Raw genomic sequence first — 115,343 nt, forward strand, 5'->3', positions numbered from 1 at the left:
AAGGTTTGTAACAATTTTATATCTCAAAGCTAAGGAAAAAAAGGGGTAAAAAAAAGGGTAAGAATAGTTGTTAAGAAACTTTTAGAAGAATACTCAATCTTTACAAAAAACAGAAAATTAAGAAATTTAAAAAACTCTTAAACCCTTGTAAATACTGAGGAAAAAGCACTTTTTTGTTGCAAAAAGTTATCAGATTGAAAGGATTTTTACAAAAAGTAATTTAAGCAAAAATCACCCGAAAAAGGTGATTTTTTGTTATAAGTATGTTTATGTCAAGTAAAGTTAGTAACTAATTTTTGCTTGGAATATTTTTTAAGATTTCAAGAAGGTACTTCCAGAATTTTTGCATCGAAGAAATTTGTGCACGTTCGTCTGGCGAGTGAGCTCCGCGAATATTTGGACCAAAAGAAATCATATCCATTGCAGGATAGTTTTGACCAAGAATACCGCACTCTAAACCAGCATGACATGCAGCTACATGAGGTTCTGAAGCATTCATTTCTATGTATAAACTCTTTAATACTTTTAAAATGTCTGAATTCATGTTTGGTAGCCAACCTGGGTAAGAACCAGAAAATTCAACATCAAATCCTGCTAATTCAAAAACAGCTCTAAGTGAATTGGCTAAATCCCATTTGTTAGTTTCTGAAGAAGAACGTGTTAAACATCCTATTTTAATAGTACCATCTTTTACAATGATTCGAGCTATGTTATTTGAAGTTTCTACTAAGTCTTCAATATCTGGACTCATACGATACACACCATTTAAAGCACCATAAATGGCTTTGATTAACCCTATTTGAACGCCAAGCTCCATAACGGCTTTAGGTAAATCAACTTGTTTAAGTTCTATAGTAAGGTTAGGTTCTAAAGAAGCAAATTCTGCTTTAATGTCATTAATTAATTCATTTAGTTCAAATAAAAATGGTTCTTTAGAAACAGTATCTATTACAACTGTAGCAAAACTTTCTCTAGGGATGGCATTACGTAAACTACCACCATTAATTTCTGAGATTCTTAAACCGTAATTAGTAAATCCATCAAATAATAAACGGTTCATAATTTTATTCGCATTTCCTAAACCTTTATGGATATCCATTCCAGAATGTCCTCCGTTTAAACCAGTAACAGATAATTCAAAAGCGGTAGTGTTTTTAGGAGTTTCTTCAGATTCATAAGTTCGAGTAGCAGTGATATCTACACCTCCAGCACAACCTATACCAATCTCATCATCTTCTTCTGTGTCTAAGTTTAATAAGATTTCACCTGTAAGAATACCTCCTTCAAGCCCCATGGCACCAGTCATACCAGTTTCTTCATCAATAGTAAATAAAGCTTCGATTGCTGGGTGTGCTATATCATTTGAAGCTAAGACAGCCATGATTGAGGCTACTCCTAAACCATTATCAGCACCTAAAGTAGTACCTTTAGCTTTTACCCAATCACCATCAATAAACATTTTAATGCCTTCAGTATCGAAATCAAAATCTGTGTCAGCGTTTTTTTGATGAACCATGTCTAAATGACTTTGCATTACAATGGTTTTACGATTCTCCATACCAGAAGTAGCTGGTTTTTTTATGATAACATTTCCAACTTTATCAACGGTAGTTTCTAAATCTAGTTTGTTTCCAAAGTCTACCATAAATTGAATCACACGCTCTTCTTTTTTAGAAGCTCGAGGAACAGCATTTAAATCTGCAAAGTGATTCCAAACAGCTTTAGGTTCTATATTTCTTATTGCTGAGCTCATTTGTTTTTGTTGTTTTATTTGATGAGTTCAAAGGTACGTTTTTTTAAGAAGCATAAAACTTAGAATTGTTAAGTAAAAGAATAAAATATGAAAGATGTTTTTAGAATTTAAAAAAGATTTTAATTATTGAAGATGATGTAAGATGTTGTAGTTTAATTGAGTATGATTTGTATTGTGAAAAAGAAAAATATAAGTAGAGAGTTTAGTGTAACAATTCAATTATTTAACTGTCATTCATGAAAAATAATTTAGACATGAGAATATCTTATTTTACCGTTTTAACCTTTTTATATACAATTATTTCTGTAGCACAAACAAAATCTATAAATGAAAGTAAGTTTGTTAATATTGGGGGGATAGAGCAATGGGTAACTATAAAAGGAGATGATATAAATAAGCCAGCGATTCTTTTTCTACACGGAGGACCTGGTAGTGTAATGAGTCCTTATTGTGATAGTATTTATGGAAATTGGAAAAAGGATTTTATACTTATAAATTGGGATCAAAGAGGGGCGGGGAGAACCTTTGGAAAAAATGCTCCAAAAGAAGTAAATGAAGATTATTTTATTGAAAATAAACTTACGTTAGATAGAATGGTTAAAGATGGTGTTGAGTTGTCGGAATACCTTCTAAAATATTTAAAGAAAAAGAAATTAGTTCTTATAGGTAGTTCATGGGGTTCTATTTTAGGGGTAAAAATGATTATGAAAGAACCAAGTTTATATCAAGCTTACATTGGGAATGCTCAATTTGTAGGGTTTATGAAAAACTATTCTTATGCTTATGGTACAGTATTGAAATTAGCAGAAAAATCAAATGATACCATTGCTTATAAAAAACTAAAATTACTTGGGAAACCTCCATATAAGACTACTAGAAGTTTAGGACAAATACTTAGAGTTGTAAAAAAATACGAACGAAAAAATGCTATTAGAACTCCTGTAGGATGGTGGAGAATAAATCCAGAATATGACAATAAAAAAGATAAAATAGATAGGTATAACGGAGATGATTATTCGTTCCTATATTTTGCAGGCCATAAAAAAATGGGGATTGAATCTATAGTAAGAGGTTTGGATTTTAGTAAAGAAGTATTGAAGTTTGAAGTGCCTGTGTATTTAGTTCAAGGAGACGAAGATATTTTAACTGCTTCTCAAATAAATAAGTCATACTTCAATAAAATAACAGCTCCAGATAAAGCATATTATTTAATAAAAGGAGCAGGCCATAACCTAAATCAATTTATAATAGATGCAGATTATCAAATCTTAAAGGATAAAATTATGTTCAGTAAATAAGAAAGCCGTTTTTTTTCTTTACTAATGTCTCTTTTTGAGTTAAAAAAAATCATTCATAAAGAAGGAATATATTGAGATTCTTTATGTTTAGTTTGCTACATAACTGTTATTTTTGCAGTTATGGATTTTTCATCTAAATTTCTTGAGAATGCAGTTAATGAAGTAAGTAGATTGCCAGGGATAGGTAAACGAACTGCACTCCGTTTAGTTTTACATTTATTAAAACAACCTAAAGAGCATACAAAATATTTAACAGAAGCACTTACACAATTAAGAAATGAAGTGAAATCATGTAAACGATGTCATAATATTTCTGATACGATATTGTGTGATATTTGCAGTAATTCAAATAGAAATGAAGAGATTGTTTGTGTAGTAGAAGATATTAGAGATGTAATGGCGATTGAAAATACAGGGCAATATAGAGGGCTTTATCATGTATTAGGAGGGAAAATTTCACCAATAGAAGGAGTAGGACCACAAAATTTAAATATAGAATCTCTTGTAGAAAAAGTAAAAAACAAAGAAGTGAAAGAGTTGATCTTTGCATTGAGTTCTACAATGGAAGGAGATACTACAAACTTTTATATTTATAAGCAGATAGAAAAGTATGATGTAACAACTTCAACGATTGCTAGAGGAATTGCTGTAGGAGATGAGTTAGAATATGCAGATGAAATAACACTGGGAAGGAGTATTATTAATAGGATTCCTTTTGCAAATTCCCTGAAGAGTTAAAAAATAATTGAAATACTCTGATAAATAAATTGATGCATATTGTTTTTGATTATATTTATGATGAATAATTCCGAGTTATGAATAAATTTTTTCTATTAGTTTTATTATGTACTGTATCACTTTCTGCTCAGATTGATGATAATGCTCTTTTCAAATTAGAAGGAGCAACACAAACTACAATGAGTGGACTTACACCTAGTGGCGAAGGAAATTTTATATATAATACTACAGATAAGAAAGTGTATGTTTTTGATGGAACTAGTTGGAGAAAGCTGCTTTTTGCGCCACAAGTTTCTGAGAAAACAGGAAACTACACATTAGTGGCTTCAGATGATGGAAATGTACTTACTTTTAATAGTGCTACAAATGTTACATTAACTGTTCCTGCAGGTTTAGCTGTAGGTTTTAATGTAAGTGTATATCAAATAGGAACAGGAAGAGTTACAATTACAGGGGCGGGAGGAGTTTCGGTTAGAAACAGATTGTCTAGGTTCATAACTGCTGGGCAAAATGCAGGGGTTGGAATTATGTGTACTGGAACCAATGTTTTTTATGCAACGGGCGATCTTAGAAGAAACTAGTATGAAAAGAATATTGTTTGTTATTTTTTGTGTTTTATCGTTAAATATGACAGCGCAAATAGGAAACTATAATCAGTTCCCAATGATGCGACCTTCTCATATTTTAGATGATAAATTAGATGATATTAGTTTTGCTTATGGATTGCGTGTGCTAGAATCGGATTATAATGGTCCGTTAATTAGATTGCGTAGAGATAGTGATAATGCTGAAGAAGATTTTGGTTGGGCAGATAACGATATTGTTGATGTTGATGCAATCAATACTTGGAGAGCAGGAGCAAATGTATTTGTAGTTATTTGGTACGATCAAAGTGGTTTAGGACGAAATGCAATACAATATAATGTAAATAGACAACCGCAATTTACTCCAAATGCTGCACATCCATTTTTTAGAGGAGATGGAGCAAATGATTTTTTAGATACGCAAACAAGTATACAGGTTGTTACAAATGCAGGTAATAATGGAAGTGTGTTTGGTGTTTTTAATGCTACAAGAAGATCACAGCATACTTTTGGAGTATTGCGAGGGGCGAATAGATGGAGTACGCATATTAACTGGAATAATGGAAATTTATATTTCGATCCAGGTATTTGCTGTGCTTCTAGAAGAACATATGGAAATGCTGCGTTTGAAGGTGTTTGGACTCAGTATTCATTTATAAAATTAGATTCAGATACGTTAGCAAAGCGTAATGGAATTACTCAATATAGTGGTTTCTATAACAGAGGAAGGTGTACAATTAATGATAACTTTACGTTATGTTGGGCAAGAGGAAATCAGTCTTTATATTCAAATACAGCATTTACAGAAATGATTATGTATCGAACAGATGTAAGTACAGCTGATATAGAAGAAATTGAGCAAAACCAAATAGATTTTTGGAGCTTGTAGATTTAATAGTAACAGAATAAAAAAAGGGAATTGACATTGATCAATTCCCTTTTTTTATATGTTTATTTAGAGAGGTTTTCTTTATTGTTCTTTCTTGTAAACAATATTTCCACTGCTAACTCTCATCGTCATGTTATCGTCTAAAAATTGAATTTGAGATTCAATATTATTAAATGAATACAATCCTTCACCTTTATTTTCCCATTTGTCATTACCGCTAATTGTATTTGTGCAACTGGTATTTATTTCTTGATAAGTTTCTGATACTGTACTTCCGTCAGATTTAAACTCTATAAAACTTCTTTTTTCACAATCTGAAGCCTCTAAAGCATTGTTAGAAAATAAAAACCATTTTCCTAAAATAGGATCATTAGCATTTCCAGTGTTGTCATCATTAGAACAAGAAAATAGAATTACTAGTATAAATGTGGTTGCGAGGAATTTTTTCATAATTCAATATTTTAAACTAAGGATAAATATAAGCTATTTTCTTAACCAAGTATATTTGGTGATAATCATATTCTGATTATTGTTTTCAAAAGTTATCGGGCCATTGGCGCCAGAGGTATAACCATGTCTTCTAATATGGTAAGTTCCATCATTATTATTGGTCCATTCTCCATTATAAGAATTGCTTAAAGTACATTGGTTGTTTTCGAGTTTGTATTCTTCAAAAGTAAAAGAATTGTCAGCTCCAAAAACATATGTACTTCTAGCAACACATTCGCTTACATCAAAACCATTGTCTTTTTGAAGAGTCCATGTTCCTATAATTGGATCTTGTGTTTGAGAGTTATCTCCATCAGTTCCGTTAGGATCGGTAGATTCATTTGAAGAACAAGAGATAAAGCATAAGAATACTAATGAAAGTAATAAAAATTGTTTCATGATTTTGGGGATTGTTAAGTTATTTACAAGTGGAAAGATACTTAAAAAAATAATGAATTACTGATCGTTTTTTGTATTCTTTTCAAGTAATTCTTTTTCGTATTTATCCCAACTTTTTTTGTTGCGAATTTTCTTATATAAGCGAACGCTCATCATTAATAAAACAGAAACAAGAACTATACCTACAACTCCCCAAATCCAGTTAATTGCACTCTTTAAAACTACAAGAAAAACAATGGCAAATAAAATGATAGTCGCCACTTCATTCCATATTCTTAATTTTAAAGAAGAGTATTTTATTTCATCTTTTTGCAGTTGCTTATATATAGAATGACATGCAGCATGATAAAAGTATAATGCAAGTACAAAAGTTAATTTTACGTGCATCCATGGCATTTCTAAATAGATAGGATTTTTATATAGCATCCAAAAAGCAAAAAAACTAGCTAAAATGGCAGAAGGCCAGGTAATAATATACCAAAGCCGTTTTTCCATAAGCTTGTATTGTGTTTGTAAAATCTCTTTTGCAGGTTCTTCTTTTTTTTCAGCTTCTGTATGATAAATAAATAGGCGAACCATATAGAAAAGTCCAGCAAACCAAGTAACTACAAAAATGATGTGTAATGCTTTTACGTATAAAAAATCCATAATTTCTTATGTTTAAGATTGATATAAATTTATAATCTTATTTATAAATAGAGTTTAACTGTCAGAAAACTCTTTAATCCATTTTGAAAGAACTGCAACCCATTCATCGTTATCATTAATACACGGAACAGTATGGAATTCTTCACCGCCAGCTTCTAAAAACTCTTCTTTACCTTCCATTGCTATCTCTTCTAAAGTTTCTAAACAATCAGAAACAAAAGCAGGAGTTACAATGGCAAGTTTTTTAATACCGTCCTTTTCTGCTTTTTTAACAATTGTTCTATCTGTGTAAGGTTGTAGCCAAGGATCTACACCAAGTCTAGATTGAAAAGACGTAGAGACATTTTCTTCATTTAAATCTAATGCTTCAATTACATTTTTAGTAGTCTGTAAGCATTGATGTCTATAGCAAAACTCATGTGCTGGAGATGGAGTATTACAGCAACTTCCATCTATTTTACAATGCGATTTTGTAATGTCGGATTTACGAATATGTCTTTCAGGAACACCGTGGTATGAAAACAAAATATGATCGTACTCTTTATCTGATAAATAATCTTTTATGCTGTTAGATAATGCCGAAATATATTCAGGTTTATTGTAAAAAGCAGGAACATCAGTAATTTTCATATTAGGGAAGAACTCTTTTCGTAATTCTTCGGCTAATACCAAAATAGTTTCTGTGGTTGCCATAGCAAATTGTGGGTATAAAGGGATCAAAAGTACTTCCGTAACACCTTTGTCATGTAATTCTTGCAATCCGCTTTTAATAGATGGATTACCATAACGCATAGCTAAAGCAACAGGCAATTCTGTTTTTGCTTGTACCTTATCTTGTAATCTTTCAGATAATACTATTAAAGGAGAACCTTCTTTCCACCATATTTTTTGATAAGCTGCAGCAGATTTTTTTGGACGTGTATTTAAAACAATCCCTTTTACCAAGAAACTACGGAACCAATAAGGAACGTCAATTACACGTTCGTCCATTAAAAATTCCCCTAAATATCTTTTTACATCTTTTGGATCTGTACTATCTGGAGACCCTAAGTTTACTAATAAAACTCCTTTCATGTTTTTATTTTACTAACTGGTTCGTTATTTCATATAAAGTGATGGCCAAGCTATGTACTACATTCATACTTGAATTTCTACCATACATAGGAATTGAAATTGTAGCGTCTACTATATCAATAGCTTTTATACCATGTCTTTCACTTCCTAAAAGTAATACCAATTTCTCTTGATTTTTAAAATCGAAATCCTGAATGTCTATGCTCTGATCAGTAATTTCGATACCAATAATACTATTTCCTTCTTTTTTTAGAGTAGTAACTAACTCTGTAAAATCGGAATACGATTCAGAATCGATTTGATGAAATGTATTTCGTGCCGTTCTTTTTACGATTCTATTATTTATACTAGGTGAGCTGTCGTGTAAATAAATTTTTGATACGCCAAAGCTCTCAGCAATTCGAAAACACATTCCAATATTTTCTGGAGTTCGAATTGCATCACAAACAATTGTAATTGGGAACTTTTTTTGCTCGTTTTCTATTTCGTTATGTGCAAGTTGTTTCATTTAACTGTTTAAGGATAAAACATACTGTTTAGGAGTGGTACCAAATTTCTTTTTAAAAGCGGAAATAAAGTGGCTTGCGGTACTATATCCTACTTGTAAACCCACTTCATTAACATTGTATTGATTGCTTTCTAGTAGCTTTCTTGCATGTTCCATCTTATAGTCAAACAAAAAACTATATACAGTATCTCCATATACTTGTTTAAATCCTTCTTTTAATTTTTTTAAGTTTAAACCTATTTCATTAGCTAATTCCTGTAATGTAGGCGGTTCAGCCATTTTAGAAATAATAATGTCTTTAGCCTTTCTGATTTTTAAAACATCTCTCTCATCAACTAAAAAAGGACAATATTCACCATCTATAGCTTCGTCTTTTTGAAAGTGTAAACTCAATAGTTCGTATATTTTACCTTTAATATATAGGTTTCTAATAGAGCTATTTACGTTGGCGTTAATCAATTGCTTTAGAACAATAAGTACCGTTGGCTTTATAATGGAGTCATCATAATACTTGCGATTGGCATTTTCTTCACTTAAAAAAGGAATATAGCTAGCTTCACTTGAGAATAATGAGTGAAACTTCTTGATAGATACTAATAAAGAAACTAAAGTACTTTTGGGTTTAATCTCTAAGTTTAACGGTAACTTTTGCTGTGGATTGTATAGTAATATTGAGTGTTCCTCTAATATATCGAAAGTATAATTACCATTGTTAAAATGAAATTTAGCATTTCCATGAATGCAAAAGTGTAATTGAATGAAAGAGCTATCTATATCACGTTCAAAACGTTGGGTCTCCATAGAATCGTTAATAAACTCTAATAGAAGAAAACCATTTTCTAAATTCGTTTCATTAAAAGTACTTTTGGCGATATTTTTCAACGTCATTAATATTTAATATTACAATCTTTTTATTTAGAATCATTCTATATAAAAATGTTTGTAGTAGTTGATTTTACTGCAAAAATAAAGAAAATCAGAGGTTTTACCGAAAAAATATATCGAAAATCGAAAAACGACATTTTAAGTTCTTCTAGCGATACTTTTATCTAGAGTAAGTTTCTATTTTTGTCAGGATTTTTTGATTAATGTTTAATGTTGACAGATACTAAACCCAAGAATTTTTACTGTATAGGAGTAAGTTATATTAAAGCAGATGCACAAACCCGTGGTAAGTTTTCATTATCACAAGAAGCACAAATAGCACTGTTAGAAGAAGCAAAGGAGAATGAATTTGAAGGAATTTTTGTTTTATCTACATGTAACAGAACAGAAATTATTGGGTTTGCAGATCACCCTTTCCAATTGATAAGTATGTTATGTAAACATTCTGGAGGATCTGTAGAAGAGTTTGCTAGAGTTTCGTATGTACACAAGAATCAAGAAGGAATTCAACACTTGTTTAGAATAGGAACAGGATTGGATAGCCAAATCTTAGGAGATTACGAAATTGTAGGACAATTACGTTCTGCATTTAAAGTGGCAAAAGAACATAAAACAACGAATGCGTACTTAGAACGTTTACTTAATTGTATTATGCAGGCAAGTAAACGAGTAAAAAATGAAACTAAATTAAGTTCAGGAACTACTTCAGTTTCATATGCAGCAGTGCAATACTTAATCAAAAATCTTCCAGACTATAATACTAAGAACATTTTAGTATACGGCTTAGGTAAAATGGGAAAACATACCTGCAAAAACTTAGCAGAGTATACGCAAAATAACTTAGTAACTTTAATTAATAGAACAGAGCAAAAAGTAGATGAGTTTATAAAAGATCATACTACGATTAAGAAAGCTTTGTACGAGAACTTAACTACAGAGATAGCTAATACAGATATCTTAATTGTATCTACAGGAGCGGCTACGCCAACCATAAACTTAGAAAATATAAGTTCAGATAAAGAATTATTAATTTTAGATTTATCTGTTCCAGCAAATGTTTCAAAAGAAGTTCAGAGTTTACCAAATGTAACCTTAGTAAATGTAGATGAACTTTCTAAAGTAACAGATGAAACATTAGCTATTAGAAAGAGAGAAGTGCCATTTGCAGAAGCAATAATAGATGAGCACAAACAAGAATTTAACGAGTGGTTAAATCACCGTCGTTTTACACCTGCAATAAATGCGTTGAAACAATCGCTAGAAGCAATAAAAAATGACGAAATTAACTTTCATAAAAAGAAAATTGATAATTTTGATGTAGACCAAGCAGAAGCAATTACATCAAGGCTTATTCAAAAAATAACTACCCAATTTGTAAAGCACTTAAAAACAGAAGAAACTTCTGTAAACCAAAGCATACAGGTAATGGCAAAAGTGTTTGGCACAAATTTACAAACAATAGATGCAGCAGAAAATCATTAGAATTGGAACTCGCGATAGTGAGCTAGCTTTATGGCAGGCTAAAAAAGTACAAAAACTACTTAACGAAGAAGGTTATCAAACTCAAATTGTCCCAATCAAATCTACAGGAGACATTATTTTAGATAAACCTTTGTACGAACTAGGAATTACAGGAATCTTTACAAAGAATTTGGATATTGCAATGCTCAATGAAGAAATTGATATTGCAGTACATTCTATGAAAGATGTTCCTACGGTATTGCCTAAAGGAATTATTCAAGCAGCAGTTTTAAAAAGAGCAAATTACCACGACATTTTAGTGTTAAAAGACACCGAAGAGTTCATGGCGCAACCTAATGGAACTATTGCAACTGGAAGTTTACGTAGAAAAGCCCAATGGTTAGATAGATATCCAACACATGAAGTAGAAGATTTACGTGGAAATGTAAACACACGTATGGAGAAACTACAAAATAGTAAAGTTTGGAACGGAGCTATTTTTGCCGCTGCAGGTTTGGAACGTATTGGAAAAAGACCAAAAGGAGCAGTTTCTTTATCATGGATGGTACCAGCACCAGCTCAAGGAGCTATTATGATAACTGCCTTAGAAGAAAATGAAGATATTGTTGAAGCATGTTCGTATTTAAATGATGCAGATACAGCATTATGTACAGGAATAGAAAGAGAATTTTTAAATAGATTAGAAGGAGGTTGTACTGCGCCTATTGGAGCATTAGCTTATATTAATGAAGTTGAAAAAGAGCTTATTTTTAAAGGGATTTTACTTAGTAGAGACGGAAAAAAGAAAGTAGAAGTAAGTAAAAAAGTACCTATAGGAAGACATAAATATGTAGCGAAAGACTGTGCTAATTATATAATAGATAGAGGAGGGAAGATTCTAATGATAGAAGATCAGGGGATTGAAAAACAATTCTCTATTTACGCTACTAAAAAACTTTCTGAAGCACAAAAAAAACTGTTACCAACAACAATAAAAGTAGAGGACAGCGATTTTATAAAAATCCGATTTAACAGAATTGCGCCTAAAGTTATTAAAGATACAATAGAGCACGTAATTATTACAAGTAAAAATGGAGTAGAAGCTTTACTACATAATTTTACACAAGATCAATTACACTTTAAGAATATTTATTGCGTAGGTAGAAGAACTAAAAAGTTGATTGAACAAAAAATTGGAACTGTAACTCATACAGAACGTAATGCTAAAAAGTTAGCAGCATACTTATCTGATAAAATAGCAGGAGAAACAGTAACTTATTTTTGTAGTGACTTACGATTAGATACACTTCCAAAAGTATTATCTGAAAACAATATCAATGTAGATGAAGTAATAGCTTACAAAACAATGTATAGTCCATGTGATGTTGCAGAAAGTGTTGGAGGAGTGTTGTTCTTTAGTCCGTCTACTGTAGAAAGCTATATGCAAAAAAATAAAGCAGACAAAATAGCTTTTTGTATTGGAGAAACTACAGCTAAAGAAGCGGCAAAACATTTTAAAGAAGTACAAACAGCAAAATTACCAACTGTAGAAAGTATGCTAGAGTTAGTAAATCTACATTTTGTAAAAGAATAAAATCTTAGACCTCATAGTTTTTTAACCTTTGAGGTCTTTTAAAATATACATATGTTAACAACTAGAAGACCAAGAAGAAACCGCAAATCTGCTGCAATTAGAGCAATGGTGCAAGAAACTACTTTGTCGGTAAATGATTTTATTTATCCTGTGTTTCTTATAGAAGGCTCAGATAAAAAGGAAGAGATTGTTTCTATGCCTGGTATTTATCGTTATTCACTTGATTTACTATTAAAAGAAATTCAAGAATGTGTAGCTCTTGGAATCAAAGGGTTTTGTGTATTTCCTTCATTAGGAGATGATAAAAAAGATAAATACGCAACTGAAGGGCATAATAAAGACAGTTTATACATACAAGCATTAGCAAAAATAAAATCAGAGTTTCCAAATATTGCTTTGATGACAGATATTGCTATGGATCCGTATTCTAGTGATGGACATGATGGAATTGTAGAAAACGGAGAAATTCTTAATGATGAAACTTTAGAGATTTTAGGTAAAATGGCATTAGCACAGGCAGAAGCGGGTGCTGATATTCTTGGTCCATCTGATATGATGGATGGTCGAGTAGGTTATATTAGAAATGTATTAGATGAAGCAGGATATACAAATGTGTCAATCATGTCTTATACCGCTAAATATGCCAGTGCTTTCTACGGACCATTTCGAGATGCTTTAGATTCAGCTCCAAAATTTGGAGATAAGAAGACCTATCAAATGAATCCAGCAAATACGAGCGAAGCATTAATTGAAGCAGATTTAGATATTGAAGAAGGAGCAGATATGATTATGGTAAAACCAGCTTTAGCTTATCTTGATATAATTAAGTTATTAAAAGATACTTATGATGTACCTGTCACAGCATATAATGTAAGTGGTGAATATGCGATGTTAAAAGCAGCAGCAGAAAAAGGATGGTTAGAAGGAGAAAAAGTAATGATGGAAGGCTTGTTAAGTATTAAAAGAGCAGGAGCAGATATTATCTTAACTTATTTTGCTAAAGAAGCTGCTAAAGTTTTAAATAAAGAAAATGAATAGAATAGCAGCAGCAGGTAATATAATTCCACCAATTTATCATTTAATTTTAGAGAAAGGTTATGATATAAAATTGAAGGATGAATATATAATTGCCACAAAAGATAATTTTGAGTTCATTGCTAATGACTTTACCGAATTGGCAGGTTTAATTTTTTTGATTGAAAATAAAGGTAAAAATTGGAAAGTTAGTGATGAATTGATACAAGATTGTTTAATGTTTTTAAAGCAAAATTAATATAAGATATACGAATAATATGTCATTCCTGAATAGATAGGAAAGAAATCTATTGATATTGAAAAAGAAATGTTATTCGTACATATTATAATTAATAAAAAAGAAGGAGTTTTAATTGGAGAATATTAAAAGCTGATGAATTTAGAAGAATTAAAAATTGAATTAGAAAAGAAATTTCCAAAATATGAGTATAACTTAGGGAAAAGAGGATTAGGAGGAGAATGTGTTATTGTTAAAAATACAAAGTATAGTGGAGTTGATATTTTTTTGAAGAAGGATACAATAGTATTAGAAGCAGCAATACCAGAAATGAAAACAAGACTGTTATTAGGTGCGGGAGTTTTGTTTTTGAAAATGTTTAGCAAGAAATTCAATGCTCCTTCTAAGGAAATTCATTCATATTTTAAAGAAACAAACAGAAACGTAAGATTTAGATCCTAGTAAAAGAAGTAAAAATGGAATTCAAAAAATCACAAAAACTATATAAAAAAGGATTAGTAAACTTAGTAGGAGCAGTAAACTCACCAGTAAGAGCTTTTGCTTCTGTAGGAGGAAATCCGTTGTTTATAAAAAAAGCAAAAGGAAGTAAAATTATTGATGTAGATGGTAATTCATATATCGATTTTGTACTGTCTTACGGACCAATGATTTTAGGACACCGTCATAAAAAAGTACAAAAAGCAATTACTAAAGCGCTAAGAAATGGTTATTCTTTTGGAGCATCAACAGCAAATGAAATTAAACTTGCTAAGATTGTATGCGATGCTTTTCCTGGAATGGACAAAGTACGTTTTGTAAATTCTGGAACAGAAGCTGTGTTAAGTGGAATTCGTTTAGCAAGAGCATTTACAGGAAAAGATAAAATAATCAAATTTGCTGGATGCTATCACGGACATCAAGATTCGTTATTAGTGGCAGCTGGTTCTGGTTTAGCAACATTAAGTTTACCAGGAAGTAAAGGAGTGCCAGAAGGAGCTGTTGAAAACACGTTGATTGCTAATTACAATGATTTAGATAGTGTAAAAGCGCATTTTGAAAAACACGATGACATTGCTGGGGTTATTTTAGAACCTGTAGCAGGAAACATGGGAGTAGTAATTCCTCAAAACGACTTTTTAAAAGAATTAAAAGTGTACTTAGAATCTAAAGGAGCATTGTTAATTGTAGATGAGGTAATGACTGGTTTCCGCTCTAAGTTTGGAGGAGCACAAGAATTATTAGGAGTAGAAGCAGATATTACGTGTTTAGGAAAAGTAGTAGGAGGAGGATTCCCAGTAGGAGCTTACGGAGCACGAAATGAAATTATGGAAAATGTAGCACCACTAGGAGGAATGTATCAAGCAGGAACACTAAGTGGAAACCCAATAGCTATGGCTGCTGGAATTGCTACATTAACAGAATTGAAAAAACAAAATCCTTATGAACAGTTTAATACTGTTGCTGAAGAAATAGAAAACAGTTTATTAGCCTCTGCAGAAAAATATAATGTTGCATTGAGTGTTAATAGATTTGGATCTATGATTAATCCGTTTTTTACAGATAAAAAAGTAACTAACTTTGAAGAAGCACAAACATCAGATACAAAGAAGTTCGCAACGTTCTTCTGGGAAATGATAAAAAATGGAGTATTTTTACCACCGTCGCAGTTCGAAGCTTGGTTCTTGTGTAGTGCATTAAGCGAAAAAGACGTAGTAAAAGTTAAAAATGCTATAGAAAAAGCAATGGAAGCAGTATCAAAAATGTAATCAAATGAAAATAGCCATTTCTATTATTGTATTATTATTGAATATTTCTTGTATAAACAAAAAAGTACATGAAAACATGCAGCAATCAGAAATAACAACCGTATATAAAGGAAGTTTATTTGGAGCAGGGGCAGAAGGATTCACAAAAGAAAATATAGTAATACGAACAGAGAAAGAATGGCAAGAAGTTCTAAATAAACTAAATACGACAAATAATGTGTCAGAACAGTTTAAAGGAACAATAGATTTTACAAAAAATAATGTAATAATTGCCGTAGATAATGTAAGGAATACAGGTGGTTTTTCGATTAATATTGATGAAGTCTTAGATAAGAAAGATGCTACAGAAATATCTGTAGTAACTAAAGGACCTGGACCTTCAGATAATGTTATTATGGCTATTACACAACCAATCCATATAGTATTAATTAATAAAACGAATAAAGAAATAGTTTTCTTAGAAAAATAACATGATAAAAAACGATTTATTTTTAAGAGCTTTAAAAGGAGAAACTGTAGACAGACCTCCAGTTTGGATGATGCGTCAGGCAGGAAGGTATTTGCCAGAGTTTATGGAAATACGAGAAAAGTACGATTTCTTTACAAGATGTAGAACTCCAGAATTAGCTTCAGAAATAACAGTACAACCAATTCGTAGATTTGGAATGGATGCTGCAATATTATTCTCAGATATTTTAGTTATTCCACAAGCTATGAATGTAGAGGTAGAAATGAAACCTAATTTTGGTCCGTATTTACCAAACCCAATTAGAGATAGAAAAAGTTTAGATAGCGTAATTATTCCAGATGTAGACCACGAATTAGGTTATGTAATGGAAGCAATTAAAGCAACAAAAGAAAAACTAAACGACGAAATACCATTAATAGGATTTGCGGGGTCTCCGTGGACAATTTTATGTTATATGGTACAAGGGCAAGGTTCTAAAAATTTCGATAAAGCAAAAGAATTTTGTTTTACACAACCAGTTTTGGCACACGAATTGCTTCAGAAGATAACAGATACAACAATTACCTATTTAAAAGCTAAAGTAAAAGCAGGTGTAAATGCTGTACAGGTTTTTGACTCTTGGGGAGGAATGTTATCTCCAACAGATTATCAAGAATTCTCTTGGCAATACATTAACCAAATTATTGAAGCTTTAAAAGAAGATGCACCAGTAATTGCATTTGGTAAAGGATGTTGGTTCGCGTTAAATGAAATGTCTAAATCAGGGGCCTCTGCTTTAGGAATAGACTGGACTTGTTCAGCTAGAAACGCAAGATATTTAACAGGAGGAAATATAACATTGCAAGGAAATTTCGATCCTTCAAGGTTGCTTTCTCCGCCTTCAGAAATCAAGAAAATGGTTACTGAAATGATTAACAATTTTGGAAAGGACAAATATATTGTTAACTTAGGGCACGGTATTTTACCAAATATACCTGTTGAGAACGCAAAAGCATTCATAGATGCTGTAAAAGAATACAAAGTAGAATAACATAAAAAACAAATAATAATTCCCATGAAAAGACTAGTAACATTACTATTGCTTGTAATTACATCTAGCATATTTGCTCAAAAAACATATTATAATCAAGCTGTAAATAGTTGTGCAGACAAATCTTCGGACGAATTAATAAATAAGTGTATAAAGGGTAGTTATTTATTAAATTACGATTTTGAAACGGATAAAGGAACAATGATTAGCACCGATAAAATCAAAAAACCAATTTTATTGATTGCAGCAGCAGGTTGGTCTGCTCCTGCAGTAGCCCAAATTCCAGCCATTAACGAAATGGTGGACATGTACGGTGATAAAATGGAGTTTATAGTGATTTTTTGGGATAAGAAAGATAAAATTAAAAGATTCCAAGATAGATTAAATCCAGCAGTTAAATTAGTACCTGCAAGAGATGGAGATAAAGTAGAAAGAGGAAATTTAGATATAAGTGGATTTGTACATAAATTAGATTATCCTACTGCTTACTTAATAGATAAAAGTAAAAAGTTTACAGATGTATTAAGAGGAGCTGCTACACCTTCTAAAGGAGTTACTTGGGATGATGTTAATGATAAGAATGGTGAAGACCTAGAAGCATTTATTCAGCAAGTAATAAAATAAATAAAAAGACTATAAAAATATAAACCTCTTTCTTAATTTTGAAAGAGGTTTTTTTATTGAAAAAGATATGATAACAACAATAATTAATAGTATTAAAGCTTATTTTGGTGCTTTTGAGGTAATTTCAAAATTGAAACTATGGAAATATTTTGCAATTCCCATATTTATAAGTGTATTTACAGCCATTGTAATTATGTCATCAGCATACTTTTTAGCAGACGATGTTGGTGCTTATATAGATAATATTTGGACTTGGGAATTTGGTAAAGAAACTTTTGCTGTAATTAGTAAATTTCTTAGTGGATTACTTATTTTAATTATTGGATTAATACTTTACAAAAACATTGTAATGGCATTATCAGCTCCTTTTATGAGTCCAGTTTCAGAAAAAATAGAGAAACACTTTTTAGGAGAGGAACATACACATAGAAAAACAAATACTTCAGAGCAATTAATAAGAGGTATTCGAATTAGCGTACGTAACTTATCTAGAGAATTAGGACTTACATTAATAGTACTTATTATTGGTATTATTCCAGTAATTGGACTGATTTCTGCTCCTTTAATATTTTTAATTCAAGCTTTTTACGCTGGTTTTGGAAACATGGATTATACTTTAGAAAGGCACTTTTCGTACAAAGAAAGCATTACTTTTGTAAAAAGAAATAAAGGCATTGCTATAGGAAACGGAATAGTATTTATATTGTTTTTATTAATTCCAGTTATAGGAATTATTATTGTTTTTCCACTTTCTGTTACTGCAGCTACAACAGAAACAATTAAAAAAATACAGGTAAAAAGATTATCAGAATAATTACTTTTGCAGCTAATTAATTTAACCGCATGAAAGATCAGTTTTACGCTTACATACAAAACTTACAAGATATAATTACTCAAAAACTTGAAACGATAGATGGGAAAGCTAAATTTCAAGAAGATTTATGGAAAAGACCTGAAGGAGGTGGAGGAAGAACAAGAGTAATTGAAAACGGAGCTGTTTTTGAAAAAGGAGGCGTAAATATTTCAGCTGTTCATGGCGAATTACCAGAAGTTCTAAGAAAACAATTTAAAGTAGAAACTGGGAACTTTTTTGCTTGTGGATTAAGTTTAGTTTTACATCCTAAAAATCCATTTATTCCTACAGTACATGCTAATTGGCGTTATTTTGAAATGTATAATGAGAAAGGTGAAATTGTAACCCAATGGTTTGGAGGAGGACAAGATTTAACACCTTATTATTTATTTGAGGAAGACGCAATTCATTTTCATACAGTATGTAAAGAAGCTTGTGATAAACACAACAAAGACTTTTATCCAAAATATAAAGAAACTTGCGATAATTATTTCTGGAATGCACATAGGAATGAAGCGCGTGGAGTAGGAGGTTTATTCTTCGATTATTTAAAAGAAACGGAAGCGTTTTCAATGCAAGATCGTTACGACTTCGTTACAGAGGTAGGAAATAGTTTCCTAAATAGTTATGTGCCTATCGTAGAGAAAAGAAAAAATACTGCCTACGAACAAGAGCATAAAGACTGGCAAGAAATTAGAAGAGGACGTTATGTAGAGTTCAATTTAGTGCACGATAGAGGAACGTTGTTTGGTTTAAAAACAAATGGAAGAATAGAAAGTATTTTAATGAGTTTACCACCTACAGTTCAATGGAAATATAATCATCATCCAGAAGAAGGTGCTCCTGAAGCAAAATTATTAGAAGTATTAGCCAAACCTAAAGCTTGGGTGTAAAAAACATAACAGAAATGTATTTTCTGAAAATATAAAATGAAGTTTGGAATTATAGTTTACTTATCTCCAAACTTCTTTCTTTTTTACTGTTTTTTTATTAGCATTTTTTATATGTTGTAGCCTAGCTTTTAAAAGCTTTTTTCTGCCAGATACTGTTCTAGTATATATCAATTCAGATGTATGAAAATAACGATTCCAATGTTTTTGAAAAACTAAAGCTTTCTCTTTATGACTGGAAAAAATTTCTGGGACAGAAATAAAACGATCAATTTTTAATTTTCTATGAATCCAGCTTCGATCTAATAATAAATATCTAGGACTTTCTATAGGTTGGAGTGTACTATTCAAAGCACTCATAAAAATAGTACTTTCAAGTTTGGTTACTCCTTCAATACTACATGTTACTTCGCTGATACTCGTAAGTTTTGTTTTAATTTTAACTTTATTATAAGGAGTTGTAAAGAGTTCTAATTCATATAAAGAACGTAGTATTGTTAATGCTGTATAATGAACTGTATTATCTACTAAAGAAAACCGTAGATGTGTTTTAAAAGATTGATAGAATCTAAATAGTACCCAAATGAATAAAAAAGCGAGTCCTGTATATAGAAATAATGTTACTTTTTGCTGCTTAGCAAAATAAAGTAATATAAAACTGGCGAGTATAAAAAGAATAATAAAGAAGACACTAGTAAAACCATATGTAATTGCTTTTACATAAGTAGCTCTTTTATTAAAGGAACGTTCCTTAAGAGACGTGAGATAGACCAATTCATCTTGCATTCGTTTACCTTTAAAAATAGATTTCTCCCATTTTTCAGCAATAAAAGCACGATTTTCAGATTGATGAAATGTTCTGATATTTAAAGTCTCTACATCTTTAGGAAAAATAGTTGCAGGTAAATCAAGTCTACTCATTCCGCTTTCAATACCTATGTCTTCTGTATTAGTAATTCCCAAGAAAGAGCTAAAGCGTCGTTTTAAGATCTTTAAATCTTTTCCACCATACTTATCAGTAGGGTCAATACAAGCTAAATGCCAAATGATTCCTACTTTTTTTAAATTATTTTGATGAATTCTCATGGCTCTTCCTCGCATTTGATTCGAAGTCACAAAAGAGCCTACAGTAGAAGCTAGAATTAAACTATTAATACTTGGGGCGTCCCATCCTTCACCTAACAAAGATTTTGTTCCTATCAATACTTTTATATGTCCTTTTTCAAAAAGTTCTGTAATAATTTCTACAATATTCTTTTGAGAAGAAGATTTGCTAGCAATGGTAACAAAATTATGATCTGATTTTAGATAACTGATTTGATAATTCTCTATAGTATCAATTTCAGCTACATATTCTAAAATGGTATGATGGATAAGTACAATAGATCCCGATAGGACGGCTAATGATTTTGGATAAAAAATCTGATTTTTTAAATGATAAAATATAGGAATTACACCAATTTTCTGAATGTCTTCGTATGCGTCTGAAGCAGTCGCAAGGTATTCTTTTCGTATATAATCGGTTAAGATAACACAGCGTAAGTTTTCTGCTAAGTTTTTTTGTTCTTGCCTTACAATTTTAGTAATACTTTTGAGCTTACTAGGGCTGTTATTTAATGATTTGTATAAAATCTCGTTTCCAGTTAAATCGACTTTATTTTTACTGAAAATAGCAAGTTTTCTCAAGCGTTTTTCTATTGTACTTAAATAAGGCTCATGAGTTAGCAGTGTTTCACGATCTGTAACCAATAAAAACTGAAAAAGAATTTCTACCCATTCATTAGAAAGAGAAGGGAATTCTATGTGTTCATCTTCATTAAAACCTAGTATGTATAATTTCTCTTTAGGAATAAGTATTCCTGTACGATGAAGAAAAATTAACATTGCAGAAAAGAAGTCAGAATATTTATAGATTTCTTCTAAATGTATTTCTGTGGTTTTATAAAAGCGATGTTCTTGTAAAAAAGAAGAAAATTCACTGTCTTTTTGAATTGAGTTGATGAAGCCATTTACTTTTCGTTTAAAATCTGTAATTAATTTAATCTCATCATCCTCGGGAGTAGATAGATAGATAAAATCTTGGTGTGGACATAAATTCTGTTCCTTTACTAAATCAGGAACTACAATTTCATCATCTATCTCGCCACATAATTTAAAATACTTTTGAATTTCTGATCTGTCACTATCGTATGGAGGTGTTGCAGTTAATGCAATAACGGTTTGTAAATGCGTTTCTTTTAAATCGTATAAACATTTCCACCAAGCATTTTTTAAATGATGCGCTTCATCTAAAAGCAATACTTCAATTCCATGCTCTTTAAAAAAGTCAAAATAGGTTGTTTTACTTTCAAAGCTTTTAAAAAAACGATGTAATCCTTGATATGTAGCAAATGTAATTGCAGCAGGTTTTTGTATGGAAAAAGAAACATCTTCAAAACAAGCATCTTCTGTGAAAAAATTGGTTAATCGATCTTTCCATTGGTTTCGAATAGTTAATGTAGGTGCTAAAACAAGTGTTCTCTTACCAATGCGTCTTAAAATTTCAATGCCTAAAATTGTTTTTCCAGAACCTGGAGGAGCAACAATATGAAAATGATTATCTTCTATATGTGCAGAAAAATTAGTTAAAATTTTATCTTGATAAGGTCGCCAATCATATTTAAAACGCAATTTTTTAATAGCATCAGACATTTTCAAACTTTTTATGCTAAAATAGCTTTTTAAGAATGAGTAGCTAAACGATTATAATTTAATTTCGAAGTCGTCGTAATGCTAAATAACTCATACCCAAAATAGCAAGGAGTAGCATTACTTGTCCTACCAAATCGATTGTTGTTGTGGGAACTCCCAAAGCTGTATGCCCAGAAACTAGTAATCTACGTAAACCAAACCAACCATAAGTTGCAACAGCACCAGTTGCAGCTGCTACTATATGTTGTGTTTTCCAATCTACACGACGCGACCAATTTATAAATAACATAAGAGCTAAAATATCTAACGCTAAGAATACAATTACGCCCAGCAAAGCATTTAGTTTATGACCTGGAGCATAATGAAACCAAACTTGAAATGCAGTAGTTAAAATAAAAGAAACAATAAAGATTATCCAAATAGAAGGAGCTTTAGAAATTAGCTGTTCATCATTTTTAATATCAGTTTCAGTATCATTAGAAGCACGAAATATTTTAAAAGCTAAAAAAATAAGTATTAAAATGGCAACGGAAACAGATATGTATTGAGCAATAGATGCTACAAAATGAAAACGTTCTATAGTAGAGGCTGTTGTACCAGCTAGCCCAAGTAAACTAAGAACACCTACAAAAACAAGTTCCCAATTACGAAGCCAAGGTTCTTTAGAACGAGAACCAGCAATTCCCTCAGCTAAAGCAATAGGCGTACTAATACTCCATATTACATGTAAGCTAAGTATATAAATTGTATAATTAAGAGAAGTTCCTAAAAATGGAATAAAACCGTAAGCAAGTAAATGTTGTCCTGCATAATTTTGATTAAACAATGTTTGATTAACAAAACCTTCTGCAACAAATGCATATACTAATGCTAGTAATAACATAGTAGGCCATCCTCTCTTCATACGTCGTGTAATTTCACGAATAAATAAAGCAGAGGCTCCATAAAGCGGTATAAAAATAGCTAAATAACCAAGTTGTCTAATATTAAAATCACCTAATAAGAATTCAGCAATTAATGGAGAAAGAATTAAAAGAATTAATGCAGGAGTTATTCTACGTAAAGTGCTCATAAATATAAGTTATTGGTTAGAACGATTATTATAATATGTGTATTTGCGACTTTTATTTGAATATTAAAAGTAAGAATTATATCAATGTAAGTCTCTTTTTTTTAATAAACCTTAAAAGAAATGTTGTATAGAATGAAAGTTAATTGAAGGTTAATGCGAATGGTTATGCATAAAATATGAGTTATCTATGTTATTTTTGAAAGATGTCAAAAAGGATCATACTACTAATAATAGCTTCTATTTTAGGTTTAATAGCATTAAGCTTAATTCAAGGGTATTTGATTAAAAATACTTATACATTAAAAAAAGATGCTTTTATAAGTATTGCAGAAGAAGCTATTAATGGAATAGATGATTATGAAACACCTTTGGATTCAATAGACGATGCATGGTCTGATACTTTTATAGGAGAAGTTGATAAATTCAGTGTAAAAGCAATTTCTAAAGAGCAATTATTAGAGCGTTTACAAACTATCACAGATTCATTAAACCCTGGTTTTTTAAGAGAATATCATAAAATAATTACAAAGCAAAAGTTAGGATATAATCTTAAATACCATAGAACATTACAAACTATTATTCTAACAGATAGTGCAAAATCAAAGATTATTTTCAAAGCAGATTCGCAGAAACCTTTTACACTTTTTGGGAATGTATTTAGAAACAATCCAGATTTGTATATTGGAAGCTCTGTCTGGCAAACTGAACGCTCTTTTAGTAAAGAAATCAAAGGAATAGAGAGAAATGTTTCTTATCAACTGTATTTAAAGTCGAGTAAAGAAATGAATATAGATGATCTAAATATAATTTTATTCAATCAAATGAGAGGATTGTTACTATTATCGCTTTTCATCTTCGTATTTGTAATAGGAGTGCTATATTATTCTATTAAAAACCTAATCACACAGAAAAAAATAGCAGATGTAAAAACTGATTTTATTAATAATATTACGCATGAATTTAAAACCCCTTTAGCCACTTTATCTTTAGCCACTAAAATTCTAAAAAAACAAAAAGAAATTCATAGGGAAGCTACTACTATAACTACGATAGATACTATAGAAAGGCAAAATGTAAGATTACAAAAATTAGTAGATCAAGTATTAGATAATAGTTTAGGATATCAGGAAATAGTATTGCAAAAAGAAGTGGTTCTTGTTCAAGATTATTTTTCAACACTTATAAATGATTTTCAACTTTCGTTAAAAGAAGACTCTGTAAATCTTAATACTACGATTTCAAATGCTAGTACAAAAATCTCTTTAGATAAATTTTATATGGCAACAGCAGTTTTAAATATTTTAGAAAATGCAGTGAAATATGGAGGTAGCCTTATAAATATATTGGTGTCAGTTGCAAAAGATGAATTAGAAGTACATATAGAAGACAATGGAATTGGAATGCCTAAAAAACATCTAAAAGATGTTTTTGAAAAATTTTATAGAATTGCAAACCAACAAATACACGATGTAAAAGGATTAGGTTTAGGACTCTATTATAGTAGCCAAATTATAAAAGTACACAATGGAGTAATTCTTTTAGAAAGTGAAAAAGGCAAAGGAAGTACCTTCATTATAAAAATACCATTCTCTTAAATGGAAAATAATATATATCAAATTTTACTAGCAGAAGACGATATCGATTTTGGAAATATTTTAAAACAATATTTAGAAATGCAAGGTTTTGCTGTTACTTGGACAGAAAATGGTATAGATGCTTTCGAAGTGTTTCAAAAAAAAGAATTCCATATTTGCGTTTTAGATGTAATGATGCCTAAAATGGATGGTTTTACATTGGCTGAGAAAATAATTATTGAAAAACCAGAAACTCCTTTTGTTTTCTTAACGGCAAGAAAATTAAAAGAGGATAAATTAAAAGGCCTTAAAATTGGAGCAGACGATTATATAGTAAAACCATTCGATGCAGATGAATTAGTCCTTAGACTCAATAATATAATAAGAAGAACGAATAATATTGCTAGAGTAACACAACTATCAGAAGAAAAGCTTTCAATAGGAACTTATATTTTTAATGCTAGACGTTTGGAGCTAGTATACGAAGAAGAGATCCAAAAATTAACTGAAAAAGAGGCTAATTTAATTAGTTTTCTATACACACATAAAAATCAAATGTTGAAAAGAGAGGAGATTTTAAAAGCTGTATGGAAAAACGATGATTATTTTTCTGGTAGAAGCATGGATGTTTTCATAAGTAGACTTCGCAAGTATTTTAAAAAAGACTCTAAAATCTCAATAGAAAGTACTCGAGGAATAGGTATAGAATTTAAAGTTTGTTAAGAGCATCTTCATGGAGGTTAATGCTAGGTTAACGTAGCAATTTTGGCCTGTTTTACTCCAAAGCATTGATATGTTTGCAGTGTACAAATCTTAAAAGCTATACACGATGAAAACAACTCAATTATTTTTAATAGGATGTATTTTTACATTGGCTGCATGTGCTCAAAACTTTCCAACACCTCCAGAACCACCAGCAACACCAAATTCTAGTGTACGTATAAAAACAAGTAGTTCTGAAGGAAGTGCTACGAGTATTTCTAATACAAATAACATATATAAGTTTAAATCTAGGTTTGAATTCTCTAAAAGAAGAGGAATAGAAGATATATTACGAGATGAACTTGATGATATAAAAAGTAGTAAAGAGGATGGACAAACTACTTGGATGTTAGGTAAAAATGGAAGAAAAACGTTTGAATGCGTTTTAACAGAGAGAAAACTTCGTATATATTTGAATAAAGATGCTTTTACTTATAAGTTCAATAAGAAAATTAAATATTTAGGAGATGAATTAAGAACTTATATTTCAGGAAATAAACGTGAACACAGAAGAACTAAAAATAAGTCATATTCAGTGGCATTAGCGCAAACAAGAGTAGAAAAGGCTAAAGAAGAATTAAGAGAAGCAATAGAAGAATTAAAAAAGGCAAAAAGAGCAAGCGGGAATTAATCATTTAATACAAATAGGGAAGGGGAAAAACCATTGTAAATATCTTCACACAGATATTTTTACAGTGGTTTTTATTTTCTTGTTATTTCATGAATAGAAAAAAATGATTGTATATGAACTGACAATAAGATGTTTATAAAACTAGTTCTGAATTATTTTGTTTTACAAAAAACACAAAAAAACAAATAGATATGATGCTTTTTTTATGTTATTAATAAATTAATTCCTGTTTTTGATTTAATTTACTAATAAAAAGTCATATGAATTTACTATTTTTGCAAAGCGAAAAAAATCAAGTAATACTATGGCAAGATTTGAATTAAAACTTCCTAAAATGGGTGAAAGTGTTGCTGAGGCAACAATTACTTCTTGGTTAAAGGAAGTAGGAGACACGGTAGAAATGGATGATACCGTTGTTGAAGTTGCAACAGATAAAGTAGACAGCGAAGTACCTAGTGAAGTAGAAGGAAAGCTTGTAGAAATCTTATTTGAAAAGGACGCTGTTGTTCAGGTTGGACAAACTATAGCAATTATTGAAACTGAAGGAGAAGATGGAGGAACTGCTGAAGCATCAGCAACAGAAACAAAAGTAGAAGTTTCTGAAAAAGCTGTAGCAGAAGTAGAAAACACAGTAGTAGCTGCAAAAGAAGCGGTTGCTTCTTTAGATACTTCTTCTAGTGATCGTTTTTACTCACCATTAGTAAAAAGTATTGCGAAAACTGAAGGAATTTCTCTTTCTGAATTAGAAACTATTCAAGGTACAGGAAAAGAAGGACGCGTAACAAAAGCAGATATTTTAGGATATATAGAAAATAGAGGAAGTCAGCCTAAACCAGCTACAGATGCTATTCAATTTGATATTGAAAAACCTAAAAAGCCTTCTACTACATCTGCACCAGCTGCAGCTCCAATTACTATGAGTGGGCAAGATGAAATTATAGAAATGAGTAGAATGGGTAAACTTATTTCTAAACACATGGTTGCATCTGTTCAAACTTCCGCTCATGTACAATCTTTTATTGAAATTGATGTAACGAATGTAGTAAACTGGAGAAATAAAGTAAAGAATGCATTCCAACAAAGAGAAGGAGATAAATTAACGTTTACTCCAATCTTTATGCAAGCGGTTGCACAAACTATTAAAAAGCATCCATTAATTAATATTTCTGTAGATGGTGATAAAATCATTAAAAGAGGAAATATTAACTTAGGTATGGCCGCGGCATTACCTGATGGAAACTTAATTGTTCCTGTAATTAAAAATGCAGATCAACTAAGTTTAGTTGGTATGACAAAGCAAGTAAATGACTTAGCGCAAAGATCTAGAGCTAACAAGTTAAAGCCAGATGAAATACAAGGAGGAACCTATACTGTTACAAATGTAGGTAGCTTTGGAAGTATTACAGGTACACCAATTATAAACCAGCCACAAGTAGCAATTTTAGCGTTAGGAGCTATTGTTAAAAAACCAGCTGTAATAGAAACTCCAGAAGGAGATTTAATTGGTATCCGTCATAAAATGATTGTATCTCATTCGTACGATCATAGAGTGGTAAATGGAGCGTTAGGAGGAATGTTTATTAAAACATTTAAAGATATTATAGAAGCCTGGGATGTAAACCAAGATTTCTAAATGAAAGAATTATTTAAAAAAGCCGAAGTTTAAACTTCGGCTTTTTTTATGAATAAATATTTTTTAAAGCATCCGATAGCTTGGTATACATAAAGTCGTATTTGTTTGCAGTTTTTTCTGCGGAAACTCTACTGCCTTCCAAAACAATTACTGCCAATTCTCCTAAAACAGTTCTTAAAACGAAAGAAGGTACATTAAAAGGCGTTACAGGTTTCTTTATGGTTTTTCCTAGTGTTTTTGTAAAAGAAGTGTTAGTTTCATGATCTATAGATACAGCATTATAAATTCCTGAAAAGTCTACATCTTCTATACTCTTTACATATAAATTACATAAGTCCTCTATATGAATCCAAGGTACATACTGTTTCCCATTTCCTAAAGCAGATAAAAACAAAGGAGTGTTCATTTTTTGTAAAGCTCCGCCATCTTTACTCAGCACAACTCCTGTTCTTAATATAGTAACAGGAATAGAAAGTTCTGAAAATTGTTGTGCAGCTTTTTCCCAATCAATACAAATTTGTGCTATAAAGTCATTAGCAGGATTATCTTCTTCCTTATAAATCTTTGAAGTAGTTTGAGCGCCATAAAAACCAATTCCCGAAGAAGAGATAAAACCTTTTAAAGGGATATTTAGCGTTTTAATCTTAGTAAACAAGAGGTTTGCAGAAGCTACTCTACTAGAAATTAATATTTCTTTTCTAGAAGAAGTCCATCTTTTGTCAGCTATACCAGCTCCTGCTAAATGAATAATATAATCTAGATTTTCAAAAGCCTTTTCATCTATGTATCCTGCATCTATATCCCATTTAAAATGATTGTCTTTTTGAGGATTTCTAGAGAGAATAGAAACGGTATGATTATTCGCTTCTAATTTTTTTTGAAGGTAAGAACCAACGAGTCCAGTTCCTCCTGTTAATAACACTGTTGCCATAGTATAAAAATAAAGAAACCGTAATGAATTTCATCACGGTTTGCATTATTAATTCAGGTATTGAATGTTATTTTTTATGATTAACGCTGTTTACAATTAGCTTCGCACAAGCGTATAATTTCTTGAATTCTTTTTTGACGAGTAGCTTCTCTTTTAGCTTGATGTAGCCAATATAAATAACCTTTTTTATAAGAAGGAGCGAAGTTGTTGAAATTTTCGGAAGCTACTTGGTTTTGTGAAAAAGCAGTTTGTAAATCGTTTGGAACAACGAGGTTTTCTACATCATCTAACTCGTACCAAGCACCATTTTCCTTGGCAATTCGTATGGATTTTAATCCACTTTCTTGGATGAGGTTTTTAGAGGTTAATTCTACGATATAGCTTTTATTAAGTTTACTCCAAGCACTTTTAGGGTTCCTTGGGCAAAAATATTGTTGTCTTTTACCGTTACCTAAACTTTTTACAGTAGAATCTATCCAGCCAAAGCATAAAGCGACTTTTACAGCTTCTTCCCATATCATAGAAGGAACACCGCTATCTTTTTTATAAAAAATAAGGTATACACCATTAGAAGTATTATGATTTTGTAATAACCAATCGTACCAATCTATATCTCGCTCGAAGTACAAAGAAGGTTTAGTTGTTGTAGGCATGTTTTCCTTTTATATATTTTCCTGAAGGAATAGAATCTAAAAGATAAGGAAGTGAAGCAAAACCTTTAGGAGTCATTTTATAAACTCCAAAATGTAAGTGAGGCTCAGTACTCATTCCTGTATTTCCAGAATATCCAATAGGTTGTTGTTTTTTAACTGAATCGCCTCTTTTTACTATGGCGCCATCCTTTTTTAAATGAACATATTGTGTAAACAGTCCATCTTTATGGTAAATAACAATATAATTAGCATCGTTATAATATTTCTTTCCTTTACCGCCTCTATTTGAATCTTCTTTTACAGAAATAACGACTCCATCTCTCATAGCACAAATGGTTTGCCCAACATTCATTCTAAAATCGATTGCATACTTAGAAAAGAGACCTTTGTGTGTAAAATTAGTATTATGACCTTGTATAATTTTATAACGTTTCCCCTTTAAAAAAGGTAACGCATAATTATACAAGGTATCATACTTTTTTATTGGAAAAGAATTACCATAACGTAATTTGAACTTATAATTTTTTAAAATAGCCAATGTATCTTTTTCTGATAACCTGAGAATATCTTTTTCCTCATAACCTTTAAGGTCAATTGTTTGAATCTTTTTAGTTGTTGTATTCAATATTTTTACATGAGTAGGACAAGCTAAATAATTACTTATAACTACCGTTGTAGTATCCTTACTCAATTTAAAATTGACATAGCTAGGTTTTTTCTGACTATAACAGTAAGAAAAAAGAAGCAAACAAAAAATGACGTTAAAGCGTTGTAGCATTATCTAATAATTCTAGTTGGAAAACTTACAATACTCTCATGCCCATTTGGTCCAACAGCGCTTACACCAAAAAAGAAATTATCTACCACAATTCCATCTAGGGTATATTCTGTTACATTTTCCACATATTTAAAATGATCCCAAGTAGGGGAAGTAGTATCTCTCCAATAAATTTTATAACCTTTAGCCCCATCTACTTTATCCCAAGCTAACTTAACAGCTGGTTCTACAATTCCTCCAATACCTACATTTTTTGGAGCTGTTGGTGCTTCAGCAATACTAGCTAAATTAATAGCATTTACAGCTGTTAGTTTTTTTGCATAATCAAAATCAACAAATTTTAATTTATCACCATACTCAATCCCATTTTCTGTACGAATATCTTGATGTTGTTGTGTGTAATTTTCATGTGCTTCCATAATTCTAACACCTGCAAAACCTTCGTCATTAAAAGGACGATGATGCCCGCCACGACCAAACCGATCTAAACGGTAAATCATTTTTGGATTCATTTCTGGCATATAAGTTTTTGTTGTTTTATAGATGTAGCGAGCTAATTGTCGTGAAATACCATCTACTTCGCCGCCATAAAAACGACGAGCTCTTCGCTGTTTTTCAGTTTCTGTTGGAGGAGTAGGTTCAGAGAAAATTCTAAATGTTCTATTATCAATAACACCATCTACACCTTTAATATTTCCAATCATATCGTTATTGATAATTCCAACGATATTCCATCCTTTTTCTTTAGCATATTTAGCGAGACCTTTTCCTCCAAAAAGTCCTTGTTCTTCACCAGAAAGTCCTACATATATAATGCTGTTTTCAAATTTATATTTGCTTAATACTCTAGCTGCTTCAATTGCTCCAGCCATTCCTGTTGCATTATCGTTTGCTCCAGGAGCATCATCTGTGTAATTATTAGGATCGGAAATACGAGAGTCTATATCGCCACTCATAATAATATAATCGTTAGGATTTTTAGTTCCTTTTTGAATGGCAACTACATTAACAACCCAAACATCTTTGGTAATTCTTCTATTAGTTCCTTTTTTAACTAGGTCTTTTTGATAGAAAACATCTAAGCAATTGTTACAATCAGAAGAAATATTATCAAACTGTTTTTTTATCCATCTTCTTGCAGCTCCGATTCCTCTAGTATTAGATATAGTATCGCTTAAAGTATGACGTGTTCCAAAATTAGCCAATGTGGCTATATCTTTTTCGATGCGTTTAGCAGAAACAGCATCTATAATATCATAGATTTTAGTATCTGTTTGCGCATATGTACTATAATAAACGCTAAAAAATAATAGTGTTATAGAAATAAATGGTTTCATATGAAATAGTTGGTTTCTTGACTTTGACGTAATTAATGGCGAATTATTTCAGAAAACTTATTCTTTATAATACCAAAAAGGAATTATAACATCATTTTTTATCAAGGTATCTTTTTTTTGTTTGTATTTTCTTTTCAGAATTAATAAATGCTTTCCTTCTGTTAGACCTTTTGTAGGAATATAAGTTTGAAAGCCAATTTGCTTTTGCTTGTTATTACCTATTAAAAAATCTGATTTGTATTGTATCGTATCTATAAGAATTTCATGTGTAGCATTAAAAATTTCTACATATTTTCTTGCTAGACTATCTCTCTTTTTCCTAGATATTTTAATAGGATTTCCTGTAAATCTAACACCAGTTTTGAACCCTCTGATATCATTTTTAGGTTTTAATGAAGGATGATAGTTATATATTCTATTCTCTACGGTTTCTGAAAAAACTTTAAAGAAACTAATATAAGGTTCAGTAATTATTTTAGATTGGATGCTAGCATTTTTTACAAAATCTTCATTTTCTGAGAGTTCATCATCATATTCTCGATTGTCTAAATATATTTTTGAATTAAGTTTTGTGCTGTCTATATAGTTTGAATTTTGGTATTTAACAGAGTTAAGAATAGCTATAATTATATATATAGGAACTAATAAAAAACTAATTCTCTTTGTAAACTTATTATCTAAGAAATTATAGACTAATGGTCTATATAAAAAAGAAAGTGTTAGAAAGCTAAATAATTTATAAAACGGAAAATAAATTTTTGACAATCTTTTTTTCTTTTTCAAATATCCTTGAGTAATGAAATCTATAAATATCAGAAAGGCTCCAAAAATAATTATGAATAGTAAAATACCTCCTAAAACAGAACGAAATCCTTCATGTAGATTATCATTAGCAATAATATAGGTTAATATGCTTACAATAGTAATGATAATAATAGTTATGGAGATTACATAGAAAATAAGGAGGAACGAAATAGCAAATAAAACACTGCAATAGTTTTCTAGTGTAGCTACATATTTATCGAAGGAAACAATTTTCTTTTTTAAGTAGTTTGTAAAACGGTTTTGATAGTTTAATTTTTCGAATTCAATGTCACCAGATACGTATCGCAACCCTAAAGCACCAATCCATAAGCCTCTTAAAGTTACATGAAACAATAAGTTAAAGATAAGGATGTAACAGGCAATTAATGCAACAATAAAAATAACAAAAGAAAATATTTGGTGATCGTTGCCTGCAATTTTATAGGCAAGTCTTATTTCAGGAAGTGCGGTAAACAAACCAAAAATTGCAAAACCAGAAATAATTAACTCTAATTGCCAGCTTTCTTGCTGAAGACGGTCTAAGAGTTCTTGAAAGTTTTTGTTTTTATAGTTCCCGCTCATGTAAAAATGTTTGACTAAAAATAGGTAGTTTTTTTAAAAAGAAAAAACCACTTTATAAAAGTGGTTTTGTACTAAGGTAGTAAGTGTGCTATATGATTATTCGTTTTCTAATTTTTTTGTTAGATTAAATCCAGTAAATAAACCTAATCCACCCATAAAGAAGATCATAGAAGGATACATTGCTTCTTCTTTAAGTATTGTATAGGTTGTTATTAATAAGGCTAAAAATACGCCAAGTCCAATCCCCATTAATAATAACGATAAGTTTAAAACAATAACTCTACCTGTTAATGTTGATTTTTTTCTTTCTCCTTTCATGAATATTCTGGCATCCACTCCCTTTTCAATAAGTGCTAAACGCTCTTTATTTCTAGTAGAAAAGAATAAATAAAAGATCCCAAAAATTACTGCGAATAAGAACATAAATACGATTGCTACTTCCATATAATTGTTTTTTAATGATTATTTTTTATTGTATTTGTAGCTATGACTATAGCAACTTAAAAAAGGTTACAAGTTTTTTTATTTTTTTAAGATTATGAATATTAGGGCTGCTTTTGAAAGTATTATATTTTAAAGAAGAAATAGAATTTTTGGAGGAACCAAAAATTAGCAAATAACAAACTTCCAGTAATAAAAAATATAAGAGCAATGTATACTATTTCTTGATATATGTGGAAATGATCATATAACAATAAGTCTAAAAATAATCCGATACCAATTCCTAATAATACTAACATTGTATTAAGAATACTAATTCTAATATGAAGAATCAATTTTTTTGAAGGGAATGCTTTTGTATTAAGTCCTTTTTTAAGTAATGCTGTTTGTTCTTTATTTCGTGTTATATAAGATAGATATAAAACTCCTAAAAGCATTATAACAAACATGTATATAATTCTGAAATCCATATAATTGTATTTTATTAATGATTATTTTAGTAGAGGTAGGACCTTATTATTTTTTAGAGAGTTACATTTTTTTTAATTTTTTTGTAACCTTTTTTTAGATCAGAAGGTCAAAGTAGAAAATGACTATCATTAACGACCAAACATACATAGATAAAATTCTCAAAGGAGACAGAAATGCTTTCGCTTTTTTAGTAGAAAGATATAAAGACATGGTATATAGTTTGGCATATAAAATGTTAAAGAGTAGAGAAGAGGCTGAAGAAGTTTCTCAAGATACTTTTATTAAAGCGTTTAAGAGTTTACAAAGTTTTAAAGGAGACTCAAAATTTTCTACATGGTTATATAAAATAGGGTATAGAAATTGTTTAGATGCTTTAAAAAAGAGAAAACTAAAGTATAATACTGATACTATTGATGAAGTAACAATTCATAAAATAAAAAGTACAGATAATATTTTAGAAGGTATTGAAAGAAAAGAAAGAGCTAGAGTAATGGGAGAGTGTTTAGATAAATTACCAGAAGATGAACGTTCTTTATTATGGATGTTTTATTTTGAGGAGCTAAGTTTAAAGGAAATTATTACTGTAACCGATTTATCGGAATCAAATTTAAAAGTAAAATTACACAGAGCTAGAAAACGTTTATTAACAGTTGTACAGAGAGAAGTAGAACCGGAATTAATTAATCATTATGGGAGAAAATAAGCACATAGAAGAGTTAGATACGTTTGCAAAGAAGTACATAAACGAGTTAGAAGTAGAAAAACCATCTATTGATTTTACAAAGAATATAATGGATACTATCTTACAACAAGAAGATAGTAAAGTTTACAAAGCCACGCCTTTAATTTCTAAGAAAGTATGGATTTTGTTATTAGGAATTTTATCTGCTAGTATTTTTTATATCTCTAGAGGAAAGTCTGTTGCTTGGGATAAAATACCAGGTGTTAGTTTTGGAAAATTACCAGAAATGAAAGTACAGTTACCAAATCTATTTGAAAATATTAGTATTTCGAATACAATGTTATATGCTGTATTCTTTTTTACAATATTGGTTTTTGTACAAATGTATTTATTTAAACATAGATTCGATAAAGATCTAAATTCTTAAAAATCAAAGAAAACGAACAGCACTTATTTTTCCATTGGTAATTTCATAAATGGCTACAGCTTTAAAATTTTCGCCATTAGCAGTTACATATTCTTCATCAATAACTTTATTACCACTTACAATACGTTTTAAAATTTTGCAATGTAAATCAGGAGTATTGTTAAAAAATGAAGTATAAGCTTCACGCATTTTAGCTTTACCTTCATATCTTAATTCATTTGGATAGCTATACACTTTTACATTATCTGTGTAAGTAGCTAAAAAAGCATCTATATCTCTATTATTATAAGCATCAAGCTGTTTTTGAACAATATGTCTAGGTGAAACCTCTGCAACAAGTGCCAATTTAGTTCCATCTTTATTTACAGTAACTCTTGAAATATTATTAATTTCTTCATTTTCGAAAAGATGAATTAAAGACCATTTTTGATCTTTTTTTGGATTGAATTTAAAAAGGGTGTTTTCGTATGGAATTAATAAAGAACCATCTGGAAGCCAGCAAATATCTTGTGTTATTCCTGTACGAGTAATAAATTTAGTTTCTTTTGTAGTTGGATTTAAAGACCAAACCTCCCAGTCATCTTTACTCTTTTTTACAAAACTAACAAGCTTAGAGTTTGGGATTTTATGAAAAGATCTGCCTATATTTTTGCTAATAGTCGTATTTGTTTTCTTTTTTACATCACTAATAACTAGTTGTAAAGAATCGTTAACAATAACAGAGGAAATTAAAGTGTTTTTATCATACCACATAGGATAAGCCACTACCAAATCTTTAATTAATTCTGTGTCCTGTCCAGTAGTAAAATTATATTTATAAAAGCGTTGTTTACCATCTTTGTCTAATCTTACAGCAGATACATTTTTCGAACTTGGAATTCTTTGAGGAGAATATTCACCGCCATTCGGAGTATTATTAATAAATGTCGCATTTCCTGTGGTTATATTGTATGCGGCTATATCTGTTTCGCCATTTCTATTTGAAGCAAATAATATTGTATTATCATCATAAAAATGAGGTTGACTATCGTATCCTTTATTATTAGAGATGTTTTTTTCATTTGTAAGTTTCCATGTTGCCCCTTCTTTAGAAATATCAAATAAGTATACTTCGGTATTTGCCTGTGAAAAAGAAATAACAGGAATTAGAAATAATAGTAGCTTTTTCATTTTAAATGGTTTGATGGAACTAAAATACTAAAACGAATTGTACTAAATAGTTATGAGTTAACTAATTCATTTTTAGACTGCATGTTTTTAATATAAATAGAAGGTAATAAACCAGTATAAGTTTTAAAGGCTTTCGTAAAAGAATCGGGGCTTTTGTAGCCAACTTCTTTGGATAAACTCTGAATATTATAAGAAAGGTAACGTTTATCGTGATTTAGTTGATGTATTATATACTGAATTCTTAATTCGTTTATATAGGTATTAAAGTTTTTTTGATAATGAATATTCATGACTTTAGATAGATACGTTGTATTAGTATTAATTCTTTTAGCTACGTTATAAGCATTACAATTAATATCTAAAAAATACTTTTCGCGCTCTAGCTTATGAAGTCCTTTAATTATGTTTTGAATGGTTTCTTCTTTTACATTAATTTCTTTTTTAACTATTTGATGTACTTGCTCTTTATTTGGAGGTTTTATTGTGAGGCCATGTTTTTTGTTTTTTTCTGACATATATAAAAAAAGAAATGCTATATATGTTACAATTACTATGGATAGAATTAAGAAGAAGTTTTTGAAAAGAAAACTATCATGATGATTTACGTTTAGAAAACACATGAATTGGGGGAATACTTGTTTCATAATAGATAAGTAGATATGGGGATTAAGTAATGGTTTTTTAGGAAAAAAGGGGAGAATAAATATAATTAAAGTATCCTAAATTTATAAAAACAGGGAAGCTTTATTTGCAAACTTTTTAGGTTTAATTTTTCTTTGAGATAAAGAAAGACTTCTAGAAATAACATCTTATTTATAAAATTCTCGCGAGAACAGACATGAATACCTTAAATGTCTCTAAATAAAATAAGGTACAACCTCAAATAAAATAAAACCAATGAAGAATTCAATTTTAAACTTAGGGAAACCTTTAAGTAAGTTTCAACAAAAACAAGTTAGCGGAGGAAGAAAACAATGCGATTCTAATCACGATGGAATTTGTGAAGATCGTGGAAGACATTGTTCGGAAATCTATTGTTCATTCCCAATAGACCTATAAATAAAAAAGAGAGAGGTAATTGTCCTCTCTCTTTCATTTTAAATATTAGAAGTAGTAATTCTAATTATTTATTTTGTTGAATCCATTTATCAATTTTATTCTCTAATAAAGCTAACGGTATACAACCAGTTTCTAACACTTGATTATGGAATTCGCGAATGTCGAATTTATCGCCTAATTCTTTTTTCGCTTTTTCTCTTAATTCACCAATCTTTAATTGACCGATTTTATATGATAAAGCCTGACCAGGATTTGCCATATAACGTTCTATTTCAGAAATAATACTAGCTTCACTTTCAGCTTCATTATCTAAGGAATATTGAATAGCTTGCTCACGCGTCCATCCTTTAGCATGTAAACCAGTATCTACTACTAAACGAATTGCTCTGTGCATTTCCATTCCTAACATTCCAAAGTATTGATAAGGATCTTCATACAAACCTAATTCTTTACCTAAGTTTTCTGTATATAAAGCCCAACCTTCTCCATAAGCACTATACCAAAGTGTTTTTCTAAAATCAGGTAAATCTTCATTTTCTTGCGTTAAAGAAATTTGATAGTGATGTCCAGGAATTGCTTCGTGTAAGAATAAAGCTTCATCAGAAAACACATTGTATTTAGAAGCATCTGGAATAGGAGTATAGAAAATACCAGGACGCGTTCCGTCTAAGGATCCAGGATTGTATTCTGCACTAGCAGAAGCTTCTCTAAATTTTTCAGTTTGTTTTACCACAAATGGAGTTTTAGGCTTATTGCCAAATAACTTCTCTAACTGTGGTTTCATTTTTTCATGAATAGCATTAAAGTTATCGATGATTTGCTTTGGCTCAGTATATGGCATTAAATCTTTATGATTACGTACAAACTCAAAAAACTCTTTTAAAGTTCCTTCAAAACCAACTTGTAGCTTCACTTTTTCCATTTCGCCAAGAATACGCTTTACTTCATCTAAACCAAGTTGATGAATTTCATCGGCAGTCATATTAGTAGTTGTGTAATTCTTTATAGCGTGTTGGTAATATTCTTTTCCTTGTGGAATAGCATGAATACCACTGTCTTTTAAACCGGCTTCTAAATAATCTTTTCTTAAGAATTCGTATAATGATTTAAAAGTAGGAATCAATTTATCTTTTAAGATATTGGTATACTTTTGAGTTAACTCTTTTTTCTCCTCTTCAGAAAAACTCTCAGGAAATTTGGCAATAGGAGCATAGAATAAATGATCTGAAACGGCTTCTTCAGAAAGTACTTCAAATTGAGGAATAACTTTTTCAATTAAAGAAGCAGGCAAAACATATCCTTTTTTAATTCCTTCTTGCATACGTGTTTTTGCAGAAAGTAACCAAGTGTTGAATTTATCTAAACGACTTAACCAATTTTCATAATCTTTTACAGTTTTAAAAGGTTGTGCACTACTACCACTAGCAAATTGCCCCATTACTAAATTAACAGTCCACATTTGATTAATTGGTAATAACTGATCATTTTTAAAACTCATTTGATTTAACATCATATCAGTATCCCAAGCTAATACAGCTTTACTCATTTGCTGACTTTCTGTTAATTTATCGTCAGGAAAAGCATCTAATTTTGCTTTATAATTAGTAAAGAAATCTTTTGCTTTTAAGGCATATTCATCAGATAAGAAATTTGGGAATTTATCATTATGACGATTATCTCCTGCATAGGTAGCGTTAATAGGATTTAATTCTAACTTTCCTTCATTATAATCTTTTAATAACTGATTGAATTCTTTATTAGGTTCAGTAATAGCTATTGGAGTTTCTTTTTTTGTTTCTGTTTTACAAGCAACAAAAAATAGGGTTATAGCCATAACCGATAAGAATATTTTTTTCATTGTAAATTATTTAGGTTGGTAAACAAAGATAGAAAAAGAAAAAAATAAATAATTATACTCTCATAAACTAAGTATTTCTAATATAAGCAACAAAAAGAGAATAGAAAGATATTGCATGTCATCCTGAGAAACGAAGGATCTATTAGAAAGGGGGGGGTTGTTAGAAAAGCTTTCTTTATTAGTTTCATTTCTTTAGAATAGCGTTGTTTTTGCTTGGGCTTCATTTTGTTTGGTACAATAAAATGAAAAACCTCCTTGTAAAAACAAAGAGGTTTTAGAAATTATGTAGTAGGTGTTTTAAGCTTACTTAATTAAATCGTAAGAACGTTTAATAAAATTTGTTAACTCTTCACCATGTAATAAATTTTGAGATAATTTAGCTAAATCAAATGCTTGAGAAACTAATTGTTTTTGCTTATCCTCGTCTGCATTTAAAATTTCCGAAACTAATTCATGATTTGTATTTACTACTAAGTTGTACATTTCTGGCATGTTACCCATTCCCATCATTCCACCACCAGTAGCGCTCATTTCTTTCATTCTTCTCATAAACTCAGGAACGGTAATTAAGAATGGAGAAGAAGAAGAATCCATAGCTTCTAATTGTACGGTATAACTAGAGTTATTAACAGCACCTTCAATTACTGGCTTTAATTTTTCTTGCTCTTCTTCAGAAAGTTTAGAAATAACTGTATCGTCTTTCTTGATTAAATTGTCTACATGATCTGCATCTACACGTTTGAATTGAATTTTAGCATCACCAGAATTCATTTCTAACTTTTGAAGTAAGTGCCCAACAATAGGAGAGTCTAATAATAATACTTCATACCCTTTTGCTTTTGCGTCTTCAATATAACTGTGTTGCGCGTCTTTGTTAGCAGCGTATAAAATCACATGATTTCCATCTTTGTCAGTTTGCGCATCTTTGGTCTTTTCTACTAACTCATCAAACGTAAAGAAAGTATCGTTTACAGTTGGATATAAAGCGAACTTCTTAGCTTTATCAAAGAACTTATCTTCAGAAAGCATTCCGTATTCAATAATTACTTTAATATCGTTCCATTTTTGCTCAAAATCTTCACGATTATTTTTGAATAAAGAAGTTAACTTATCAGCTACTTTTTTAGTAATATATCCTGAGATTTTTTTTACAGCGCCATCTGCTTGTAAATACGAACGAGATACATTTAAAGGAATATCTGGAGAATCAATAACACCTTTTAGCATTTGTAAGAAATCAGGTACAATTCCTTCTACATTATCTGTAACAAATACTTGGTTTTGGTATAATTGAATTTTATCCTTTTGAATATCCATATTTTGAGATAAACGAGGGAAGTATAAAATTCCTGTTAAGTTAAATGGATAGTCTACATTTAAATGAATGTTGAATAATGGCTCTTCAAATTGTGTAGGATATAATTCTCTGTAGAAGTTTTTGTAATCTTCATCATTTAAATCTGCAGGTTTTTTAGTCCAAGCAGGGTTTGTATTGTTAATGATGTTATCTACTTCTTTAGTCTCTGGTTTTGCATCTTCAGCAGCATCTTCTGGTAATGGTAACGTTTCTGTTTTTGTTCCAAATTTAATTGGAATTTGGTTGAAACGATTGTATTTAGTTAATAAACCAGAAATTTTAGAATCCTCTAAGAAATCTTTTTCCTCTTCAGAAATGTGTAAAATAATTTCTGTACCTCTTTCTGTTTTATCATTTTCTTCTAAAGTATATTCAGGAGAACCATCACAAGTCCAATGTGCAGCTGGAGCATCTTTATATGATTTTGTAATAATTTCTACTTTATCTGCTACCATAAATGCAGAATAGAAACCTAAACCAAAGTGTCCAATTACTCCCGTTTCATTATTAGAATCTTTATATTTTTCTAAAAACTCTTCAGCACCAGAAAAAGCAATTTGATTGATATATTTTTCCACTTCTTCAGCAGTCATACCTAAACCTTGGTCGATGATATGAAGCGTATTATTTTCTTTATCAATCTTGATTTCTATTTGTGGATTTCCGTACTCAACTTTAGCTTCTCCAATAGAAATTAAGTGTTTTAATTTTGTAGTAGCATCTGTAGCATTAGAAATTAATTCACGTAAAAAGATTTCATGATCTGAATACAAAAACTTTTTAATTAACGGGAAAATATTTTCTACCGATACATTAATGTTTCCTTTACTCATTATATATTGATTTTTTTGTTTTAAAATTTAGATTTGCCTAAACCTTGTCAAAAAAAATACCAAAAGGAAAAAAGTGTCAGGTTGACAGTATTTTGTTTTTTGTAGTAATAGAATTGTAGAAAAGTATAGAGGCTAATAAACCTATTAAAGAGCTAACCAAGAAGAAAATAAACAAATATTGAAAACCAAGAATTCCTCCAACTTCATCTAAATAATAACCTTCTATAGGTCCTAAAAAAATATCTGGAGAGAAACCAATCACAGACAAAATACCAACTACTGTTCCAGTAATAGTAATAGATATTTTTGCTTCCTGTAATACTGTGAAATATAAAACTCTTAATGTGTAGGCTCCTATTACTGAACAAGCTATTGGTAAAAGTAATGATAGATGAAATATATCTTTATTTAAAACTAATAATAAACTTCCAACAGACATTATAGAAAATCCAATGATTAGCCATTTAGAAGGATTTGCATGTCTAGCAAAAAAGAGAATAAATAAACTTACTATTGGACGTAAATATGAAAAAAATGTTCCTAATTCAGCAGATTCTTGTGGACTATAACCATAAATATCACTTGCATATTGAGTGAAAATGTCTGCAACTCTGTAACCTATATATGAAGTAAGTATTATTACCATTAAAATCCATATAACAGGATACCGTAAGGCTTTTAGAATATTATAACGATTTGTATTGGTAGTTGTAATTTTTGAGGTGTCTCCAAAATCTGGTAATAATAACATTAATAAAGCAATAAACATTACTAGTATAGATGTAATTAGATATACTTGATTCATAGCATTTTGTAAAAGAACTTGAGAAGAATCTTCATCGAAAATAATGGATGAAATAATAATAACACCGATAGTTCCAATAACAGCAGCTACAATTCCTCTTCCTCCTTCTAAAATACCAAAAGCAAAAACTTGTTTCTTTTTATCACCCCAAAGACGAGTAGCTTTTATTAATGGAGACCAAAACAGCATTATTGTAGTAACTCCCCAATAAATATATAGTAAGTAAAGCGTAGATAAAGAAGGATAACAAACCCAAGTAAATCCTCCTAAACTTGTCAAAAACAAGGCAATACTCATCAAATATTTTGGTTGGTATCTATCAGCAATAAGTCCTCCAAAAAAATACGATATCATGGCTGTAATACCATATAAAGTAAAGCAAATACCAATATCTTTATTAGTGATTTCAAAAGCAGTTAAAAACGTTGGGCGAAAGATTCTAATTAATACGAAAGGAAGTGCATAAATAATTTCAGACGCTAAAATTAACAACGTAATTTGAAGTGCTTTTTTATAATTCATATAGCAATTTAAGAAAATGTTTTTAGAGTTTGTGAAATCATTAAATGGTATTATTGATGGTAAAAAGATATGTGTTTTTGATGAAAAATTGAAGTTTCAATCCATTTTTTCTTTCAAAAAAGAGATAATTATTTCTGTAACCTTTTTATTTACAATAGTAAAAGCTATAAATAGAGTAGGACTGACATGATGACATTTATCTGCTCTGAGAGAGGAAAAACTAGGTTGTAGCACTTTTTATATAATCATTAATTTCATGTTCATAAGCATCTACTTTCTGAAGTAATGTAAATTGATTGATAGCTCTATCTATATTGTGTTCAGAATATTTAGTTTTATAGTAAATATCGTTGTTTAAATAATCCGTTAAGAAACGAAGTCCCATAATAAATACCATTACAGAAATACTCTTAGGTAAATAAAAAAGTTCTTCTTTAGTAATTTGTGTACTTATGCTTTTAAGAAAACCTTTGGTGTAATTTTTAAAGTATTCAACGTTAAAATTGATAAGTGATAAATCTGTTTCATCTTCAGAAGCAGTGCTACAAATAGTTCGTAAAGCATCTCCATAATCAAAAAGTATAGAACCTTGCATAACAGTATCTAAGTCAATTAAACAAATAGCTTCATTTTGCTCATTGAATAAAATATTCGAAATTTTAGTATCGTTATGAGTTACACGTAGAGGAATTTTCTTGAGCTGAATAGCATTTTCTATAACCATCATTTTCTCAATTGTCTCTTTTACTAAAGAAATCCACTTTATGGCTTTCTCTTTTCTAGTTTTTGAAGCAGAAGTTAGTGCATTTTGAAATTCTTGAAACCGAAAAGACATCGAATGAAAACTTGGTAATACTTCTACCAGATTATCTGTATAATCAGTTGTATGGGCTAAAAAAGTTCCTGTAGCTAAACCTGCTTGATAGGCTATGTCGTTAGAATTGACTTGTAAAAACGTTTGAGAATTTTCTATAAATTCAGATAAATTCCAATAATTATTCTCTTTATCTTCTATATAAAAAGTGTTCTTATTAGTAGGAATAAAACGTATTGTTTTAACACCTTTTTGAAGTAAAAAATCAGAAATTTTTACTTTATTATGAATAACATCTATTGCCTTTTTAAAAACTGTACCATTGATTTTTTGTAGTACATAATTAATAGAACTATTAGTTATAATTAAATAGGTATCATTAATATGACCAGAACTGAAAGTTTGAAAACCTTTAAAATTAGCATCAGTTTTAAATTGGTTAAAAATATTTAGTAGCTTTTGTTTTAACTCCATAAGTTTTCTGGATATATTCCTTCACTTTTAAGTTCAGAGATTTTAGTTATTACTCCTTTTTTATCTTCTTTATAAGTTACTCCCATCCAGTTAGCTGTAGTTTCTAAAACTTTTACGGAAGCTTTTTTATTTTCTAATAAGTAGTTTACAACTGCTGGTAGGTAAAATTCTTTCTTCTCTGTTAAATAGTTTTGTTCTAAAAACTGATAAAATAATTTATCCATTTCTTTGAAAATAGTAGGAGTGAAGCCCCAAAAATTCATAGAAACTAAGGTGTTTTTTTCTATTTCTTTTTTCTGGTTATTTTCACTGTAAATAATTTCATCGCCTATTAAAGTAATGTTTGTACGTTCAATAACCTTTTCTAAATCAGAATTTGTATTGGTAAAGCATTCACCTCTTGAAACAGTACCGTTTTGAGATAGTGTATTTTGAATTTGGAACCCAACCATTGCATATTGATTTGAGGTATTTGATGCGCTTTTTAAAAAGTTAGTAATTTTGGAAAAAGCTTCGTTTCCATAAAAATCATCCGCATTTATTACACAGAAGTTTTCACGTACATGATTTTTAACTGTTAAAAGTGCATGTGCAGTTCCCCAAGGTTTTATTCTATTATTGTTCTTGAATTCAGAAGGAACTTTCGCGATTTTTTGACATAAAAAGTCAATTTCTATTTTACCATTAAGCTTTGAAACGTACAAAGTTTTCATGGTTTCTAATATGTCTTCTCTAACAACGAAGATTACTTTTTTAAAACCGTTTCTAATAGCATCATAAATAGAAAAATCGATAATAGCTTCATTTTCTCCGCTAACAACATCTACTTGTTTTAATCCGCCATATCTACTTCCCAAACCAGCAGCAAGAATTACGAGAACCATAATATTTATTTTAAAATGGTGAATATAATTTAATCTGATTGATTATTTTGGTCGAAACTAAATTTTACTCCATGAATTTAACTACGATTGACTACGCTTTTATTTTCATCTTTTTCAGCATCACACTTGGTATTGGAATATGGGTTTCTAAAAAATCGAAAGAAAGTACCTCTGAATATTTCTTATCAGGAAGAAATATGCCTTGGTGGTTATTAGGAGTTTCTATGGTAGCCACAACTTTTTCAACAGATACACCCAATTTAGTAACAGATATTGTTAGAACCAATGGCGTTTCTGGAAACTGGGTTTGGTGGGCATTTTTATTAACAGGAATGTTAACTGTTTTTATTTATGCAAAATTATGGAGAAAGAGTAGTGTAACAACAGATTTAGAGTTTTATGAACTTAGATATGGAGGAAAACCCGCGAAGTTTTTAAGAGGTTTTAGGTCACTTTATCTAGGAGTCTTTTTTAATGTATTGGCTATGGCTGGAGTAACATTAGCTGCAATTAAGATAGGAGAAGTAATGTTAGGACTTACACCAATTCAAACTATCGGAATTGCTTCAGTAGTAACGGTAGTTTTTAGTGCTATTGGTGGATTTAAAGGAGTGGTTTATACCGATTTTTTATTGTTTTTTGTAGCTATGGTTGGAGCTATTGGTGCAGCTGTAGTTTCAGTAAATCATCCAGATGTTGATGGACTAGGAAATTTATTAACGCATCCAAATGTAGTAGATAAATTATCAATCTTGCCAGATTTTAGTAATAAAGAATTATTGATTTCAATTTTTATAATTCCATTGGCAGTACAATGGTGGAGTGCTTGGTATCCAGGAGCAGAACCTGGAGGAGGTGGATATATCGCACAAAGAATGTTAGCTTCTAAAGATGAAAACCATGCAATTGGTGCTACGTTCTTTTTTAATATTTTACATTATGCTTTGCGCCCATGGCCATGGATTATTGTAGCATTGGCATCGTTAGTTGTATTCCCTGATTTAGCAAGTATTAAAGAGGCTTTTCCAAATGTGTCAGATAGTAAATTAGGACAAGATTTAGCATATCCAGCAATGTTAACTTTTTTGCCTAAAGGTTTAGCAGGTATTGTATTAACGTCTTTAATTGCTGCCTACATGAGTACAATTTCTACGCATTTAAATTGGGGGGCTTCCTATATTGTTAATGACTTTTATAAAGAAAATATAAATCCAAATGCTAGCGAGAAAGCTTTAGTAAATGTTGGAAAGATAGCTACAGTAGTTTTAATGATTTTGAGTGCCATATTGGCTTTATCATTTACAAATGCCTTAGAAATTTTTAAATTTATTTTAATGTTTGGCGCAGGAACTGGATTGATCTTTTTATTACGTTGGTTTTGGTGGCGTATTAATGCATGGAGTGAAATTTCAGCGATGTTAGCTTCTGGAGTTTTCTCGTTAATTTTTCATTTCAATTCTGAAGCCTTATTTGGTGCAAATGGTGTGTTTGAAAGTTATTGGCAATTCCCACTAGTGGTCTTATGTACTACAATAGTTTGGGTATTGGTAACCATTTTTACAAAACCAGAAGATGATAAAGTTCTAATCGATTTTTATAAGAAAATACAACCTAAAAAAGAAGGATGGTCGTACGTGTTACAAAAAGCGAAAGAGCAAGGAATTGTAATAGAGGAAAAGGAGGTAAGTACAAATTTAACAGATGGATTACTAGCAGTATTTATTGGTTGTGTATTAGTTTTTAGTTGCTTATTTGCAACGGGTAATTGGATTTATGGGAATTATGGAATAGCAGTAGGATTATCTGTTTTAGCATTGATTTCAGCTTTAGGCTTATTGAAATTATGGAAGAAAATAAAAGTGAATTTTTTATAGAAATTTACTAGATATAAATAAAAAAGAGGAACCCATTATAGTTCCTCTTTTTTATTTTGTTTATCATCTTTATTAAATGTCTCGTAGCATTTCAGAAGTATTTTTGTTTTCCCAAGTACCTCCTGTAAAATCAGGTACTTTTACAGAATTACTATTTTGAGCAACCGATAATTCAGATAATGGCGTAATAGAACTCCACAATACGCTATCATACACATTAATATCTAAAGGCAATCCTTCATTTAAACATTTAACTAAGCGATAAATCATTACAAAATCCATACCTCCATGTCCAACAGAATTGTCAGAAATTTGAGCTTTTAGTTTAGCCCATAAAGGATGATTGTATTTATCTCTATATTCTTTATACTTTTTATCGTCTAACCAATTATGTCCCCACCAAGCTAATTCATCTTCATTAATATATAACTTAGAAGGATAGCCTTCATGAACTGCTTTTGTACCTACTACTGTATTTAATCTGTCATAAGGACGGCCAGAATGTACATCGAACTGTAACATGATGGTTTTCCCAAGTTTAGTTTTAATCATTGTGGTATTCATGTCACCACATTTTACATTCGAAAACTTATTAATATTAGCTTTTTTTGCTGCGTCACTCAAACTTTTTTCACGAGAACTCATAGAAACTACATGATCGTATGTGTCTCCACGACCAATGTCCATATATTGGCTAATTGGACCCAATCCGTGTGTAGTATAAAAGTTTCCATCTTTATTCAAATGATGTTTTATACGCCACTGATCTTCATAGTAAGTATCATGTAATAAATGTTTTCTTAAATCATGAATATAAGCGCCTTCAGCATGTGTTAAATCACCAAAAACACCTTGGTTAATCATATTTAATACCCATAGTTCTTCACCATTGAAACAGCAATTCTCCATCATCATACAATGTTTCTGAGTTCGTTCAGCAGTTTCAATTAACTTCCAACAATCTTCTAAAGTATAAGCAATAGGAACTTCGCAAGCAACATGTTTACCTTTTTCCATTCCATATAAAGACATTGGCGTGTGCATTTCCCACGGAGTAGCAATAATTAATAAATCAATATCGTCTCTATCAACTAACTTTTTCCATTCGTTAGGTCCTCCGTAATAAGCTTTAGCAGTTTTACCATGCACTTTTTGTAAATGACTATTAAGCTTATCTGTTTTATCTTTTTTAAGGTCAGAAACAGCTACTACATCAGCTTTATTATTTTTTACTAACCAATCGAACATTTGAACAAGTACTTGTCCTCTGTTACCACAGCCAATAATACCAACATTAACCTTAGCTATTTTGGGAGCTGTTAAAGCGAATGCGCTTCCTTTTGATTTTTTTTGTGATTGTAAAAAAATTTTCTCTTCTAACTCTTCTTTTGCAGATAAGGATAAGGGTAAACCTAAAAACATGGCAGCTTTTGCCGATAGTGAAAGAAAGTCTTTTCTTTTCATGAATTGGTTGATTGTATGATTAGTGTTTGTTTCTTGTAAAGGTATTAATTAATTCTTACTTTTACGGGCTATTAATTTGCAAACAAACAATATTATAACAGAATAAATATGTATAATTCAAAAATTACCGGTTTAGGTTATTACGTTCCTGATAATGTGGTTACTAACAATGACTTAACGCAGTGGATGGAGACTAGTGATGAATGGATTCAGGAAAGAACAGGAATTAAAGAACGTCGTTGGATAGATCCTAAAACTGATGATTCTACGTCAGTTATGGGAGCAAAAGCGGCAAAAATAGCCATAGAAAGAGCTGGTTTAACTAAAGATGATATTGACTTTATAATTTTTGCGACATTAAGTCCTGAATTATACTTCCCAGGTGGAGGAGTACAAATTCAAGATTTATTAGATATGCCAACTATTGGAGCACTAGATGTACGTAATCAATGTTCTGGATTCATATATTCTTTATCGGTAGCAGATCAGTTTATTAAAACTGGAATGTACAAGAATATTTTAGTGATTGGTTCAGAAAATCATTCTGGTGGTTTAGAAAGATCTACTAGAGGTAGAGGAGTAACTGTAATTTTTGGTGATGGAGCTGGAGCTGCTGTATTATCTAGAAGTGAAGAGGAAGGAAAAGGAATTTTATCTTCTCATTTACATTCGGAAGGAAAGCACGCTAAAGAATTAGTATTAGAAGGTCCTTCAACTGGACGTTGGGTTCCTGAAATTATGGAAGAAAACGATCCAGAAGATGTATCGTATTACCCGCACATGAACGGACAATTTGTATTTAAACATGCAGTAGTTCGTTTTTCTGAAGCTATTGTGGAAGGTTTACAAGCTAATGGATTACAAAAAGAAGATATTGATATGTTAATTCCGCATCAGGCGAATTTACGTATTGCGCAATTCATTCAGAAGAAATTCCAATTATCAGATGATAAAGTATATAATAATATCATGAAATATGGTAATACTACTGCTGCATCTGTAATTATAGCATTAACAGAAGCTTGGGAAAAAGGAAAAATAAAAGATAATGATTTAGTTGTATTAGCAGCGTTTGGTAGTGGATTCACATGGGGATCTGTAGTAATACGTTGGTAATAAAAATATATTATTTACCTATATAGAAAACCGAAGCAAACGCTTCGGTTTTTTTATATTTTATGATATCGATAGTTTTAGTGAACATCTGAAACTAACTGAGGTAGGTGTTTACTGTTTGTTATATATACAAATAACCAATTTTATTTTACTCAAAAATTGCTACAGCTCTTACTGGAGAACCAGTTCCACCTCTAATTTTTAAAGGCAATCCTATAAAACGAAAACGTCCACGTCCAATAAGTTGATGTAGATTTATCATATTTTCATAATGCGTAAAACCTAATTCACCACAAATATGATGGACTTCTTTATTAGAAATTCCGGGAACACCAGGAGACATGGTTTCTACTCCAAAAGCAGCGATTTTTTGCTCGCCTAACCAACGTGCACATTCTGTAGTGATACCCGGTCCGTTTCCCCAATTTTCTGTTTGGAACGCTTTTCGATAATGATCTGTGTATAAAAGCACAGTGTCATTTGCCTTAATTTCAAGCTGTTCCTTTTGGAGCTCTTTTTTAATATCGTCAGAAGTAATAAGTTCTTTAAAATTTTTATTTGAAAAATCTAAACAAATTCCTTCTGTATAAAACATAGAAAGCGGCATAGTATCAATAGAATGTCCAACATACTGTTTCGCCATATGATTTATAGCATCTACATGTGTACCCGTATGTTCGCCCATTTCCATTTTATAAACAGCAGGTGTTTTAGTAGTGGGATTAATTTCATCATCCCACTCTTCATGAGTATTGTGAACACTAATTTTTACCTGTGGCAAACTTTTATACACAGGCATTCCTTCGTAAATTTCTTGACTCAGGTCAATAATCTCAATCATTCAGTGCTACTTTAACATTAAAGTTTCTTAACATTTCCACGTAATTTTCTGGCATAAAATTATCACTGTCAAACTCATCACGTCGTTTGTGTTTCATTTCAATTCGTTTGGCAGCTTTTAAAAACCTTCTTATTTCTAAATCATTACTTACAATTAATCCAGGAACAGGAATACCTTTTCCATTTTCATCTTTTGCTACCATGGTGAAATAGGAAGAATTACAATGGTTAACTTTCCCTGTTTGGATATTTTGAGATTCTACACGTATTCCTACAACCATAGATGTTCTTCCAGTATAATTAATAGAAGCTTTCATAGTTACCAATTCGCCAACTTCAATAGGATTTAAAAAATCTACAGTATCTACAGAAGCTGTTACACAATAGGCACCAGAATATTTTGAAGCACAGGCAAAAGCTATTTGATCCATTAAATTTAAAATATAACCACCATGAATTTTACCACTAAAATTAGCATGAGAAGGTAGCATTAATTCAGAGATAGTAATGCGAGTGTCTGTTACGTGTTTATAATTAGTATTCATTTTCTACAGCTTTTAAACCTCCAAAATGAGGAGATTGTTCTTCTTCGACTTTTGTAATAAAATATTTTGTATCACCTAACCAGAATAAAGTTCCAAAGCGTTCTATATAATACACTTTTACATAGCGTCCTTGGAATTTTTCTAAATCGGCAATGACTTCTTTTTTAGTATCCTCAACAGAAAACTTAAAAATTTGGGCGCCAGAAATTCCTTGGCTAATTTCTCCTTCCCAAGTTTTTACTACAACACCTTTTCTACTAAATTTTATAAGTTCTCCAGATCGAACTCCTTCACTATAAGTTGAATAATAAATGAATGCATAATAAGCAGTTGCTAACAATATAATGGCAAGTAATATAAATGCTAGAATTTTTTTCATAGAGTATAGATTAATAGTTACTATATATGTCGTATAAGACATTAATAATATCTCAAAAGTACAACTAAATTCAGGGGAATTGTAATTTTCCTTTAAATATTCCGACTATAGAAATATAATTTAGATTAATATAAAATTTTGGTTCAAAAAGTTTTCAAGATTATCGTGAGAGTAAAGAATATGTATTACAGTAAATAATTACGGGGAACCATTATTTTGAAACCGATTGTCGTTAAGGTAATCGGTTTTTTATTGTATGTTTGTGATGCTTCAAACGAGAATAAAAATGAACTATATTTTATTTGATGGAGATGTAAGAACATCTCTTTTACCTTTTACTTATACACGTCCTGTTGCAGATATTCGAATTGGAATTTTAACGATTCGTGAGAAATGGGAAAAATATTTAGGCTTAACTACAACTACAATTACAGAAGAGTATTTAGAAGAAAAATACCCGATGGTAGAAATGGAGGAAAACATTATGTTGAATGCTTCTTTTTTGCCAATTCCTGAGTTAGTAGAAATGGTAAAAGCTTTAAAAAAGAATGAGGCAATTTTTAAAGGAGAAGACGTAATTGCATTTCATACTTCTGAAGAACAAGAAGAGGTAAACTTTGAAAAATATCATCAAATAGAATTTGAGGAAGATATTATTCAAGCAAAAAACACATGGGATATTTTCTCTAATAATGAGAAGGCGATTCAACAAGACTTTGAATTATTAACGGAAGGAAGAACATCGCAACCAATTCCAGATACAGTACAATGTATTGGGAAAGAGAATATTTTTATAGAAGAAGGAGCTAAATTGACTTTTGCTACATTAAATGCGACTACTGGACCTATTTACATAGGAAAGGATGCCGAAATTATGGAAGGTGTTGTTGTTCGTGGTGCATTGGCTATGTGCGAAAAATCAGTTTTAAAATTAGGAGCTAAAATTTACGGAGCTACAACATTAGGACCTTATTGTAAAGTTGGAGGAGAGGTGAACAACTCTGTGTTGTTTGGATATTCAAACAAAGGTCATGATGGGTTTTTAGGAAATTCTGTATTAGGAGAATGGTGTAATTTAGGAGCTGATTCGAATAATTCGAATCTAAAAAATAATTATGCTGAAGTAAGGTTATGGAATTATGAAACTGGAAGGTTTGCAAAAACTGGATTACAGTTTTGTGGGTTGATGATGGGAGACCATTCTAAATGTGGAATTAATACCATGTTTAACACAGGTACTGTTATAGGAGTTTCAGCGAATATATTTGGAAGTGGATTCCCAAGGAATTTTGTTCCTTCATTTAGTTGGGGAGGAGCTTCTGGTTTTAGTGAGTATAAAATGAATAAAGTGAATGAAGTTGCAGAAGTGGTAATGAAAAGAAGAAATATTGTATATAACGATATGGAACAAAGAATTCTTTCTGCAGTTTTTGAAGAAACAAAAAAATATAGGAATTATTAATTTTGTTTCTAAAATATATTTAAAAGACAAGTCAAATCTATGACTTGTTCTTATTTTATAGAAACCTATAAAATACTAGTCTAATTTCAATTATAAATAAAAATACCTACATTTGTCGAGGGAAAAATACTTATTCAAAAATTGTATCATGAAAAAATATTTGTATTTAATATTTTGTCTATCATTTGCTTCATGTTATGTGTTACCACAAAAAAATAAATTATATCAATCGTATGGATTGGTAGATTTAGGGGTAATAGGAAAACAAAAGAAATCTGTTCGTAAAACAGGATATGAAATCATAGGAATTCCTGAATATAAAGAGAATATCAAATTAAAAGTTACACTTAAAAAAATTGATAAACAAAATTTTAAAAGCTATTCCGAATACACGAAAAGTACTTCTTCTAAAGAGTTAATTACATATAACGATTCTATAAAAGTAATTCCTAATTATGTAGAGGTACAAATTAGTGATAAGATAGCAATAGTGAAAGCTTTGAATACAGGGAACTCGGAAATATTAAATTATCTGGTTAAAAACCCAGAAGTTTCAATCGTAACAAAACTAAAATTTGTAGCGAATACTAAAACATTAAAGAATATTCAAGAGTCAGATACGTATTATTTAAAAACATTACACGATAAACAATCTTTTATATTAATGTATAAAGGAAATAAACTTATAGATAAGATAAATACAGCTGTACTTCAAGTTTTTCAGTACGATGTTTCTTCTTTATGTTGGGAAGTATCTGAACGAAAGCAAACTAAAATTGTTGGTGTAGTTAAAGAAGGGGAGTTATGTAAGAATGGTACGGTAAGAAACCCTAATAAAGAAATTAATAGAAAAATAAAAAAGTTTGATTTTTAACATGAAAAAAATTGCTTTACTAATCGGAATTTTGATAACATTCAGTAATTGTGAGTCTTTCTTTGTAGAAGATATTTCAGATGAGGAAATTGTTGTTCTAGGACCTTTAAATGCTGTTGAGTTAAGTCCGGGGACTATACGATTCAATTGGAAAGAAATTAGTGGAGCAGATGCTTATGAAATAGAAATAGTTGCACCAAGTTTTTTAGCACCTACTCAAATTGTAGTATCTCGAGAAATAAATACCACAGTATTTGAAGTAGCGCTTGAAGCTGGAGATTATGAATGGAGAGTACGTGGAATAAATACAGAACATGCTACACCATATAAAACAAATAGATTAAAAATAAATTAGTTATGAAATTGTGTTAATAATTAATTATTAATGCAATGTTTATTTAAAAAGATACAATTGAAAAAAGTCATTATAATAATAACAATGTTTGTTTCATTAATAACTTATGCACAGGTTAATAATGAAGAACAACGAATACAAGAAATTCGAGAAAAGTTAGAGAAGTTAGCAGAAAATATACCTGGTTTATATGAAAAGGTAAATTTAGATGTCAATCAAACACGTCTTCCTGTTTTTATTGCCTCTTTAGGTAGAGAAACGGATGTGAATATGGTGGTTGATAATCAGTTAAATGATAAAATGCTTACGTATAATTTACCTGATGCTAGATTGATAGACTTTATATTGTACTTATGTAAAGAGTTTAATTTAACAGTAGATATTACTGGAAATATTATTGCTTTAAAAAACAGGCCGGCTACAACTCCTCCGCCTAAAGTATATACTCCTAGGGAGATTCCTGTATCTTATGATGCTCAGAACAATTTATTTTCTATAGAGTTAAAACAAGATACTTTATCAGTTGCATTTAAGAAAATAACAGATATAACAGGTAAAAACTTAGTGTATTCACCAGAAATAGCAAACAAGAGAATATCTGGATATATTAAGAATAAACCTTTCTACAGTGCTATGGAAAAACTAGCATTTTCTAATAACTTAGAAGTAATCAAAACCAAAGATGATTACTATTTGTTTCAAGGAGATGGAACTGATGTAGTGGTTACTACTAACCCAAGTAGAAATAGTAATCCTAGAAGAGGCACTCAGCCTCAGCAACAACCGGTAGCAAAAAGACCGAAGCGATTTAGAAAATCAAACTTTTATTTTAAAGTATTAGACTCTATATCTAAAAAACTGGAAGTTGATTTTGAAAATGTAGCAATTGAAAATGTTATAGAAGATATAGGAAAGGATTTAAATATAGATTCTTACACCAATATACCATTAAATAACATAGGAACTGTTTCGATGAAAGCATCAGAAGTATATTATGATGATTTGCTTTCAAAAATGTTAGAAGATACAGACTATACATATAGAAAGAAAGATGGGATTTACTTTTTTGGAAAAGGAGATCAAAAATCGTTAAAGACAACAGAAATTATTCCTATGATGCATCGATCTATTGAGATTATGAATCAACCTGTTTCAAATAGCAGAAACTCAGTGTTTTCATCTAGTTTCACTGGTAGATCGGGCACCGGAGGTTTAAATAGTTTGAATAATAGTAATTTTAATAACGGTTCTAATGGACAGAGTTTAGGGCAAAGAGGAACATCAAGAAACTTTTCTCAACAAAGAAGTGGAAGTATTGGACAGAGAGGTAGTAGTCAATCTTCAAATTTAGAAAGTTTAAAAGAGGGAGCTATTCTATCTCTTTTTCCTGATTATTTGCAAAGTAGCAAAGGAGGAGGGAATCTAGATATAAAAACAGATGTAGAACAAAATTCTTTTATTGTTACTGGAGATCCTGAAGATGTACGAAAGTTTAAAAATTTTATTAAAAAGATAGACAAGCCTGTTCCTGTTATTTTAATTGAAGTAATGATTTTAGAAGTTAATAAATCTAATACTTTAACAGCAGGTGTAGAACTTGGTGTAGGAGATAAACCAACAGCTAGTACAGGGGCATTATTTCCGTCAGCAAATGTTACTCTTGGAGCAAATGCTATTAATAGATTAATTGGAGGATTTAATGGTTTTGGAGCTTTAAATGTAGGTAGAGTAGTGCCGAATTTCTATGCAAAAATTCAGGCAATGGAATCGAATGGGAACGTAAAAATTAAATCTACTCCTAAGTTATCTACTCTTAATGGGCATAGAGCAACATTGTCTAGCGGAGTAACATCGTATTATGCTGTAACACAAAGTAATGTTTTAGGGGTACAAAATCCACAAACACAAGTAATACGAAACTATTTACCTATAGATGCAAACTTATCAATTTCTATACGTCCTATAGTTTCTGGAGATGAGCAAATTACATTAGGTATTAGTGTAGTACAATCAAGTTTTAATGGAGAACGTATTGAACCTGAAGCTCCTCCAGGGATTAATTCTAGAGAGTTTACATCAACTGTAAGAGTAAAAAATCAGGATGTTGTTATTTTAGGAGGATTAGAAGAAAACGTAAAAAATGATTCAGGGTCAGGAGTGCCTTTTTTAGCAAGGATTCCAATTATAAAATGGTTGTTTAGTAAACGAGTACGTACGGCTAGAAAATCAAAATTATCAGTATTGATAAGGCCTACGGTTATAAAATAAAATGTTAATAAAATTAACAAATTAATTGTTTATTATTATCTGTTTTTAATAACTTAGCAGTCTGAAAACGGGAACTTTATATAAAATTTAAATTACAATGAAAAAAATTGCATTAGGAACTGCAATCGTAGCTTTAATAGCTTCAATCGTTACTTTTTTTTACACACAAGAAAGCTCTAAATTAGTTTATGTAGATGTAAACAAATTATTAGAAGGTTATAAAAGAACAAAAGAAGTAAGAGCTCAATTTGAAAAGAAAGCTAAAGTATTAAAAGCAAATGTAGATAGTTTAGTAACAGATTGGCAAAAAGAATTAAAGTTATATGAAAAGGAGCGAGCTAATTATTCTAAGAAAGAATTAAAGTTAAAGCAAGAGTTGTTAGCAAACAAGCAACAGCAAATTAATAACTATCAACAGGCTGTACAAAATCAAATCCAAGAAGAAGATAAAAAAGCTACTCAAACAGTTATCAATGATATTAATGATTATGTTACTGAGTATGGGAAACAAAAAGGCTATAAGATGATTTTTGGAGCGAGTGGAGGAGGAAATATTATGTATGCCGATAAAAGTGCAGATTTAACAGAAAAAGTTTTAGAAGGATTAAATTCTGAATTTGACGGAAAATAAAGATATACGTACCCTGAGCAAAGTCGAAGGGTACTGTCATTAAAACCAAATTGTACAAAAAGAACATATTAAAAGCTATGAAGTTACCACAAATAGTTTTGTTATTACTAGCAATTATTGTATCCAATAGTTGTACTAGAAAAACATTTTCTTCAAAAGAAGAGTTATGGGGTTATCTAAGAAATCAAGATCATGGGTATGTACAAAGTAAAAATGTAAATGGTTATGATTTTACTTTATTGTATAAACCCACAGATTTATTAGTAGATCAAGAGTTAGGAAATACATTTACAAAAGAAGATGTAGAAAAGCTTCGTGAAAAGTATAAAAAGTACATATACTTCACTTTATCAATGTCTAGAGATAATAAAGAATTGCTAAGTGCGACACCTAAAAATAGACAAGAATTTGGAGCTATGGTCAATGAATTGGCTTTTGGAATGGGAGAAAAAGTTCATGTATTTACTTCAAAAAAAGATACGTTAACCTTATTAGATTATGTCTATCCAAGAATGTATGGTATGAGTAAATCTACAGACATGTTGTTTGTTTACCCAAGGGATAAAAAATATTTACAAGACGATTATTTAAACATTACTGTAGAAGATTTAGGAACCTATACAGGAGAAGTAAAGTTTAAAATACCAACAAAAAAAATAAAAAACGAACCTAAATTAAACTTTTAAGGTTATTCCTGAGTAGAGTAGAAAGGAAATTGAAATAGCCTATATAAATAAGAATAATAAGTGAAAATAATATAGTATGATAAAGAACCACTTAACCAGAAAAACAATTGCTATTTTTCTATTACTGAATTTTCTAAATACAATTGTGCCATATAATGCATTATATGCAAATAATAACGGGCCAAATGCGCCAGAAGCAGCATCATTTGAACCAGTAGATGCTACCGATATGGTAAACTTATCCACAGGAAGTTTTACTTATGTTTTGCCTTTGCTAAATGTACCAAGTCCTGAAGGAGGCTATCCATTAGCATTAGCATATCATGCAGGGATTGCTATGGATCAAGAGTCTAGTATAATTGGGCTAGGATGGAATTTAAACCCAGGATCTATAAATAGAAATGTAAACGGAGCACCTGATGATTATAGTTCAGCACTTACTACTGAGCATTTTTGGGATAAAACCCAAACAATTACTGAATATAGTGCGTCTGTAGGATGGTCAAATGGAGTAACATCTGTAGGGTTAGGCTTATCTTGGGGAAGCCATAAAAGTTTAGGAGGCCAAGTTAGTTTAAATGTTGCAGGAGCTAGGTTAAACGTAGGTACCGAAGGATTAGGAGTTGGACTAGGAGCAAATGTTTTTGGTGTATCACTAGGAGTTAATGCAAGTACAAATGGTGGTGTTGTTGGAACAGCTGGTATCGGAATTAATATATCTGGGTTATCATTCGGGGTAAATGCTAATACTAATGGTAATGTAGAAGGAACAGCTGGGGTTAGTTTTGATAAAAATGGAACAGGATTTAATATTTCTACAAATGGGACTTTTGGGTTTAGTGTAGGCAGTAAGTCAAAATCAGGATCTATAAGCTCTTTAGACATTTCTTTCTCTTCATCTGGAATAGGAATTGGAGTTAAAAGTGGAAGGTTCAAAAGTGGAACAGGTTTTAACCTTGGTTTTCAGAATACTTCAAAAATGGGTGATTATACAACTACTACAAGTGGATGGAGTATTCCTCTTTTTGTGCCTGTTGGTTTAGGTTTTTTAACATTTTCTTTTGGTAAAACAGAGTTCAAGTTTTATAGAGATAATTTTATAAGAAATTATATAGATGGCCCAATCCATTTTTATGACGGAACTTCTGATATTCCTGTGTATAAAGTTTCATGTTATGGTGTGGATCATGACGATCAAAATGTATCATGTGGTACACTTACAACTACCAATCGTCAGGCAGCTCTAGATTATGCAGATCAAGGTGGAAATGACAATGCTTACGATTGTCAGTGTGAAATCAACGAGCTAGAACCTAATGAATCGTATATGGATGTTTTAGAATTACCAGTGAGTTCAGGTGATTTTGTAGAAAAAGAAGAAACTCTTTTAGCTAATCCAAACTTTCCAAACTATGACAAATTTAATGTTCAAGCTCAAGGTATTTCTGGTGCAATTACAGCTAGAGTTTTTGAAAATAAAGCATTATTTAGTATTTCTGGCCAAGAATCTTCAGATGGTAGTAAATTAGATTACTTAGTAAATGGAGCACAAAATGTTGCATCTCAATTTAAATTTACTAAAAAAGCATTTTTCTATTTTGAAAATGAAATTTCTACCTATTTAGAAACACCTCAAGCTAACTTTTCTTATAACTCAAGTATTTTAAATACTTTAACAGGTACTTCCTACAATCCTACAACACAAGAAGGGAGTAAATCAGAAAATATAAATAGAAGGAAAACAGCAAACTATATTGAGTATTACACTAATAAAGAGATTTTAGAAGAAGAAAATAGGTTGCTTAGTGAAGGATATATAAAACCTAGTGTTAATGGCTTTGAAAGAGAAAAAATGCCTAGCTCAGGAATTGGTGCTTTTAAGATAACAGCAATTGATGGTAAAACATATCATTATTCATTGCCTGTTTATAATCATGAGATAGTTCAAAGGACTTATGGAATGAATACAAATTATGGAACTTCAACTCCTAGAAAAGAAAACGAATCATATTTTGAAAAAAGGCAAATGGAGCCATATGCTACTCATTGGTTATTAACAGCTGTTACAGGTCCAGATTATGTAGATAAGAATGGTGATGGTATAGTTAATGTTGGAGACTATGGGTATTGGGTAGATTTTGAGTATGGAAAATACTCAGATGGATTTATTTGGAGTAATTCTTATGGAAAGAATATTACTACAAACCCAAATAATAATGAAATTAAAACTTGGATTAGAGGAAGAAAAGATCAATATTATTTAGATAGGGTTTTAACGAGAACTCATTCGGCTATTTTTGTCAAATCACCTAGAAAAGATGGTAAATCTATTAATTTTCAGTATGACTATGCGTCAAGTGCAAATTCGTATGTATATAATTCATTTACGATGCCTTCTCAATTTCCTTTGAAACTGGATAAAATAGTATTAGTAGAAAGAGAAAATGATAACATTATCAAAAGTACAAGTTCTTCGGTAGGTCAAGTAATTGAAGTAAGTTATCCAAGAATAGGAGGAAAACGTTATTCTGCTACTATTAATAACCTTAACAATGTAATTGATAACTCAGATAATTTTTCTTCTTTAGAAGGAGAAATTATAAGCTCTATTGAGTTCGATAATGATAATTATAGTTTAGTAAGAGGTACGCCTAATAGTGATGCAGGTGGTAGGTTAACCCTTAATGCAGTTCATTTCAAAGGTAAAAATGAAACATCGGTAATACCTCCATATACTTTTGATTATAATAATTCTTCATATAGTTTTGAAATTGATGATAAAGATGATTTTGGTTATTACCGTAATGATAATAGTCTTTGGTCTTTAGAAGAAATTATCACTCCAACAGGTGGTAAAATTAAAGTTGATTATGAAAATCATGTTATAGATCCTGTTATGAAATCTAATGTGATTTACACAAGAGCAGGAAAGAAAAATAAAGTAACAATGGACTATGACCAAAATGGAATTCCAGTAGGATTTACAGTGGATTCTGAAAGTGATTTTGGTTTACAAGTAGGAGATGAGGTAGATGTGAAGTATTTCTATGAGTGTATGTATGAAGATCAAGATTGTGGAGGACCACAATGTGGCGTAGATAGTGTTGGAGAGTCTGAATATGATGGAAAGGGGACCATTACACAAAGTTTAGGAAACAATAAGTTTTACGGTACATTAAATGGAACAGTTACTAGTTATTATGCTGGAGGTGATGTACCTGTACAGTCTTGGACATGTAATTATTCTAGAACAACAGCCTCGGTTGAATATGAAATTAAAAATTCAATAACGAATGGAGGAATAAGAGTTAAAAGAGTTTCAACAGTAGATGAGAATAATAGGTATTACAGCATGGATTATTCTTACGGTGAGAATGGAAACGGTGTAGGTTATGTAACATATTTACCTTATGCACCAGAATTAGCAAAAGATTTACCTTATAGTTCTGAACTTCCACCTCCGATTCCTATGTATGAATATGTTACAACAACTACAAGTACTACAGAGGGAGAAGTCGAGTCAACTAGAGAGCAATATGGAACTACAACTGAATACAGATTTAATGTTTTAAAAGAAAAAACAGAAGGAGAGGCTAGGTTTGGAGACTTTTATGAAATAGTAACAGAGGAAGTTTATGGTACCACAAACTCTTCAACACAATTAAGAAAGTTTACAATTAAAGATAACCTAGCTACACTTGGACAATTATTACATGTTAAAACATTTAATGAAAAAGACCAATTACTAAGTAGAATTGATAATGATTATTATGGTTTAGAAGGAACTCCAGAGAACATTGGAATAACGCAAGAATCTTATCAAACATATAAAAAGGTAACCAAAAAAGATAAAAGTGTAACAAATTTAGCAGTAGGTTCCACACGTATTATATACCCTGCGATGCTCAATAATTCTAAACAAGTTTCTGGAGGAGAAAGTTATACATCAGAGTTTAATGATTTTGATCCAATTACGGGGCAGGCGAGAGAAACGTATTCTTATTCAAGTGATGGAACTAAATTTAGAACTAGAGGAATTCAAGCTTTTAGAGAATATTCGGGAATGGGATCTAAAGTCGATAATATTAATAATAAAAATATGTTATCTCAGTCTGCTGGAGATATTAATTATGTTCAAAAAAATGGTGATTGGAAAGTAGTAGGAGCTAATGTGACGACATGGAATAATAATTGGATATATCCATTTAATAATTCGACTACGGAAAGTTCTAATGATGTTTGGAGAAAACACCAAACATATGTTTGGAACGGTCAGTCTAATTCTGATGGTACTTATATCAGTTTCTCCAATTTTGATTTTAATAATAATGCTAATAATACTGATTGGGAATTAGTTAGTGAGACCACTCGCTATAATCAATTTTCAGAAGTATTAGAAATAAAAGATGTTAATGATAATTTTGCTGCTACAAAAATGGGAGATAACTATACGAAAATTATAGCTTCAGCTAATGCAGCCTACGATGATATGTATTATAGTGGTGCAGAGTATATAGAGAATAGCCATAATTACTTTGAAGGCAATGTTATGTCAGGAACAGCATTAGGAAGGAATACGTCATTTGCACATACAGGAAAATTTAGTATTCAGATTGAGCAAAATAAGAAATCATTTGAAGTGAATGTTCCTAGTAGAGCAGGGAGAAACACTTCTTTGAAACAGCGTTTTAAAGTTTCAGTTTGGGTGAAAAAAGGAGGAGAAGATAATGCTAAAATTCTCTTAAACCAGAATCAAATTTCATTCAATAACTCAGAGAAAGTATATGCAGGGAATTGGGTCTTATTAAATGGATATGTTACTATTCCTCAAGGAGGAGCTAGCGTAGCTGTTACAAGTATTTCAGGGACAATTTATGTAGATGACTTTAGGTTACATCCTATAGCTTCCAATATGGTGAGCTATGTGTATAATGAATGGGATGAAGTAAGTTATATTACAGGAGGTAATGGGTTATCTACCCATTATAAATACGATCCTGCTGGTAAACTTCTTGAAACACAAACCGAATATACCGATAAAGTTGATGGTGATGGGACAGGAGGTTTTAAGAGAATTGCTACAAATTCTTATAATTACAAACGAAATAACCAATAATTATGAAAAAGAAAATAGGATTAATAGTAGTTGTTTTATTAAGTAGCTTTTATAGTGTTGTTTTTGGACAATCAATATCTAGTCCAGATGGAGGAGTTATTCCATTAGATGGAGGAAATTGTAGTCTTACTATTCATGAAAATAATCAACCACTAGTAGGATCTAAAACAATAAATTATGCTGCACAGAATATAACATTCACAACTATAACTAATGGAAATTGTACTGTATTAAGAGCTGTTAATGAAGTTGATTGGATTACAATACCTAATAGTAATAGTATATCAGGTAGTTTTCAAATTAATGTAATTGAAAACAATACACCACATGAAAGAGTAGCATTGATTTACTTTACTGATGCTAATGATCGAACTGTTGCTCATTTTGGAATTCGTCAAACAGGAAATGCTAATCTTATAGCTTATTATACAGATACTGATGGAGATGGTTTTGGAGACTTTAATGCACCTATAAACTACGCCACAACGCAACCAGTAGGCTTTGTTGCTAATAATTTAGATTTTTGTCCTAATGAAGCTAGTACTACTAATAATGGTTGTAAAGATGCTGTAAGCGATCAGGTATATAACTGGACAAAAAGTTATACTTATGATAGAGATGGACGATTAATAGGAGCTTCAAAAGGGTATTTTGATGATTTGGGTAAAGTAAAGCAGTCGCAGTCTTATGATATAAGAAAGAAACGTATTTGGGCAACAGAAACACGCTATGATAATAAAGGTCGTCCTAGATTGAGCACACTAGGAGCACCTATTACGAATGAAATAAGTCAGGTGTCTTTTGAGTATAATACCAATTTTATAAAGAAAGTAGATGGTTCTGATTTTATCGCTTCAGATTATGAAAATGATCAAGTAGATCCTGCTGTAGTTGGAACACAAGCTTTAACTTTAGGTAACTATTATAGTGCACAATATACAGATGAAAAATTGCGTGACATTACCAATCGCCCATATTCTAAAAATATTTATAGCGATTTATCACCTGGAGCTGTTAAACAAGTTGTTGGAGGTAATAAAATGAATGATGAATGGAAACAAGGATATAGTTTCTCAATGCTTGCTGCTCAAGAACCTTATTATGTTTTAGGTTATGCTTCTTTTGAATCACAACCAGAAATTGCAGTAACTTATGATAATATTTCTTCAACAATAATAAATGATACAACTAAGCAAATAGCTTGGTTAAAAGCTATAAAATCAGTTTCGCAAAGTGTAGATAATGTTGAAGTAGTAACATTTACCGATGCTGATGGTAAAACAATTGGAGCTGCTAGGTCTGGAGGTACTAAACAATATGAAGTATTATCACTTATTGGAGAGCAAAAGTTTATTGATATTCATATTCCTATAGGATGTGAAAATACAGCTACATTATTAACTAGCGCAACTGATTATAGAATATATGATTTAAAAACAGAAGAAGTTGTAGCTGCTACTGAATTACAAAATGCAGGGTTTTATAGAATTGAATATATAGGAACTCGAACATTTACAAAAGCATCTAACTTGACGTACATCGATAAGTCAGCAGGAACAATTCATCCTGTAGAAAATAATGCAGTGGGAATTCGTTACAATGTAAATTATTATGATTTTAGTTTAAATGAATATGATGATGTTGGACGATTGACAAAATCTATGCAGCCCTTAGGTTTTAATGATGCTTGTTTGGACAACTTATCTGCGACTGTAAATCATAATGAAAATTTAAAATCTACGTTCACCTATGATACATTAGGACAATTGATAATGACTACTAGCCCAGATGAAGGAACGGCAACCTTTAAATATCGTAAAGATGGCCAAATTCGTTTTTCTCAAAATACTAAACAAGCATATAAATATGAAAACTTGTTTTTCTCAGAATCTTATTCGTACACAAATTACGATGAATTAGGAAGACCTGTTGAAAGTGGGGTATGTTATATTGAATCAGGAGGGATAGGAGACAGATTTACAAATTTTGAAGATTTAGATCCTGATGAAGTTAATTTTGTTGGGAATAGAAAAGAACAACATTTTACAAAATATGACTATTTAGAAAATGAAGATTTAACTTATTTATCAAATATAAATGGTGACTATGGAAACCCCTCTTTTTTATCAGGAAATGTAGCCAAAACTTATAATTTAGATAATGCTACACCTAAAAAAGAAATTTCGATAACATATTACAGCTACGATGTGTATGGAAGGATAGTTTGGATTGTACAAAAAATAAAAGAAATTACGGGTAATGGATATAAAACTGTTACTATTGATTATGAATATGATCCAATAAGCAGTCAGGTAACTAAAGTAATTTTCCAAAAAAATGTACCTGGAGAATTATTCGTACACCGATATTCGTATGATGTAGATACTAACGAATTGTTGAAAGTTGAAACGTCTACTGATAACTCTACATTTATGATACATGCAGAATACGACTATTATGAGAGCGGAGCATTAAGACAAACAACTTTGGCGGAGGGGATCCAAGATATAGATTATGTGTATAATTTAAATGGGCAGTTAAAAGCAATTAACCATCCAAGTTTAGCAAATGATCCTGAAATCAATCCAAATGGTACGGATTTATTTGGAATGACTTTAGATTATTATACCAATGATTATCTACGTAATTCTAATTTTACACAATATTCAGATGGAACAGACCAGTATAATGGGAATATTAAGAGTATGACTTGGAATACAGATGCTGGTGGAAATAAAGGTACTTTGCAATATAGGTATACCTATGATAAGAATAATTGGTTAACATCAGCGCTGTTTAATGGGATGGGGAATCAACAACATAATGCCCCAGAGAATGTAACTTTGAATACAGGAATTAATACAACACAGCAAATTACTGCTACTACTAGTATTATTTTTCAACCAGGATTTCATGTAACAGCAGCAAACAGTAGAACGTTTTCTGCTAAAATTGTAGAAAGCTCTACAAATATGTTATATGGGGCTGGAGATTATGATGTAACCAATTTAGAATACGATGCAAATGGAAACATCAAAAAGTTATTTAGAAATAAAAATACTGAAAGAATAAATGGAGATGATACCAATAGTATGGATCAGTTACGTTATGAATATTATGCGAATAAACCAAACCAATTAAAACGTGTAGACGATGCTGTAATTTCTGATACTCATGCCAATGATATTAAAGATCAAGTAGGAAATGCACAAGGAAATAATTATATTTATAACGAAATAGGTCAATTAACTGAAAATATTGATGAACATGTAGGGTATGAATATAATGCGAGCGGATTAGTTACTGCGGTGAGGTATAATGGTAATAAAAAGGTAGAGTTTATATATAATGATAAAAACTTTAGAACCAGAAAAATTACCTATCAAAGTGATGGACAAACACCACAAAAAATAACAGATTATATTTTAGATACATCAGGTAGCGCATTAGCTATTTATGAAGATGGTGTACAAAAAGAACTACCTATCTACGGAGCGAATAGACTAGGTGTTTATAATAAAACGACGAATACGAGCGTTTATCAATTAACAGACCATTTAGGAAATGTTCGTGTAGTCATAGCGAAACAAGGAAGTAATGCAATTGCGCTGCAGGCGACAGATTACTATCCTTTTGGGATGCCAATGCCTAACCGACAGATTATAAATGGTGAGCCGTATAGATATGCCTACCAAGGACAGGAAAAAGACTCCGAAACTGGAAAGGAAGCGTTTCAACTACGTTTATGGGATGCACGATTGGGTAGATGGTTGACTACTGATCCGTATGGACAGTTCTCAAGTCCATATCTTGGTATGGGAAATAATCCGATGAATGGAACAGACCCTGATGGTGGAAAGTTCTTTACAGATTTTATTATCAAAGAAACAGGTGAACGACACAAAGTAAATGATGGAATTGAGCAAGTAGTTTCTATATCACAAAAAGATTTTAATAGCTTAATGAAATCTTGGAAAAGTTTCGATATAGGTTATTATTTTGCGCAACTTCAAGATTTCACTCCTTTAAATTTATCTGTATCTGATTTTGACGCAATAGCAGGAACTTTATTTGCGGAAGGCAGTGCAAAAATGTCATGGCAAGAAGCAGCAGGAATATATTCTGTTATGGAGAACAGAGCAAATTCTGATGGAACAACAGTATTAGATGTTGCTTCTGGAGGAGGAATTTATGGTTATGATGAAAGAGATAAAATTAATAGTATATATGCTAATAAAGCACAGGTAAATAATGCTTATAAAGGTTTAATTGAAGGATATTATGGAGGAGATTTCTCTAATGGTGGGTATTTTTGGCATGGGAAAGACTTTAGTCTAAAGAACTGGAAAGCCCATAAAAGTTATTATTTAACAGGATTTAAATTTACAGATAAAGCACATGATTTATGGAATCTCGGAAATCATAAATCAAAACATAATTGGCAATATAAGTATGAATCTACAGCTGCATTTGGAGGAACTACTTTTATGCGATTAACAAGTCAATGGCAAACAGCAAATGGAAGTACAAGATGGAATGGTCGATAAATAAGTTAATAGTTGTTTTCGTGGTATTAAGCATTATTGGTTGTAAAAAGTCAAATAAAACAACCGAAGTTTCTCAATTACTTATTAAGGAAGAAAAAAAGTGTATTCAAGTTTTAACTGATTCTATTAATTACAAATCAACTCAATATGATTTTAATATAGGCTTAATACCAAGTAAAATTCAGGATTCTATTAATGTTTGGATTAAAAGTGGTATGTTAAATGATAATATAGAAGTAGTAAAAATATTTAATAATCAACAAGAGTTTTTTATTGCTATTTCTGTAAAGGAAAACTCAACAGGATTAGCATCAAACTTTTATGATATATTGATTTTATCTAAAGAATTCACTTTCTCAATTAGAAGTTTATCAAAGGATTCAAAGTTGTTTTATTTTAATGACTTAAATGAATTTAACTTTTATACATTGAATTTTAGTGATGAATTTATTTTTAATAAAGATTGGGATAATCCATCTTTCAAAGTCCAAGGAAATAAAATTATAGAAAATACAGTTATAGATAATCAAGAACCCAGTGTGATTTATTGTAGTCTTTGATAGTCGCCAACCCGATAGAGCGCGGATTTGTAATCCGTGCCGTGGATAATAATTAAAAAGAAATACAGAAAACAAAAAGATAGCTCGGAAATCATTTCCGAGCTATCTTTTTTGTAGTGTTTTAATTATCTTAATAAAAATTGCTATAATACATGTCTACAAAATATAAAGTTAAAGACAATCAATGTTACTTTATAACGATAACAACAGTAGGTTGGGTTGATATCTTTACAAGACTCAATCAAAAATATGTCATTATTAAATCATTAGATTACTGTCAAAAAGAAAAAGGATTAGAAATTTATGCATACTGTTTAATGCATAGTCATTTACATATGGTATGCAGAGCAGAAGAAGGATATAAGTTGTCGGATATTATAAGAGACTTAAAAAAATATACTTCAAAACAGATAATCAAAACTATAAAAGAGCAACCAGAAAGTAGAAGGGAATGGATGTTACATTACTTTAAAGAATCGTGTAAAAATTTAAAAAGAAATCAAGAGTACAAAGTATGGCAAGACGGATATCATGCAGAAATACTATTTTCTAATTCATTTTTAAAAGAGAAAATAAATTATATTCATAACAATCCAGTAAAAGATAAGGTAGTAAAATTTGCAGAAGATTATATATTCAGCTCAGCAAGAAACTATGCAGATTTAGATAATGAATTGGATATTGTTGTAGATGTAAATATATTACTGTAATTCATTTATAAACAATAGTATCGCATGGATTACAAATCCGCGCTATCGATTTAAAAGTTTAAATGAGTTCATAGACTAAATACCAATAAAAAAACCGAAACAATACTGTTTCGGTTTTTTAGTTTCTTAATCTTTTTTCATTTGTTCATAACATTTTCCCCGTCAACCTATCAAATTAGTAATTGATAATTGCATAGTAGTAGTTTTAGTTAAATATATGTTAACAATAATGATGCCGTTTTACGTTTGTACTGCAAAATTTATCGTTAAAAAGTGAAAATTATACGAATAATACCTTTTTTAAAACTCTCATGTATAAAATCAGCAACTTTACAGTAGCAAATAAATCAAGTATTTATAAGAAGAAATAGATAGAAATTATCAGTTACTTCATTTTCTCAATACCCCCGAAATAAAAAGTAACCAAATTTAACTCACTATAATTATGAACTCACAAGTTTTGTATCCAGAGCAGGTATTTGCATACCGAATAGGAAATGATAGTAATGTAACTATTGTTGCTAAAGGACATGAAGATGGCTATTGTAAAATTCACATTCAGGCATCTATGGCAACTATTTATCCACCAATTTATATGGTGGTAGGGGAACCTTGTGCTGTAATTGGATATTTTCCATACACAGTACACAAAACAGTACCATATGCTACTGATTTAGATTATGTACAATTCCAAACAGCAAAAGGAACAGAAAGAATTCCTATTAGAGATATTATGGAAGATATTGCTCCAGCTGCAAAAACGGAGTTATTAGCTAGTGCAGCAAATAGTGATAATCAAGTAACAGGATATGCATACAATTCATCTGATATTAATGTTGCCATTTCTGACGCTATTAGTAAGCTAAGAAAAAAGTTTCCAAACGGAATTTCAGCAGAAATTGTTTCTTCAGGATTTGTAGCTGCAGGATCGCCAGTAGGAATAGCCTTTTTCTATGTAGTCATGGAACAAAAGTAATATAACAAGTAAGAGCCGTTGTATTTCAACAGAGTATTTGGCTTTGTGTTTTTTATCGAAAAGGGAACTCATTAGAGTTCTCTTTTCTTATGTAGCTTAAAAGGTTATAATTTAATCTATACTACTTGAAATTATAAATACGAATAAAACCAAGGGACTTCAGTCCCTTGTAAGATTATGATATTATGTAAGCAAAACTATTGTAACCAAAAAACTTGTCTAAGTATGTTTTGTTCCGTAAAAAATTCTCCATTACTTTCGATTGTACTCAAATAACCATTTAGAATGACAAGAAAAAAAGTAATGTGACCCTAAGTGTTCCCTGAGGTTACTCGAAGGGAACAAAAAGCAACCTATTTACTAAAAAAGATTACATTACTACATTTTATTCAATTTGTAATGAAGTGGTTTTTATACCGTTTTTTTACTTCGCTCAAGATGGAAATAATGCACGTCATTACGAGGAGGAACGCCGAAGTGATCTCTTTATTGACTAATAGACTTATAAAAAAGAAAATAATACTATTTACAACATCATTTTATTGATAATCTCAAAAAAATGTTTCTTGTAAGTATCACCAATAGGCAAATTTTTATTGTTAGATAAATACACCGTTAAAGAATCTGTTTTTACAATATGTTGTATTGCAACAATATATGATTTATGAATTTTTACAAACTGTTTAGAAGACAATTCATTTTCAAAATGTTTTAAAGTACTATAGGTAATAATTTCTTTATTGCTTAGATGTATGGCTACATAATTCTTTAAACTTTCGATGTATATAATATCTTTGGTATGTACTTTTTCAAAATTGTTTTTTCCGTCTGTTTTAATAAAAATAAAATCATCTTGTGCAACTAAAACCTCTTTATTGTCTTTCGATTTTATTTTTAAAATAGCAGTATAAAAACGTTCAAATTCAAAAGGCTTTAACAGATAATCTATAGCGTTTAGCTCATAGCTTTCTATTGCAAATTGAGGATAAGCTGTTGTGAAAATAATATGAACTTTATCCTTTATAATTTTCGATAATTGAATACCGGTAATAGTAGGCATTTGAATATCTAAAAAAAGCACATCGATAGTTTCTTTTTCTAAAATCCCTAAAGCTTCAATAGGATTTGTTGTAGCAGCTACTAACGTTAAAAAAGGAACTTTTTTAATGTAAGATTCTAATAATCGAATAGCAGGAGCTTCATCATCAACAATTAAACAGCGTAAATATTCCATAAGTAAAACTAAGTTAAGGGAATTTGTAAATAGGTTGTATAAATATTATTAGTTTCGGTATGTGTGAATGTATAGTTTGTATCGAACAACAATTGAAGTCGCTTTTTAAGATTTACCCTACCAATACCTTTACTACTATAATTCTTCACATTAGAAATTTTATTTTTGGTGTGTAATTCAAGCATTTTATCTGTAATCTCAATTTTTAAAACTGCAGGAAAACTTTCGTCATTTACAACACCGTGTTTAAAAATATTTTCAACAAAGTGAATTAACATTAAAGAAGGTATTTGTTGTTTAGTATTTAAATTTCCTGTTATAGATAGGTGTAAGAATAAGTTATTTTCAAAACGCTTTTCATAAAAGTAAACATAATCTTTAATAAATTTTATTTCCTTTTGTACTGGCATAAAATCTTTTTGAGCATCATATGTTAAATAACGTAATAATTCAGATAGTTTATAGATTCCTTTTGCAGTCTTTGGTTGTGTTTCTGCTAATTCAGAATAAAAGACATTTAGGGTGTTGAATAAAAAATGAGGCTCTAGTTGCGTTTTTAAAGCATCTAATTCTGCTTTTTGATGTTCTAGTTCTAATTGGTAAATTTTATTCTTATTTCTTAGAAAAATAAACAATAAATAGATAAACGTACTAAAGAGAATTACTTTTAAACTATAATAGGAATTATCAAAAATATAATACCAAAAGGCTCTGCTTTTTTCTGAGTAATTATGAAAACCTCCAATAGAGTAAACGATTACTTCTTCAATAAAATAGCGAATAGCTGGAAAAATGAAAAACAAAGAAAGCTCTCCAAGAATAAAATAGATAAGATGCTTTTTTCCAAGTGTTTTTGGACAAATGATACTGAAATTTATAGCATATACACTAAAAAACGTAGTATAAAAAGTTACTTTATAAAGAATACCAACAGGAACAATATGTTTTATAAAATTATCATATCCACCAGTAACATAACTACTGAAAACATCCATTACAACGATAATGAACCCTAGTATAAAATGATATTTAAAAGTGTTTTTTAATTCCATATTCCAAATGTAGGCATTTACACAAATTTCATTTATGCTTTAGGATTTAGTCTGTGTTTTTTATGACGAACAGGTAAAACGACACAACAAAAAGTTTGATGGAGTAGAAGTAGAGATTGGTAATAAGAAATATAGTGTTGCTGTAATTTGAAGTGTAAGATGAAGAGATACGGATACTTTTGAAGTATCTAAATCAAAAAATATAAAAATTATGGGAGCAAGATCTTTTTTATTAGTTATGGTATTATTTAGTCAAATGATATGGGGACAAAAAGCAGAGATAGATGAACATTTTAAAAATATAAAATCATCTGAGTTATTAATTTTAGGAACGTTTCACTTCGCAAATCCTGGATTAGATTCATATAAGCCAAAGTATGATATCAACATATTTTCAAAAGAAAAACAAGCAGAGTTAAAAGAATTAATTAAAGAACTTAAAAAGTTTGCGCCAACCAAAATTGCTGTAGAATGGAATGCGGCAAAGCAAGGCAAATTAGATTCTTTATATAAGGCTTATTTAAAAGGGAATTTTAAATTAAAGTCAAATGAGATTTACCAGATAGGTTTTAGGTTAGGAAAATTGCTAGATCATAAAAAATTATATGCGGTAGATGCACCTGCAAGAAGTTTTAAAAATGATTTAAGCGAAGAAGCTGAAAAGAAGAAAAAAGGATACTTCATGAAAAAGGCAGGAGCTACTCGCTTACAAAGAGAAATGAATGTGAACGACACGTATTTTAGTCTGTATGAAAAAGGAGATAAACTTAAAACTCAGATTTCATTGATAGATTATTTTAAAGTAATGAATAATCCAGATGTAATTAGTCATAATCATGGACACTATTTAATTGGAGAGTTTAAAATGGGTGAAGGAGTAAAAAATGATTACTATGGAGCAGATAATGCAATATGGTGGTACAGTAGAAACTTACGTATATTTCAGAATATATTAAATATTACAGCTCCTGGAAAAGATAGAGTGTTTGTATTAATTGGAGCTGGACATTTACCAATTTTAAATTTTTTAGCAGAAGCATCAGTAGACTTTGATTTTAAAACTTTTGAAGAATTATTAAAAAAATAGTAAAACGGTTAAGTTTAAGTTATTTCTTTTATAATAGAAACTCACCGTTTAAGGTGAGTTTTTTATGAGTAAGAAAATACAGGAAATATAATAATTAGTAATTTTTAATTATCTGATTACTTTTTATAAGTAATTATTATCTAGTATGTAGAATTTTGTAGCTTGAATAAAGATAAATAACCTTTAATATGTAATTAATAGTTTTTTTAGCTTTTTAAAATTGATATTATATTGATAATTTTAGAAGGTCTTTTTTTAGATAAACCAAATAAATAATCAAAAAAGCTGAATAATATTAAAAATTATTCAAGATTTTAGAATGTCCCTCAAGAAAATACAATTAAACATAACAAGAGGGATTGATAAAATGCTTATAGTAATAGAATTGAAGGTTGTAATAGTAAACTTAGACCTAAATTCAAAAGCTAGAGGTAATTAGTCATGTATTAACAATGAATTTTATAATGATACTCTTTATAAATTCAATAATTAATAATAACCAAATAAATTTTTTAAACCAACCATTATGTTAAAAAACATTCAAAACTTAGGAACGTCTCTTACGAGAAAAGAACAAAAGCAAGTAAACGGTGGATTTGGAACACCATGTAATACCAATGCAGATTGTTGGAATATATATCCAGGTATTGGCCGTGGAGATGTTTCTTGTCGTTACAGCCCTTTCGGATGGGGAGGTAAAGTATGTGTTTTAAACTAACAAATTAAACTTAACTACATCATAATGTAAAAGAAAACCTCGCTAATTGCGAGGTTTTTTATATAGTAGTAAGTAGTTTTAAACGTTATGTTTATAGATTAGGAATTACCAATTCTTGTCCAGGATGAATTAGATCAGCAGATTTTAAGATATTGGTATTTGCTTCAAAAATCTCTTTGTATTTCATAGCATCTCCATAGTAATGTTTTGCTATTTTACCCAAAGTTTCTCCACTCTTTACAGTGTGATTTGCAAATACAGAAGTATCTTCAACAGAAATATCAGCAACAATATCAGTTGGGTTTTCGCCACCTACTTTTTTAATTTCATCCCAAAGTAAGTTTTTTTCGTACTGATTTTTTGCTGTTCCCGAAATATGTAAAACACCGTTTTCTTCTTTTACATCTCCGTTTTGAATTTCTAATTGTTCACCTAGGTTTAAAACACTTTGATATTTTGCTTTCATTTTAATAAAATTTTATTTGTTTTAAATATAAAAAAAACCTCGCAATTAGCGAGGTTTTATTATTGTAAGTTCTGATTTATAAAATATTAAAATCTGTAGGATAAAGATAGTTGCGCTAAATTGTTTCCTAAACTAAAACCATAATTCGAAATGTCACCATTAATTATATTAGTACCATTAGTTTCTTTAAAATCACCTGTAGAGTAGCTAAATCTTGGTAATAACTCTACACCAAAGGCTAAATGATCATTGAAAACATAATTTACTCCAATAACTCCTGCCAAAGATGGAGTATAGAGGGTTCTTTCATCTTCAAATATTGGAGTAGCTTCACGAGTAGATTTTATATAACTGTAAGCAAAGGAAACATCAAATCCATAACGAAATTCGAGGTTTTTAGTTATATCTTTTCTAAATTCCTTACCAATACTAACTTGAGCTCCTATGTTGAATTGCTTTTGATTACCACGAGTAGCATCATCAGTTTCAATATCATTGTTGTTCAAGTTTAGAGCTAAAACATTAAAGCGCCATAAATTTTTTGAAGTTCCAGTTTTGTAAGTAAAACCAAATGAATTAAGAGATGAGAAGTTAATCCCAACTTCTTGTCTTTTATCTTTTTCTTGAGCAAATGTTGAACTAATAGTAGCTCCTAATAATAGTAAACTTAATAAAGTTTTTTTCATAATTTGTAGTTTTAAATTTATTATTGGTTAAGCCTATTTTGAATCAAGAATGATACCAAAAAAGGGAATAAGGAGCTTGAATTTGAAACTTTTAGTGTTAATTTTTTGTCTGTAATATTTAATTTAAGTCATAAAAAAAACCATCAAATAAATTGATGGTTTCTCATATTGTATATGGTTTTTATATCTTACAAATGAATTACTTCATCATAAGCATCTGCAACAGCTTCCATAACCGCTTCACTCATAGTAGGGTGAGGGTGTATTGCTTTTAATACTTCATGACCAGTAGTTTCTAATTTTCTACCTAATACAGCTTCAGCAATCATATCAGTTACTCCAGCACCAATCATATGGCATCCTAACCACTCTCCATATTTTGCATCGAAAATTACTTTTACAAAACCTTCAGGAGTTCCTGCTGCTTTTGCTTTACCAGAAGCAGAGAATGGGAATTTTCCTACTTTAATATCATATCCTTGCTCTTTAGCTTTTTCTTCTGTTAATCCAACTGAAGCAATTTCAGGAGAAGCATACGTACAACCAGGAATGTTTCCGTAGTCAATAGCTTCAGTATGTAATCCTGCAATTTTCTCAACACAAGTAATTCCTTCTGCAGAAGCTACGTGCGCTAAAGCAGGTCCAGGAACAACATCTCCAATAGCATAATATCCAGGAATATTCGTTTGGTACCAATCGTTCACTAAAATCTTATCACGATCTGTAACAATACCAACATCTTCTAAACCAATATTTTCAATATTTGTTTTAATTCCTACAGCAGATAATAAAACATCAGCTTCTAAAATTTCTTCACCTTTTTTAGTTTTAACTGTTGCTTTAACACCAGCTCTGGAAGTATCTACAGACTCTACAGCAGAGTTTGTCATAACTTTAATTCCAGATTTCTTAAAAGAACGCTCAAATTGCTTAGAAACATCTTTATCTTCTAATGGAACTAAGTTTGGTAAGTATTCAACAATAGTTACTTCTGTTCCCATTGCATTATAAAAATGTGCAAACTCAACACCAATAGCTCCAGAACCTACAACAATCATAGATTTTGGTTGCTCAGGTAAAGTCATTGCTTGACGATATCCAATTACTTTTTTACCATCTTGAGGTAAGTTAGGTAATTCTCGAGAACGTGCTCCTGTAGCAATAATAATATGATCTGCACTATATTCAGTTACAGTTCCATCTTCTGCAGTAACATCTACTTTCTTACCAGTTTTAATTTTACCAAAACCGTTAATAATATCAATCTTATTTTTCTTCATTAAGAATTGAACACCTTTGCTCATTCCTTCAGCAACACCACGGCTACGCTTAATTACAGCATCAAAATCCTTATCTATAGCCTCAGCTTTTAAACCGTACTCATCTACATGCTTTAAGTAATCGTACACTTGTGCCGACTTTAATAAAGCTTTTGTAGGAATACATCCCCAGTTTAAGCAAATACCACCTAAGCTTTCTTTCTCTACTACAGCAGTTTTAAATCCTAACTGTGAAGCTCTAATAGCAGTTACATATCCACCAGGACCAGAACCTATTACTATAATATCGTATTTCATAATTTTAGTATTTATCTATTAGTTGTTTATTTATAATTTATGTTATTGGATTATAGACAATGTCTTTAATTCCAAATTGTTTTCCTACAGTACCTAAAAAAACATTTATAGTTGCATGAATTATTATAAGTGCTGCAATAGCCCCCAAAGGTACTCCAAAAATTTTGTATGGTACATAATATGTCCATGTACCTAAATTAATAGCAACCATTTCACCTAAAGTAGGGAAGAAGGCTACTATAAATAGTATATATAGGTTTTTATTTCTGTTAGACATATTAGGGAATTTTTGATATAGAATTGCTTCAATTTGATAGATTAAAATAAAAGCAGCTCCCCAAGCAAAAAACAGCCATCTAGGTGTTTGATAAGGTACATCGTGATACTCCCAATAACCATATGAAGTACCAAGATATTCGCAAGTAAAACCAATAATTCCAGTTAAAATGAATCCTATAATAAAAAGGATACTTAGCGAATTTGTTTTTACACGCTTATAAAAAGAATGAATAATTTTTAAACCTAATAATATGGCTATTAATAAATCATATTGATGAAGTAGTCCAATAGCAATACCTCCAATAATTAATTTAATAGTATTTTTTAAAAATATTTCCTTCATAAAGGTAATTACATTCTCTCAGGAACATCAATTCCTAGTAAACGGAAAGCAGATTGAATAGTATCTGCTACTTTTTTAGACAATTGTACTCTGAAAACTTTTTTATCTTTATTTTCTTCTCCAAGGATAGATACATTCTGATAAAAAGAATTGAATTCCTTAACTAAGTCGTATGTATAATTAGCAATAACAGCAGGAGAGTAACTCTTTGCTGCTTGCTGAATTGTTTCAGGATATAACTCTAATTGTTTAATTAATTCTTTTTCCTTTTCATGTAATTCAACACCTGTAATAGTAGCAGAATAATCAAAATCAGCTTTTCTTAAAATAGACTGAATTCTAGCATAGGTATATTGTACAAAAGGACCTGTATTCCCTTGGAAATCTACAGAAGCTTGCGGATCGAATAAGATTCGTTTTTTAGGATCTACTTTTAAAATGAAGTATTTTAAAGCTCCTAAACCAATAATTTTATATAACGATTCTTTTTCTTCATTCGAATATCCTTCTAGCTTTCCTAATTCTTGCGAAATTTCACGAGCTGTATTCGTCATTTCATCCATTAAATCATCGGCATCTACTACAGTACCTTCACGTGATTTCATTTTCCCAGAAGGTAAATCTACCATTCCGTAACTTAAATGATATAATTGATCAGCCCAGTTATATCCTAATTTCTTTAAGATTAAGAACAATACTTTAAAGTGATAATCTTGTTCGTTACCCACAGTATATACCATTCCTTTTAAATCAAGGAAATCTTTAGAACGCTGGATAGCTGTTCCAATATCTTGTGTCATATATACAGCAGTTCCATCGGAACGTAAAACTAACTTCTCATCTAAACCGTCTTCGGTTAAATCACACCAAACAGAACCATCTTCTTTTTTGAAGAAAACACCATCTTTTAATCCTTCTTCAATAATATCTTTTCCAAGTAAATAGGTATCACTTTCGTAGTATAATTTATCAAAATCAACACCTATGTTTTTATAAGTAACATCAAAACCGTCATATACCCAACTATTCATTGTTTTCCATAATGCAACAGTTTCGTCATCACCAGATTCCCATTTACGAAGCATTTCTTGTGCTTCTAAGAATAAAGGTGCTTGTTTTTTAGCATCGTCTTCAGAAATACCAGAAGCAACTAAATCGCTAATCTCTTTTTTATATTCCTGATCGAACTTTACATAATAGTTACCTACTAATTTATCTCCTTTTAATCCAGTAGATTCAGGAGTCTCTCCATTTCCAAAACGTTTCCAAGCCAACATCGACTTACAAATATGGATTCCACGATCGTTAATAATCTGTGTTTTATATACTTTGTGTCCAGCTGCTTTTAAAATTTCTGAAACTGAGTATCCTAGCAAGACATTTCTAACATGTCCTAGATGTAAAGGCTTATTTGTATTTGGTGAAGAATATTCAACCATACGAGCATCATCTGTAGTTGTTACAAAACCGTAAGATGTATCGGTGGCAATTGTATTAAAAAAGTGAGTATAGAATTGATCTGAAATAACAAGATTTAAAAAGCCTTTTACAACATTAAAATTCGATACTTCTTCGATATGTTTTACTAAATATTCTCCTATATCAGTACCAATTTGTACAGGGTTTCCTTTTTTATATCGTAACAAAGGAAACACTACAATAGTAATATCTCCTTCAAAATCTTTTCTTGTTGCTTGAAATTCTACTGAAGGAATCTCAGTTTCGTATAAACTTAAGAATGCTTCTTTAACCTTCGCTTCTAATAACGATTGTATGCTCATTGGATGCTAATTTCTTTAAAAAATAGAGCCACAAAATTACATAAATTTATTTGTTTATCTAACGGATTTAAAGAGTTATTACCGTAGTTTTGCAGTATGGATAAAGACTTGGAGAATTTACCGAAATTAGCAAAAGATAAACTACAAGAAAATAAGAAGTATTTTCAGAAATTGAAGAAAAGAACGCCAAAACGTTTAGATCTTTTAATGCAGGAAATTCATGAAGAAGAGTTTGAAAGAACGGATTGCTTAACATGTGGAAATTGCTGTAAAACAACAAGTCCGATGTTTACCTACAAAGATATAGAGCGTATTGCCAAGCATTTGAAAATGAAAGTGGCAGATTTTGTAGCACAGTATTTACGAATAGATGAAGACGATTTTCATGTGTTGAAAACTGCACCATGTCCTTTTTTAGATGAAAACGATAATACTTGCTTTATTTATGATGTGCGTCCAAAAGCTTGTGCAGAATATCCGCATACCAATAGAAAAAAGTTTATTCAACTGGCTAATTTGACAATAAAGAATACAGAAGTTTGTCCTGCTACGTATAGAATAGTTGAAGAGTTGAAAAGACGCTTGCCTTCATAGTGTTTCTATACACAAATCTTTTTATTTCATTGTTTTTTTAGTACTTTGCTTACTAGCATTTAAAAACTAACATGGAAACAATTATAAATTACTTTGAGACGATTCCGTCGGCTCATAGAAGTATGATTTTGGTGGGTGGAATAACCTTTTTTTGGTTATTAGAAGGTTCTGTTCCGTTATTTGGATTTAAGTACAATAAATGGAAACATGCTTGGCCGAACTTATTTTTTACAGCAACTACAGTAATTATCAATTTTGTACTAGCATTTTTATTGTTAAGAACAGCCGATTGGGTACAAGCAAATAATTTTGGATTGATTAACTGGCTTCCAGAAATGCCTTTATGGTTATACGTATTATTAGGAGTATTATTTTTAGACTTTTTTGGCGCATATTTAGCACATTTAGTAGAACATAAAGTAAAGCCTTTATGGATGGTGCATTTAGTACATCATTCAGATCATAAAGTAGATACAACTACTGCAAATAGACACCATCCTATAGAAAGTGTTATTCGTTTTACATTTACTTTATTAGGAGTTTTTTTAGTTGGAACTCCTATTGGAATAATCATGCTATATCAATCTATGTCGTTAATATTTACACAATTCACACATGCCAATATTAAAATGCCTCGAAAGCTGGATAAGCTTATAAGCTTTATTTTTGTTTCTCCAGATATGCATAAAGTACATCATCATAACTTATTACCTTATACAGATTCTAACTATGGAAATATTTTTTCTATTTGGGATCGTTTGTTAGGAACTTATATGGAGTTAGACAGGGAGAAAATTGTATACGGTGTAGATACATTTCCAGATGAAGCAAAAAATTCTAGCTTACAAGAATTATTAAAACAGCCTTTTCAAGGATATCGTAAACCAACGAATATGGAAGAATTGAAATAAAAAAACGAGCTTTTATAGCTCGTTTCTTATTTATAGTAGAGTAAAAATTATACGGGATCAACTGGTCCGTTATTTCCTCCGCCAGTATTTGAATTCCCAGTTCCTCCGTTATTTCCTGTCCTACAATTACAAAATAGAGGTTTTGGAAACATACTTTGCGAAGCTACATCTAAAGCACACCATTCAAAACAAGGCATATTTATCCCTCCATTAATAGTTTTTTGTTCTGCTTTATTTAAAGCTTTCCCCAAATTTAAAATGTTTTTGTTCATAATTTTATTTTTTGATTGTAAAACTAAATGTAAATCTAATGACAGAATGCCCTATAAATAAACTTCTGAATTGCTTATAATAGTTTCTAAATGAATAAAGTATATAACTAGAAAAATAAATGAACTAAAAATCGATTAACTCGGTTCTAATCTTTGTTTTGTTGATTTTATGTATGAGATCTAGTTTTAAGATTTAGGGAAATTATTAATAATTATTTTTCTGGTTTTTATGATTTCTCCTTCACGATGAAATTTAAATAAATATATGCCCGTTGAAAATTTACTTATGTCAATAGTTTCATTGGTTGTATGTATTTTTTTAGAGAGGAATTTCTGACCCAAGATAGAATAAACATCTAATGACACATCATTAACACGTACATCTAAATTTATATAAGAGCTAGCAGGATTAGGATAAAGAGAAATGAGGTCTGAAGGATCCGTAATATTATTAATAGTACTGATACCTGCTGTAAACTCCCATGTGTATCCTTTTACAACATTGTCACCAACAATAGCATCTATTCTCCAGTAATAAGTTTTATCCTTTTCAAGTTTACCTGGATTAAAGATATTATTAGATTGTGTGCCTTTATACTCGACAGAGTTTTTTGTAGCACTTTCTACAGAAGATCTAGACTCTCCAAAGTATATATCACTTTCTGAAGATTTATATGCTTTTAACCACATTAAATCAACTATTTTGTAGTTGGTTATACCTTTATCTTTAGGAATTGGAGCTGAAGCTGTAGCTAGTTGACGGCCAGGAATCCAATAATTTTCATCGTCTAATTCATAAGGGCCGATGTCTGGTGCTTTACCTTTGTATGTAGTGGTATAACCTTCTAAAATAGTTCCTTTATCGTATAAATCTGATTCTCTACGTGGTCTAAAATCTCTATTTTCCCAGTCATAGACTTGTTCTTTCATGTTTCTGTTTAGCCTATTACTTTCCCAGTTTGTATAATGTCTACCACTAGCTTGATTAAGTCCGTTTTGAGAATTATTAGCATTAATTACAGGAGTAACATTATTAGCAGCAACGCTATTTGCATGTATACCGCTTTCTGTTGGGTTATTAGAATAATCGGCTAATTGTATAGCTCCTTCACACATATTATTAAAAACGATACGTTCATCGCCTTTAATCATGTAAGATAAACTTTTATGATGTTGATTAAACGTAACATTATTATGTACAGTTCCTGTTCTTTGTTTTGGAGCAGGAGGTAGGTAATGTTTAGGACCATCAAAACGAAGTGATGTTCTTTTCGTATCGTGAACCCAGTTATTACGAATTTTTACATTTCTATGGTTTTGACTCATAGCAAAATATGCTGCATCATGTTCTAAAAGAGACATATTTGATAAATCATTTAGCTCCATTATAGCATTATTAGAAGGAATGATACCTTGAGGAGGTCCAGAAGTATGTATTGTATTTCTTCTATAAATAAACCCACCCGCATTCCAAGCTGTTAAAGTACCTTTTAAATTAGATAAATTATTCCCGATATAACTAATTTCACAATTTTCAATTCGTCCACCACCTTTTCTAATATTAATTGCTGTACCACCAGTACGTGTTATAACACAATTTATTATTTCCAAATTTTTATTATTAAAAAAGTAAAAATCGTCGTAATTGCCCCAGCGTAATTTACCCAAGGTATGTCTATTATATACAGTGTATTTAAAACTACAATCTTCTATGAGAATATTATTACATTGTTCAGCTACTATATTTGTAGCAAAAAAATGAATACCTTTTATTGTAATGTGTTTACATCGATAGAATTTAAAAACGCTTGATTTACCAGCGTGTCTTTGGGTTCCTATTTTAGTTCTGCAACGAACAGATCCTGGTTTTGGTTTTCCACCTCCTGGAGCCCATAAGTATAACATACGATCTGTTGGGTCAAAATACCATTCTGTTTCATTATCAAGTAAATCAAGTTTGCCCTCAAAAAAGTAGGCGTTATGTCTAGAGTCTCTGTAATTAGAAGGAGGATTACTATAAGAGAAATTGTCATCTCCTATTTCATGTCTGGTAACGATATGTTCAGAGGTTCCCCATGTATATAGAACAGCTACAGCATCTTTCATACTAATTCCAGAATTCGCTAAATCATGATCGTCAGAAGGATTATCGTACTGAATTCCTGAGCTTGAAAGTTTTGGATTTCCTTTAGACCATGATGTTGATCTATCCCAAATTGTTTCATCATCGAATCTAGCATTAGGCCAACGAGCCAATACCATCCATTCTTTATCAACAAATACTTGACTAATACTATCATTTAACTGTATTTTGTAAATATTATCTTTATGTAATTCCCAATCAGAATTACTTAAGTCTTCAACAGCTACAGATCCGTCTATTACTACATGTTCGTTTTTGTAGTTTTTTATAGTGAATTTACCACCTTTATTAGACCAATCAACATGATCTGCAGAATAAGTCCCTTCTCTTAAAAAAAGAGTGTCACCAGGTCGCAATACAGACATCGCATGTTTGATAGTTTTAAAAGGTTGGTTTATAGTACCAGTATTAGTATCATTCCCTAATTCAGAAACGTAAATATTCTGATTAAATAAATAACTCTCCTTTAAAGTGGATTTGTAGTTTTTTGAAGCAAATGATATACTTATACAAATAAAAGTAATGAATACTATAGTAGTAGTTTTCATAATGGGGGATTATAGTTTGTGTGGGTAAAATTAAAAAAAGATTCTTTGAGAAATGAAATGAGTAGGGTGTTATAATAGTTAAAAATAAGATGATTTGATATTGTTTGTTTATAATGAGTTATTTAAAGTCTAATGTTTTTTGCTAATTGACTCTAAAATTTTGCGTAGTACTATTTATTTCAGAGGAAGATATTTTAATAACATAAAAAACGAGCTTTTATAGCTCGTTTCTTTTTTAAAATAGTTTGTTATTATCTATCGTGAGAGTAATTACTGCTATCTGCATTAACATCTACTACGATACCTCCAGTATATACACATGTAATATCTCCACCAGAAAGATCTACACATGACTGAAAAGATCCACTTGAATCCCAGCAAGTGTAAACTTCCTTAGTAGGTGTTCGTCCCTTTTGACTTCCTGAAATGTTTTTTAGATCTGAATTAGATAATTTTTGAACTCCATTTACATTTAAAATTTCTTTTAACATGATTTATATTTTATGATTAATAATTATAAGCAAGATATAATCAGTTTGTTGGTAGATAACTAGGAGTAATACTATTTTGAGGCCGATAAAATCCTATAAAAAAGTAGTTAAAAGTGAGGGTAACCTTTCATAAAATAAAGGCTCTTATATAATTTATATTTTAGCTATTAAATTCAAAATTTTCCTTCCTCTGGCTGCGCAACCTTTGCTTTCGTGAATTACTTTGGTTCTAATAATGTGATCTAATTCAGGGTGTACCCAATCTTTAGTTTTTCCGAATAGAAATAAAGTGTTCATTGTGTAGGCTTTTACAGCAATTTTTTGCTCAGTAATTAACCAATCAAATCCAGTTTCAATTATTAAATCTATGTGTGTATCAGCTAAAACATGTTTTGTTTCAGTATCATTTTTTGAAGTATAAGCGGTTGCTAGATGTTCACAGATTTTAGCACATGGACGTATAGCACTATCTAGAGTAACTGTATGCAAGTTTTGAGTAAAAAAAGATAGATAAGGATGTATATAATTTACTCCATGATGTGTACAAATCCATTCTAAAATCCATGCAGCTTTAATGGAAAGTTTGTTCTCTGTATCAAAAGTTATATTCACAAGATCTTCAATCAATTCAGGCTGCTCTAGTACAATATTTGCAGCATTATTTCGATTTATTCTTTTAGGGTTCTCTATATTATTTAAAACAGAAATCAAAAAATCAATACTCATATTGGTATGGTTTGTGTACTTTTACAATAAGAAGAACTAAATATAAGGACAAAAAAAAGAAACAATGATAAAAGTGAAAGCATTAATTGTCTTAAGTTTTGCAATGATATCGTCAATTGTAGTAGCGCAAAAAGTGAATCAAGTCGATGCAAATGGTAAGCGAACTGGTATTTGGCGTAAGTATTATGATAATGGAGATATCCGTTATAAAGGAACCTTTGAAAATGGAAAAGAAGTAGGAACCTTTAAATTCTATAATCAAGGTTCTCCTTATCCTTCTATAGTGAAAGTCTTCTCGAAGAATTCAGATACAGCTACAGTTAAGTTTTACAATAAAAGTAGGTTGAAAACAGAAGGAAAAATGGTAGGTAAGGAAAGAGTAGGGAAGTGGACGTACTATTTTTCAGATGGGAAACGAGTTTTTTCTGAAGAACATTATAAAAATGGAAAGTTAGATGGATCGGTAAAAAACTATTATGGAAACGGAAAACTTACAGAAGAAACGTTTTATAAAGATGGTAAGAAAGATGGAACTTCAAAAATTTATACAGAACAAGGAGTTTTAATTGAAGATACAAATTACAAAGATGGAAAATTAAACGGTCTGGCTACGTTTTATGATATTAAAGGTGTTATAAAAGAAAAAGGAAAATATAAAGATGGGGTTAGATCTGGGAAATGGGAATATTATATAGATGGAGAACTTTCAGATAAAGGAAGAGAGCGCAAAAACTTGTTAAAAGACGATCAATTAGAAGAAGAGCAATAAATAATAATCATATAACCATATAAAAAAGCAGTTGTTTTAGACAACTGCTTTTTTTATATACTATAGTCAGCACTACGCTGTATCCAGCATAGCCTATAAATAAAAAAGAAATAAAAGCTTTTAAGTCTTAAAAACATATCTTTATCAACCAAATAATCAAAAACAAATGAAAAAACTAAAAAAGATTGCATTCATACTATTCTTATTAGCATCGTTTACTACAACTGCACAATCAAAAAAAGGCTTAGCAGGTTATCCTATAAAAGAATATTTAGGGCAAATTAATATTTCAGAAATTTCAATGGCTCCTAATGGAAATTACCTAGCCATAGTAACTATGCAAAATAATTTTGAAAAAGATAAAGAGATATATACCTTATGGAAGTATACATTAGATAAGACTGGAAACCCAATTAAAAAAACAAAGTTCTCTTCAGGCACTAAAAATAAATATAACTTAAAATGGACTAGTGATAGTGAGTTTTTATTTTATATCTCGAGTAATGAAGAAGGAAGAAATTTATTCAAAAAGAATATAAATGGAGGAGTGGCTATTCCAATGATAAAAGATCAAGAAATAGCAAATAAAATGGAAGCCTATGAATTATTTAGAAATGATACTATTCTATTAAATGCGAATGTTTGCACAAATAAAAATGATGATAATCCATTATATAAAGATGTTATTTATTGGTCAGAAGAGAATACTTGTATATCAAATTTTTATAGACTCAATTACAAGTCTAAAAAATTAGATTCAGTATTTACAATAAAACAGCCTATAAATTATTTCCAAATTTCACCGAATCAAAAAAAGCTAGCTTTTGTTTCATCTGACCTTAATACATTTATGAAATTTAAAGAGGAAAAAAGATTCCATACATATGTATTTGATATAAAAAGTAAAAGCATTGATAAACAATTAACTTTTGATGGAGGTTACGAATATCCGAAATGGATAAGTAATACAAAACTCGTTTTTAATAATTACGGAGATACCAACTTAAAAGCTTATAATTACAGACAAGGGAAGCTATTCAATTATAATTTAGAGACTTCTAAATATACTCCTGTAGATAATAATTTTAAAGGAGCAGTAAAAGATTTTCAAATATTAAAAGATAATCAAGTTGTGTTTACAGCTACAGTTTCAACAAATTTAAATGTATATAAAACTGATAAAGGAAAAATAGAGCAAGTAACTCAATTTAATGGAAAAGTTTTAGGATTTACATTCTCTAAATCACATAATTTATATGCTTTCGCTGTAGTAACTAATAAATCGTTTCCAGAAATATATGTATCTAAAGGTTTAGGAAGAAAACTATTTAAAATAAGTGAGTTCAATAAAAAACTTGATAATTTTCCAAAGCCAAAAGTAGAAAAGTTTTCATGGAAAAATAGAGATAATGAAATTGTTGAAGGCGTATTAATTTGGCCACCAAATGCTACCCAAAAAGACAAACTGCCTTTAGTCGTAGATATACATGGAGGCCCTTGGTCAGCAAGGTATGAAGCTTTAACTTTAGATGGGTTACAATATTATTATTACGGTTCACTTTTAGCCTCAAAAGGTTTTTTAGTATTGCAACCTAATTATACTGGAGGTATAGGTAGAGGAAATGAATTTGTAACGAATATTTTAGAAAGTCCTATTAAAAAACCAGCATTTGATATTATTAGTGGTGTAGAAAGTTTAATAGATAAAGGATGGGCAGATAAAAATAATATGGTAGTAATGGGAGCAAGTTATGGTGGTGTATTAACGAATTCTATCATTTCTGAAACTAACATGTTTAAATTAGCATTGAGTAGTTGTGGAAATTGGAATGAAGTTACTGATTATGGTATATCTGATGGAGATATTTTACAAAAGTATTTATTTAAGGATAAAAAAATATGGAAGGATTATGAATATTATCTAAAAGAAAGTCCTGTAACAAAGGTAGAAAACATAACGACACCTACACTTATTACTCATGGAGAGAAGGATATTCGTGTACCAACTGCTCATTCTAAATCTATGTATTGGGCACTAAAAGAAATAGGTAAAACGGAAGTTGAATTGGTCCTTTTTCCAAATGAAGGTCATTTATATAGAAAACCTAAAAACAAGCTTAAAAAGATGATGATTGAGTTAGAATGGATCGATAAATATATCAACTATTAGAATGTAAGCTACTAAGTTAATTATTATAGTTTAATCTGATAATTTGCTTTTTGAGAGATGTAAATAGTCTAAATAGTTTTGTGTTAAAAGCATAAAGTATTTTATGAAGACAGCTATTGAAAAATAGTTGTTTTTTTATAGGGGAAATCGTAATCCAAAACGATAAATTCCCTTTATATAATCATCAATTTAATTCATATAAAAATACGGATTCTTATTCGTAAATTTGCAGCCTAAAAATTTTAGTATGAAACGTGTTGTTGTTGGACTTTCTGGAGGAGTAGATAGTAGTGTTACAGCTTATTTATTAAAAGAACAAGGTTACGAAGTAATTGGACTTTTTATGAAGAACTGGCACGACGATTCTGTAACAATTTCAGATGAATGCCCATGGTTAGAAGATAGTAATGATGCAATGATTGTTGCAGAGAAACTTGGTATTCCATTCCAAACAGTTGACTTAAGTGAACAATACAAAGAGCGTATTGTAGATTATATGTTCGATGAGTACGAAAAAGGACGTACGCCTAATCCAGATGTACTTTGTAACAGAGAAATAAAGTTTGATGTATTTATGGATATAGCATTAAGCTTAGGTGCAGATTATGTTGCTACTGGGCATTATTGTAGAAAAGAAGAAGAAGTGATTGATGGAAAACCCGTATATAAATTATTAGCGGGGAAAGATGGTAATAAAGATCAGTCATATTTTCTGTGCCAATTATCTCAAGAGCAATTAGCAAAGGCATTGTTTCCTGTAGGAGAATTAACAAAACCGGAAGTAAGAGCTATTGCTAAAGAGGCTGATTTAATAACTGCAGAAAAAAAAGATTCTCAAGGATTATGCTTTATAGGTAAAGTACGTTTACCAGATTTTTTACAGCAGAAACTACAACCTAAAGAAGGAGTTATTGTACAAATTCCTACTTCTTTTGAAGCTTATAATACTTCGCTTCCTAATTTTGAAAGCAAAGAGGAAGAATTGATGCATCTGGCTACTAAATATGTATATACTAAAGATGATGGAAAAGTAGTAGGAAAGCATCAAGGAGCACATTACTTTACAAAAGGTCAACGTAAAGGTTTGGCGGTTGGAGGAACAAAAGAACCTTTATTTGTGATAGAAACAGATGTAAATGAAAATGTAATTTATACAGGTGAAGGAAAACAACATGCTGGATTATATAGAAATGTACTATTTGTTTCTAATGAAGAATTACATTGGGTACGAGAAGACTTAGCATTGTCTGAAGGTGAAACCATGGAAGTAGCAGCAAGAATTAGATACCGTCAACCACTAGAAAAAGCAACTTTACATAAAGTAGCTAATGGTTTATTTGTAGAATTTGAAAATGCACAATCGGCAATCCAAGAAGGACAATTTGTTGCATGGTATCTTAATGACGAGCTTTTAGGTTCGGGGGTTATTTCGTAGCTTCGCTACATGCAAAATAAGATTACACAACTTTTTAATATACAATATCCAGTTGTTCAAGGTGGAATGATTTGGGTATCTGGATGGAAATTGGCATCTGCAGTTTCTAATGCTGGCGGTTTAGGTTTAATTGGAGCAGGTTCTATGTACCCAGATGTGCTACGTGAACACATTCAAAAATGTAAAAAAGCAACCGATAAACCTTTTGGTGTCAATGTTCCAATGCTGTATCCAGACATTGAGCAAATCATGGATATTATTGTAGAAGAAGGTGTAAAAATTGTATTTACTTCTGCTGGAAATCCTAAAACATGGACAACCTTTTTGAAAGAGAAAGGAATTACAGTTGTGCATGTAGTAAGTTCAGTAAAGTTTGCGTTAAAAGCAGAAGCCGCTGGAGTAGATGCAGTTGTGTGTGAAGGTTTTGAAGCTGGTGGACATAATGGAAGAGAAGAAACTACCACATTTACATTAATTCCTATGGTAAAAGAACAGGTGAAAATTCCTGTAATTGCCGCAGGAGGAATAGGATCGGGAAGAGGAATGTTAGCTGCAATGGTTTTAGGTGCAGATGGTGTACAAATCGGAAGCCGTTTTGCTGCTACAGTAGAGTCTTCTGCTCATGATAATTTTAAAGATACGATTGTAAATGTAAAAGATGGCGGAACGTATTTAACATTAAAAGAATTGGCTCCTGTACGTTTAGTTAGAAATAAGTTTTTCAACGATGTACAAGAGTTATATCAAAAAGGAGCTTCTGTAGAAGATTTAAAAACATTGTTAGGAAGAGCTAGAGCAAAAAGAGGAATGTTTGAAGGAGATTTAGAAGAAGGCGAATTAGAAATAGGTCAAATAGCAGGATTAATACATAAAATAAAGCCAGCAAAAGAAGTACTACAAGAAATAATTTCTGAATATACTAGTGTAAAAAGCGAGTTGCAACAATAGTTATAGAGCTTCTTTGTTATAATACTAAATACAATCAAAGGTTGTAATTATAACTGAAAACGGATCATCAACTTTAAAAATTAAAATTGATGATCCGTTTTTAGTTTTTAAAAATCAATTCTTTAAAATAAGATATCATTCTATTAGAAAAAATCTTTTAAATTTATTTAGACTGAATTAAAATAGTGGATTATATTTGCGCTCGAAATTTTTAGAATCTCGAAAAATATAATATATGAAAAACTATATACTTTTAGTACTTATTTTAAATTGTAGCTTACTACAAGCCCAAGATTGGGTACATGATTTTTATTTAACTGCACCTGTTCCAAAGTCTTTAGATAGATATGGATCTGCTGTTTGTTTAAACGATGATTTTATGTTTGTTGGTGCTTCTTTAGATGATGAAGCCAATATTGGAGGTGGAGCAGATGAAGCTACTTCTAACTCAGGTGCAGTTTATGTTTACGATAAGAATTATAATTTAACTCAAAAGTTATTTCAAACAACACCAACTAAGAGTGCTTATTTTGGAAACAGTATCGATGCAGATAATAATTTTCTTACTGTAGGAGCTTATTATGGAAGGCATGATGAAAAAGAATCAGCAAGAGAAGGATTAGCATACGTTTATGAAAAAGATGTAAATGGATTATGGCAACCTTTAAAAACACTAATGCATGAAAATGCAAATAGCTTTGATCTTTTTGGAAGAAATGTAGCTTTAAGTGGCGATAATATTTTAGTTACAGCAAATGGAGAAGACGAAGGAGAAAAATCTTCAGGAGCTGCATTTATTTTTAATAAGAATGAAGGAGGAGTCAATAATTGGGGACAAAAAGTAAAATTAAAAGCAAGTGATCCTCAAAAGAATGCTTATTTAGGCTGGTCTGGAGATTTAGATAGTGATCATGCCGTTTTAGGAGCTTATTTATACGATCATGAAGGAATTAATAATTCAGGAGCAGCTTACGTATTTAAGAATACAAATGGAACATGGTCTGAAGAAATAAAATTAGTAGCAGATACACCAGAAGCCGGAATGGATTTTGGTTATGATGTAGCTATTTATGGAAATTATATAGCGGTTAGCGCTCCGTATACAACAGTAAATGGATTAACAGACGCTGGAAAAGTTTTTATTTTTAATAATTCAAATACAGGTTGGGTATTAGAAAGTACAATAGTTTCTCCAAATCCTAGCGAAGATGCAAAATTTGGATTTAAAATAGCTTTACATGAAAATAAAGTAGTTGTTAGTGCTAAAGGATATAACAATGGTACTGGTAAAGTATATGCTTTTCATAAAGTAGGAGATCAATGGAATTCAGCTTCTATAGAAACAAATGATGCTATAGCTGGAGATGAAGTAGGTTATAGTATATGTTTAACTAAATATAGTACTGTTTTTGGAGTTGAAAAAACTGACAACTCGGGAGCTATTTTTAAGTTCAATGATGTTAATGCATTATCGAATAATGAGTTTGAATTGAGCGCTGAAAGTTTAGCTATTTATCCAAATCCTTCTGTAAATAAAAAGATAACTCTTTTAACTCATGACGAAAGTTTATTGGATAAGACAACTGCTTCAATATTTACGTTAACAGGTAAAGAAGTCTTCAGTCAAGAAATACATTCAAAAAGAGTTAATTTAGATTTGAATAATTTACATACAGGGATCTATTTTTGTAAGATAAAAACAGGAACTTCACAATTAGTAAAGAAGATTATTATTAGATAAAAATAAAAAAAGAGGTATTAATTTTAATACCTCTTTTTTTATTCATTTATATGATTATTCTATGTTAGAATCCTACATAATCTACAATCTCTAAACCATACCCAATCATTCCAACACGCTTTTCTTGTTTTGTATTAGACACTAAACGAAGTTTATGAATATTTAAATCGTGTAAGATTTGCGCTCCAATTCCAAAATCTCTATTATCCATCGTAATTCTTGGAGCTTTCATTTCTCCGTTAACCTGGTTGTCTTTTAAATCACGTAATCTATTTAGTAAATTTAATGATTGACTCTGTTGATTGATAAATAGAATGGCTCCACGTCCGTCATCATTAATAACTTTAAACATTCTATCTAACTTATGATCAGCATCATTCGTTAAAGTACCTAGAATATCATTATTCACTAAAGTTGAATTCACACGTGTTAAAATAGGTTCATTCTTACTCCATGTACCACGAGTTAATGCAATATGAATTTGATTGTTAGTTGTTTGTTGGTAAGCTCTTAAACGAAAATCTCCAAAACGAGTTTGTATGGTAAAATCTTCTTTCTTTTCAATTAAAGAATCGTGTTCCATTCGGTAAGCAACTAAATCTTCAATTGAAACGATTTTTAAATCGAATTTTTTAGCAACTTCAATTAATTGAGGTAAACGAGCCATTGTTCCGTCCTCATTCATTATTTCAACAATAACTCCAGCAGGTTGTAATCCCGCCAAACGAGCAAAATCTATAGCTGCTTCTGTATGTCCAGTTCTTCTTAAAACACCACCTTCTTTGGCTTTTAGAGGAAAAATGTGTCCTGGTCTTGCTAAATCAAATGGTTTGGTTTCTTTATTAATTAAAGCTTGTACTGTTTTTGCTCTATCCGATGCCGAAATACCAGTAGTTACTCCATTTCCACGTAAATCTACAGATACAGTAAAAGCTGTTTCCATAGGATCGGTATTGTTATTTACCATCATTCCTAATTCTAGCTCTTTACACCTGTTTTCTGTGAGAGGTGTACAAATTAAGCCTCTACCATGCGTAGCCATAAAATTGATCATTTCTGGAGTAACTTTCTCAGCAGCAGCTAAAAAATCTCCTTCATTCTCACGATTTTCATCATCTACAACAATAATTACTTTTCCAGCTCTAATATCATTTATAGCCTCTTCTATAGTATTTAATTGTATGCGTTGTGTTGTGTTTGTTGTCATTGTTTTTGTTGAGTTGATTTTCTTTTTGTTAAAAAGAGAAATATTTTTTTGAAAAAGTTACCTATTCTAGCAAAAAAACTATTGATATCGAATAAGCCTTTATCTTGTGTTGCTCTAGTTGTTAATACAATTGCTAAAGGTAGCATTAATGCAATGGCTAACCAAGAACCACCAATTGCAGAAAGTGAACTTTCTTCTGCCATATTCCTACCAAAAGTATTGGAGAAGAAATATAATACATAAATAGAAATTGCTAAAATCATTGGTAATCCCATTCCTCCTTTACGTATAATAGAACCTAGTGGAGCACCGATAAAGAATAGTAGTAAGCACGATAAAGACAATGCTACACGATTGTAAAATTCAATATCATATAGATTAAGTACTTTCCTTCTATGCTTGAAAGAGTTTTTATTGGCTGTAAAATTATTGAGTGTTCTATCTACTTTTGCGATGGCAGAATTGATAATATCTCGTTGTTCTTGAATGCCAAAATTATCTAGAATGTTAGGAGCTAACTTATCGTTTTTCAAAGAATCAGGAATTTGATGAAGGCTTTCTGCACTGCTATTTAAGTATAAACTTTTAGCTCTTGTACGTACATATTCATCATATCCTTGTTTTAAGCTAGGCAATGTATCTTTTAATTGAGCCAAGCTTAGCATATTAAAGTTTCTCTTATGGTTTAACTCATCTAAGTCGTCATCATAAAAAGATGAGATATCAATATTCATAGTATACTCATCAAAGTCTGAATAAGACGCTTTCATTCGAAAACGCTCCTTATAAGGTGTTTTATCATTTACATGATGTTCGTAAAAATGACCATCATTTAATTTTAAGGTCATATAACGACTACCTTCTTCTGAAATTAATTCACCATGCTTTGCAGAAATGATTTTGTTATTCCCTCTTTTAGCGGAAAGATCATAAATTAATACGTTGTCGAGAAGTTCTCCTTCTTTACCATACTTACGATCAAACTTAATTTGATAGCCAGGAATTTCAGTATTAAAACTTCCAGGAACTAAAGCTAAAGCAGGTTGTTTTTTACGAATATTAATTTTTAGATTGATTTGCTTCAAAATGGCATATGGATACACATAATTATATGCTAAGAAGTTTAAACCACTTAAAAAGATAGTTAAAATAACAAGTGATCGTACCATTCTTTGTAAGGAAACTCCAGCAGATTTTGTCGCTGCAAACTCGTAATTTTCAGAAAGACTACCAAGGGTCATAATAGAGGAGAGCAATACTCCAATAGGCAAGGCTTGAGGAGCTACAATTAATGCAGTATACCACAAAAACTTTAAAATAATACCAACACTGATTCCTTTTCCCGCAAGATCATCGAAAGCTAGCCATAAAGCTTGCATTACCAATACAAATAGAATGATAAAGAATGTAGCTAAAAAAGGAATTAAAAAACTTTTTAATATATACTTGTCTAATCTTTTCACAATTACAAAGGTAGTAAGCTTCTTGATAATAAAAACACAAAAGTTTTGTTAATTGCTTACGAAAGCTACTAACAAAACTTTATATTATTTTTTGAAGGATTAATCTATTAAATATCCTAACTTTTCATATTTACTTTTATCAAAAGAAAATAAGTTTTTAGAAATAGGTTGGTTACTCTTAAATTTAGTTATAGTAAATGTTGTTACAGCACCGTTAGAACCTACTTGAATTAACTTGTATATATGCTTTGTTTTAGCATCTATTCCTAATTGTACTTTAACAATATCAGAATTACTATCAATAGGAGTTAAGTCTACATACTGTACTTTTCTACCATTGTTATTTTTAATAGTTCCCATTGCATAATTATAACCATCTTTATAGAAAGTTAATAATTTTGAAGGATAAATGAATCCATCTTCTTCTTCTAAATCTCCATTGGTAATGGTTACTTCTTTTTCTTCTTCATTAATAACAACTAGTTTAGAACCATCGAAAATAAAGTTATTACCAAGATAATGTAAATTATATTTTTCGCCAGCTAATGAAATTGTTCCTCGAATTGGAGGATCGTTTGTAATACCTGCTTCTTCATTTACCAAAGTAGAAGTAAAGCCGATACTCATATTTTTATAAGCGCCCATTTTAGACGATACTTCGTCTAATAAAGTTTTAGCTTGACTTGCTGTATTTTGTGCTGTCAAGTTGATACCGATACATAATGCTACTAATACTAATGCTACTTTTCTCATACGTGTTTTCATTTCGTTCAAACAGTCTGTTTAAATATTGTTTTAAATATTATTTTTTCTCGTTTTCTAATAATTGTTCAAGAGCTATTAAATCAGGAACTAAAACTTGTCTAGCTTTACTACCTTCAAAAGGTCCAACTATTCCAGCAGCTTCTAATTGATCTATTAATCTACCAGCACGATTGTACCCTAACTTTAATTTTCGTTGTAATAGGGAAGCAGATCCTTGTTGTGCTGTTACAATTACTTCTGCAGCTTCCTTAAATAATTTATCTCTGTCTGCAATGTCTATATCAACATTTGTGCCACCTTCTTCTCCCACGTATTCTGGAAGTAAGTGCGCTTCAGGATATGCTCTTTGTGAGCCAATAAAGTCAGTTATTTTTTCTACTTCTGGAGTATCTACAAAAGCACATTGAATACGTGTAATATCATTTCCTCCAGAATATAACATATCTCCACGTCCAATTAACTGATCTGCACCAGGCGCATCTAAAATGGTTCTACTATCAATTTTAGAAGTTACTCTAAAAGCAATACGAGCAGGGAAATTGGCTTTAATAATACCAGTAATTACATTTACAGAAGGACGCTGTGTTGCTACAATTAAATGTATACCAATAGCTCTGGCTAACTGAGCTAAACGAGCAATTGGTGTTTCTACTTCTTTACCAGCTGTCATTATCAAATCAGCAAATTCATCAATAACCAGTACAATATAAGGTAAGAATTGGTGCCCGTTTTCTGGATTTAACTTGCGTGCTCTAAACTTAGCATTGTATTCTTTAATATTACGTACCATTGCCGATTTTAATAAATCGTAACGGTTGTCCATTTCTATACAAAGCGAGTTTAATGTATTTACAACTTTAGAAGTATCTGTTATAATAGCATCTTCACTATCTGGAAGTTTTGCTAAATAATGACGTTCAATTTTATTAAATAAGGTAAGTTCTACTTTTTTAGGATCTACTAATACAAACTTAACTTCAGCAGGGTGTTTTCTGTATAATAACGAAGTTAGAATAGCATTTAATCCAACCGATTTACCTTGTCCAGTTGCACCTGCCATTAATAAGTGCGGCATTTTAGCCAAGTCTACCACAAAAGTTTCATTAGAGATAGTTTTACCCATTGCTAATGGTAATTCCATAGAACTCTCTTGGAATTTTTTAGAAGCAATTACGGAATGCATAGAAACAATCGTAGATTTTTTATTTGGAACTTCTATACCAATGGTTCCTTTACCAGGAATTGGTGCGATAATACGAATTCCTAAAGCGGAAAGAGATAAAGCAATATCGTCTTCTAAGTTTTTAATTTTAGAAATTCTAACACCAGCTTCTGGAACTATTTCATATAACGTAATTGTAGGACCGACAGTAGCTTTAATTTGAGCAATTCCAATTTTATAGTTCTTTAAAGTCTCTACAATTTGGTTTTTATTTGCTTCTAATTCGCTAGGATCTACAGAAATACTTTCGTTATATTCTTTTAATAAGTTGAAAGTAGGGAAGCGGTATTCTCCTAATTCCAAGGTAGGATCAAATTCACCAAAATCTTGAACTAACTTTTCAGATAAGTTTTGTGTAACACTTTTTTCTTCAGCTACTTTAGCAATTGCTATTTCAACTTCGCTATCGCTTTTTTTAACAGAAGTTTCCTGCTTATTTTCTACGATTAATTCTTTTTCAACTACAAGAGTAGGTTCTTTTTCCTCTTCTTTATCTATTACTGAATGGTTATTAATTGTAGGTTGTAAATCTTCTACAGATAGTTCAAAAGCAGACTTTGAATCTTTAGTTACTTCTTTTTCAGAGTCAGTAGCTTTGTTTTGAATATTTTCTTCTGTAACTATAGTATTGTCAATTGCGCTATCTTTTGGAGCTTTTTCAGGAGTTCTTAATTTTTCGCGAATGCTTTCTAACGTAACTTTAAATCGAACAACTAAATAAGAAATTAAAAAGAACGTTAATACAATGGCAAGTCCTGTTCTTCCTATAAATGTTCTTAAATATTCATTTAATTCAAAACCTATAGTACCAGATAGTAATGCAAATTTTTTCTCTACAAATCCTAATGCTACTGAAATCCATAACATATTAAATAGTCCCCAATTCCAACGAGCAACCATACTTTTTAAACGGGTTTGTAGTAAAAAGCTAATTCCAGTTAAAAAGATTAAGAATGGTAAAATAAATGCAGCTAAACCAAAACCATTATATATAAAAGTATGACTGAGTTTAGAACCTATTTTCCCTAATAAATTTTTAGCTTTTATTTGTTTATTACCAAATTCAGTTAAGATACTTTGGTCTTCTTGCCAAGTAAAAAAGAATGAAATGAAAGCTATACATAAAAAAACAGCGAATAAAACTAAAAATGCGCCAAGAATAGTTTGTGTTTGCCGATTTTTGAAAAAATCGGAAAGTTGCTGATTCATTGGGGTTTTAGTGACTTTTTTTGTCTTTTTAGAAACTGTTTTTTTTGCCATTTAAATAGATGAATTTTGACCTGTAAATATAGAAATATTACAAAAATAAGCTAGTTATTTTTGGGACGTATATTATAGAACCTACAATTAATGAAATTATTGCCGCTAAACCAGCTGCTCCAGCAGCGACATCTTTTATAATTCCTATTTTGTGGTGAAATTCAGGATGGATAAAATCGGCAACTTTTTCTACAGCAGTATTTAGTGCTTCGGCTACTAAGACTAATCCGCAAACTGTTAATTGTATCATCCATTCTGTAGCAGAGATATTGAAAATAAATCCTAATATAACAGCAAAAAGCCCAATAAAAAATTGAGCTTTAATACTATCTTCTGTTGTTGCTAGGATAAGAATTCCTTTTAGCGCATATCGAATGCCTTTAAGTCTTCTTTTTACAAATCCGTCACGAGATTTTTTCATTATAAAGCTTTTAAAGCTTCAGCATAATTTGGTTCATCTACTGTTTCAGCAACTTGTTCTGTATAAGTAACATCACCATTTTCGTTAATAACAACAATGCTTCTTGAATGTAACCCATTTAAAGGTCCTCCTTCAAATTCTACACCATATTCTTTTCCAAATGCACCAGTAGCATAATCTGATAACATTTCTACATTTTCAATTCCTTCTGCTCCACAAAAACGACCTTGTGCAAATGGTAAATCTCTAGAAATACATAATACTTTGGTGTTGTCTAATTGAGCAGCTTCTTTATTAAAGTTTCTTACTGAAGTAGCACAAGTACCAGTATCTACACTAGGAAAGATATTTAAAATTAACTTTTTTCCTTTATAGTCATTTAAAGTTTTTACTGATAAGTCTGTTGCAACTAAATTAAATTCCGGGGCTTTAGAATTGATTTTTGGAAGATTTCCTACGGTGTGTAATTCGTTTCCTTGTAGTGTTACTGTAGCCATGTTTAAAGTTTTTTATTCTACTCAAAAATAACTAAAATCTATCAATTTAAACTATCTTCGCTTACTTTTAGAGCGAAAGAATTTATTTGTGAATTTATCAAACTATACTTCAGAGTTTAAGAAAAACTTACGTATTGCTTACCCAGTTATGTTAGGCCAATTAGGCCATGTTTTAGTTGGGTTGGCAGACAATTTAATGGTAGGTAAGTTAGGAGCAGCACCATTGGCATCAGTTTCTCTGGCTAACGGTTTAGTATTTGTATTTCTGTCGTTAGGAATAGGTTTTAGTTTTGCGATTACTCCACTAATTGCAGAAGCAGATGGAGAGCAAGATAAAAAGAAAGGGAAAACTATTTTTGAACATGGAATTTTTATCACAATCATATTAGGTTTTATAATTTGTTTTATGCTACTGGCTTCACAACCTGCTATGCATTATATGAAACAACCCAACGAAGTAGTTGAATTAGCGAAACCTTATTATCAAATTATTGCATTTTCAATGATTCCACTAATGGTGTTTCAAGGATTTAAGCAGTTTGCAGATGGATTATCGTTAACAAAATATGCAATGCAAGCAACGATCTTAGCTAATGTAATTAATGTGTTTTTTAATTATGTATTGATCTATGGAAAGTTTGGTTTTCCAGCAATGGGAGTAGCTGGTTCTGCAGTAGGAACGTTGATTTCTAGATTCATTATGGTAGGTTTTATGATTTATATTATAAGAACGCGTAAAGAGTTTACCGATTTTGTTACACGTTTTTCATTCAATAATATTAAAAAATCAATACTAAAAAAGATTTATAAGTTAGGATACCCAACAGCATTACAAATGTGGTTTGAGGTTACTTTATTTGCTTCAGGAATTTTTATAGCTGGAATTTTAGGAACTAATTCACAAGCAGCCAATCAAATAGCATTAAACTTAGCATCTATGACATTTATGATTGCAGTTGGTTTAGGAGTAACAGCTACAGTTAGAGTTGGTAATCAAAAAGGACTTAAGAATTATAAAGAGTTACGTAGAATTGCATTGTCTATTTTCCTATTAATGATCATTATTGATTTACTATTTGCTTTTGGATTTATATTATTCAAAGATATTTTACCAACATACTACGTAGATAATCAAGAAGTAATTTCTACTGCAGCAACTTTGATAATTATAGCAGGTTTTTTCCAACTTTCAGATGGAATTCAAGTTGTTGTATTAGGGGCATTACGAGGATTGCAAGATGTAAAAATACCAATGCGAATTACATTTATAGCGTATTGGGTAATAGGATTTCCAATTTGTTATTTTTTAGCCTTGCATACAGATTTAAAAAGCAAAGGTATATGGATTGGTTTATTAATAGCGCTTACCGCTTCTGCGATAATGTTGTATCTTCGTTTTAACAAATTGACTCAAAAATTAATTATAGAAAAAAATGAACTTACCTAAATTTTTATTGGCTGATAACAGCGAATTTCCTGAAGATATTTTTATTCTACATACAGAGTATCCTCGTTTTTTAATCAATTTAAAAGATGATGAAGTAGAATGGTTTGAAGATGTTGAAGGAGAAAATGAACAGGAGCTAGCAAATGAATTAGAGAAGCTAATTGAACAGGCAGGTAATTTCTACGATTCAGAAATGAAGAAATATGAATAAAAAGAATGGTAATTACCATTCTTTTTTCTTTTACTAAATTTTTATTTAAAACATAGAAGCTACTTCGTAAGCTCTTTCTACCGCACCTTCCATATATCCACCAAATTTTTTAGAGGTTTCACTACCACTTATTATTAGCCTGCTATTGAAAAATGATTGTTGATACAAAGTATGTCCATTATTTTGATGTGGTAATAAATACTCAGAACTTTTTGTAGAAATTGAAGTATCTAAACGCCAAGGCTTATCTTCATAAGTAATATAGTTTGTTGCTTCAGCGCCAAAGAATTTAACTAATTGCTGTATTATTTTTTCTTTTCTATAATCCTCATTTTCCTTTACCATATTCGGATTCATAAAGCCCATTAAAGCAAAAGTAGTCTCCTTTGCATTACTATGATCGTATAGTTCTGTAAAAGGTCCCACATTACTAAAACCTACACCAGAAAGTTTTTGTGCTCTCCAAAAAGGAGTTTTGTAAGCAACTGCGAATTTTATAGAATCATTCATCCAAGTATGTGTTTTCTTAGCAACATTCATAAGTTGTTCTGGGAGGTTGGGAGAAAAGTTTATACTATTGATTAGTAGTTGAGGAGGAACTGTAGCGATTACATAATCTGTTTCATAGCTGCTTTTATTGGTAGTTACATCAATAATTTCAGAGTTTAGAGTAATAGCAGAAACTTTTTCATTTAAAAGAATTTCATCTTTTGTAAATTTTTTACATAGCCTTGAAATTATTTCTTGAGTGCCATTAGTAATCCTATAACTTTTTTCTTGATTTTTAGGTAACTGAAATCGTTGAGGAGCATGAGCAGACATAGCTTCAAATAAAGCATCACCGTCCATACATTGTTCAAAAAGTTGTATGCCTAATTGATTGCATAACTGAAGTAATTTAGTATTGTATTTCCAAAGCCAAGTAGCACCCATCTCTAAGGTTCCCGTTTTACTTTTCTTTGTATAAATTCTTCCACCTAATCTACTGTTTGCCTCTATGATAGTTACATTATACTTTTTTTGTTTTAATAAATGAGCAGTTGTTAAACCTGAAAGCCCACCACCAATAATAATAACACTTTTATTCATTTGTTTTTAATAAAAAAAAGGCTAGGAATGGGAACCTAGCCTATATTACAAAAATAACTTAATTTCTACCAGCTATTACACCACCATCTACATCCCAAATTGCTCCAGTTACCCAAGAAGATTTGTCTGATAACAAGAAGAGAATGCTATTCGCTACATCATCTGCTAATCCATTTCTTCCAATAGGATGGAATTGATTAAAAGATTCTAAAGCATTTTCTGCTGCTTCTTTGCTACCAAAAACACCATGATATACCGGAGTTTGAACTACAGCAGGAGAAACAGCATTTACACGAATATTATAATCTGCTAATTCCATAGCAAGATGCTGTGTTAAAGAATGTAATCCTGATTTTTGCATAGAATATGCAGAAGAAGGAGTTGCTTTTACTGCTTGTTTAGCCCACATAGATCCTACATTTACAATTGCTCCACCATTCGTAGTTTTCATTTTTTTTGCAACTGCTTGTGTTATAAAGAAGAAACCTCTATTTAAATCCAAATAAGAATCATAATCTTCTAAAGTATGTTCTAAAAAAGGTTTTGGACCAAAAATTCCTGATGCGTTTACTAAATAGTCTACTTGATCTAAAGTATTAATTATAGTTATAAAATTATTTACTTCATTAGTATTAGTAATGTCCACTTTGTGTTTGTGTAGATTTTTTTGATCAATAACTTTGTCGATACTTCTACCAACAATATGAACAATTGCTCCTTCATTTAATAATTGATGTGCAGTTGCATACCCAATTCCACTTGTTCCGCCAACGATAATGGCTACTTTGTTTTTAAAACTTTCCATGATATAAATATTTGCAGACAGACAAGTCTGTCTTTTTGATTGTAAAATTTTTTAAATAATTTTTTCTGATAATTTTTTAGCTTGCATAATAGGCCAATTGTCTTGATGCAAATGACTTTCGGCTACAGCACTTTCATACAATAGATATAATTGTTTAGAGAGCGTATCGATTTCTTCTTGAGTATAAGAAGGTATATTATCTGTTATTAATTCAGCAATAAAATGGATTAACTGATTTTTTTGTGATTGTATTTCTTTACGAATGATTGTATTGTCTTTTGGTATTTCTGAAACAGTCTTAATACACCAGCAACCGTTAAAATCTTTTTCTTTAAAGAATGCTTCTAAAAAATCAAAAATTGCAAGAACTCGCTCTTTTCCTTGAGGTTTTTTGTCACAAAATTCTTTTATATCATTCGTAAAAACAGCATTTTTATATTGGAGGTAAGCTAAACAAATTGCTTCCTTAGATTTAAAATGGTTGTATAAAGTAGCTTTTGCAATTCCTGCCTCAGAAATTATTTCATTTATTCCTGTTGAATTATAGCCATTACTGTAAAAAAGATTAGAGGCTATTTCTATAATATGTTGTCTTACTTTTGATTTCACAGAGCAAAGATATAAAAAAACAGACAAGTCTGTCTGTTTTTATGGATTATGAAATTTCGAAGCCTTTTTTAATGAGTAAAATGAGGAAGAATATGTTTACCAATTTCTTCTAGTACAGTAGGTATTGGTCTAGTGCTATACTTTAAATTTATAATAACATGATTTACATCCATACTTTCTAAAGCTTTTAAATGTGAAAGTAAATACTCCGTTCCAGACTGAAATCCTAAATGAATTCCTTTAGGAGTAGTTTTTGGATTTTCTAAGAGATCTATATACAAAGACTGCATATAAGGTTTCCATGGTTGTTCATTCTTTTCTAAGGTACGTTTCCATCGTTGCATATTTTCTTGTAAGAAACGAAAATCTCTAGGATAATAAAGCCATCCATCGGTATTAGAAGCAATCCAATCTAAAGATTGTCCAGAATGTCCAGTAACTAGCATTGGGGTATGAGCATTGTATTTAGGAAGTAAATCGATTGTACCGTTTAATGTTCCATAAGTTGCTGATTCATGCACAGGAAAATTATGTTGCAATGCTTTTATATATGCAAAACTTTCTCTAAACAACTCACTTTTTTTATGTAAATTTTTATGAAACGCAGGATATTCGTTAGGTCTGTCACCAGAAGCAAGTCCTAAAACAATTCTTCCGTTAGATAATGTTTGTAGACTAGCAATTGATTTTGCTGTATGCACAGGATGTCTCAAAGGCAAAATAATACTTCCAGTTGCTAAAGCAATTGTTTTAGTGTGATTCATAATATGTGTCATATAAATCCAAGGATCGTATAATTGACCTGCATCACCAAAACTTGGGTCGTTAAAAGGAACATCTCTAAACCATAATGCTTTGAAACCAATTTCTTCTGCCAATTGAGCTAGTTGTTCTTGGTTTTTCATTGTTGGAATTGAACCTTTATAAGCTTCAATAGGAAATACCAAACCTAAAGTGAGTTTGTTCTGCTGTGCTATACTTTTAAACGTATTCATACGTAACTATAAAATATCATTAATTAGTTTTTCTGTAGTAGCAATCAAAGCATCTATTTTTTCATGATTGTAAGCATCCGAATGTGCATTAGCAAAACTACCAATAGGATCACCTTTGTCATTATCAAAATATTTACCAGTAATTCCTTTATACTTTTCAGCTACAGCTAAATCGTGTAAAATAGTAACACCTTTATCAGCAGAAGCCCAATGTGTGCCATAAGCTTCATTTGCCATTTTAGTATTTAATAAAGAGCCAGGGTTTACAGCTATAATTACAATTTTAGGATACTGTAATGCCAAATAAAAACTCCACATTGTTAATGCTAGTTTACTTTGTGAATAAGCATCTTGAACTGAAAGGAGACTATTTCCTTGTAATGCGTTAATTGAAACTGTTGCTTGTGCTGCAGAACTTAAATTGATAATTCTAGAATGTTCAGATTTTCGGAGAAGTTGAATTAGGTTTTTAGTCAACACAAAAGGAGCTAAATAATTTACAACAAGTCTAATATCTATATCATTATTATTTTTAGTTACAGAGTTTTTGAAAATTCCAGCATTGTTAATTAGTACATCTAATTGCGGTAATTTTGCATTAACTTCACTAGCCATTTGTTGAACGCTTTTTAAATCGGAAAAATCTGCAAGAAAACTTTCGATATAATTATTATTAGAAATTTGTTTGATTTCTGTAACTGTGTTTTCTAACTTTTGTTTGTTTCTTCCATGTATGTATACTTTATGACCTTCTTTAGCTAGTTGTATAGCAGTTAGTTTTCCTATACCATCTGTACTACCCGTTATTAAAATTGTTTTCATTGTAATATATTAAGAGACTAATAATTCTAAACTATACTAATTATAGTTACAAAAGTATTTGTAGTTGATGCTTTTTGCAATAACGGTTGAAAATGATAGTATTCATTCTAAAAGAAATATTACTATTTTTTATAAAATATTTAACATAATTTAGAACTGTTTACTCTTTGATTTTAAGCTCATTTGATCGTTTAAATTAATTTTTGTTTAATAATTTTATATATTTGTTAAACAAACTAATCAGGAACAGTCATGAAATCAATTCTTTTTAAATACATCAGTTTAGCTTTAGTACTAACATTTTTCTCTCCAGAAGCTAAAGAATTTCAAGGTAAGGCTATTTATTATTCAAAATCGAAATTAGAGCTGGGGCGTTGGGGAGCTAGAATGAGTGAAGCACAGAAAAAGCAGATAAAAGCACGATTAAAAAATAGGTTAGAAAAAGAGTATGTTTTAGTATTTAATAAAGAAGCATCTTTTTTTAAAGAAGAAGAAAAAATAGATGCTATTTCTGGAGCAACAGATTCTTGGGGAAAAAACTTTTCACAGGGTGATTTATATAAAAACATTAAGAAAAATCAGCTAGTACAGAGTCAAGAATTTTACGGAAAGAAATTTTTGGTAAAAGATAATCTTCAAAAAATAGCTTGGAAAATAGAGAAAGAGTCGAAGAAAATAGGACAATACCTTTGTTTTAAAGCTACAGCTGCTATACCTACAAAAGAATTGACTTGGTATAATTTTTCTTGGAGTGATTTAAGAAAGTCTGAAACAAAGAAAGACTCTATTACTAAGGAAGGAAAAAAGATGATAGAAGGGATGACATTTGTTGAAGCTTGGTACACACCGCAAATTCCAGTCAGTAATGGCCCAGGTGAGTATTGGGGATTACCAGGACTTATTTTAGAAGTGAGTGCAGGTGATAGAGTTATGTTATGTTCTAAAGTAATTATCAATCCTAAAGAAAAAATTGAAATAGAAATTCCTGAGAAAGGAGAAGAAATTACGAAAAGTGCTTACCAAAAAACGATACGAGAAAAAATGGTTGAAATGAGAAATAACAGAGGTAGAAGGAGAAGATAATTCAATCTAAATTTTCGTTTCATGAAAAAAATAATATGTTTTATATGTTGCTTATATGCAATGAATATTTTTTCTCAAATAACTTTAAAAGGCGTTGTAAAAGATAGTTTAAAAACACCTTTAGAGTTAGCGAATGTTATCGCAATAAATCAGAAAACTAGTGTTTTAGAATCGTTTGGAATTACAAATGCTCAAGGAAAGTATGAGCTTAGTTTAGCTAAAAATGCTACTTATAAAATTCAGATTAGTTATGTAGGAATGAAAACTTTTGAAGGAACTATTATTGTAAAAGAAAGTAGCTTACAAAAAGATTTTATACTTGAGGCAGATAATTCTTTAGATGAGGTTGAAATTACTTATGAAATGCCTGTGGTTATAAAAGGAGATACATTGGTGTATAATGCAGACTCTTTTAAAAACGGAACAGAGCGAAAGTTAGAAGATTTATTAGAGAAACTTCCAGGCGTAGAAATTAATGAAGATGGACAGGTTGAAGTAGAAGGGAAGGTAGTAAATAAGTTAATGGTAAATGGAAAAGACTTTTTTGATGGAGATACAAAACTAGCAACGAAGAATATTCCGTCTAATGCAGTAGATAAAATTCAAGTATTACGAAATTATGCAGAAGTAGGACAGTTGAGTAGCGTTCGAAATAATCAAGATAATGTTGCACTAAATATAAAATTAAAAGAAGGAAAAGAGAATTTTTGGTTTGGAACTGTAACTGCTGGAGGAGGAACTGCTCCAGATGAAGGCTTATATTTAGTACAGCCCAAGCTGTTTTATTATAGTCCCAAATATACTGCTAACTTTATTGGAGATATAAATAATATTGGAGAAGTTGCATTGAGTAGAAGAGACATTAGAGGTTTTACAGGAAGTTTTAGAACACCAAGCAGAAGTAGTGGAACGGATATAAATTTAGGAGATAATAGCTTAAATTTCTTAACGAATCAGGATAATGCCCTGAAAATAGAAAATAAGCTTGCTACAGGCAATTTTAGCTATTCTCCTAATACATCGTTAGACTTAAGTGGTTTTCTAATTTATAATAGCAGTAAAATTCTTTCTAGGACGTCTAGTTTCATTCAATATACAAATCAAGGGTTAGGTATACCAGACGAAGCAACTGAACAGTCGAGTACAGAACGATCAGACCAAGGAGTTTTAAAATTAAGTGCTACTTACAAACCTAATGCTAATAATCAATTAGATTATGATATAATTAGCAGAGTCTCTAAAGATCAACAAGATCAAAATTTATTTTCGTCTGTAATAGGAACTATAAATCAAACAGATCAAATTACACCTTTTAGTATCAATCAGAATTTAAACTATTACTACACATTAGATGAGAGGAATATTTTTGCTTTTGAAGCGCAATATTTGATTAAAAATGAAGATCCGTTTTACAATGCAGTTTTAGCAAATACAAGTGGTAGTGATCCATTTGATACAACTGCTGAAGCATTAGGATTACAAACAGATCAAAGTAATTATAATTTAGGACAGAATAGACGCATACAGTCAAATCAGTTAGATGCTAAAGTAGATTATTATCATATTATTAATGGGAAAAGTAATATTAACTTAACCTTTGGAACTATTTTTAGCACTCAAGAGTTTAATTCCAATATATTTCAGTTTTTGAATAACGGAACTACATTCAATCCAATTCCTACGATTAATAATGGTAGAATAACTAACGATATAGATTATAACTTTAGTGATGTTTATTTAGGAGTTCATTACCGATTTAGAAAAGGGAAGTTTACAGTAACTCCAGGATTTTCACTACATGCCTATGGAAACAAGAATGCCCAATTTGGAACAGTGTATAAAGATAATTTCTTCAGAATTTTACCAGATTTTGAAACTCGCATTCAATTTAAAAAAAGTGAGGCTTTAACGCTTAGATATGAAATGCGCAATCAGTTTACAGATGTTACGAGGTTAGCAGAAGGATTGGTATTGAATAATTACGACGATATTCAGTTTGGAGCTTCAGAACTTCAAAATGCATTATCACACAACGTAAGTTTGCTTTATAGTAGTTTTAATCTTTTTAACTACACCAATGTTTTTGCTAGAGCTGCGTATTCGAGTAATATAGATCAAATACGAAGCTTAACAGATTTTGAAAGTGTAATTAGAACAAGTACTTTTTTCAATTCTAATTTTGCTGATGAGAGTGTTACTTTATTTGGTAGGGTACAAAGAACATTTGGTAAAGTACGTGCTAGTTTCAATGCAAATTTAAATTATAGTAAAATCAATCAGTTTATACAAGGAAATCGCTCTTTAAATGAACGTTTTACACAAACATACACTCCAGGTATTCGTACAAACTATTTAAAAGCACCAAACATAAGTTTTCGTTACCGATATAGCAGGTCTGAAAATAATCAAGGAAGTCGTAAAACAACTTTTATTACAAACGCACCTTCTGTAGAATTTGACGCTTATATTTGGAATTCAGTTACCGTGAGAAGTAATTATACATTTACGAATCAAGATTTAGGAAACGGAAGATCACAATCATTTCAAAATTGGGACGCAACTATTTCCTATAGAAAAAACAGAGATGCGAAATGGGAATATGAATTGAAAGCAACAAATTTGTTAAATATAAGTTCTCAAGTAAGAAATAATGCTACAAATTTCTCTGTTTTCAGTTCAGAAACATTTATACAACCAAGGTTTATAACATTTCGATTTGTGTATAATTTGTAAATAAATAGTTGTTAAAACAACAGGGTTTAACAACTATTTGTTGAAACCTTCTAAATTCAAATATTTTATAATAATACCTAATTGACCTAAATGATAGAGGTCATGATGTATCATTCCATTTATTAAAAAGCTATATGTATAATTACCTTTAAAGTCGGTATCGTAATATTCGTCATTAAGAAAGCTATCTTCTTTTTCTTTTAACAGTTCAATTAGCTGCGTTAAACTTTCGTCATAATCAGATTTGATGTTTGTCCATCCTTTGGTTTTTAAAACTTCATTTGATAGCCAATTTTCTGCACAATCGTCTGTTTTACTTCCTTTACCAGTTTTTATTTTTAAGATGGCTTCTGTACGCCATAAAGTTAAGTGTGAAAGAATTTCAGCAATACTATGCAAGTTCTTTTGAGGTCTTATAAAAACTAAGTGCTCATTTATTGCACTTAGTTTACTTTTATAGGAGCTACCAATCCAAATTTTTCCATTTTGTATAGCAATAAACTGCTGAATTAAGTGATTGATTAATATTTGCATTCTCTTATTTCTTTATTTCCCAATTTTTAAAATTCTAAAGGCTCCTTGAATTACTAAAACAAAAACAATTGTTCCGATAATTAAATCGGGTTTATTTGAATGTAGCCAGTTTACCAATACACCTGCTATAATTACTCCTAGATTAATAATAACATCATTTGAAGTAAAAATCATACTAGCTTTCATATGAGCTTCTTCTTTACTTTTCGATTTTTGCAGTAGATATAAACAGATTCCATTTGCTATTAAAGCGAATATAGAAACGACAATCATTGTAGAAAAATTAGGAAGTTGTGATACATTAAAAAACCTTCTTAATACTTCTACAAAACCTATGACGGCTAAAATTATTTGAAAATACCCTGCAAGTCTTGCGATTCTTTTTTTTCTAGCTAAGGTGCCACCTACAGCAAAAAGACTAATTCCATATACAAAAGAATCGGCAAGCATATCTAAACTATCAGCAATTAAACCAAGAGAAGCAGATAGTAATCCTGTAGAAATTTCAATAAGAAAAAAAGCAAAGTTGATGAAAAGAACCGTCCATAATAGTTTTCTCTGGTTCTTATTTTCTTTAAAATCAGTTTGGGCTGTTTTTTCTGTTTGCAATTTTCGACCACCTAAATTTAGTTCTAGAATAGATTTTTCTATAGATGAAATACCTTCATCATGAAAAACAGTAAGTTTTCTGTTTGGTATGTCAAAATCTAGGTGTTTTATATTCGAAATACTATCTAATTTCATACGGATTAAGTTTTCTTCTGAAGGGCAATCCATTTTTGTAATTTCAAATATTGTTTTTTCCATTTGCAGTCTGTTTTCTTACTATCTAAATATAGTTTTATTCTTGAAAATCTGGACTGTGTTACTGTTTTTTTATTTGTAAGTTACTTGTTTTAAGATGTTTTTAATTCTTTAACAAATTTCTTCCATAGATTATGTTCAAACTTTCTAGAGAAGAAACCAGTATGTCCAATCTTAGTATTTCCGTAATCTTTTGGGCATATTTTTTCAACTTCAACTGTAGTATTACTAAAATACTTTAAGAATTTATTACTGGTAATATGATTAGCTAAAGGATCGTCTTGTACTTGTATTGCTTTTATAGGAATACGTATTTTATCATAGAAATTTGGACTAAGGTCTTTATCAAAATCAAGTTCAAAATAGCTTGGATGTGTACACCATTTCTTTAATTGGAGAATAACTCCTTTAGGCAAATTTTCTCCTTGTCTAATTTTCATAGCGTTTGCATAACCAAATAGTTTTATATGAATAGGAATTAGAAAGTACCAAAAAAATGCAAGAAACCATTTATGTGGATTGCTCATATCCTTCCAATATCCGGTAGATGAGGTAATAAGGAATAATTGATCGATGTCTTTATAATTATCCATTAAACCAATCATTTGCCCGCCAATGCTATGTGCAGCAATTATCTTCTTTTGATTAGGAAAATGCTCTTTTGTCCAGTCCAAAACTCCAGACATATCTAATTGTGCCCAATCACTAACTGTAGCTTCAAAACCTTTTAATTTTCTAGGAGCAGATGCTGCAATGCCTCTATAATCGAAAGTAAGAGCGGTAAAATCATTTTTAGCAATGTAAGTAGCAAAATTGGAATATAGCTTTTGAGGAATACCAGTTCCTCCATGAATTTGAACAAGCCCTTTACTAATTCCATTAGGTTGAAACAATTTTCCAGATAACATATAGCCATCTCTTGCAGGAATCTTAATATTTTCAATACTAATTTTCATTTGAATTAAAATCGTTCGTTAAGAAGTTTTACATATTTTTCAGTTTGCTCTAATTCTGGAAAATGACCACAATCAGCAAATTCAATAATTTCACAATTAGGAATATGTTCTAAAATAGAGTTTTTATCGGTATTTCTATGGGTAAAATCTTTACCACCCCAAATAAGAGTAGTTGGAATATTTTCTAACGCTAATGTTTGTGTTATTTCTCTTTGAAGCCCTTGTACCAAACTAGAAAGACAGAAACAGCCTCCACTTTTAAGTGTTTTAATAGCTGTGTCTTGATATAGTGTGCCATCAGTATTTTTTGGAAGCGCATAATGATACCAAATTTTTGCAAATTTCTTCTCAGAAACAGCATTGATGAGTTGCCCTACAATAGGTACTTTTAGAGGACCAGGTATAGAATGTTTAGTCCATTCTTCCATGGCATGTGTAGATGGTGTTTGAGATAAAAACAGTCTATGAATTCTATCAGGAAACTCTTGCGCAGCTTTTATAGCATAAAAACCATTAGAACATGAAAAAGCCAATGCCGCCCGATCTATTTTTAAAACATCTAAAATATTGATAATTAATTTAGAAGCTATATCAAAAGAATAATCAAACTTAGCATTAGGATAGGAAAAGCCTAGCCCAGGAAATTCAAAACAAACGATTCTAAAGTTTTTAGATAATGAAGTAATTAAATCTAATTGATGCTCTATAACATTAGGCCCATCAGGAACATTAATAATAACAGGTTTATTCTCTTTTGTATCAAAAACTCTAACGACTCCAAAATCTGTTTGAATTAATTGAAAATTCGGTTCCCATTTATGATGATTCTTTTTAAAACCGCATCGGATATTGTCTACAAAACTCCCTGTTATGTGCATTTAAAATATATTTTTTAGTATATAAGTACTAATATATGAAAACTTATTTAATATAAAAGGAAAAACCCTATACCAGTAAAGGTAATAGGGCTTTCTATTTTTAAATATTGTACTATTTTATGTATTTAGCTTTTCTTCTTTTCTACTAATTCAATCTTTTCTATAGAAGTTTTAGTGGTAAACATTCCATAATTTATAAAGGCATTTTTCTTTTCAATTTTATCAATTGTTCCTACAGCATTTCCATCTTCCAAACGAACACGATCGCCAACTTTAAAAACATAAGCGGCTTTTTCTTTAGCTATTTTCTTAGCTTCTTCTTTCTTTTCCGCTCTTACTTTTACCACCTTTTTTAAGACTTCTTTTTCAACTTTCTGAATCGCTTCTTTTTGTTTAGCAGCAATCTCTTTTTCTTTAGCTTTTTCTGTCTTAGTTTGCTTTTTAGGCGGATTTTTTTTGGTATGTTTGGTTTTCTCCGCAGCTACCCATTTAAAGAAATTAGCAGAGAGTTCTTTTTTATTATTGGTTTGAAAGTATTTATTTAAGAGTTCATTTAACTTTCTTCCTAAGCCCAACATGCGTTGGTTATTATCATATAATTCTTGAAAGCCTTCCAGTTTTTCTCTGATTTTGAGTTCTTTTTCTTGTAAACTTTCAATATGTTCCTGTCCTTTAGACTGCTGCTTTTCTAAGTTATCAGAAGTCTTTTGTAACCTGTTACGTTCTTTTTGTAATTTAGAAATAGTTCTATCTAAACGTACTTTCTCACTTTCTACACGCTTTTTGGCTCTGTTAATTAAGCTGTAAGGAATACCATTTTTCTGAGCTACTTCAAATGTAAAAGAACTACCAGCTTGTCCAACAAATAGCTTATACATTGGTTCTAATGTTCGCTCATTAAATTGCATGTTAGCATTGGTAACATTATCTAATTCATTAGCTAACACTTTTAAGTTGGCGTAATGAGTAGTTATAATTCCAAAGGATTTCTTCTGATAAAATTCTTCAAGAAATATCTCAGCCAAAGCACCACCTAATTCAGGATCAGAACCTGTTCCAAATTCATCAATTAAGAAAAGCGTATTGTTATTACACTTTCGTAAAAAATATCGCATGTTTTTTAAGCGATAACTATATGTACTCAATTGATTTTCTATAGACTGATTATCACCAATATCTGTAAGAATGGTATCGAAAATAGAGGTTTCACTTCTTTCATGCACAGGAATTAGTAGTCCACTTTGTAACATTACTTGAAGTAAACCTATGGTTTTTAGAGTAATACTTTTTCCACCAGCATTAGGTCCAGAAATAACAATAATTTGCTGTTTTTCATTAAGTTCTATGGTTTGAGAAATAGTATGTATTCCTTGTTCTTTATTTTTTCGCCATAGAATAGGGTGGAAAGCATCTCTATAATATATTTTCTTACGAGTAGTTATATTAGGTAATAAAGCATTGATTTCTCTAGCATATTTTGCTTTTGCAGCAATAGTATCTAAATGTATCAAGAAGTGAACATATTGCTCTAATAAAGGTGTATATGGACGAATCTCTTCGGCTAAACTACGTAATACTTTAATTACTTCTTGCTTTTCTTCATAGATGAGGTTTTGTAATTCTCTACTGTAAGCTAAAGTTGTTTGCGGAGCAATGTATACAATATTACCTGATTTAGAAGAACCTAATAAACTTCCTTTTACTTTTCTACGGTGCATTGCTAATACTGCTAATACACGTTGGTTATCTATAATAGTTTCTTTAATGTCATCTAAGTAACCACTGGCAATATTACTACTTAATGCTCTAGAAAAACTCTCAGAAATTTTACCTCTTATATTATTTATAGATCTACGAATTTGTTTTAGAGTAGGAGAGGCGTTATCTGCAACTTCTCCATAAGAAGTAATTATTTTTTGAATAGCATTTACAACAATCGTTGTGTATTCAATAGTTTCGCTTAATTCAAAAAGAGTAGGGTAGTAGTCTGCAAACTTTTTTAAAAACTTCTTTAATTCATTTACAGTTTCAGAAGTTGTAGCTATTTTTAAAAAAGCTTCAGGCTCTAAATAGCTATTCTCTATATTAAGTCTCTTAATAGATGCATTTATATTATCGAATCCGTGATTTGGAATTCTATTTTCATTTTCAAAAGAAGCTAAATATTCGCTTACCAAATTCAACTCAAAAAATAATTTTTGAGTATTCTGAAAAGGTAAAATTTTGAATACACTTTCTTTACCTAGCTCTGAAATACAAAAATCTCCAACCTGTTCTAAAACTTTGGTGAATTCTAAATCTTGTAGCGTTTTTTCTGAAATATTTTTTTTCAAATTCCTATTTTTGAGATTCACAAAAATAAAAGAATGCAAGTAAATATCGCGGAAAGCTGGAAACATATTTTACAACCAGAGTTTGACAAAGCCTATTTTTCTGATTTAGCAAATTTTGTAAAGCAGGAATATACACAACATACGTGTTACCCAAATGGAAAAGATATTTTTGCTGCATTTGATTTTTGTGCTTTCGATGATGTAAAAGTGGTAGTTATAGGTCAAGATCCATATCATGGAGTAGGTCAGGCAAATGGGCTTTGTTTTTCTGTACACGATGGTATTGCGCATCCTCCTTCTTTGATTAATATTTTTAAAGAAATAGAAACTGATATTGGTACAGCATATCCTACTTCTGGAGATTTATCTCGTTGGGCTAAACAAGGTGTACTATTATTAAATGCAACGCTAACGGTTAGAGCACATCAAGCTGGAAGTCATCAAAATAAAGGATGGGAGCAGTTTACAGATGCTGTAATTAGCGCAATTTCTAATAGTAAAGAAAATGTTGTATTTCTACTTTGGGGAGGCTACGCAAAGAAAAAAGGAGCAAAGATAGATAAGCAAAAACATCATGTATTGACTTCTGGACATCCTTCACCATTAAGTGCAAATCGTGGCTATTGGTTTGGGAATAAACATTTTTCTTTAACAAACACGTATTTAAGAGAAAAGGGAGCTGAAGAGATTGTATGGTAGTAAATAAACTAAAAAGTAAAAAGTGATCGGAACTTAATCCGACCACTTTTGCTTAGAATACATATTAATAACATCTCTTAATTCAAGAAATAGATATAATATAGAAGGTTCAATTCAGCACCATCAACACGGTTTACAAAAACATGTAATGGATCTGGATGGAAATTGTCTAATATCGTATTACTTGCATCTGGTCTACCACCAACACCTGTCCATGTATTTGTAGATGCATTATATTCGTAATAGATGTAAGAAACTCCACCATTCGGTAATATTGTACATGAAGAATCGCATTCTCTTGCTGTTGATTTTACTCTAAATCGTTCACCATTAACTTGATCTAATTCAAAGTCAACAAAATAACTTCCATGTAAAATGGTATAACTACCACCAGATTTATAAAAATCTCTTTGTGTATGATCAACACCGTAGCCCCACCATTCTGGAGTAACTATATCATACCATTGTTTTAAATTCTTATCATATTTTTGCACTTGAATCCATCCTTGGATTTCTAATCCAGAAGTATTATGGTCTGAAGCACCAGGTCTTACATAAAGATAATTGGGATTAAATCTTACAGTTCTTCTAGAAACTAAATCACAGTTTCTTTGCGTATAAGAAACATTACTTGTTACTTTAAATGGTCTGTTATTAGAGATATAGTTTACCTTATATGAAATAGGGTAACCAGGGTTTGTAGCAGACACATTTGCTCCTCTTTGAAGGAAATCGTTAATACCGTTTAAATTACCAGAAATAGCTTGTAAACCAGCAGTAATTCCGGTTTGAGCATTTCCTCCAATTTGTTTCACTTTGACAGAAGCTGTACTTAATGTTTCATTATATTTAGCTGATACGTCGGCATTAATGTTTCCACTAGCTCCTTTATAAGCAAATTGTAATGCTGCCGATACATCCTTAGCACTTTCTGAAGATTCATAAATTAAAGTAAACAATCTACCATAAGTAACAGACTCAATATAAGCCGAAGGATTTGCATTTACAGGCTCAACATTTTGATAATCGGTTACATAGTTTTCTAAATCACCAGGAGTTACACTATTGTTAAACCATCCGTTACTACCAATTAAACCAGCTTTAGGTGTTACAGTAGCGGTAAAGAAACGTTGTTTTAAAGTAACAGCATAACGTGTTTTTTGTTCGCTGAAATTTAAACCTAATTGTCCAGCTACATCTACACCATAACCAGAATAACCAGCATTTAAGGCAAACTGCAAGTCACTTGCATTATGAATTCTTTCAATAGAAACTTCAAAAGAAGCAGGAAAAGAAGCTCCAGAATTATAGTAGTTATTTAAAATACTATTTAATTGATTGCGAACTGTACCAGGAGTAGGTGACTTAACTACAGTAGATGTAGAAGCTGCTGTACCAGAAATAACCGTTAAACCAATTTCTAGATCATTTCTAGATTCACCATAAATTGGCACAGAAGCAGGAGCACCTTCTTGAATTGTTCTTGCTCCAACAACATTACCAGGCCATAATAAACTTCCATTAGGGTTAATTAAAAAGAAATCCGAATCAGTTTTATCAAAACTTACCTCTTGGGTAGTACAATTAGCTTCAACTAAAGCTCTACCAGTAGTTTCATCTTTTACTTCATTAATAGTTAAATTACTAATTCCATCTGGAATGTCTTCGTTTAAGAATTGCTCTTTTG

104 protein-coding genes (1 of these 104 running past the window's edge) are annotated in these 115,343 nt (G+C 30.6%); 49 read left to right on the forward strand and 55 right to left on the reverse strand.

The features are described 5' to 3' along the window. Positions 1 to 289: 289 nt before the first annotated feature. A complete protein-coding gene (locus ACKTTC_RS01490) occupies positions 290 to 1,753 on the reverse strand; it encodes an aminoacyl-histidine dipeptidase (RefSeq protein WP_408037615.1) in 1,464 nt (487 codons plus the stop codon). Between the two features lie 236 nt (positions 1,754 to 1,989). Between ACKTTC_RS01490 and ACKTTC_RS01495 the strand changes: the two genes are divergently transcribed. The 4 genes from ACKTTC_RS01495 to ACKTTC_RS01510 all read left to right on the forward strand — a co-directional run bounded on the left by ACKTTC_RS01495 (position 1,990) and on the right by ACKTTC_RS01510 (position 5,262). Next, positions 1,990 to 3,051: an alpha/beta fold hydrolase gene (locus tag ACKTTC_RS01495; RefSeq protein WP_408037616.1), complete on the forward strand. Its 1,062-nt coding sequence runs from the start codon at positions 1,990 to 1,992 to the stop codon at positions 3,049 to 3,051. Between the two features lie 120 nt (positions 3,052 to 3,171). Continuing rightward, positions 3,172 to 3,789, forward strand: coding sequence for a recombination mediator RecR (recR, locus tag ACKTTC_RS01500; protein ID WP_408037618.1), 618 nt, complete (start codon positions 3,172 to 3,174; stop codon positions 3,787 to 3,789). A 77-nt stretch (positions 3,790 to 3,866) separates the two neighbouring features. Continuing rightward, positions 3,867 to 4,370 carry a hypothetical protein gene (locus tag ACKTTC_RS01505; protein ID WP_408037620.1) on the forward strand — a complete coding sequence of 168 codons (504 nt, stop codon included), beginning with the start codon at positions 3,867 to 3,869 and terminating at the stop codon, positions 4,368 to 4,370. Between the two features lies 1 nt (position 4,371). After that, complete coding sequence (locus ACKTTC_RS01510) at positions 4,372 to 5,262, forward strand: arabinofuranosidase catalytic domain-containing protein (RefSeq protein WP_408037622.1); 891 nt, start codon at positions 4,372 to 4,374, stop codon at positions 5,260 to 5,262. An 81-nt stretch (positions 5,263 to 5,343) separates the two neighbouring features. On the opposite strand, the gene ACKTTC_RS01515 is transcribed toward ACKTTC_RS01510, so the two are convergent. Genes ACKTTC_RS01515 through ACKTTC_RS01540 form a run of 6 tightly spaced genes read right to left on the reverse strand, consistent with a single transcriptional unit; the run spans position 5,344 to position 9,268 of the window. Next, on the reverse strand, positions 5,344 to 5,712 hold the full coding sequence (locus ACKTTC_RS01515; RefSeq protein ID WP_408037624.1) for a hypothetical protein: 369 nt from the start codon (positions 5,710 to 5,712) through the stop codon (positions 5,344 to 5,346). Between the two features lie 33 nt (positions 5,713 to 5,745). Next, the gene (locus tag ACKTTC_RS01520; RefSeq protein WP_408037626.1) at positions 5,746 to 6,150 is read right to left on the reverse strand and encodes a lipocalin-like domain-containing protein; all 405 of its coding nucleotides are present in this window, start codon (positions 6,148 to 6,150) and stop codon (positions 5,746 to 5,748) included. 57 nt (positions 6,151 to 6,207) lie between these two features. Beyond that, positions 6,208 to 6,798: a CopD family protein gene (locus ACKTTC_RS01525; protein ID WP_408037628.1), complete on the reverse strand. Its 591-nt coding sequence runs from the start codon at positions 6,796 to 6,798 to the stop codon at positions 6,208 to 6,210. Between the two features lie 54 nt (positions 6,799 to 6,852). After that, positions 6,853 to 7,872, reverse strand: coding sequence for a ferrochelatase (hemH, locus tag ACKTTC_RS01530; protein WP_408037630.1), 1,020 nt, complete (start codon positions 7,870 to 7,872; stop codon positions 6,853 to 6,855). Between the two features lie 4 nt (positions 7,873 to 7,876). Next, positions 7,877 to 8,380 carry a TrmH family RNA methyltransferase gene (locus tag ACKTTC_RS01535; protein WP_408037632.1) on the reverse strand — a complete coding sequence of 168 codons (504 nt, stop codon included), beginning with the start codon at positions 8,378 to 8,380 and terminating at the stop codon, positions 7,877 to 7,879. Continuing rightward, positions 8,381 to 9,268, reverse strand: coding sequence for a helix-turn-helix transcriptional regulator (locus ACKTTC_RS01540; RefSeq protein ID WP_408037634.1), 888 nt, complete (start codon positions 9,266 to 9,268; stop codon positions 8,381 to 8,383). 207 nt (positions 9,269 to 9,475) lie between these two features. On the opposite strand from ACKTTC_RS01540, the gene hemA reads away from it, so the two are divergent. The 11 genes from hemA (at position 9,476) to hemF (ending at position 19,207) form a co-directional block, all read left to right on the forward strand. Beyond that, entirely contained in the window at positions 9,476 to 10,747 is a 1,272-nt protein-coding gene (gene hemA, locus ACKTTC_RS01545) for a glutamyl-tRNA reductase (RefSeq protein WP_408037636.1), read from the forward strand. Beyond that, positions 10,728 to 12,320 (forward strand): hydroxymethylbilane synthase, encoded by a 1,593-nt coding sequence (gene hemC, locus ACKTTC_RS01550; RefSeq protein WP_408037638.1) that lies wholly within the window; start codon positions 10,728 to 10,730, stop codon positions 12,318 to 12,320. The genes hemA and hemC overlap by 20 nt, the downstream gene beginning before the upstream one ends. 51 nt (positions 12,321 to 12,371) lie before the next feature. Beyond that, a complete protein-coding gene (gene hemB / locus ACKTTC_RS01555; protein WP_408037640.1) occupies positions 12,372 to 13,358 on the forward strand; it encodes a porphobilinogen synthase in 987 nt (328 codons plus the stop codon). Further along, on the forward strand, positions 13,351 to 13,593 hold the full coding sequence (locus tag ACKTTC_RS01560; RefSeq protein WP_408037642.1) for a hypothetical protein: 243 nt from the start codon (positions 13,351 to 13,353) through the stop codon (positions 13,591 to 13,593). Before hemB ends, ACKTTC_RS01560 begins: the two co-directional genes overlap by 8 nt. Before the next feature lie 135 nt (positions 13,594 to 13,728). After that, positions 13,729 to 14,034 (forward strand): hypothetical protein, encoded by a 306-nt coding sequence (locus tag ACKTTC_RS01565; RefSeq protein ID WP_408037644.1) that lies wholly within the window; start codon positions 13,729 to 13,731, stop codon positions 14,032 to 14,034. A gap of 14 nt (positions 14,035 to 14,048) precedes the next feature. Then, positions 14,049 to 15,338, forward strand: a complete 1,290-nt coding sequence (hemL, locus tag ACKTTC_RS01570) for a glutamate-1-semialdehyde 2,1-aminomutase (protein ID WP_408037646.1) — start codon at positions 14,049 to 14,051, stop codon at positions 15,336 to 15,338. A 4-nt stretch (positions 15,339 to 15,342) separates the two neighbouring features. Beyond that, on the forward strand, positions 15,343 to 15,807 hold the full coding sequence (locus tag ACKTTC_RS01575) for a protease complex subunit PrcB family protein (RefSeq protein WP_408037647.1): 465 nt from the start codon (positions 15,343 to 15,345) through the stop codon (positions 15,805 to 15,807). A 1-nt stretch (position 15,808) separates the two neighbouring features. Next, positions 15,809 to 16,837 (forward strand): uroporphyrinogen decarboxylase, encoded by a 1,029-nt coding sequence (gene hemE, locus ACKTTC_RS01580; RefSeq protein WP_408037648.1) that lies wholly within the window; start codon positions 15,809 to 15,811, stop codon positions 16,835 to 16,837. Between the two features lie 24 nt (positions 16,838 to 16,861). Continuing rightward, complete coding sequence (locus ACKTTC_RS01585; protein ID WP_408037650.1) at positions 16,862 to 17,461, forward strand: TlpA family protein disulfide reductase; 600 nt, start codon at positions 16,862 to 16,864, stop codon at positions 17,459 to 17,461. Positions 17,462 to 17,528: 67 nt separating this feature from the next. Further along, positions 17,529 to 18,275 (forward strand): EI24 domain-containing protein, encoded by a 747-nt coding sequence (locus ACKTTC_RS01590; protein WP_408037652.1) that lies wholly within the window; start codon positions 17,529 to 17,531, stop codon positions 18,273 to 18,275. 29 nt (positions 18,276 to 18,304) lie between these two features. Next, entirely contained in the window at positions 18,305 to 19,207 is a 903-nt protein-coding gene (hemF, locus tag ACKTTC_RS01595; protein ID WP_408037653.1) for an oxygen-dependent coproporphyrinogen oxidase, read from the forward strand. A 60-nt stretch (positions 19,208 to 19,267) separates the two neighbouring features. Here hemF and ACKTTC_RS01600 read toward each other — a convergent pair whose 3' ends face one another. Continuing rightward, the gene (locus tag ACKTTC_RS01600; protein WP_408037654.1) at positions 19,268 to 21,895 is read right to left on the reverse strand and encodes a DEAD/DEAH box helicase family protein; all 2,628 of its coding nucleotides are present in this window, start codon (positions 21,893 to 21,895) and stop codon (positions 19,268 to 19,270) included. Positions 21,896 to 21,953: 58 nt separating this feature from the next. Further along, positions 21,954 to 22,967, reverse strand: a complete 1,014-nt coding sequence (locus ACKTTC_RS01605; RefSeq protein WP_408037655.1) for a hypothetical protein — start codon at positions 22,965 to 22,967, stop codon at positions 21,954 to 21,956. 203 nt (positions 22,968 to 23,170) lie between these two features. Between ACKTTC_RS01605 and ACKTTC_RS01610 the strand changes: the two genes are divergently transcribed. The 4 genes from ACKTTC_RS01610 to ACKTTC_RS01625 all read left to right on the forward strand — a co-directional run bounded on the left by ACKTTC_RS01610 (position 23,171) and on the right by ACKTTC_RS01625 (position 27,567). Beyond that, complete coding sequence (locus tag ACKTTC_RS01610; RefSeq protein ID WP_408037656.1) at positions 23,171 to 24,562, forward strand: sensor histidine kinase; 1,392 nt, start codon at positions 23,171 to 23,173, stop codon at positions 24,560 to 24,562. Next, the gene (locus ACKTTC_RS01615) at positions 24,563 to 25,264 is read left to right on the forward strand and encodes a response regulator transcription factor (RefSeq protein WP_408037657.1); all 702 of its coding nucleotides are present in this window, start codon (positions 24,563 to 24,565) and stop codon (positions 25,262 to 25,264) included. A gap of 106 nt (positions 25,265 to 25,370) precedes the next feature. Next, positions 25,371 to 25,934: a hypothetical protein gene (locus ACKTTC_RS01620; protein WP_408037659.1), complete on the forward strand. Its 564-nt coding sequence runs from the start codon at positions 25,371 to 25,373 to the stop codon at positions 25,932 to 25,934. Positions 25,935 to 26,238: 304 nt separating this feature from the next. After that, complete coding sequence (locus ACKTTC_RS01625) at positions 26,239 to 27,567, forward strand: dihydrolipoamide acetyltransferase family protein (RefSeq protein WP_408037661.1); 1,329 nt, start codon at positions 26,239 to 26,241, stop codon at positions 27,565 to 27,567. A gap of 46 nt (positions 27,568 to 27,613) precedes the next feature. Here ACKTTC_RS01625 and ACKTTC_RS01630 read toward each other — a convergent pair whose 3' ends face one another. The 7 genes from ACKTTC_RS01630 to ACKTTC_RS01660 all read right to left on the reverse strand — a co-directional run bounded on the left by ACKTTC_RS01630 (position 27,614) and on the right by ACKTTC_RS01660 (position 33,563). After that, positions 27,614 to 28,498: a TIGR01777 family oxidoreductase gene (locus tag ACKTTC_RS01630; protein WP_408037663.1), complete on the reverse strand. Its 885-nt coding sequence runs from the start codon at positions 28,496 to 28,498 to the stop codon at positions 27,614 to 27,616. A gap of 80 nt (positions 28,499 to 28,578) precedes the next feature. Next, positions 28,579 to 29,151, reverse strand: a complete 573-nt coding sequence (locus tag ACKTTC_RS01635) for a YdeI/OmpD-associated family protein (RefSeq protein WP_408037665.1) — start codon at positions 29,149 to 29,151, stop codon at positions 28,579 to 28,581. After that, entirely contained in the window at positions 29,135 to 29,842 is a 708-nt protein-coding gene (locus ACKTTC_RS01640) for a M23 family metallopeptidase (protein ID WP_408037667.1), read from the reverse strand. Before ACKTTC_RS01640 ends, ACKTTC_RS01635 begins: the two co-directional genes overlap by 17 nt. A gap of 86 nt (positions 29,843 to 29,928) precedes the next feature. After that, positions 29,929 to 31,266 carry a M28 family peptidase gene (locus ACKTTC_RS01645; protein ID WP_408037669.1) on the reverse strand — a complete coding sequence of 446 codons (1,338 nt, stop codon included), beginning with the start codon at positions 31,264 to 31,266 and terminating at the stop codon, positions 29,929 to 29,931. Between the two features lie 57 nt (positions 31,267 to 31,323). Next, positions 31,324 to 32,652, reverse strand: coding sequence for a hypothetical protein (locus ACKTTC_RS01650; protein WP_408037671.1), 1,329 nt, complete (start codon positions 32,650 to 32,652; stop codon positions 31,324 to 31,326). 96 nt (positions 32,653 to 32,748) lie between these two features. Then, positions 32,749 to 33,096 carry a DUF6249 domain-containing protein gene (locus ACKTTC_RS01655; RefSeq protein ID WP_408037673.1) on the reverse strand — a complete coding sequence of 116 codons (348 nt, stop codon included), beginning with the start codon at positions 33,094 to 33,096 and terminating at the stop codon, positions 32,749 to 32,751. 122 nt (positions 33,097 to 33,218) lie between these two features. After that, a complete protein-coding gene (locus ACKTTC_RS01660) occupies positions 33,219 to 33,563 on the reverse strand; it encodes a hypothetical protein (RefSeq protein WP_408037675.1) in 345 nt (114 codons plus the stop codon). A 119-nt stretch (positions 33,564 to 33,682) separates the two neighbouring features. Here ACKTTC_RS01660 and ACKTTC_RS01665 point away from each other — a divergent pair, with 119 nt between their 5' ends. Together ACKTTC_RS01665 and ACKTTC_RS01670 are read left to right on the forward strand one after the other, a co-directional pair. Then, positions 33,683 to 34,267 carry an RNA polymerase sigma factor gene (locus tag ACKTTC_RS01665; protein ID WP_408037677.1) on the forward strand — a complete coding sequence of 195 codons (585 nt, stop codon included), beginning with the start codon at positions 33,683 to 33,685 and terminating at the stop codon, positions 34,265 to 34,267. Then, positions 34,254 to 34,673, forward strand: coding sequence for a hypothetical protein (locus tag ACKTTC_RS01670; protein WP_408037679.1), 420 nt, complete (start codon positions 34,254 to 34,256; stop codon positions 34,671 to 34,673). Before ACKTTC_RS01665 ends, ACKTTC_RS01670 begins: the two co-directional genes overlap by 14 nt. 3 nt (positions 34,674 to 34,676) lie before the next feature. On the opposite strand, the gene ACKTTC_RS01675 is transcribed toward ACKTTC_RS01670, so the two are convergent. Together ACKTTC_RS01675 and ACKTTC_RS01680 are read right to left on the reverse strand one after the other, a co-directional pair. Continuing rightward, entirely contained in the window at positions 34,677 to 35,843 is a 1,167-nt protein-coding gene (locus ACKTTC_RS01675; protein ID WP_408037681.1) for a nuclear transport factor 2 family protein, read from the reverse strand. A 50-nt stretch (positions 35,844 to 35,893) separates the two neighbouring features. Further along, positions 35,894 to 36,358: a helix-turn-helix domain-containing protein gene (locus ACKTTC_RS01680; protein WP_408037682.1), complete on the reverse strand. Its 465-nt coding sequence runs from the start codon at positions 36,356 to 36,358 to the stop codon at positions 35,894 to 35,896. A gap of 382 nt (positions 36,359 to 36,740) precedes the next feature. On the opposite strand from ACKTTC_RS01680, the gene ACKTTC_RS01685 reads away from it, so the two are divergent. After that, positions 36,741 to 36,902, forward strand: a complete 162-nt coding sequence (locus tag ACKTTC_RS01685) for a hypothetical protein (RefSeq protein ID WP_408037684.1) — start codon at positions 36,741 to 36,743, stop codon at positions 36,900 to 36,902. 64 nt (positions 36,903 to 36,966) lie between these two features. On the opposite strand, the gene ACKTTC_RS01690 is transcribed toward ACKTTC_RS01685, so the two are convergent. From ACKTTC_RS01690 to ACKTTC_RS01710, 5 genes are all read right to left on the reverse strand, one after another. Then, on the reverse strand, positions 36,967 to 38,760 hold the full coding sequence (locus tag ACKTTC_RS01690; protein ID WP_408037686.1) for a DUF885 domain-containing protein: 1,794 nt from the start codon (positions 38,758 to 38,760) through the stop codon (positions 36,967 to 36,969). Between the two features lie 303 nt (positions 38,761 to 39,063). After that, positions 39,064 to 40,950, reverse strand: coding sequence for a molecular chaperone HtpG (gene htpG, locus ACKTTC_RS01695; RefSeq protein ID WP_408037688.1), 1,887 nt, complete (start codon positions 40,948 to 40,950; stop codon positions 39,064 to 39,066). A gap of 76 nt (positions 40,951 to 41,026) precedes the next feature. Beyond that, entirely contained in the window at positions 41,027 to 42,277 is a 1,251-nt protein-coding gene (locus ACKTTC_RS01700; protein WP_408037690.1) for an MFS transporter, read from the reverse strand. Positions 42,278 to 42,497: 220 nt separating this feature from the next. Further along, positions 42,498 to 43,565, reverse strand: coding sequence for a phosphotransferase enzyme family protein (locus ACKTTC_RS01705; protein ID WP_408037691.1), 1,068 nt, complete (start codon positions 43,563 to 43,565; stop codon positions 42,498 to 42,500). After that, positions 43,556 to 44,449: a sugar phosphate nucleotidyltransferase gene (locus ACKTTC_RS01710; protein ID WP_408037693.1), complete on the reverse strand. Its 894-nt coding sequence runs from the start codon at positions 44,447 to 44,449 to the stop codon at positions 43,556 to 43,558. The genes ACKTTC_RS01705 and ACKTTC_RS01710 overlap by 10 nt, the downstream gene beginning before the upstream one ends. 71 nt (positions 44,450 to 44,520) lie before the next feature. Here ACKTTC_RS01710 and ACKTTC_RS01715 point away from each other — a divergent pair, with 71 nt between their 5' ends. Beyond that, positions 44,521 to 46,323: a sodium:solute symporter family protein gene (locus ACKTTC_RS01715; RefSeq protein ID WP_408037695.1), complete on the forward strand. Its 1,803-nt coding sequence runs from the start codon at positions 44,521 to 44,523 to the stop codon at positions 46,321 to 46,323. Between the two features lie 72 nt (positions 46,324 to 46,395). Here ACKTTC_RS01715 and ACKTTC_RS01720 read toward each other — a convergent pair whose 3' ends face one another. After that, positions 46,396 to 47,787 carry a Gfo/Idh/MocA family protein gene (locus ACKTTC_RS01720; RefSeq protein WP_408037697.1) on the reverse strand — a complete coding sequence of 464 codons (1,392 nt, stop codon included), beginning with the start codon at positions 47,785 to 47,787 and terminating at the stop codon, positions 46,396 to 46,398. Positions 47,788 to 47,895: 108 nt separating this feature from the next. Between ACKTTC_RS01720 and ACKTTC_RS01725 the strand changes: the two genes are divergently transcribed. Continuing rightward, positions 47,896 to 48,903 carry a 3-oxoacyl-ACP synthase III family protein gene (locus ACKTTC_RS01725; protein ID WP_408037698.1) on the forward strand — a complete coding sequence of 336 codons (1,008 nt, stop codon included), beginning with the start codon at positions 47,896 to 47,898 and terminating at the stop codon, positions 48,901 to 48,903. Between the two features lie 148 nt (positions 48,904 to 49,051). Here the strand turns inward: ACKTTC_RS01725 and ACKTTC_RS01730 are convergent, their stop codons facing one another. The 3 genes from ACKTTC_RS01730 to ACKTTC_RS01740 are packed head-to-tail and all read right to left on the reverse strand — an operon-like array spanning position 49,052 to position 50,667. Further along, positions 49,052 to 49,744 carry a cyclase family protein gene (locus tag ACKTTC_RS01730; RefSeq protein ID WP_408037700.1) on the reverse strand — a complete coding sequence of 231 codons (693 nt, stop codon included), beginning with the start codon at positions 49,742 to 49,744 and terminating at the stop codon, positions 49,052 to 49,054. After that, positions 49,737 to 50,288 carry an acyl-CoA thioesterase gene (locus ACKTTC_RS01735; protein WP_408037702.1) on the reverse strand — a complete coding sequence of 184 codons (552 nt, stop codon included), beginning with the start codon at positions 50,286 to 50,288 and terminating at the stop codon, positions 49,737 to 49,739. Before ACKTTC_RS01735 ends, ACKTTC_RS01730 begins: the two co-directional genes overlap by 8 nt. Next, the gene (locus tag ACKTTC_RS01740) at positions 50,278 to 50,667 is read right to left on the reverse strand and encodes a 6-phosphogluconate dehydrogenase (RefSeq protein ID WP_408037703.1); all 390 of its coding nucleotides are present in this window, start codon (positions 50,665 to 50,667) and stop codon (positions 50,278 to 50,280) included. The genes ACKTTC_RS01735 and ACKTTC_RS01740 overlap by 11 nt, the downstream gene beginning before the upstream one ends. Before the next feature lie 286 nt (positions 50,668 to 50,953). Here ACKTTC_RS01740 and ACKTTC_RS01745 point away from each other — a divergent pair, with 286 nt between their 5' ends. The 11 genes from ACKTTC_RS01745 (at position 50,954) to ACKTTC_RS01795 (ending at position 68,852) form a co-directional block, all read left to right on the forward strand. Further along, a complete protein-coding gene (locus ACKTTC_RS01745) occupies positions 50,954 to 52,129 on the forward strand; it encodes a GlmU family protein (protein WP_408037704.1) in 1,176 nt (391 codons plus the stop codon). 148 nt (positions 52,130 to 52,277) lie between these two features. Beyond that, positions 52,278 to 53,003: a hypothetical protein gene (locus ACKTTC_RS01750; RefSeq protein ID WP_408037706.1), complete on the forward strand. Its 726-nt coding sequence runs from the start codon at positions 52,278 to 52,280 to the stop codon at positions 53,001 to 53,003. A gap of 1 nt (position 53,004) precedes the next feature. Next, complete coding sequence (locus tag ACKTTC_RS01755) at positions 53,005 to 53,358, forward strand: hypothetical protein (RefSeq protein ID WP_408037707.1); 354 nt, start codon at positions 53,005 to 53,007, stop codon at positions 53,356 to 53,358. Between the two features lie 57 nt (positions 53,359 to 53,415). Beyond that, the gene (locus ACKTTC_RS01760; RefSeq protein WP_408037708.1) at positions 53,416 to 55,626 is read left to right on the forward strand and encodes a type II secretion system protein GspD; all 2,211 of its coding nucleotides are present in this window, start codon (positions 53,416 to 53,418) and stop codon (positions 55,624 to 55,626) included. A gap of 97 nt (positions 55,627 to 55,723) precedes the next feature. Next, positions 55,724 to 56,257 carry an OmpH family outer membrane protein gene (locus ACKTTC_RS01765; protein ID WP_408037709.1) on the forward strand — a complete coding sequence of 178 codons (534 nt, stop codon included), beginning with the start codon at positions 55,724 to 55,726 and terminating at the stop codon, positions 56,255 to 56,257. 77 nt (positions 56,258 to 56,334) lie between these two features. Then, positions 56,335 to 56,943: a hypothetical protein gene (locus tag ACKTTC_RS01770; RefSeq protein WP_408037711.1), complete on the forward strand. Its 609-nt coding sequence runs from the start codon at positions 56,335 to 56,337 to the stop codon at positions 56,941 to 56,943. Positions 56,944 to 57,019: 76 nt separating this feature from the next. Beyond that, positions 57,020 to 62,059, forward strand: a complete 5,040-nt coding sequence (locus tag ACKTTC_RS01775) for a hypothetical protein (protein ID WP_408037713.1) — start codon at positions 57,020 to 57,022, stop codon at positions 62,057 to 62,059. A gap of 2 nt (positions 62,060 to 62,061) precedes the next feature. After that, positions 62,062 to 66,606 carry an RHS repeat-associated core domain-containing protein gene (locus ACKTTC_RS01780; RefSeq protein WP_408037715.1) on the forward strand — a complete coding sequence of 1,515 codons (4,545 nt, stop codon included), beginning with the start codon at positions 62,062 to 62,064 and terminating at the stop codon, positions 66,604 to 66,606. Further along, positions 66,591 to 67,166, forward strand: a complete 576-nt coding sequence (locus ACKTTC_RS01785; RefSeq protein WP_408037717.1) for a hypothetical protein — start codon at positions 66,591 to 66,593, stop codon at positions 67,164 to 67,166. Before ACKTTC_RS01780 ends, ACKTTC_RS01785 begins: the two co-directional genes overlap by 16 nt. A gap of 152 nt (positions 67,167 to 67,318) precedes the next feature. Then, positions 67,319 to 67,876: an REP-associated tyrosine transposase gene (locus tag ACKTTC_RS01790; RefSeq protein WP_408037719.1), complete on the forward strand. Its 558-nt coding sequence runs from the start codon at positions 67,319 to 67,321 to the stop codon at positions 67,874 to 67,876. A 445-nt stretch (positions 67,877 to 68,321) separates the two neighbouring features. Then, positions 68,322 to 68,852 carry a hypothetical protein gene (locus ACKTTC_RS01795; RefSeq protein WP_408037721.1) on the forward strand — a complete coding sequence of 177 codons (531 nt, stop codon included), beginning with the start codon at positions 68,322 to 68,324 and terminating at the stop codon, positions 68,850 to 68,852. A 526-nt stretch (positions 68,853 to 69,378) separates the two neighbouring features. On the opposite strand, the gene ACKTTC_RS01800 is transcribed toward ACKTTC_RS01795, so the two are convergent. Together ACKTTC_RS01800 and ACKTTC_RS01805 are read right to left on the reverse strand one after the other, a co-directional pair. Then, complete coding sequence (locus tag ACKTTC_RS01800; protein ID WP_408037723.1) at positions 69,379 to 70,086, reverse strand: LytR/AlgR family response regulator transcription factor; 708 nt, start codon at positions 70,084 to 70,086, stop codon at positions 69,379 to 69,381. A gap of 8 nt (positions 70,087 to 70,094) precedes the next feature. Then, a complete protein-coding gene (locus ACKTTC_RS01805) occupies positions 70,095 to 71,138 on the reverse strand; it encodes a sensor histidine kinase (protein WP_408037725.1) in 1,044 nt (347 codons plus the stop codon). 211 nt (positions 71,139 to 71,349) lie between these two features. Here ACKTTC_RS01805 and ACKTTC_RS01810 point away from each other — a divergent pair, with 211 nt between their 5' ends. Next, positions 71,350 to 72,225 carry a DUF5694 domain-containing protein gene (locus ACKTTC_RS01810; protein ID WP_408037727.1) on the forward strand — a complete coding sequence of 292 codons (876 nt, stop codon included), beginning with the start codon at positions 71,350 to 71,352 and terminating at the stop codon, positions 72,223 to 72,225. A 526-nt stretch (positions 72,226 to 72,751) separates the two neighbouring features. Next, complete coding sequence (locus ACKTTC_RS01815; RefSeq protein WP_408037729.1) at positions 72,752 to 72,943, forward strand: hypothetical protein; 192 nt, start codon at positions 72,752 to 72,754, stop codon at positions 72,941 to 72,943. 91 nt (positions 72,944 to 73,034) lie between these two features. On the opposite strand, the gene ACKTTC_RS01820 is transcribed toward ACKTTC_RS01815, so the two are convergent. The 5 genes from ACKTTC_RS01820 to argS all read right to left on the reverse strand — a co-directional run bounded on the left by ACKTTC_RS01820 (position 73,035) and on the right by argS (position 78,075). Next, complete coding sequence (locus ACKTTC_RS01820) at positions 73,035 to 73,409, reverse strand: LysM peptidoglycan-binding domain-containing protein (protein ID WP_408037731.1); 375 nt, start codon at positions 73,407 to 73,409, stop codon at positions 73,035 to 73,037. An 86-nt stretch (positions 73,410 to 73,495) separates the two neighbouring features. Then, positions 73,496 to 74,095: a hypothetical protein gene (locus ACKTTC_RS01825; RefSeq protein ID WP_408037733.1), complete on the reverse strand. Its 600-nt coding sequence runs from the start codon at positions 74,093 to 74,095 to the stop codon at positions 73,496 to 73,498. A 188-nt stretch (positions 74,096 to 74,283) separates the two neighbouring features. After that, positions 74,284 to 75,672 carry a dihydrolipoyl dehydrogenase gene (gene lpdA / locus ACKTTC_RS01830; protein ID WP_408037735.1) on the reverse strand — a complete coding sequence of 463 codons (1,389 nt, stop codon included), beginning with the start codon at positions 75,670 to 75,672 and terminating at the stop codon, positions 74,284 to 74,286. A gap of 37 nt (positions 75,673 to 75,709) precedes the next feature. Next, positions 75,710 to 76,294, reverse strand: coding sequence for a hypothetical protein (locus ACKTTC_RS01835; RefSeq protein WP_408037737.1), 585 nt, complete (start codon positions 76,292 to 76,294; stop codon positions 75,710 to 75,712). Between the two features lie 8 nt (positions 76,295 to 76,302). After that, complete coding sequence (gene argS / locus ACKTTC_RS01840) at positions 76,303 to 78,075, reverse strand: arginine--tRNA ligase (RefSeq protein ID WP_408037739.1); 1,773 nt, start codon at positions 78,073 to 78,075, stop codon at positions 76,303 to 76,305. A gap of 96 nt (positions 78,076 to 78,171) precedes the next feature. Here argS and ACKTTC_RS01845 point away from each other — a divergent pair, with 96 nt between their 5' ends. After that, the gene (locus ACKTTC_RS01845) at positions 78,172 to 78,669 is read left to right on the forward strand and encodes a YkgJ family cysteine cluster protein (RefSeq protein WP_408037741.1); all 498 of its coding nucleotides are present in this window, start codon (positions 78,172 to 78,174) and stop codon (positions 78,667 to 78,669) included. Positions 78,670 to 78,740: 71 nt separating this feature from the next. Then, the gene (locus tag ACKTTC_RS01850) at positions 78,741 to 79,580 is read left to right on the forward strand and encodes a sterol desaturase family protein (protein WP_408037743.1); all 840 of its coding nucleotides are present in this window, start codon (positions 78,741 to 78,743) and stop codon (positions 79,578 to 79,580) included. Between the two features lie 47 nt (positions 79,581 to 79,627). Here ACKTTC_RS01850 and ACKTTC_RS01855 read toward each other — a convergent pair whose 3' ends face one another. From ACKTTC_RS01855 to ACKTTC_RS01870, 4 genes are all read right to left on the reverse strand, one after another. After that, positions 79,628 to 79,852, reverse strand: coding sequence for a hypothetical protein (locus tag ACKTTC_RS01855; protein ID WP_408037745.1), 225 nt, complete (start codon positions 79,850 to 79,852; stop codon positions 79,628 to 79,630). Between the two features lie 186 nt (positions 79,853 to 80,038). Next, on the reverse strand, positions 80,039 to 82,543 hold the full coding sequence (locus tag ACKTTC_RS01860) for a T9SS type A sorting domain-containing protein (protein ID WP_408037747.1): 2,505 nt from the start codon (positions 82,541 to 82,543) through the stop codon (positions 80,039 to 80,041). A gap of 251 nt (positions 82,544 to 82,794) precedes the next feature. Beyond that, positions 82,795 to 83,034, reverse strand: coding sequence for a hypothetical protein (locus tag ACKTTC_RS01865; RefSeq protein WP_408037749.1), 240 nt, complete (start codon positions 83,032 to 83,034; stop codon positions 82,795 to 82,797). A gap of 153 nt (positions 83,035 to 83,187) precedes the next feature. Next, positions 83,188 to 83,760 (reverse strand): adenylosuccinate lyase, encoded by a 573-nt coding sequence (locus ACKTTC_RS01870; RefSeq protein ID WP_408037751.1) that lies wholly within the window; start codon positions 83,758 to 83,760, stop codon positions 83,188 to 83,190. A 64-nt stretch (positions 83,761 to 83,824) separates the two neighbouring features. On the opposite strand from ACKTTC_RS01870, the gene ACKTTC_RS01875 reads away from it, so the two are divergent. From ACKTTC_RS01875 to ACKTTC_RS01895, 5 genes are all read left to right on the forward strand, one after another. After that, positions 83,825 to 84,529, forward strand: coding sequence for a toxin-antitoxin system YwqK family antitoxin (locus ACKTTC_RS01875; protein ID WP_408037753.1), 705 nt, complete (start codon positions 83,825 to 83,827; stop codon positions 84,527 to 84,529). Between the two features lie 166 nt (positions 84,530 to 84,695). Beyond that, entirely contained in the window at positions 84,696 to 86,699 is a 2,004-nt protein-coding gene (locus ACKTTC_RS01880) for a S9 family peptidase (protein WP_408037754.1), read from the forward strand. Between the two features lie 247 nt (positions 86,700 to 86,946). Continuing rightward, on the forward strand, positions 86,947 to 88,134 hold the full coding sequence (mnmA, locus tag ACKTTC_RS01885; RefSeq protein ID WP_408037756.1) for a tRNA 2-thiouridine(34) synthase MnmA: 1,188 nt from the start codon (positions 86,947 to 86,949) through the stop codon (positions 88,132 to 88,134). Positions 88,135 to 88,143: 9 nt separating this feature from the next. After that, the gene (locus ACKTTC_RS01890; RefSeq protein ID WP_408037758.1) at positions 88,144 to 89,082 is read left to right on the forward strand and encodes an NAD(P)H-dependent flavin oxidoreductase; all 939 of its coding nucleotides are present in this window, start codon (positions 88,144 to 88,146) and stop codon (positions 89,080 to 89,082) included. Positions 89,083 to 89,317: 235 nt separating this feature from the next. Next, positions 89,318 to 90,823: a T9SS type A sorting domain-containing protein gene (locus ACKTTC_RS01895; protein ID WP_408037760.1), complete on the forward strand. Its 1,506-nt coding sequence runs from the start codon at positions 89,318 to 89,320 to the stop codon at positions 90,821 to 90,823. 64 nt (positions 90,824 to 90,887) lie between these two features. Here the strand turns inward: ACKTTC_RS01895 and ribB are convergent, their stop codons facing one another. The 6 genes from ribB to tpx form a co-directional block, all read right to left on the reverse strand. Beyond that, positions 90,888 to 92,030, reverse strand: a complete 1,143-nt coding sequence (gene ribB / locus ACKTTC_RS01900; RefSeq protein WP_408037762.1) for a 3,4-dihydroxy-2-butanone-4-phosphate synthase — start codon at positions 92,028 to 92,030, stop codon at positions 90,888 to 90,890. Then, positions 92,027 to 93,493: an LptF/LptG family permease gene (locus tag ACKTTC_RS01905; RefSeq protein WP_408037764.1), complete on the reverse strand. Its 1,467-nt coding sequence runs from the start codon at positions 93,491 to 93,493 to the stop codon at positions 92,027 to 92,029. Before ACKTTC_RS01905 ends, ribB begins: the two co-directional genes overlap by 4 nt. A gap of 99 nt (positions 93,494 to 93,592) precedes the next feature. Continuing rightward, entirely contained in the window at positions 93,593 to 94,246 is a 654-nt protein-coding gene (locus ACKTTC_RS01910; protein ID WP_408037766.1) for a LolA family protein, read from the reverse strand. A 49-nt stretch (positions 94,247 to 94,295) separates the two neighbouring features. Beyond that, entirely contained in the window at positions 94,296 to 96,740 is a 2,445-nt protein-coding gene (locus ACKTTC_RS01915; protein WP_408037768.1) for an FtsK/SpoIIIE family DNA translocase, read from the reverse strand. A gap of 37 nt (positions 96,741 to 96,777) precedes the next feature. After that, entirely contained in the window at positions 96,778 to 97,161 is a 384-nt protein-coding gene (locus ACKTTC_RS01920) for a diacylglycerol kinase (RefSeq protein WP_408037770.1), read from the reverse strand. After that, positions 97,161 to 97,658 (reverse strand): thiol peroxidase, encoded by a 498-nt coding sequence (tpx, locus tag ACKTTC_RS01925; protein WP_408037771.1) that lies wholly within the window; start codon positions 97,656 to 97,658, stop codon positions 97,161 to 97,163. Before tpx ends, ACKTTC_RS01920 begins: the two co-directional genes overlap by 1 nt. An 88-nt stretch (positions 97,659 to 97,746) precedes the next feature. On the opposite strand from tpx, the gene ACKTTC_RS01930 reads away from it, so the two are divergent. Both ACKTTC_RS01930 and ACKTTC_RS01935 read left to right on the forward strand, forming a co-directional pair. Then, positions 97,747 to 99,105: an MATE family efflux transporter gene (locus tag ACKTTC_RS01930; protein ID WP_408037773.1), complete on the forward strand. Its 1,359-nt coding sequence runs from the start codon at positions 97,747 to 97,749 to the stop codon at positions 99,103 to 99,105. Then, the gene (locus ACKTTC_RS01935) at positions 99,092 to 99,316 is read left to right on the forward strand and encodes a hypothetical protein (RefSeq protein WP_408037774.1); all 225 of its coding nucleotides are present in this window, start codon (positions 99,092 to 99,094) and stop codon (positions 99,314 to 99,316) included. The genes ACKTTC_RS01930 and ACKTTC_RS01935 overlap by 14 nt, the downstream gene beginning before the upstream one ends. 45 nt (positions 99,317 to 99,361) lie before the next feature. Here the strand turns inward: ACKTTC_RS01935 and ACKTTC_RS01940 are convergent, their stop codons facing one another. The 5 genes from ACKTTC_RS01940 to ACKTTC_RS01960 all read right to left on the reverse strand — a co-directional run bounded on the left by ACKTTC_RS01940 (position 99,362) and on the right by ACKTTC_RS01960 (position 103,636). Beyond that, positions 99,362 to 100,405, reverse strand: a complete 1,044-nt coding sequence (locus ACKTTC_RS01940) for a flavin monoamine oxidase family protein (protein ID WP_408037775.1) — start codon at positions 100,403 to 100,405, stop codon at positions 99,362 to 99,364. Positions 100,406 to 100,463: 58 nt separating this feature from the next. After that, the gene (locus ACKTTC_RS01945; protein WP_408037776.1) at positions 100,464 to 101,210 is read right to left on the reverse strand and encodes an SDR family NAD(P)-dependent oxidoreductase; all 747 of its coding nucleotides are present in this window, start codon (positions 101,208 to 101,210) and stop codon (positions 100,464 to 100,466) included. A 51-nt stretch (positions 101,211 to 101,261) separates the two neighbouring features. Then, on the reverse strand, positions 101,262 to 101,819 hold the full coding sequence (locus tag ACKTTC_RS01950) for a TetR/AcrR family transcriptional regulator (RefSeq protein WP_408037777.1): 558 nt from the start codon (positions 101,817 to 101,819) through the stop codon (positions 101,262 to 101,264). A 68-nt stretch (positions 101,820 to 101,887) separates the two neighbouring features. Further along, a complete protein-coding gene (locus ACKTTC_RS01955; RefSeq protein WP_408037779.1) occupies positions 101,888 to 102,814 on the reverse strand; it encodes an LLM class oxidoreductase in 927 nt (308 codons plus the stop codon). Positions 102,815 to 102,820: 6 nt separating this feature from the next. Beyond that, positions 102,821 to 103,636, reverse strand: coding sequence for an SDR family NAD(P)-dependent oxidoreductase (locus ACKTTC_RS01960; RefSeq protein ID WP_408037781.1), 816 nt, complete (start codon positions 103,634 to 103,636; stop codon positions 102,821 to 102,823). A 252-nt stretch (positions 103,637 to 103,888) separates the two neighbouring features. Between ACKTTC_RS01960 and ACKTTC_RS01965 the strand changes: the two genes are divergently transcribed. Continuing rightward, on the forward strand, positions 103,889 to 104,719 hold the full coding sequence (locus ACKTTC_RS01965) for a GLPGLI family protein (protein WP_408037783.1): 831 nt from the start codon (positions 103,889 to 103,891) through the stop codon (positions 104,717 to 104,719). 21 nt (positions 104,720 to 104,740) lie between these two features. Further along, positions 104,741 to 107,452: a carboxypeptidase-like regulatory domain-containing protein gene (locus tag ACKTTC_RS01970; RefSeq protein WP_408037785.1), complete on the forward strand. Its 2,712-nt coding sequence runs from the start codon at positions 104,741 to 104,743 to the stop codon at positions 107,450 to 107,452. A 33-nt stretch (positions 107,453 to 107,485) separates the two neighbouring features. On the opposite strand, the gene ACKTTC_RS01975 is transcribed toward ACKTTC_RS01970, so the two are convergent. The 5 genes from ACKTTC_RS01975 to ACKTTC_RS01995 form a co-directional block, all read right to left on the reverse strand. After that, positions 107,486 to 107,986 carry a DinB family protein gene (locus ACKTTC_RS01975; protein ID WP_408037787.1) on the reverse strand — a complete coding sequence of 167 codons (501 nt, stop codon included), beginning with the start codon at positions 107,984 to 107,986 and terminating at the stop codon, positions 107,486 to 107,488. Between the two features lie 12 nt (positions 107,987 to 107,998). Next, positions 107,999 to 108,793, reverse strand: coding sequence for a cation transporter (locus ACKTTC_RS01980; RefSeq protein ID WP_408037789.1), 795 nt, complete (start codon positions 108,791 to 108,793; stop codon positions 107,999 to 108,001). An 89-nt stretch (positions 108,794 to 108,882) separates the two neighbouring features. Beyond that, positions 108,883 to 109,746, reverse strand: a complete 864-nt coding sequence (locus ACKTTC_RS01985; protein ID WP_408037791.1) for an alpha/beta hydrolase family protein — start codon at positions 109,744 to 109,746, stop codon at positions 108,883 to 108,885. A gap of 5 nt (positions 109,747 to 109,751) precedes the next feature. Further along, positions 109,752 to 110,624: an alpha/beta fold hydrolase gene (locus ACKTTC_RS01990; RefSeq protein WP_408037793.1), complete on the reverse strand. Its 873-nt coding sequence runs from the start codon at positions 110,622 to 110,624 to the stop codon at positions 109,752 to 109,754. A gap of 125 nt (positions 110,625 to 110,749) precedes the next feature. Further along, positions 110,750 to 112,957, reverse strand: coding sequence for an endonuclease MutS2 (locus ACKTTC_RS01995; RefSeq protein WP_408037795.1), 2,208 nt, complete (start codon positions 112,955 to 112,957; stop codon positions 110,750 to 110,752). A 33-nt stretch (positions 112,958 to 112,990) separates the two neighbouring features. On the opposite strand from ACKTTC_RS01995, the gene ACKTTC_RS02000 reads away from it, so the two are divergent. After that, on the forward strand, positions 112,991 to 113,656 hold the full coding sequence (locus ACKTTC_RS02000; RefSeq protein WP_408037797.1) for a uracil-DNA glycosylase: 666 nt from the start codon (positions 112,991 to 112,993) through the stop codon (positions 113,654 to 113,656). Positions 113,657 to 113,733: 77 nt separating this feature from the next. Here the strand turns inward: ACKTTC_RS02000 and ACKTTC_RS02005 are convergent, their stop codons facing one another. Next, positions 113,734 to 115,343: the 3' portion of a thiol-activated cytolysin family protein gene (locus tag ACKTTC_RS02005; protein ID WP_408037799.1), read on the reverse strand. 103 nt of this gene lie beyond the right edge of the window; only the last 1,610 of its 1,713 coding nucleotides appear in the window; its start codon lies beyond the right edge, outside the window — the gene reads right to left on this strand; the stop codon is at positions 113,734 to 113,736.

Origin of the sequence: Tenacibaculum amylolyticum (genome assembly GCF_964511145.1) — a bacterium.
Classification (GTDB): Bacteria; Bacteroidota; Bacteroidia; order Flavobacteriales; family Flavobacteriaceae; genus Polaribacter; species Polaribacter amylolyticum.

Excerpts from the sequence above, each read along its gene's own strand:
- hemF (WP_408037653.1), top strand. The coding sequence starts at position 18,305 with ATGAAAGATCAGTTTTACGCTTACATACAAAACTTACAAGATATAATT.
- ACKTTC_RS01940 (WP_408037775.1), bottom strand. The coding sequence starts at position 100,405 with ATGAATAAAAGTGTTATTATTATTGGTGGTGGGCTTTCAGGTTTAACA.
- ACKTTC_RS01670 (WP_408037679.1), top strand. The coding sequence starts at position 34,254 with ATGGGAGAAAATAAGCACATAGAAGAGTTAGATACGTTTGCAAAGAAG.
- ACKTTC_RS01610 (WP_408037656.1), top strand. The coding sequence starts at position 23,171 with ATGTCAAAAAGGATCATACTACTAATAATAGCTTCTATTTTAGGTTTA.
- hemH (WP_408037630.1), bottom strand. The coding sequence starts at position 7,872 with ATGAAAGGAGTTTTATTAGTAAACTTAGGGTCTCCAGATAGTACAGAT.
- ACKTTC_RS01675 (WP_408037681.1), bottom strand. The coding sequence starts at position 35,843 with ATGAAAAAGCTACTATTATTTCTAATTCCTGTTATTTCTTTTTCACAG.
- ACKTTC_RS01975 (WP_408037787.1), bottom strand. The coding sequence starts at position 107,986 with ATGCAAATATTAATCAATCACTTAATTCAGCAGTTTATTGCTATACAA.
- htpG (WP_408037688.1), bottom strand. The coding sequence starts at position 40,950 with ATGAGTAAAGGAAACATTAATGTATCGGTAGAAAATATTTTCCCGTTA.
- ACKTTC_RS01745 (WP_408037704.1), top strand. The coding sequence starts at position 50,954 with ATGAACTATATTTTATTTGATGGAGATGTAAGAACATCTCTTTTACCT.
- ACKTTC_RS01505 (WP_408037620.1), top strand. The coding sequence starts at position 3,867 with ATGAATAAATTTTTTCTATTAGTTTTATTATGTACTGTATCACTTTCT.
- ACKTTC_RS01685 (WP_408037684.1), top strand. The coding sequence starts at position 36,741 with ATGAAGAATTCAATTTTAAACTTAGGGAAACCTTTAAGTAAGTTTCAA.
- ACKTTC_RS01715 (WP_408037695.1), top strand. The coding sequence starts at position 44,521 with ATGAATTTAACTACGATTGACTACGCTTTTATTTTCATCTTTTTCAGC.
- ACKTTC_RS01490 (WP_408037615.1), bottom strand. The coding sequence starts at position 1,753 with ATGAGCTCAGCAATAAGAAATATAGAACCTAAAGCTGTTTGGAATCAC.
- ACKTTC_RS01890 (WP_408037758.1), top strand. The coding sequence starts at position 88,144 with ATGCAAAATAAGATTACACAACTTTTTAATATACAATATCCAGTTGTT.
- ACKTTC_RS01790 (WP_408037719.1), top strand. The coding sequence starts at position 67,319 with ATGTCTACAAAATATAAAGTTAAAGACAATCAATGTTACTTTATAACG.
- ACKTTC_RS01870 (WP_408037751.1), bottom strand. The coding sequence starts at position 83,760 with ATGAGTATTGATTTTTTGATTTCTGTTTTAAATAATATAGAGAACCCT.
- ACKTTC_RS01785 (WP_408037717.1), top strand. The coding sequence starts at position 66,591 with ATGGAATGGTCGATAAATAAGTTAATAGTTGTTTTCGTGGTATTAAGC.
- ACKTTC_RS01515 (WP_408037624.1), bottom strand. The coding sequence starts at position 5,712 with ATGAAAAAATTCCTCGCAACCACATTTATACTAGTAATTCTATTTTCT.
- ACKTTC_RS01600 (WP_408037654.1), bottom strand. The coding sequence starts at position 21,895 with ATGTCTGATGCTATTAAAAAATTGCGTTTTAAATATGATTGGCGACCT.
- ACKTTC_RS01650 (WP_408037671.1), bottom strand. The coding sequence starts at position 32,652 with ATGAGCGGGAACTATAAAAACAAAAACTTTCAAGAACTCTTAGACCGT.
- ACKTTC_RS01955 (WP_408037779.1), bottom strand. The coding sequence starts at position 102,814 with ATGAATACGTTTAAAAGTATAGCACAGCAGAACAAACTCACTTTAGGT.
- ACKTTC_RS01860 (WP_408037747.1), bottom strand. The coding sequence starts at position 82,543 with ATGAAAACTACTACTATAGTATTCATTACTTTTATTTGTATAAGTATA.
- ACKTTC_RS01720 (WP_408037697.1), bottom strand. The coding sequence starts at position 47,787 with ATGAAAAGAAAAGACTTTCTTTCACTATCGGCAAAAGCTGCCATGTTT.
- ACKTTC_RS01645 (WP_408037669.1), bottom strand. The coding sequence starts at position 31,266 with ATGAAACCATTTATTTCTATAACACTATTATTTTTTAGCGTTTATTAT.
- hemL (WP_408037646.1), top strand. The coding sequence starts at position 14,049 with ATGGAATTCAAAAAATCACAAAAACTATATAAAAAAGGATTAGTAAAC.
- ACKTTC_RS01725 (WP_408037698.1), top strand. The coding sequence starts at position 47,896 with ATGTATAATTCAAAAATTACCGGTTTAGGTTATTACGTTCCTGATAAT.
- ACKTTC_RS01780 (WP_408037715.1), top strand. The coding sequence starts at position 62,062 with ATGAAAAAGAAAATAGGATTAATAGTAGTTGTTTTATTAAGTAGCTTT.
- ACKTTC_RS01810 (WP_408037727.1), top strand. The coding sequence starts at position 71,350 with ATGGGAGCAAGATCTTTTTTATTAGTTATGGTATTATTTAGTCAAATG.
- ACKTTC_RS01690 (WP_408037686.1), bottom strand. The coding sequence starts at position 38,760 with ATGAAAAAAATATTCTTATCGGTTATGGCTATAACCCTATTTTTTGTT.
- ACKTTC_RS01535 (WP_408037632.1), bottom strand. The coding sequence starts at position 8,380 with ATGAAACAACTTGCACATAACGAAATAGAAAACGAGCAAAAAAAGTTC.
- ACKTTC_RS01730 (WP_408037700.1), bottom strand. The coding sequence starts at position 49,744 with ATGATTGAGATTATTGACCTGAGTCAAGAAATTTACGAAGGAATGCCT.
- ACKTTC_RS01795 (WP_408037721.1), top strand. The coding sequence starts at position 68,322 with ATGAACTCACAAGTTTTGTATCCAGAGCAGGTATTTGCATACCGAATA.
- ACKTTC_RS01855 (WP_408037745.1), bottom strand. The coding sequence starts at position 79,852 with ATGAACAAAAACATTTTAAATTTGGGGAAAGCTTTAAATAAAGCAGAA.
- ACKTTC_RS01665 (WP_408037677.1), top strand. The coding sequence starts at position 33,683 with ATGACTATCATTAACGACCAAACATACATAGATAAAATTCTCAAAGGA.
- ACKTTC_RS01510 (WP_408037622.1), top strand. The coding sequence starts at position 4,372 with ATGAAAAGAATATTGTTTGTTATTTTTTGTGTTTTATCGTTAAATATG.
- ACKTTC_RS01625 (WP_408037661.1), top strand. The coding sequence starts at position 26,239 with ATGGCAAGATTTGAATTAAAACTTCCTAAAATGGGTGAAAGTGTTGCT.
- ACKTTC_RS01680 (WP_408037682.1), bottom strand. The coding sequence starts at position 36,358 with ATGTCAGAAAAAAACAAAAAACATGGCCTCACAATAAAACCTCCAAAT.
- tpx (WP_408037771.1), bottom strand. The coding sequence starts at position 97,658 with ATGGCTACAGTAACACTACAAGGAAACGAATTACACACCGTAGGAAAT.
- ACKTTC_RS01770 (WP_408037711.1), top strand. The coding sequence starts at position 56,335 with ATGAAGTTACCACAAATAGTTTTGTTATTACTAGCAATTATTGTATCC.
- ACKTTC_RS01540 (WP_408037634.1), bottom strand. The coding sequence starts at position 9,268 with ATGACGTTGAAAAATATCGCCAAAAGTACTTTTAATGAAACGAATTTA.
- ACKTTC_RS02000 (WP_408037797.1), top strand. The coding sequence starts at position 112,991 with ATGCAAGTAAATATCGCGGAAAGCTGGAAACATATTTTACAACCAGAG.
- ACKTTC_RS01620 (WP_408037659.1), top strand. The coding sequence starts at position 25,371 with ATGAAAACAACTCAATTATTTTTAATAGGATGTATTTTTACATTGGCT.
- ACKTTC_RS01915 (WP_408037768.1), bottom strand. The coding sequence starts at position 96,740 with ATGGCAAAAAAAACAGTTTCTAAAAAGACAAAAAAAGTCACTAAAACC.
- ACKTTC_RS01945 (WP_408037776.1), bottom strand. The coding sequence starts at position 101,210 with ATGGAAAGTTTTAAAAACAAAGTAGCCATTATCGTTGGCGGAACAAGT.
- hemB (WP_408037640.1), top strand. The coding sequence starts at position 12,372 with ATGTTAACAACTAGAAGACCAAGAAGAAACCGCAAATCTGCTGCAATT.
- ACKTTC_RS01615 (WP_408037657.1), top strand. The coding sequence starts at position 24,563 with ATGGAAAATAATATATATCAAATTTTACTAGCAGAAGACGATATCGAT.
- ACKTTC_RS01800 (WP_408037723.1), bottom strand. The coding sequence starts at position 70,086 with ATGGAATATTTACGCTGTTTAATTGTTGATGATGAAGCTCCTGCTATT.
- ACKTTC_RS01825 (WP_408037733.1), bottom strand. The coding sequence starts at position 74,095 with ATGAAAAAAACTTTATTAAGTTTACTATTATTAGGAGCTACTATTAGT.
- mnmA (WP_408037756.1), top strand. The coding sequence starts at position 86,947 with ATGAAACGTGTTGTTGTTGGACTTTCTGGAGGAGTAGATAGTAGTGTT.
- ACKTTC_RS01710 (WP_408037693.1), bottom strand. The coding sequence starts at position 44,449 with ATGGTTCTCGTAATTCTTGCTGCTGGTTTGGGAAGTAGATATGGCGGA.
- ACKTTC_RS01805 (WP_408037725.1), bottom strand. The coding sequence starts at position 71,138 with ATGGAATTAAAAAACACTTTTAAATATCATTTTATACTAGGGTTCATT.
- ACKTTC_RS01845 (WP_408037741.1), top strand. The coding sequence starts at position 78,172 with ATGGATAAAGACTTGGAGAATTTACCGAAATTAGCAAAAGATAAACTA.
- ACKTTC_RS01525 (WP_408037628.1), bottom strand. The coding sequence starts at position 6,798 with ATGGATTTTTTATACGTAAAAGCATTACACATCATTTTTGTAGTTACT.
- ACKTTC_RS01775 (WP_408037713.1), top strand. The coding sequence starts at position 57,020 with ATGATAAAGAACCACTTAACCAGAAAAACAATTGCTATTTTTCTATTA.
- ACKTTC_RS01755 (WP_408037707.1), top strand. The coding sequence starts at position 53,005 with ATGAAAAAAATTGCTTTACTAATCGGAATTTTGATAACATTCAGTAAT.
- ACKTTC_RS01895 (WP_408037760.1), top strand. The coding sequence starts at position 89,318 with ATGAAAAACTATATACTTTTAGTACTTATTTTAAATTGTAGCTTACTA.
- ACKTTC_RS01875 (WP_408037753.1), top strand. The coding sequence starts at position 83,825 with ATGATAAAAGTGAAAGCATTAATTGTCTTAAGTTTTGCAATGATATCG.
- ACKTTC_RS01565 (WP_408037644.1), top strand. The coding sequence starts at position 13,729 with ATGAATTTAGAAGAATTAAAAATTGAATTAGAAAAGAAATTTCCAAAA.
- ribB (WP_408037762.1), bottom strand. The coding sequence starts at position 92,030 with ATGACAACAAACACAACACAACGCATACAATTAAATACTATAGAAGAG.
- ACKTTC_RS01835 (WP_408037737.1), bottom strand. The coding sequence starts at position 76,294 with ATGAAGGAAATATTTTTAAAAAATACTATTAAATTAATTATTGGAGGT.
- ACKTTC_RS01990 (WP_408037793.1), bottom strand. The coding sequence starts at position 110,624 with ATGCACATAACAGGGAGTTTTGTAGACAATATCCGATGCGGTTTTAAA.
- ACKTTC_RS01605 (WP_408037655.1), bottom strand. The coding sequence starts at position 22,967 with ATGAGCACTTTACGTAGAATAACTCCTGCATTAATTCTTTTAATTCTT.
- ACKTTC_RS01850 (WP_408037743.1), top strand. The coding sequence starts at position 78,741 with ATGGAAACAATTATAAATTACTTTGAGACGATTCCGTCGGCTCATAGA.
- ACKTTC_RS01660 (WP_408037675.1), bottom strand. The coding sequence starts at position 33,563 with ATGGATTTCAGAATTATATACATGTTTGTTATAATGCTTTTAGGAGTT.
- ACKTTC_RS01970 (WP_408037785.1), top strand. The coding sequence starts at position 104,741 with ATGAAAAAAATAATATGTTTTATATGTTGCTTATATGCAATGAATATT.
- ACKTTC_RS01655 (WP_408037673.1), bottom strand. The coding sequence starts at position 33,096 with ATGGAAGTAGCAATCGTATTTATGTTCTTATTCGCAGTAATTTTTGGG.
- ACKTTC_RS01815 (WP_408037729.1), top strand. The coding sequence starts at position 72,752 with ATGTTAAAAAACATTCAAAACTTAGGAACGTCTCTTACGAGAAAAGAA.
- ACKTTC_RS01960 (WP_408037781.1), bottom strand. The coding sequence starts at position 103,636 with ATGAAAACAATTTTAATAACGGGTAGTACAGATGGTATAGGAAAACTA.
- ACKTTC_RS01735 (WP_408037702.1), bottom strand. The coding sequence starts at position 50,288 with ATGAATACTAATTATAAACACGTAACAGACACTCGCATTACTATCTCT.
- ACKTTC_RS01585 (WP_408037650.1), top strand. The coding sequence starts at position 16,862 with ATGAAAAGACTAGTAACATTACTATTGCTTGTAATTACATCTAGCATA.
- ACKTTC_RS01750 (WP_408037706.1), top strand. The coding sequence starts at position 52,278 with ATGAAAAAATATTTGTATTTAATATTTTGTCTATCATTTGCTTCATGT.
- ACKTTC_RS01705 (WP_408037691.1), bottom strand. The coding sequence starts at position 43,565 with ATGGAGTTAAAACAAAAGCTACTAAATATTTTTAACCAATTTAAAACT.
- ACKTTC_RS01590 (WP_408037652.1), top strand. The coding sequence starts at position 17,529 with ATGATAACAACAATAATTAATAGTATTAAAGCTTATTTTGGTGCTTTT.
- recR (WP_408037618.1), top strand. The coding sequence starts at position 3,172 with ATGGATTTTTCATCTAAATTTCTTGAGAATGCAGTTAATGAAGTAAGT.
- ACKTTC_RS01865 (WP_408037749.1), bottom strand. The coding sequence starts at position 83,034 with ATGTTAAAAGAAATTTTAAATGTAAATGGAGTTCAAAAATTATCTAAT.
- ACKTTC_RS01495 (WP_408037616.1), top strand. The coding sequence starts at position 1,990 with ATGAAAAATAATTTAGACATGAGAATATCTTATTTTACCGTTTTAACC.
- ACKTTC_RS01630 (WP_408037663.1), bottom strand. The coding sequence starts at position 28,498 with ATGGCAACAGTGTTATTAACAGGAGGAACTGGACTCGTTGGTTCTTAC.
- hemC (WP_408037638.1), top strand. The coding sequence starts at position 10,728 with ATGCAGCAGAAAATCATTAGAATTGGAACTCGCGATAGTGAGCTAGCT.
- ACKTTC_RS01965 (WP_408037783.1), top strand. The coding sequence starts at position 103,889 with ATGAAATCAATTCTTTTTAAATACATCAGTTTAGCTTTAGTACTAACA.
- hemA (WP_408037636.1), top strand. The coding sequence starts at position 9,476 with ATGTTGACAGATACTAAACCCAAGAATTTTTACTGTATAGGAGTAAGT.
- lpdA (WP_408037735.1), bottom strand. The coding sequence starts at position 75,672 with ATGAAATACGATATTATAGTAATAGGTTCTGGTCCTGGTGGATATGTA.
- ACKTTC_RS01935 (WP_408037774.1), top strand. The coding sequence starts at position 99,092 with ATGAACTTACCTAAATTTTTATTGGCTGATAACAGCGAATTTCCTGAA.
- hemE (WP_408037648.1), top strand. The coding sequence starts at position 15,809 with ATGATAAAAAACGATTTATTTTTAAGAGCTTTAAAAGGAGAAACTGTA.
- argS (WP_408037739.1), bottom strand. The coding sequence starts at position 78,075 with ATGAGCATACAATCGTTATTAGAAGCGAAGGTTAAAGAAGCATTCTTA.
- ACKTTC_RS01910 (WP_408037766.1), bottom strand. The coding sequence starts at position 94,246 with ATGAGAAAAGTAGCATTAGTATTAGTAGCATTATGTATCGGTATCAAC.
- ACKTTC_RS01635 (WP_408037665.1), bottom strand. The coding sequence starts at position 29,151 with ATGCCTACAACAACTAAACCTTCTTTGTACTTCGAGCGAGATATAGAT.
- ACKTTC_RS01820 (WP_408037731.1), bottom strand. The coding sequence starts at position 73,409 with ATGAAAGCAAAATATCAAAGTGTTTTAAACCTAGGTGAACAATTAGAA.
- ACKTTC_RS01575 (WP_408037647.1), top strand. The coding sequence starts at position 15,343 with ATGAAAATAGCCATTTCTATTATTGTATTATTATTGAATATTTCTTGT.
- ACKTTC_RS01920 (WP_408037770.1), bottom strand. The coding sequence starts at position 97,161 with ATGAAAAAATCTCGTGACGGATTTGTAAAAAGAAGACTTAAAGGCATT.
- ACKTTC_RS01700 (WP_408037690.1), bottom strand. The coding sequence starts at position 42,277 with ATGAATTATAAAAAAGCACTTCAAATTACGTTGTTAATTTTAGCGTCT.
- ACKTTC_RS01520 (WP_408037626.1), bottom strand. The coding sequence starts at position 6,150 with ATGAAACAATTTTTATTACTTTCATTAGTATTCTTATGCTTTATCTCT.
- ACKTTC_RS01880 (WP_408037754.1), top strand. The coding sequence starts at position 84,696 with ATGAAAAAACTAAAAAAGATTGCATTCATACTATTCTTATTAGCATCG.
- ACKTTC_RS01980 (WP_408037789.1), bottom strand. The coding sequence starts at position 108,793 with ATGGAAAAAACAATATTTGAAATTACAAAAATGGATTGCCCTTCAGAA.
- ACKTTC_RS01740 (WP_408037703.1), bottom strand. The coding sequence starts at position 50,667 with ATGAAAAAAATTCTAGCATTTATATTACTTGCCATTATATTGTTAGCA.
- ACKTTC_RS01985 (WP_408037791.1), bottom strand. The coding sequence starts at position 109,746 with ATGAAAATTAGTATTGAAAATATTAAGATTCCTGCAAGAGATGGCTAT.
- ACKTTC_RS01765 (WP_408037709.1), top strand. The coding sequence starts at position 55,724 with ATGAAAAAAATTGCATTAGGAACTGCAATCGTAGCTTTAATAGCTTCA.
- ACKTTC_RS01560 (WP_408037642.1), top strand. The coding sequence starts at position 13,351 with ATGAATAGAATAGCAGCAGCAGGTAATATAATTCCACCAATTTATCAT.